The 113,150-nt window shown below is 71.9% G+C and carries 104 protein-coding genes, 1 tRNA gene and 4 pseudogenes (1 of these 109 running past the window's edge); 58 read left to right on the forward strand and 51 right to left on the reverse strand.

Annotation, left to right across the window (positions count from 1 at the left end):
* The first annotated feature begins 180 nt into the window (after positions 1–180).
* Positions 181–750 (forward strand): GNAT family N-acetyltransferase, encoded by a 570-nt coding sequence (locus ACH4DX_RS21060; RefSeq protein ID WP_398156244.1) that lies wholly within the window; start codon positions 181–183, stop codon positions 748–750.
* Between the two features lie 72 nt (positions 751–822).
* Here the strand turns inward: ACH4DX_RS21060 and ACH4DX_RS21065 are convergent, their stop codons facing one another.
* From ACH4DX_RS21065 to ACH4DX_RS21095, 7 genes are all read right to left on the reverse strand, one after another.
* Positions 823–2,391 carry a type IV secretory system conjugative DNA transfer family protein gene (locus ACH4DX_RS21065; protein ID WP_398156245.1) on the reverse strand — a complete coding sequence of 523 codons (1,569 nt, stop codon included), beginning with the start codon at positions 2,389–2,391 and terminating at the stop codon, positions 823–825.
* A 1-nt stretch (position 2,392) separates the two neighbouring features.
* Complete coding sequence (locus tag ACH4DX_RS21070; RefSeq protein WP_398156246.1) at positions 2,393–3,814, reverse strand: ATP-binding protein; 1,422 nt, start codon at positions 3,812–3,814, stop codon at positions 2,393–2,395.
* 58 nt (positions 3,815–3,872) lie between these two features.
* A complete protein-coding gene (locus ACH4DX_RS21075; protein WP_398120848.1) occupies positions 3,873–5,432 on the reverse strand; it encodes an SCO6880 family protein in 1,560 nt (519 codons plus the stop codon).
* Complete coding sequence (locus ACH4DX_RS21080) at positions 5,429–6,763, reverse strand: hypothetical protein (protein WP_398156247.1); 1,335 nt, start codon at positions 6,761–6,763, stop codon at positions 5,429–5,431. Before ACH4DX_RS21080 ends, ACH4DX_RS21075 begins: the two co-directional genes overlap by 4 nt.
* Positions 6,753–7,595: a hypothetical protein gene (locus ACH4DX_RS21085; protein WP_398156248.1), complete on the reverse strand. Its 843-nt coding sequence runs from the start codon at positions 7,593–7,595 to the stop codon at positions 6,753–6,755. Before ACH4DX_RS21085 ends, ACH4DX_RS21080 begins: the two co-directional genes overlap by 11 nt.
* A gap of 173 nt (positions 7,596–7,768) precedes the next feature.
* Positions 7,769–8,077: a hypothetical protein gene (locus ACH4DX_RS21090; protein WP_058846371.1), complete on the reverse strand. Its 309-nt coding sequence runs from the start codon at positions 8,075–8,077 to the stop codon at positions 7,769–7,771.
* Positions 8,078–8,408: 331 nt separating this feature from the next.
* Positions 8,409–10,070 carry a hypothetical protein gene (locus ACH4DX_RS21095; RefSeq protein WP_398156249.1) on the reverse strand — a complete coding sequence of 554 codons (1,662 nt, stop codon included), beginning with the start codon at positions 10,068–10,070 and terminating at the stop codon, positions 8,409–8,411.
* A gap of 651 nt (positions 10,071–10,721) precedes the next feature.
* Here ACH4DX_RS21095 and ACH4DX_RS21100 point away from each other — a divergent pair.
* Together ACH4DX_RS21100 and ACH4DX_RS21105 are read left to right on the forward strand one after the other, a co-directional pair.
* Positions 10,722–12,017: an NlpC/P60 family protein gene (locus tag ACH4DX_RS21100; RefSeq protein WP_398156250.1), complete on the forward strand. Its 1,296-nt coding sequence runs from the start codon at positions 10,722–10,724 to the stop codon at positions 12,015–12,017.
* 316 nt (positions 12,018–12,333) lie between these two features.
* Positions 12,334–13,038, forward strand: a complete 705-nt coding sequence (locus ACH4DX_RS21105; protein WP_398120855.1) for a phosphatase PAP2 family protein — start codon at positions 12,334–12,336, stop codon at positions 13,036–13,038.
* 21 nt (positions 13,039–13,059) lie between these two features.
* Here ACH4DX_RS21105 and ACH4DX_RS21110 read toward each other — a convergent pair whose 3' ends face one another.
* Both ACH4DX_RS21110 and ACH4DX_RS21115 read right to left on the reverse strand, forming a co-directional pair.
* Positions 13,060–14,670 (reverse strand): FAD-binding oxidoreductase, encoded by a 1,611-nt coding sequence (locus ACH4DX_RS21110; RefSeq protein WP_398156251.1) that lies wholly within the window; start codon positions 14,668–14,670, stop codon positions 13,060–13,062.
* An 82-nt stretch (positions 14,671–14,752) separates the two neighbouring features.
* Positions 14,753–14,911 (reverse strand): hypothetical protein, encoded by a 159-nt coding sequence (locus ACH4DX_RS21115; protein ID WP_398120859.1) that lies wholly within the window; start codon positions 14,909–14,911, stop codon positions 14,753–14,755.
* 237 nt (positions 14,912–15,148) lie between these two features.
* Here ACH4DX_RS21115 and ACH4DX_RS21120 point away from each other — a divergent pair, with 237 nt between their 5' ends.
* Positions 15,149–16,000 (forward strand): hypothetical protein, encoded by an 852-nt coding sequence (locus ACH4DX_RS21120; protein WP_398120861.1) that lies wholly within the window; start codon positions 15,149–15,151, stop codon positions 15,998–16,000.
* 184 nt (positions 16,001–16,184) lie between these two features.
* Entirely contained in the window at positions 16,185–16,379 is a 195-nt protein-coding gene (locus ACH4DX_RS21125) for a hypothetical protein (protein ID WP_398120862.1), read from the forward strand.
* A 287-nt stretch (positions 16,380–16,666) separates the two neighbouring features.
* Here the strand turns inward: ACH4DX_RS21125 and ACH4DX_RS21130 are convergent, their stop codons facing one another.
* Positions 16,667–17,038, reverse strand: a complete 372-nt coding sequence (locus tag ACH4DX_RS21130) for a metal-sensitive transcriptional regulator (RefSeq protein WP_398120864.1) — start codon at positions 17,036–17,038, stop codon at positions 16,667–16,669.
* Positions 17,039–17,205: 167 nt separating this feature from the next.
* Here ACH4DX_RS21130 and ACH4DX_RS21135 point away from each other — a divergent pair, with 167 nt between their 5' ends.
* Complete coding sequence (locus ACH4DX_RS21135) at positions 17,206–17,826, forward strand: DUF47 domain-containing protein (RefSeq protein ID WP_398120866.1); 621 nt, start codon at positions 17,206–17,208, stop codon at positions 17,824–17,826.
* Positions 17,827–17,835: 9 nt separating this feature from the next.
* Positions 17,836–18,834 (forward strand): anion permease, encoded by a 999-nt coding sequence (locus tag ACH4DX_RS21140; RefSeq protein ID WP_398120868.1) that lies wholly within the window; start codon positions 17,836–17,838, stop codon positions 18,832–18,834.
* A 284-nt stretch (positions 18,835–19,118) separates the two neighbouring features.
* On the opposite strand, the gene pstB is transcribed toward ACH4DX_RS21140, so the two are convergent.
* The 8 genes from pstB to mshD form a co-directional block, all read right to left on the reverse strand.
* The gene (pstB, locus tag ACH4DX_RS21145; RefSeq protein ID WP_398120870.1) at positions 19,119–19,895 is read right to left on the reverse strand and encodes a phosphate ABC transporter ATP-binding protein PstB; all 777 of its coding nucleotides are present in this window, start codon (positions 19,893–19,895) and stop codon (positions 19,119–19,121) included.
* A gap of 80 nt (positions 19,896–19,975) precedes the next feature.
* The gene (gene pstA, locus ACH4DX_RS21150) at positions 19,976–21,025 is read right to left on the reverse strand and encodes a phosphate ABC transporter permease PstA (RefSeq protein WP_398120872.1); all 1,050 of its coding nucleotides are present in this window, start codon (positions 21,023–21,025) and stop codon (positions 19,976–19,978) included.
* A complete protein-coding gene (pstC, locus tag ACH4DX_RS21155) occupies positions 21,022–22,047 on the reverse strand; it encodes a phosphate ABC transporter permease subunit PstC (RefSeq protein ID WP_398120874.1) in 1,026 nt (341 codons plus the stop codon). Before pstC ends, pstA begins: the two co-directional genes overlap by 4 nt.
* Before the next feature lie 103 nt (positions 22,048–22,150).
* Positions 22,151–23,275: a phosphate ABC transporter substrate-binding protein PstS gene (gene pstS, locus ACH4DX_RS21160; RefSeq protein WP_398120875.1), complete on the reverse strand. Its 1,125-nt coding sequence runs from the start codon at positions 23,273–23,275 to the stop codon at positions 22,151–22,153.
* Positions 23,276–23,727: 452 nt separating this feature from the next.
* Positions 23,728–24,198, reverse strand: a complete 471-nt coding sequence (locus ACH4DX_RS21165; protein WP_398156252.1) for an NUDIX hydrolase — start codon at positions 24,196–24,198, stop codon at positions 23,728–23,730.
* Positions 24,195–25,478 carry a CHAD domain-containing protein gene (locus ACH4DX_RS21170; protein ID WP_398156253.1) on the reverse strand — a complete coding sequence of 428 codons (1,284 nt, stop codon included), beginning with the start codon at positions 25,476–25,478 and terminating at the stop codon, positions 24,195–24,197. The genes ACH4DX_RS21165 and ACH4DX_RS21170 overlap by 4 nt, the downstream gene beginning before the upstream one ends.
* Positions 25,459–27,864: an RNA degradosome polyphosphate kinase gene (locus ACH4DX_RS21175; RefSeq protein WP_398156254.1), complete on the reverse strand. Its 2,406-nt coding sequence runs from the start codon at positions 27,862–27,864 to the stop codon at positions 25,459–25,461. The genes ACH4DX_RS21170 and ACH4DX_RS21175 overlap by 20 nt, the downstream gene beginning before the upstream one ends.
* An 87-nt stretch (positions 27,865–27,951) precedes the next feature.
* Complete coding sequence (gene mshD, locus ACH4DX_RS21180; RefSeq protein ID WP_398120883.1) at positions 27,952–28,875, reverse strand: mycothiol synthase; 924 nt, start codon at positions 28,873–28,875, stop codon at positions 27,952–27,954.
* Positions 28,876–29,388: 513 nt separating this feature from the next.
* Here mshD and ACH4DX_RS21185 point away from each other — a divergent pair.
* Together ACH4DX_RS21185 and ACH4DX_RS21190 are read left to right on the forward strand one after the other, a co-directional pair.
* Complete coding sequence (locus tag ACH4DX_RS21185; protein ID WP_398156255.1) at positions 29,389–31,179, forward strand: bifunctional metallophosphatase/5'-nucleotidase; 1,791 nt, start codon at positions 29,389–29,391, stop codon at positions 31,177–31,179.
* A gap of 131 nt (positions 31,180–31,310) precedes the next feature.
* A complete protein-coding gene (locus ACH4DX_RS21190; RefSeq protein ID WP_398156256.1) occupies positions 31,311–32,672 on the forward strand; it encodes a DUF2993 domain-containing protein in 1,362 nt (453 codons plus the stop codon).
* A gap of 4 nt (positions 32,673–32,676) precedes the next feature.
* Here ACH4DX_RS21190 and ACH4DX_RS21195 read toward each other — a convergent pair whose 3' ends face one another.
* The 6 genes from ACH4DX_RS21195 to ACH4DX_RS21220 all read right to left on the reverse strand — a co-directional run bounded on the left by ACH4DX_RS21195 (position 32,677) and on the right by ACH4DX_RS21220 (position 39,880).
* Entirely contained in the window at positions 32,677–34,374 is a 1,698-nt protein-coding gene (locus ACH4DX_RS21195; protein WP_398156257.1) for an ABC-F family ATP-binding cassette domain-containing protein, read from the reverse strand.
* 157 nt (positions 34,375–34,531) lie between these two features.
* Positions 34,532–35,962, reverse strand: a complete 1,431-nt coding sequence (locus ACH4DX_RS21200; protein ID WP_398120891.1) for a sensor histidine kinase — start codon at positions 35,960–35,962, stop codon at positions 34,532–34,534.
* The gene (locus ACH4DX_RS21205; protein ID WP_398156258.1) at positions 35,959–36,717 is read right to left on the reverse strand and encodes a response regulator transcription factor; all 759 of its coding nucleotides are present in this window, start codon (positions 36,715–36,717) and stop codon (positions 35,959–35,961) included. The genes ACH4DX_RS21200 and ACH4DX_RS21205 overlap by 4 nt, the downstream gene beginning before the upstream one ends.
* A 142-nt stretch (positions 36,718–36,859) precedes the next feature.
* Positions 36,860–37,852: a S1C family serine protease gene (locus ACH4DX_RS21210; protein ID WP_398156259.1), complete on the reverse strand. Its 993-nt coding sequence runs from the start codon at positions 37,850–37,852 to the stop codon at positions 36,860–36,862.
* Positions 37,853–38,018: 166 nt separating this feature from the next.
* Positions 38,019–39,062 carry a LacI family DNA-binding transcriptional regulator gene (locus ACH4DX_RS21215; RefSeq protein WP_398120896.1) on the reverse strand — a complete coding sequence of 348 codons (1,044 nt, stop codon included), beginning with the start codon at positions 39,060–39,062 and terminating at the stop codon, positions 38,019–38,021.
* Between the two features lie 23 nt (positions 39,063–39,085).
* Positions 39,086–39,880 carry a winged-helix domain-containing protein gene (locus ACH4DX_RS21220; protein ID WP_398120898.1) on the reverse strand — a complete coding sequence of 265 codons (795 nt, stop codon included), beginning with the start codon at positions 39,878–39,880 and terminating at the stop codon, positions 39,086–39,088.
* A gap of 262 nt (positions 39,881–40,142) precedes the next feature.
* On the opposite strand from ACH4DX_RS21220, the gene ACH4DX_RS21225 reads away from it, so the two are divergent.
* The 11 genes and pseudogenes from ACH4DX_RS21225 to ACH4DX_RS21275 all read left to right on the forward strand — a co-directional run.
* On the forward strand, positions 40,143–41,084 hold the full coding sequence (locus tag ACH4DX_RS21225) for an alpha/beta hydrolase family protein (RefSeq protein ID WP_398156260.1): 942 nt from the start codon (positions 40,143–40,145) through the stop codon (positions 41,082–41,084).
* A 5-nt stretch (positions 41,085–41,089) separates the two neighbouring features.
* Positions 41,090–41,344, forward strand: coding sequence for a MoaD/ThiS family protein (locus ACH4DX_RS21230; protein ID WP_398120902.1), 255 nt, complete (start codon positions 41,090–41,092; stop codon positions 41,342–41,344).
* A gap of 10 nt (positions 41,345–41,354) precedes the next feature.
* On the forward strand, positions 41,355–42,692 hold the full coding sequence (locus tag ACH4DX_RS21235; RefSeq protein WP_398156261.1) for a hypothetical protein: 1,338 nt from the start codon (positions 41,355–41,357) through the stop codon (positions 42,690–42,692).
* 122 nt (positions 42,693–42,814) lie between these two features.
* The gene (locus tag ACH4DX_RS21240; protein ID WP_398120906.1) at positions 42,815–43,567 is read left to right on the forward strand and encodes a DUF2993 domain-containing protein; all 753 of its coding nucleotides are present in this window, start codon (positions 42,815–42,817) and stop codon (positions 43,565–43,567) included.
* A gap of 218 nt (positions 43,568–43,785) precedes the next feature.
* Positions 43,786–43,866 carry a putative leader peptide gene (locus ACH4DX_RS21245; RefSeq protein ID WP_361843195.1) on the forward strand — a complete coding sequence of 27 codons (81 nt, stop codon included), beginning with the start codon at positions 43,786–43,788 and terminating at the stop codon, positions 43,864–43,866.
* A gap of 140 nt (positions 43,867–44,006) precedes the next feature.
* Positions 44,007–44,852, forward strand: a complete 846-nt coding sequence (locus ACH4DX_RS21250) for a sulfurtransferase (RefSeq protein ID WP_398120908.1) — start codon at positions 44,007–44,009, stop codon at positions 44,850–44,852.
* Positions 44,853–44,895: 43 nt separating this feature from the next.
* Positions 44,896–45,183, forward strand: a complete 288-nt coding sequence (locus tag ACH4DX_RS21255) for a DUF1416 domain-containing protein (RefSeq protein ID WP_030362227.1) — start codon at positions 44,896–44,898, stop codon at positions 45,181–45,183.
* Positions 45,184–45,300: 117 nt separating this feature from the next.
* Positions 45,301–45,558, forward strand: coding sequence for a DUF3099 domain-containing protein (locus ACH4DX_RS21260; RefSeq protein ID WP_398120910.1), 258 nt, complete (start codon positions 45,301–45,303; stop codon positions 45,556–45,558).
* Positions 45,559–45,878: 320 nt separating this feature from the next.
* Positions 45,879–46,451 carry an FABP family protein gene (locus tag ACH4DX_RS21265; protein ID WP_398120912.1) on the forward strand — a complete coding sequence of 191 codons (573 nt, stop codon included), beginning with the start codon at positions 45,879–45,881 and terminating at the stop codon, positions 46,449–46,451.
* 16 nt (positions 46,452–46,467) lie between these two features.
* Complete coding sequence (locus ACH4DX_RS21270; protein WP_398120914.1) at positions 46,468–46,980, forward strand: Fur family transcriptional regulator; 513 nt, start codon at positions 46,468–46,470, stop codon at positions 46,978–46,980.
* 13 nt (positions 46,981–46,993) lie between these two features.
* Positions 46,994–47,980 (forward strand): annotated as a pseudogene (locus tag ACH4DX_RS21275) (YgfZ/GcvT domain-containing protein); the annotation flags it as partial.
* Positions 47,981–48,250: 270 nt separating this feature from the next.
* On the opposite strand, the gene dtd reads toward ACH4DX_RS21275, so the two are convergent.
* Positions 48,251–48,676, reverse strand: coding sequence for a D-aminoacyl-tRNA deacylase (gene dtd, locus ACH4DX_RS21280; RefSeq protein ID WP_398156577.1), 426 nt, complete (start codon positions 48,674–48,676; stop codon positions 48,251–48,253).
* A 157-nt stretch (positions 48,677–48,833) separates the two neighbouring features.
* Here dtd and ACH4DX_RS21285 point away from each other — a divergent pair, with 157 nt between their 5' ends.
* Together ACH4DX_RS21285 and ACH4DX_RS21290 are read left to right on the forward strand one after the other, a co-directional pair.
* Positions 48,834–49,547 carry an ABC transporter substrate-binding protein gene (locus ACH4DX_RS21285; protein WP_398156262.1) on the forward strand — a complete coding sequence of 238 codons (714 nt, stop codon included), beginning with the start codon at positions 48,834–48,836 and terminating at the stop codon, positions 49,545–49,547.
* 474 nt (positions 49,548–50,021) lie between these two features.
* Positions 50,022–50,990, forward strand: coding sequence for an asparaginase (locus ACH4DX_RS21290; RefSeq protein ID WP_398156578.1), 969 nt, complete (start codon positions 50,022–50,024; stop codon positions 50,988–50,990).
* 316 nt (positions 50,991–51,306) lie between these two features.
* Here ACH4DX_RS21290 and ACH4DX_RS21295 read toward each other — a convergent pair whose 3' ends face one another.
* Positions 51,307–51,492 (reverse strand): hypothetical protein, encoded by a 186-nt coding sequence (locus ACH4DX_RS21295; RefSeq protein WP_398120919.1) that lies wholly within the window; start codon positions 51,490–51,492, stop codon positions 51,307–51,309.
* A 226-nt stretch (positions 51,493–51,718) separates the two neighbouring features.
* On the opposite strand from ACH4DX_RS21295, the gene ACH4DX_RS21300 reads away from it, so the two are divergent.
* Positions 51,719–52,633 carry a winged helix-turn-helix domain-containing protein gene (locus ACH4DX_RS21300; RefSeq protein ID WP_398120921.1) on the forward strand — a complete coding sequence of 305 codons (915 nt, stop codon included), beginning with the start codon at positions 51,719–51,721 and terminating at the stop codon, positions 52,631–52,633.
* Positions 52,634–52,657: 24 nt separating this feature from the next.
* Here the strand turns inward: ACH4DX_RS21300 and ACH4DX_RS21305 are convergent, their stop codons facing one another.
* Positions 52,658–52,846, reverse strand: a complete 189-nt coding sequence (locus ACH4DX_RS21305; protein ID WP_030569040.1) for a hypothetical protein — start codon at positions 52,844–52,846, stop codon at positions 52,658–52,660.
* Between the two features lie 135 nt (positions 52,847–52,981).
* On the opposite strand from ACH4DX_RS21305, the gene ACH4DX_RS21310 reads away from it, so the two are divergent.
* The 4 genes from ACH4DX_RS21310 (at position 52,982) to ACH4DX_RS21325 (ending at position 56,902) form a co-directional block, all read left to right on the forward strand.
* A complete protein-coding gene (locus ACH4DX_RS21310; RefSeq protein ID WP_398156579.1) occupies positions 52,982–53,923 on the forward strand; it encodes a winged helix-turn-helix domain-containing protein in 942 nt (313 codons plus the stop codon).
* An 84-nt stretch (positions 53,924–54,007) separates the two neighbouring features.
* A complete protein-coding gene (locus ACH4DX_RS21315; RefSeq protein ID WP_398121441.1) occupies positions 54,008–54,685 on the forward strand; it encodes an HAD family hydrolase in 678 nt (225 codons plus the stop codon).
* A 247-nt stretch (positions 54,686–54,932) separates the two neighbouring features.
* The gene (locus ACH4DX_RS21320) at positions 54,933–55,943 is read left to right on the forward strand and encodes a phosphotransferase family protein (protein WP_398156263.1); all 1,011 of its coding nucleotides are present in this window, start codon (positions 54,933–54,935) and stop codon (positions 55,941–55,943) included.
* A gap of 107 nt (positions 55,944–56,050) precedes the next feature.
* Positions 56,051–56,902, forward strand: coding sequence for an ATP/GTP-binding protein (locus ACH4DX_RS21325; protein ID WP_398156264.1), 852 nt, complete (start codon positions 56,051–56,053; stop codon positions 56,900–56,902).
* Here the strand turns inward: ACH4DX_RS21325 and ACH4DX_RS21330 are convergent.
* Both ACH4DX_RS21330 and ACH4DX_RS21335 read right to left on the reverse strand, forming a co-directional pair.
* Positions 56,883–57,614: an ABC transporter permease gene (locus tag ACH4DX_RS21330; RefSeq protein WP_398156580.1), complete on the reverse strand. Its 732-nt coding sequence runs from the start codon at positions 57,612–57,614 to the stop codon at positions 56,883–56,885. The two genes, ACH4DX_RS21325 and ACH4DX_RS21330, sit on opposite strands and share 20 nt — an antisense overlap.
* An 85-nt stretch (positions 57,615–57,699) precedes the next feature.
* Complete coding sequence (locus ACH4DX_RS21335; RefSeq protein WP_398156265.1) at positions 57,700–58,677, reverse strand: ATP-binding cassette domain-containing protein; 978 nt, start codon at positions 58,675–58,677, stop codon at positions 57,700–57,702.
* A gap of 175 nt (positions 58,678–58,852) precedes the next feature.
* Here ACH4DX_RS21335 and ACH4DX_RS21340 point away from each other — a divergent pair, with 175 nt between their 5' ends.
* The gene (locus ACH4DX_RS21340) at positions 58,853–59,686 is read left to right on the forward strand and encodes a TetR/AcrR family transcriptional regulator (RefSeq protein WP_398156266.1); all 834 of its coding nucleotides are present in this window, start codon (positions 58,853–58,855) and stop codon (positions 59,684–59,686) included.
* 78 nt (positions 59,687–59,764) lie between these two features.
* Here the strand turns inward: ACH4DX_RS21340 and ACH4DX_RS21345 are convergent, their stop codons facing one another.
* On the reverse strand, positions 59,765–60,457 hold the full coding sequence (locus ACH4DX_RS21345) for a TetR/AcrR family transcriptional regulator (RefSeq protein ID WP_398156267.1): 693 nt from the start codon (positions 60,455–60,457) through the stop codon (positions 59,765–59,767).
* Between the two features lie 74 nt (positions 60,458–60,531).
* Between ACH4DX_RS21345 and ACH4DX_RS21350 the strand changes: the two genes are divergently transcribed.
* Positions 60,532–62,622 carry a HelD family protein gene (locus ACH4DX_RS21350; RefSeq protein ID WP_398156268.1) on the forward strand — a complete coding sequence of 697 codons (2,091 nt, stop codon included), beginning with the start codon at positions 60,532–60,534 and terminating at the stop codon, positions 62,620–62,622.
* 49 nt (positions 62,623–62,671) lie between these two features.
* On the opposite strand, the gene ACH4DX_RS21355 is transcribed toward ACH4DX_RS21350, so the two are convergent.
* Positions 62,672–63,760, reverse strand: a complete 1,089-nt coding sequence (locus ACH4DX_RS21355) for a diaminopropionate ammonia-lyase (protein ID WP_398156269.1) — start codon at positions 63,758–63,760, stop codon at positions 62,672–62,674.
* Positions 63,761–64,060: 300 nt separating this feature from the next.
* On the opposite strand from ACH4DX_RS21355, the gene ACH4DX_RS21360 reads away from it, so the two are divergent.
* From ACH4DX_RS21360 to ACH4DX_RS21370, 3 genes are all read left to right on the forward strand, one after another.
* Positions 64,061–64,903, forward strand: a complete 843-nt coding sequence (locus tag ACH4DX_RS21360; protein WP_398156270.1) for a DUF4097 family beta strand repeat-containing protein — start codon at positions 64,061–64,063, stop codon at positions 64,901–64,903.
* 143 nt (positions 64,904–65,046) lie between these two features.
* Positions 65,047–66,090, forward strand: a complete 1,044-nt coding sequence (locus ACH4DX_RS21365) for an ATP-binding cassette domain-containing protein (RefSeq protein ID WP_398156271.1) — start codon at positions 65,047–65,049, stop codon at positions 66,088–66,090.
* Positions 66,087–66,890 carry an ABC transporter permease gene (locus ACH4DX_RS21370; RefSeq protein ID WP_398120939.1) on the forward strand — a complete coding sequence of 268 codons (804 nt, stop codon included), beginning with the start codon at positions 66,087–66,089 and terminating at the stop codon, positions 66,888–66,890. The genes ACH4DX_RS21365 and ACH4DX_RS21370 overlap by 4 nt, the downstream gene beginning before the upstream one ends.
* On the opposite strand, the gene ACH4DX_RS21375 is transcribed toward ACH4DX_RS21370, so the two are convergent.
* Positions 66,845–67,093 carry a DUF5958 family protein gene (locus tag ACH4DX_RS21375; protein ID WP_398120941.1) on the reverse strand — a complete coding sequence of 83 codons (249 nt, stop codon included), beginning with the start codon at positions 67,091–67,093 and terminating at the stop codon, positions 66,845–66,847. The genes ACH4DX_RS21370 and ACH4DX_RS21375 overlap by 46 nt on opposite strands.
* On the opposite strand from ACH4DX_RS21375, the pseudogene ACH4DX_RS21380 reads away from it, so the two are divergent.
* The 4 genes and pseudogenes from ACH4DX_RS21380 to ACH4DX_RS21395 all read left to right on the forward strand — a co-directional run.
* Positions 67,046–67,333 (forward strand): annotated as a pseudogene (locus ACH4DX_RS21380) (FAD-dependent oxidoreductase); the annotation flags it as partial. The gene ACH4DX_RS21375 and the pseudogene ACH4DX_RS21380 overlap by 48 nt on opposite strands.
* Positions 67,334–67,446: 113 nt before the next feature.
* Positions 67,447–68,007, forward strand: coding sequence for a helix-turn-helix domain-containing protein (locus ACH4DX_RS21385; RefSeq protein WP_398156272.1), 561 nt, complete (start codon positions 67,447–67,449; stop codon positions 68,005–68,007).
* Positions 68,008–68,053: 46 nt separating this feature from the next.
* Positions 68,054–68,510 (forward strand): annotated as a pseudogene (locus tag ACH4DX_RS21390) (hypothetical protein); the annotation flags it as partial.
* Between the two features lie 441 nt (positions 68,511–68,951).
* Positions 68,952–69,302: a DUF2516 family protein gene (locus ACH4DX_RS21395; RefSeq protein WP_225882285.1), complete on the forward strand. Its 351-nt coding sequence runs from the start codon at positions 68,952–68,954 to the stop codon at positions 69,300–69,302.
* 121 nt (positions 69,303–69,423) lie between these two features.
* Here the strand turns inward: ACH4DX_RS21395 and ACH4DX_RS21400 are convergent, their stop codons facing one another.
* From ACH4DX_RS21400 to ACH4DX_RS21410, 3 genes are all read right to left on the reverse strand, one after another.
* Positions 69,424–71,043 (reverse strand): PP2C family protein-serine/threonine phosphatase, encoded by a 1,620-nt coding sequence (locus tag ACH4DX_RS21400; RefSeq protein ID WP_398156273.1) that lies wholly within the window; start codon positions 71,041–71,043, stop codon positions 69,424–69,426.
* A gap of 264 nt (positions 71,044–71,307) precedes the next feature.
* Positions 71,308–72,372, reverse strand: coding sequence for an NlpC/P60 family protein (locus ACH4DX_RS21405; protein ID WP_398120949.1), 1,065 nt, complete (start codon positions 72,370–72,372; stop codon positions 71,308–71,310).
* A gap of 238 nt (positions 72,373–72,610) precedes the next feature.
* Positions 72,611–73,417, reverse strand: coding sequence for a class I SAM-dependent methyltransferase (locus ACH4DX_RS21410; RefSeq protein ID WP_398156274.1), 807 nt, complete (start codon positions 73,415–73,417; stop codon positions 72,611–72,613).
* A gap of 155 nt (positions 73,418–73,572) precedes the next feature.
* Between ACH4DX_RS21410 and mshA the strand changes: the two genes are divergently transcribed.
* The 3 genes from mshA (at position 73,573) to ACH4DX_RS21425 (ending at position 77,310) form a co-directional block, all read left to right on the forward strand.
* The gene (gene mshA / locus ACH4DX_RS21415) at positions 73,573–74,919 is read left to right on the forward strand and encodes a D-inositol-3-phosphate glycosyltransferase (RefSeq protein WP_398156581.1); all 1,347 of its coding nucleotides are present in this window, start codon (positions 73,573–73,575) and stop codon (positions 74,917–74,919) included.
* Entirely contained in the window at positions 74,912–75,415 is a 504-nt protein-coding gene (locus tag ACH4DX_RS21420) for a YbjN domain-containing protein (RefSeq protein ID WP_398156275.1), read from the forward strand. The genes mshA and ACH4DX_RS21420 overlap by 8 nt, the downstream gene beginning before the upstream one ends.
* Positions 75,416–75,621: 206 nt before the next feature.
* Positions 75,622–77,310, forward strand: coding sequence for a glycosyl hydrolase family 28-related protein (locus tag ACH4DX_RS21425; protein WP_398156276.1), 1,689 nt, complete (start codon positions 75,622–75,624; stop codon positions 77,308–77,310).
* Positions 77,311–77,345: 35 nt separating this feature from the next.
* Here the strand turns inward: ACH4DX_RS21425 and ACH4DX_RS21430 are convergent, their stop codons facing one another.
* From ACH4DX_RS21430 to ACH4DX_RS21440, 3 genes are all read right to left on the reverse strand, one after another.
* Positions 77,346–77,546 carry a hypothetical protein gene (locus ACH4DX_RS21430; RefSeq protein WP_398121446.1) on the reverse strand — a complete coding sequence of 67 codons (201 nt, stop codon included), beginning with the start codon at positions 77,544–77,546 and terminating at the stop codon, positions 77,346–77,348.
* Positions 77,547–77,614: 68 nt separating this feature from the next.
* A complete protein-coding gene (locus ACH4DX_RS21435) occupies positions 77,615–77,863 on the reverse strand; it encodes a hypothetical protein (RefSeq protein WP_398120959.1) in 249 nt (82 codons plus the stop codon).
* Positions 77,864–78,020: 157 nt separating this feature from the next.
* On the reverse strand, positions 78,021–79,427 hold the full coding sequence (locus ACH4DX_RS21440; RefSeq protein WP_398156277.1) for an MDR family MFS transporter: 1,407 nt from the start codon (positions 79,425–79,427) through the stop codon (positions 78,021–78,023).
* Between the two features lie 165 nt (positions 79,428–79,592).
* Here ACH4DX_RS21440 and ACH4DX_RS21445 point away from each other — a divergent pair, with 165 nt between their 5' ends.
* A complete protein-coding gene (locus ACH4DX_RS21445; RefSeq protein ID WP_398120963.1) occupies positions 79,593–80,354 on the forward strand; it encodes a phosphoglyceromutase in 762 nt (253 codons plus the stop codon).
* Positions 80,355–80,461: 107 nt separating this feature from the next.
* Here ACH4DX_RS21445 and ACH4DX_RS21450 read toward each other — a convergent pair whose 3' ends face one another.
* Together ACH4DX_RS21450 and phoU are read right to left on the reverse strand one after the other, a co-directional pair.
* The gene (locus ACH4DX_RS21450) at positions 80,462–80,842 is read right to left on the reverse strand and encodes a hypothetical protein (protein WP_398156278.1); all 381 of its coding nucleotides are present in this window, start codon (positions 80,840–80,842) and stop codon (positions 80,462–80,464) included.
* Between the two features lie 1,050 nt (positions 80,843–81,892).
* On the reverse strand, positions 81,893–82,573 hold the full coding sequence (gene phoU, locus ACH4DX_RS21455) for a phosphate signaling complex protein PhoU (protein WP_398156279.1): 681 nt from the start codon (positions 82,571–82,573) through the stop codon (positions 81,893–81,895).
* A gap of 349 nt (positions 82,574–82,922) precedes the next feature.
* Here phoU and ACH4DX_RS21460 point away from each other — a divergent pair, with 349 nt between their 5' ends.
* Positions 82,923–84,251, forward strand: a complete 1,329-nt coding sequence (locus ACH4DX_RS21460) for a sensor histidine kinase (RefSeq protein ID WP_398120981.1) — start codon at positions 82,923–82,925, stop codon at positions 84,249–84,251.
* Positions 84,248–84,928, forward strand: a complete 681-nt coding sequence (locus ACH4DX_RS21465; RefSeq protein WP_030682312.1) for a response regulator transcription factor — start codon at positions 84,248–84,250, stop codon at positions 84,926–84,928. Before ACH4DX_RS21460 ends, ACH4DX_RS21465 begins: the two co-directional genes overlap by 4 nt.
* A 241-nt stretch (positions 84,929–85,169) precedes the next feature.
* On the opposite strand, the gene ACH4DX_RS21470 is transcribed toward ACH4DX_RS21465, so the two are convergent.
* Positions 85,170–85,961, reverse strand: coding sequence for a copper chaperone PCu(A)C (locus ACH4DX_RS21470; RefSeq protein ID WP_398156280.1), 792 nt, complete (start codon positions 85,959–85,961; stop codon positions 85,170–85,172).
* Between the two features lie 786 nt (positions 85,962–86,747).
* Between ACH4DX_RS21470 and ACH4DX_RS21475 the strand changes: the two genes are divergently transcribed.
* From ACH4DX_RS21475 to ACH4DX_RS21505, 7 genes are all read left to right on the forward strand, one after another.
* Complete coding sequence (locus ACH4DX_RS21475) at positions 86,748–87,230, forward strand: CarD family transcriptional regulator (RefSeq protein ID WP_003953493.1); 483 nt, start codon at positions 86,748–86,750, stop codon at positions 87,228–87,230.
* Positions 87,231–87,711: 481 nt separating this feature from the next.
* A complete protein-coding gene (ispD, locus tag ACH4DX_RS21480; RefSeq protein ID WP_398156281.1) occupies positions 87,712–88,512 on the forward strand; it encodes a 2-C-methyl-D-erythritol 4-phosphate cytidylyltransferase in 801 nt (266 codons plus the stop codon).
* Positions 88,502–89,122 (forward strand): 2-C-methyl-D-erythritol 2,4-cyclodiphosphate synthase, encoded by a 621-nt coding sequence (ispF, locus tag ACH4DX_RS21485; protein WP_398156282.1) that lies wholly within the window; start codon positions 88,502–88,504, stop codon positions 89,120–89,122. The genes ispD and ispF overlap by 11 nt, the downstream gene beginning before the upstream one ends.
* A gap of 247 nt (positions 89,123–89,369) precedes the next feature.
* A complete protein-coding gene (locus tag ACH4DX_RS21490) occupies positions 89,370–89,774 on the forward strand; it encodes a PPOX class F420-dependent oxidoreductase (protein WP_398120990.1) in 405 nt (134 codons plus the stop codon).
* 93 nt (positions 89,775–89,867) lie between these two features.
* Complete coding sequence (cysS, locus tag ACH4DX_RS21495) at positions 89,868–91,271, forward strand: cysteine--tRNA ligase (RefSeq protein WP_398120992.1); 1,404 nt, start codon at positions 89,868–89,870, stop codon at positions 91,269–91,271.
* Between the two features lie 180 nt (positions 91,272–91,451).
* Positions 91,452–92,393: a 23S rRNA (guanosine(2251)-2'-O)-methyltransferase RlmB gene (gene rlmB, locus ACH4DX_RS21500; RefSeq protein ID WP_398156283.1), complete on the forward strand. Its 942-nt coding sequence runs from the start codon at positions 91,452–91,454 to the stop codon at positions 92,391–92,393.
* A gap of 108 nt (positions 92,394–92,501) precedes the next feature.
* Complete coding sequence (locus tag ACH4DX_RS21505) at positions 92,502–94,379, forward strand: DoxX family membrane protein (protein WP_398156284.1); 1,878 nt, start codon at positions 92,502–92,504, stop codon at positions 94,377–94,379.
* 140 nt (positions 94,380–94,519) lie between these two features.
* On the opposite strand, the gene ACH4DX_RS21510 is transcribed toward ACH4DX_RS21505, so the two are convergent.
* From ACH4DX_RS21510 to ACH4DX_RS21520, 3 genes are all read right to left on the reverse strand, one after another.
* Positions 94,520–95,254, reverse strand: a complete 735-nt coding sequence (locus ACH4DX_RS21510; protein WP_398156285.1) for an NDP-sugar synthase — start codon at positions 95,252–95,254, stop codon at positions 94,520–94,522.
* A 58-nt stretch (positions 95,255–95,312) separates the two neighbouring features.
* On the reverse strand, positions 95,313–95,774 hold the full coding sequence (locus ACH4DX_RS21515; protein WP_398121000.1) for a hypothetical protein: 462 nt from the start codon (positions 95,772–95,774) through the stop codon (positions 95,313–95,315).
* Positions 95,775–96,166: 392 nt separating this feature from the next.
* The gene (locus ACH4DX_RS21520) at positions 96,167–97,303 is read right to left on the reverse strand and encodes an ABC transporter ATP-binding protein (protein WP_398121001.1); all 1,137 of its coding nucleotides are present in this window, start codon (positions 97,301–97,303) and stop codon (positions 96,167–96,169) included.
* A 224-nt stretch (positions 97,304–97,527) separates the two neighbouring features.
* Between ACH4DX_RS21520 and ACH4DX_RS21525 the strand changes: the two genes are divergently transcribed.
* Positions 97,528–97,601: transfer RNA gene (locus ACH4DX_RS21525), tRNA-Thr, on the forward strand.
* Positions 97,602–97,717: 116 nt separating this feature from the next.
* Here ACH4DX_RS21525 and sigJ read toward each other — a convergent pair.
* Complete coding sequence (sigJ, locus tag ACH4DX_RS21530) at positions 97,718–98,719, reverse strand: RNA polymerase sigma factor SigJ (protein WP_398156286.1); 1,002 nt, start codon at positions 98,717–98,719, stop codon at positions 97,718–97,720.
* A gap of 288 nt (positions 98,720–99,007) precedes the next feature.
* Between sigJ and ACH4DX_RS21535 the strand changes: the two genes are divergently transcribed.
* The 6 genes from ACH4DX_RS21535 (at position 99,008) to ACH4DX_RS21560 (ending at position 103,841) form a co-directional block, all read left to right on the forward strand.
* Positions 99,008–99,481, forward strand: coding sequence for a carboxymuconolactone decarboxylase family protein (locus ACH4DX_RS21535; RefSeq protein WP_398121007.1), 474 nt, complete (start codon positions 99,008–99,010; stop codon positions 99,479–99,481).
* Positions 99,482–99,581: 100 nt separating this feature from the next.
* The gene (locus ACH4DX_RS21540) at positions 99,582–100,139 is read left to right on the forward strand and encodes a YceI family protein (protein WP_398156287.1); all 558 of its coding nucleotides are present in this window, start codon (positions 99,582–99,584) and stop codon (positions 100,137–100,139) included.
* The gene (locus ACH4DX_RS21545; protein ID WP_398156288.1) at positions 100,127–100,954 is read left to right on the forward strand and encodes an endonuclease/exonuclease/phosphatase family protein; all 828 of its coding nucleotides are present in this window, start codon (positions 100,127–100,129) and stop codon (positions 100,952–100,954) included. The genes ACH4DX_RS21540 and ACH4DX_RS21545 overlap by 13 nt, the downstream gene beginning before the upstream one ends.
* A 154-nt stretch (positions 100,955–101,108) precedes the next feature.
* Complete coding sequence (locus tag ACH4DX_RS21550; RefSeq protein WP_398156289.1) at positions 101,109–102,065, forward strand: thioredoxin domain-containing protein; 957 nt, start codon at positions 101,109–101,111, stop codon at positions 102,063–102,065.
* 276 nt (positions 102,066–102,341) lie between these two features.
* Complete coding sequence (locus ACH4DX_RS21555; protein WP_398156582.1) at positions 102,342–103,199, forward strand: aminoglycoside phosphotransferase family protein; 858 nt, start codon at positions 102,342–102,344, stop codon at positions 103,197–103,199.
* Between the two features lie 165 nt (positions 103,200–103,364).
* Positions 103,365–103,841 (forward strand): GNAT family N-acetyltransferase, encoded by a 477-nt coding sequence (locus tag ACH4DX_RS21560; RefSeq protein ID WP_398156290.1) that lies wholly within the window; start codon positions 103,365–103,367, stop codon positions 103,839–103,841.
* Between the two features lie 72 nt (positions 103,842–103,913).
* Here ACH4DX_RS21560 and ACH4DX_RS21565 read toward each other — a convergent pair whose 3' ends face one another.
* The 6 genes and pseudogenes from ACH4DX_RS21565 to ACH4DX_RS21590 form a co-directional block, all read right to left on the reverse strand.
* Entirely contained in the window at positions 103,914–105,371 is a 1,458-nt protein-coding gene (locus ACH4DX_RS21565; protein WP_398156291.1) for a GNAT family N-acetyltransferase, read from the reverse strand.
* Positions 105,372–105,555: 184 nt separating this feature from the next.
* A complete protein-coding gene (locus tag ACH4DX_RS21570) occupies positions 105,556–106,728 on the reverse strand; it encodes a zinc-binding dehydrogenase (RefSeq protein WP_398156292.1) in 1,173 nt (390 codons plus the stop codon).
* Positions 106,729–106,922: 194 nt separating this feature from the next.
* Positions 106,923–108,197, reverse strand: a complete 1,275-nt coding sequence (locus ACH4DX_RS21575) for an NAD(P)-binding protein (protein WP_398156293.1) — start codon at positions 108,195–108,197, stop codon at positions 106,923–106,925.
* An 89-nt stretch (positions 108,198–108,286) separates the two neighbouring features.
* Entirely contained in the window at positions 108,287–108,787 is a 501-nt protein-coding gene (locus ACH4DX_RS21580) for a hypothetical protein (protein WP_398156294.1), read from the reverse strand.
* A gap of 635 nt (positions 108,788–109,422) precedes the next feature.
* Positions 109,423–110,127: a LuxR C-terminal-related transcriptional regulator gene (locus tag ACH4DX_RS21585; protein WP_398156295.1), complete on the reverse strand. Its 705-nt coding sequence runs from the start codon at positions 110,125–110,127 to the stop codon at positions 109,423–109,425.
* A 724-nt stretch (positions 110,128–110,851) separates the two neighbouring features.
* A pseudogene (locus tag ACH4DX_RS21590) lies at positions 110,852–111,871 on the reverse strand (sensor histidine kinase); the annotation flags it as partial.
* Positions 111,872–112,338: 467 nt separating this feature from the next.
* On the opposite strand from ACH4DX_RS21590, the gene ACH4DX_RS21595 reads away from it, so the two are divergent.
* Both ACH4DX_RS21595 and ACH4DX_RS21600 read left to right on the forward strand, forming a co-directional pair.
* Positions 112,339–112,896: a heme-binding protein gene (locus tag ACH4DX_RS21595; protein WP_398121454.1), complete on the forward strand. Its 558-nt coding sequence runs from the start codon at positions 112,339–112,341 to the stop codon at positions 112,894–112,896.
* A gap of 55 nt (positions 112,897–112,951) precedes the next feature.
* Positions 112,952–113,150 carry the start of a M1 family metallopeptidase gene (locus ACH4DX_RS21600; protein WP_398156296.1) on the forward strand. 1,283 nt of this gene lie beyond the right edge of the window, so the window shows 199 of its 1,482 coding nt (coding positions 1–199); it begins with the start codon at positions 112,952–112,954; its stop codon lies beyond the right edge, outside the window.

Here is a 113,150-nt window from a genome sequence, read left to right on the forward strand (position 1 = left end):
GGTACTGCAGGGGGGACCCTGTGGGAGAGTAGGACGCCGCCGAACAAATTTTATGGGAAACCCCCGCACCTCACGGTGCGGGGGTTTTCTGCGTTCAGGACCGGTCACGGCCAGGTCAGCACCAGCTGCTCGTGGGCAAATCGCGTTGCGTGCGGTCGGTCCGCCGCCCAAGATCGGTGTATGGAACACCTCATACGGTCCGTGCGCACCGAGGACTGGCAGAAGGTCCGTGAGCTGCGGCTGCTCGCCCTGCGGGACCCGGCGGCTCCGGTCGCCTTCCTGGAGACGTACGAGAGCGCCGTCGCCAAGCCCGACGCCTACTGGCAGGAACGCACGGAGGGAGCCGCGGTGCCCTCGCGCGGGATGCGGCAGTTCATCGCCGAAGGGCGGGACGGGGCCTGGGCGGGCTCGGTGACCGTGCTGATCGAGGAGCCGGGGACACAGGGCGCGCTCGGCACGGAACGGACCACGGTGCGGCAGGCGCATCTCGTGGGTGCCTTCGTACGGGCCGAGTACCGCGGCACGGGCCTCACCGACGCGCTGTTCGCAGCGGCGGTCGACTGGGCGCGAGCACCCGGGGCCGAGGGAGCGGGCGTGGACCGGGTGCGGCTCTTCGTGCACGAGGACAACCCGCGCGCGGAGGCGTTCTACCGGAGGTTCGGGTTCGTACCCAGCGGGGAGGCCGTGCCCGTGCCGGGGGACCCGGAGGCGCGGGAGCGGGAAATGGTGCTCGAGCGGGCCGGGGGTTAGCCCGGCAGCCCCACCGGCCGGCTGCACCGGTCCCGTACGCCGGTCCCGTACGCCAGTCGACTCGCCGCCCGGTCAGACCGTCAGCTCGTCGTGCGGCCAGCGGGCGCGGCCCTGTTCGCGGGAGCGGAGCAGGGCCAGCGTCGGCATCCCCCGTTCCGCGCCGGTGGCGAGCAGCTCCGGGAGCTGCGGGAGCGGGGCGACCGCGGCGACATCGTCGAGCACGAGGGCGAGTGGTGGGTCGAGCCGACCGGAGGATGACCGTTCGGCCATGCGCCGGCCGTGCTCGACCACGCTGGAGGCGAGTGCCGTGAGGAGCGGCATGGCGCCGGGATCGGTCTTGGGGTCCTCGATCGCCTCGCCCACCACAAAAAGCGTGCCCCCTTCATCGATGAAGGAATCCAGGGTGAGCGCATCAGTTCGGTTCGGTGTGCACGACTCCCGTACGTTCACCGTGAAAAGGGCCGAGAGCGCACGGGCCGTCAGCTCCTGTGCGATGTCCCGGCGTTCGGGGTGCGCGGTGAGCGCGGACTCCAGCTCGCCCGCCGCGCCCGGACTCGCCTTGGGGTGGGTGCGCAGGATGCGGACGGCGTCCTGGACCTGGGTGCCCTGGGCCCAGCGGTGTACGTGCTTGATGTTGCGGCCGTCGACGGCGGCGGCGTGCAGGAAGCTGCGCAGCAGGGTGTCGGCGGTGTCGGCGACCGCGGTGTCCAGTTTGGCGCTCGGTCTGATCGGGGCGAGCAGGGATCTGGCGCGGTGGGCGGCCGTGGCGCTCTCCTCGCAGCCCGAGGTGGGGGGCCAGTGGAGGCGGGCCGGGGTGTCGCAGAGGTGGGAGGGGTCGTAGACGAGGACGGGGCCGAGTTTGGCTCTCGCGTCCTTGGTCTCCTCCCACAGGGTGGGGTCGGAAGTGACGATCAGGGCTGCGGACTCCGCGGTGGCGATGGCCTCTGCTGCCAGGGGGCGGTGGGTTGCTCTTGTGCCGAGGACCAGCGGGGTACGGGGGGTGGGGAACGTCGGCGTTTTGGACAGGACCACATCGGGTGCCGTCGGTGCCGTCGATGGCACCGGGTCCGTGGGGGCGGGGGTCGTCGGTGTGGGCGCGGTGCCGTCGTGGGCTGTGCCCACCCTTTCCCGAGCTCTCGGCTCCGCTCGAACGGGACCGGCAGCGGGGGTGGCGTCCACTGTGGGAGCCGGAGCCGGAGCCGGAGTGGAGTGTTCCGGCGCCGGGTGGTGCTGGACGGGTGCCGCTCTGCGGGCCCTGCGGACGGCTCGGTAGCGGGCCACCGTGCCCAGGGTGAAGACGGTCAGGACGACGAGGATCATGACCTGGCCGATGAGGAGGCCCCAGAAGAGGCCGTAGCCGGAGAGCTGGTCGCCCGGTGTCCTGGGCCAGGCGCCCGGGATGTCGTGCGGCTCCTCGATCAGGTGCCGTACGGCGGGCGGCGTCTCGCCGAACGTCACGTGCTCCGGCCACGCGCCGTGCGCCCACCAACCCGCGATGCCCGTGGCGGACCAGACCAGCACCACCATGCCGAGCAGGAAGGCGAGTACGGCCACCAGGAGGCCGTCCGGCACACCGCCCCGCCCGCGCGCCCCCTCGTCGGGCGCGGGCCCCCGCTCCCGGTAACGCCCGTCCGGCCGCATGTCACGCCACCGTCGACCGGGAGCCCGCCGGGCCGTCGCCCAGCTGCTTCTCCATGTACGCGGCCCTCTCCTCCGCCTCCCGTTCCGCGGCCACCAAGGCGTCGTGGGCGAGCAGGTCGCTCGCGGACTCCGTCATGGCGCGGTCGGTGAAGACCAGGGGGCGTTCCGTCTCCGTGATCAGGTGCTTCACCACCTGGACGTTGCCGTTGACGTCCCAGACGGCGATGCCGGGCGTCAGCGTGGGGATGATCTCGACGGCCCAGCGCGGCAGGCCGAGGACACGGCCGGTGGCGCGGGCCTCGTCGGCCTTCTGGGCGTAGATGGTGCGGGTCGACGCCATCTTCAGGATGGCGGCGGCCTCCTTGGCGGCTGCTCCGTCGACGACGTCGGAGAGGTGGTGGACGACCGCGATGAAGGACAGGCCGAGCCGGCGGCCGAACTTCAGGAGGCGCTGGAATAGCTGTGCCACGAAGGGCGAGTTGATGATGTGCCAGGCCTCCTCGACGAGGAAGATGCGCTTCTTCCGGTCGGGGCGGATCCAGGTGTGCTCCAGCCACACGCCGACGATGGCCATGAGGATGGGCATGGCGATGGAGTTGCGGTCGATGTGGGAGAGGTCGAAAACGGTCAGGGGCGCGTCCAGGTCGATGCCGACGGTCGTGGGGCCGTCGAACATGCCGCGCAGGTCGCCGTCCACGAGCCGGTCGAGGACCAGGGCCACGTCCAGGCCCCAGGCCCGGACGTCGTCTATGGCGACGTTCATCGCCTCCGCGGACTCCGGTTCGGGGTGGCGCAGCTGGTCGACGATGTCGGTGAGGACGGGCTGGCGGTCGGCGATGGTCTCGTTGACGTAGGCGTGCGCGACCTTCAGGGCGAAGCCCGAGCGCTCGTCGAGGCCGTGGCCCATGGCCACCTCGATGATCGTGCGGAGCAGCGCGAGCTGGCCCGTCGTGGTGATCGCCGGGTCCAGGGGGTTGAGGCGGATGCCCATGTCGAGGGCGGCCGTCGGGTCGAGCCGGACGGGAGTTATGCCCAGTTCCTGCGCGATGAGGTTCCACTCGCCCACGCCGTCCTCGCCCTGGGCGTCCAGGACGACGACCTGGCGGTCCTTGAACCGCAGCTGGCGCAGGACGTACGTCTTCTCCAGGGCCGACTTGCCGTTGCCCGACTCGCCGAGCACCAGCCAGTGCGGCGCCGGGAGCTGCTGCCCGTACAGCTGGAACGGGTCGTAGATGTAGCCCTTGCCGGAGTACACCTCACGGCCGATGATCACGCCGGAGTCGCCGAGGCCGGGCGCGGCCGTCGGCAGGTAGACCGCCTGGGCCTGCCCCGTCGACGTACGCACCGGCAGGCGTGTCGTCTCGACCTTCCCGAACAGGAAGGACGTGAACGCGTCCGTGAGGACGGTCAGCGGGTCCCGCATCGCACCTTCACACCCTTACCGTTGGCCTGTTCGTCGGCGGTGCCGCGTCGCAGGACCGTCATCGACGGATGCCGGTCGCGAACGGCAGCGTGTTCACAAATGCCCGGTGGTGCTCGCGATCGCACCACTCCAGCTTCAGATACGACTTTCCGGCCGATGCCCTTATGGTCCGCTTGTCGCGGGCGAGGGCCTCCGGGGAGCGGGACGACACCGTGATGTAGCCGACCAGGTTGACGCCCGCCGCGCCGCTCGCGAGGTCCTCGCCGCGCTGGTCCAGGCGGGAGTGCGAGGCGATGTCGCGGGGGTCGACGGTGCGGTTCATCTTGGCCTGGCGGCTGGCCTCGGCCTCGTCGTTGGTCTTCTCGGTCAGCATCCGCTCGATGGCGACCTCGGTGGGCTCCAGGTCCATCGTGACGGCGACGGTGCGGATGACGTCGGGGGTGTGGACGAGCAGCGGGGCGAGGAAGTTGACGCCGACGGGGGTCATCGGCCACTCCTTCACCCAGGCCGTGGCGTGGCACCAGGGGGCGCGGGTGGAGGACTCGCGGGTCTTCGCCTGGAGGTAGGTGGGCTCCATCGCGTCCAGCTCGGCGGGCCAGGCGTTGCGTTTCGTCATCGCCTGGATGTGGTCGATGGGGTGGTCCGGGTCGTACATGGAGTGCACGAGGGAGGCGAGGCGGCCCTGGCCGAGGGGCTGGCGGACGCGGATGTCCGCCTCCTGGAGGCGGGAGCAGATGTCGGTGAGCTCACGGGCCATGACGATGGCGAGCCCGGCGTCCTTGTCCAGCTTGCGACCGCCGCGGGGGTGGCCGGCGCGCGCCATGGCCTGGGCCTCGGCGGCGAGGTCGCGGGAGTAGTGCATGCAGGCGACGAGGTAGGCGCGGTGCTGCTCGCTGCTGGTGGACACCATCGACTGGAGCTGGTCGTAGGAGTGCTGGAGCCAGGGCAGGGAGCGGTCGTCGCCGCGGGCGGTGACGTCCTTGGCGTGCGCGTCCGGGTCGGCGGGCAGCGTGCGGGCCAGCATCTGGAGCCGGGTCACGAAGCCGTCGCCGTTGGCGACGTGCTTGAGGAGCGTGCCGAAGCGGTCGACGAGGGCCTCCTGGTCCTCGCTGTCGCGCAGCCCGACGCCGGGGCCCTCGATCTCGATGGCGGCGGTGACGGTGCGCCGGTCGGCGTGCAGGAGTACGGCGATCTCGTCGGGTCCGAAGGGGGCGGCGAGCCAGTTGATGCGGCCGATGCCGGGCGGCGGTCCGACCTCGACCTCGCGCCCGTCGAGGCGTACGCCCGCCTCGGCGGCGCCCGAGCGGTAGGTGGTGCCGCGCTTGAGCGACCGCTTGAAGCTGCGGTTGATCTCGAACCACTTGTAGAACGTGCGCTGCTTGAAGGGCAGGTAGACCGCCGCGATGGCGATCAGCGGGAAGCCCATGAGCAGGACGAGGCGCAGTGCGAGGAAGGGGATGAGGATGCCGCACATCATGCCGAGGAAGCCGCCGGCGATGATCAGGGCGATCTCGCCGGTCTCGCGGTTGCGGCCGATGATGGCGTTCGGCCGGGCGCGGCCGATCAGATAGGTGCGGCGGGGCGTGACCGGTGGGGACACATGGGACTGGGTCGTCAACGCCCTTCACCTCCAGGACTGTTGGTGCTTCCGGTGCGTTCGCCCGCGTGCGGTGTGCTCGACGGGCTGGTGCGGGGCGGGGGTGCGGCGGGGGCGGAGCCGCCGCCCGAGGGGGGCGCCGAGCGGTGGCCGTGGGTGGACACACCGCTGCCGACGGCGTTGGCCGTGGCGGGCTGGGCCGGGCTGTCGCCGCCGCCGGCCTGGCCGCCGCCCGCCTTGCCGTTGGAGCGGGCGCTGTGGGTGCGGATGCCCTGGGCGACCCAGGCGGCGGGCGAGTTGAGGGCGGTGGCGGCGCGGTTCTCGGCGCCGCGCATGAGGCGGTTGTTGCGGGTGGCCATGATGTCGTCGCCGAAGCCGGGGACGAAGCGGTAGATGGAGGCGCTTGCGAAGATCGCGAGGAGGATGACGGAGAGCCCGGACACCACGGCGGACAGGGAGTCGGGGCCGTCCTCGCCCTGGAGCGCGCCCGCGATCCCGAGGACGATGACGATGATCGGCTTCACCAGGATGATCGCGATCATCAGGCCCGCCCAGCGGCGGATGCGGCCCCAGGTGTTCTTGTCCACGAGGCCGGAGTAGACGACCGTGCCGAGGAGCGCGCCGACGTACAGCATGGCGGCGCGGATGACGAGCTCCAGGCAGAGGATGCCCGCGGCCGCGATGGACACGGCGGAGACGACGATCAGCATGATCGGGCCGCCGCCGATGTCGGTGCCCTTGTCCAGGGCCTGCGAGAACGTGCCGAAGAACTCGTCGGTCTCGCCGCCCACCGAGCTGGCCAGCACCTCGGAGATGCCGTCGGTCGCGGACACGATGGTGGCCAGGATCAGCGGGGTGAACGCCGAGGCGAGGACCGTCAGCCACAGGAATCCGATGGCCTCGGACAGCGCGGTGAGCATGGGCACGCCGCGGATGGCGCGCTTGGCGACCGCGAGCAGCCACACGATCAGCGTCAGGACGGTCGACGCGGCGAACACCACGGCGTACTGCTGAAGGAACTTCTCGTTGGTGAAGTCCACCGCGGCGGTCTCGTTCACGTACTCCGTGAGCTTGTTGACGATCCATGAGGCGGCGTCGCCGAAGCCTTTGGCGAGGGAGGCGAGGGGGTCGAGGCTCTCGAGGCCACCGCCCTCGTCGGTCGGGGACCTGGGGGTGCGGCTGTCTCCGCCCTCGCCCTGCTCGCAGTACTTCTTGGCGGGGCCGTGGATGAGGCGGCAGGGGTCGTCGTCGGGTGCGGCGGCGGCGCGGGTGGCGAAGAGGAGGACAGCGGTCTGCACGGCCGCGACGGCGGCGGTGACGGCCAGCACGGGATGGCGTCGACTACCGGGCATAGGTGAACCCTCCGTACCCTTCGACCGCCTCGGCGATCTCGTCGGAGCTGGACGCGCGGTCGTCGCCCGGGACCGGGGCGGGACCTTCCTTCTGCGAGTGGGTGGTGATCTTCCAGTCGCCGTCTGTCCACCGCAGCTTCATGGTGATGGTGAACCAGCTGCTGGTGACCGGCTTGGTGGACTGCTCCCCTGCGAGCCCGAGCAGCCCGCCGCACCAGGCCTCCACCGTTGCCCTGCCGTCGCCGAACTCGACGACCTTGGTGCCGATCGGGCTGGTGCGCGAGACGAACTGGAAACCGCTCGGCGTGGTGCCGTCCGGGTTGAGGCCCACGTTCTTGAAGAAGGCGGGGTTGTACGCCTTGTCGAGATCCGCCGCGAACCCGTCGACGCTGCCGGGAGCCATGATGGCCTTGAGGATGCCGACCCGTTTGGACTTGTCGAACATCTCGGCGGAGCCGAGCGCCACCGCGTAGTTGGCGGCCGCGCTCTGCGCACCCTGCTCGCTCTCGGAGTAACCGGAAGGAATCCCTCCCGTGCCCCCGCTCACCGGCTTCTCCCCGGAGGCAGCCGTGGACGCCGCCTCCGGCCCCTTCCCGCCGCCCCGGCCCCCGTCGCCCCCGTCGTCGGACGACGACCCGCCGCGGTTGGCGAAGGCGATGGCCGCGATGAGGAGGACGACGACGCCGACGACGGTGACGACGCTGCGGGAGGGGGACCGTCCCGCGGAACGGCCGGATCTGCGCGCCGGGCCGTACCCGTCCGCGCCGTCGCGCTCGGGGAGCCGCGTCCGCGTCTCGCCCGTACCGCCGAAGAGGTCATCGTCATCGCTCATGCCGCGTACGTCCCCTCAACCTCTTGCTCGACCGCGCGGTCCGTCGGGTGGACCAGACACGACGGTAGCCGTGCTGGTTCCCGCGCGGGCGCGGTGTGGTGACTCGACATCAGGGAGTTGCAACCTCAGCCGGTGGGCACGACGGACGGGGAAGGAACGGGTGGCAGGGCCGGTCAGACCGCCATGCCGTACACGATGGTGAACAGCGTGCCCAGTGATCCGATGATGAAGACGCCGGTGAGCCCGGCGATGATCAAACCTTTGCCCTGCTCCGCGCTGAAGGTGTCCCGCAGCGCCGTCGCGCCGATGCGCTGCTTGGCGGCGCCCCAGATCGCGATGCCGAGGCACAACAGGATGGCGATCGCCATCACCACCTCGATCATCACGCGCGCCTCGTTGCCCAGGCTCCCGAAGGGGCCCCAGTCGGGGGCGATCCCACCGATGATGGTGTTGATGTCGCCCTTCTCGGCTGCCATAAGCATGTGTAACTCACCGCCCCTAGTGCGTTGTTCCGGCACCTCTGCTCACCTCTGCCTACCCAGTGCAGAGGACGGAGCTCATTCTCGCTGACAATCGGCCCGGCGCGTGCCGCCTTGACGTCAATTGTTGGCCGACTTCGTGCGTTTCGTCGTACGCAGCCCACGTCGCCGGTCGGCGGCGAGCGCAGAACGGTATACGAGGGAACGTATGGTCACTCTGTGTATCACGCGGGGTGACGCCGGGCAATCAATGTCCGGCGTGGCCGCTGACGTCACCTCGGGCACGGGCGGGCCGGCCGCCCCTGACGGGGGGCCGGCTCGGGGCGGGTGCGGGTCAGGAGCGGGGTGCGAAGTCGCCGAGGCCGCCGCTGACGACGTACGCGCAGTCCGTGTAGCGGTAGCCGCTCTGGACCGTGGCGCCGTCGCTGTGGTTGCGGACCAGGCCGCTGCTGCCGATGGCGGCGGTGTCGCGCTTGTAGAGGAAGTGGTACTCGCCGGGCGGGAGCCGCAGCGTCTTCTGCGGATAGCTGCGGCCGCTCGCCTTGCAGGCCTTGGACTTGCCTTCGGCACGGGTGCTGTACGTGGTGCAGCCCGCGCAGGCGCCGAGCTTGACGCTGCCGGTGGCGGGCCCCGTGAACAGGATCTCGACGGCGCCGGGGCCGTCGTTGCGCACCACGAAGTCCTGGCCGGAGCCGGGTCCGCGCTGCGCGGGCAGCCTGCCGCCCGCCTGCGGCCTGACGGCGGCGACCTCGGCGGCGATGGCGATGGTCCTGGCGCGTTCGCGCTTGCCGCTGGCCCGGTAGGTGTCCGCGAAGCCGTCGAGGGTCCTCGCGGCCTCGCTGTAGCGGCCGTCCTCGAACTGGTCGACCCCGCAGGCGTAGGTGCCGGACTCGACGGCGTCGGCGGCCTTCGTGCCGAGCGGGGCGCCCGCTCCTGCGGGCAGCGAGACGGTGGTGGCGCGGATGGCGCGCAGCTCGCCCGCCGCCGTGCAGGGGTCGGCGCCCCTCAGCTCGGCGGTGCGGTCGTCGATGGCGGCGCGGATGCCGGGCACGACCTTGTCCGCCGCCGCGGAGCCGGGGAAGGTCTCCAGGAGTTCGCGCAGGTCGGAGCCGCCTTTGGTCGTGCCGAGCGAGGTCATCCCGCAGGCGTGGAGGGAGTCGGCGAGGCGGCTGTCGGGCCAGCTCGCGAGGCGGCCGAGGCGCTCCTTGCCGACGGTGCCCGGCAGGGTGCGCAGATACTTCAGCGGTTCGACGGCTTCGCAGTACTGCTTCTCGGTGTACGGGGCCGCGACGGACTTGTAGTACGCGTCCAGGCGGCCGGGTACGCGGTCGGCTGCGCGGGAGTCCGCGTGGTCGTCTAGGAGGCCGCGGTAGATGTCCAGGGCGGTGCCGTACTGGTTCTTCGTGGCGGCGAAGGGGCGGCCGCCCTGGTCCTCGACGATGCGGTCGGCCTTGCTGAGGCGGTCCAGCAGCATGTCCTCGACGGCCTCGTCCTTGGCGGTGTCGTAGGCGAGGGCGCCGGAGGCCGGGACGGCGAGCAGCACGATGCCGAGTGCCGCCGCGAGGGGTGCCCGCAGGCGCCAGCCGATGGGTGCGCGCAGGGCCCTGCGGGCGGCGTCGGCTGCGGCGAGCACGAGCACGGCGAGATAGCCGAGGAGGGCCCCGCCCGGTACGCCGTCCACGTCGGCCGGCAGCGCGACCAGGAGCAGCCCGGCGGTGGCCGCCCAGCACAGCGCCGCCGGCAGCCAGGCCTTGATCAGCACGTACCCGAGGCCGAGCCCGGTGAGGTTGAGCAGCGCGGCGGCGAGCGGCCGCAGGGGCTCGCGCGGAGCGGGTTCCGGCGGGGGCGCCCCGGGCCGTGTGGCGGTCCCCAGGACCTCGGGGGTGCCGTAGGGCCCGGGGGCGGCCGGGGATGGGGCGGCGTAGGGGTGCGGTGGGCCGTAGGCGGGGTGGGGCGGGGGTGCCGGGTACACCGGTGCCGGTGGCGCGCCCGGCATCGTCCCCCCTGGCGCGCCCGGGGGTGTCCCCGGGGGCTGGGTGGGCGGGGGGCCGAAAGTGCCGGGGGTGCGCTGGGGCGGGTCGGGGTTGCCTCGGGGTGGATCGGGGTTGCCGGGAGGCGGTCCGGGGTTGCCGGGAGGCGGTCCGGGGTTGCCGGGAGGCGGACCGGGGGTGCCTTGAGGCGGACCGGGACTGTCGAGACTGTCCTGAGGCCGATCGGGGTCCCCGTGAGGCGGGTCAGGGTAGCCCCGAGCCCCGTGCGAGTGGTCCTCCGGGGCGGTGGGTGCCTGCCGGGCACCGGGCTCGTCGGAGCGGCCGTCGGGATCCGGGTGCCGGTCCACCGGCTCCCCGCCCCGGTCGTCGGGTCGCTTGGACTCCATCTGCGGCTCCCCCCAGCCGTAAGGCGCGGCTGACCGGCAGCGGGCAGTCCCCTCCGCCCGCGCCCCCCGCGCTCAACGCCCCTACATTCTGGCAGAGTTGGCGCTCCGTCAATCGCCGGTGACGGACTGTTTCCCGTCATGTGTGCGGGGGCATGTCGGCCAGGGGGCAGGGGAAGCGTGCTCTCCGGGGCGTGTGTTCCGCGCCGGTGCGGAGACCGTCGCCCCTACACTGGGTCCGGCGGACTCCCGGGAGCCTTGGGGTGGTTGACGGTGCGTAAGACGTGGCTGCTCGCGGCCGTCGCGTTCAGCGGGTCCATGGGGTTCATCGGGCTGCTCGTCATCGGGACGTTCGTCGTCGCGGGCAGCACGGCGGGGGGTGCCGGGGGCGGCGGGAACGTCGGCCTGGCCAAGGGCGCCGTACCGGCGTCGTACCAGCCCCTCGTACAGAAGTGGGGCAATCTGTGCAAGGCCATCAACCCGGCCCTGCTCGCCGCCCAGCTGTATCAGGAGAGCGGCTTCAACCCGCGCGCGAAGAGCCCCGCCAAGGCGCAGGGCATAGCGCAGTTCATCCCGGGGACGTGGGCCACGCACGGGATCGACGGGGACGGGGACGGGGACCGGGACGTGTGGGATCCCAAGGACGCCATCCCCTCCGCGGCCTCGTACGACTGCCAGCTCGCGAAGTACGTGAAGGACGCGCCCGGCGACCCGACGAAGAACATGCTCGCCGCGTACAACGCGGGCGCCTACGCCGTGCTCAAGTACGGCGGGGTGCCGCCGTACAACGAGACGCAGAACTACGTCAAGATCATCACGACCCTCGAGCAGAGTTTCGCCAGGCCCATCGGCCGGGTGAATCCATCGCAGCAGGCGGCGGGAGCGATCTCCTACGCGCAGCGGAAGCTGGGCACGGAGTATCTGTGGGGCGGCAACGGAACCGCCGACCAGAACGGCAGGTTCGACTGCTCGGGGCTGACGCTCGCCGCGTACCGCAGCGTCGGGATCGACCTGCCGCGCGTGGCCAACGACCAGTACAACGCCGGGCCGCACCCCAAGCGGGAGGAGCTGCTCCCGGGCGACCTGGTCTTCTTCTCGGACGACCTCGGCAACTCGCGCGCCATCCGGCACGTCGGCCTCTACGTGGGCGGCGGCTACATGATCGACGCCCCCCGGCCGGGCGCGGTGATCCGCTTCGACCCGGTTGACACCCCGGACTACTTCGGCGCCACGCGGGTCACCGAAGATGGCGCAAAAGCGATCCCCGGGAAGCCGGTGGAGAAGCGTGTCGAGCGTGCGGAGGAGAAGCCGGAGGGGCGCGAGGAGCCCGCGGGGCCGGAGAACGGCACGGGTGCGGAACCGGGTGCCGGGACGGACGAGGGCGGTGCGGGCGCAGGGGCGGCGGAGGCCGCCGCGGGCGATGCCACCAGGGAACCGGCCCGCACACCTGCCGGAGAGACCTCCGGAGGGCCGGCCGGGGAGCCCTCGGGCGAACCGTCCGGCGGTCCCGTCGGACGGCCGTCGGGACGGCCCGCGGACAGCGGCGCGGACGGGCGCGCGGGGGCCTGACCCGCGCCCCGCGGGCCGCGCGGGCGCTCTGCCCGAGTGCTGAGCGGAGGCCCGCGCGCGGCGCGTGCGCCGTGTGATCTGGCTTGAACCCTCCGTCAGAGCAAGCCCCTGAGCTGCGGCGATGAATCTCTCTTCGATAACGTCTGAGTGATCTTTCGGTGGAGAGTGGAACGTAGTGAGGGGGACCGGGCGTTCCCTTGACTGGTACGGGATAGACGGCACGCACGCGGGCACGACTGCACTGACCACGGGGGTTGATGGAAGGGCGCGCAACGGCGCGCGCTCATGAGTGAAGAGGACAAGGGGCCGCAGCACCATGGCTGGACTCGATGATTCCGGGTCGAACCCCGATGTCAGCCTGCTCTACGACATCAACGGCATGGCAGACGACGCCCCTGGCTGGCTGGCCAGGGCGATCGCGTTCGTCGGCGAGTACGGACTGCTGCTCGCCCTCGTCCTGCTCGTCGTGTGGTGCTGGTGGGGCGCCCGAAGACGAGGCGCACTCGACGACGCCGCCACCTCCGTCGCCGCCGTGGTGTGGGCGCCGCTCGCCGCCGGTGTCGCCGTTCTCGTGAACATCCCCATAAGGGGCTTCGTGGAGCGGCCACGGCCCTTCGAGGACCACCAGGGCCTGGACGTCCTCGTCGACGGCAAGAGCGACTTCTCCTTCGTGAGCGATCACGCGACGCTCGCGATGGCCATCGGCGTCGGCCTGTTCGTCGCCCACCGCAAGTTCGGCATCGCCGGCATCGCGCTGGCCGCCGCCGAAGGCTTCTGCCGCGTCTTCATGGGCGTGCACTACCCCACGGACGTCGTCGGCGGCTTCGCGCTCGGCACGGCGGTCGCGCTGCTGCTCTCCCCGCTCGCCATGGCCCTCCTGACGCCGCTCGCCAAGGCCGTCGGACGCTCGGCGCGGGCCTCCCGGCTGGTGTGGCGCGGAGCGGGCGACGTCGAGCCCGTCGCCACGCTGACCGAGCAGGAGACGGCGCCGGAGGCGGACGAGCGGGACCTGGCGGCGTAGCGCCCCGGCGGTCCGCGCCGCCTACAGCGCCTGCGGGAACGAGAAGAAGCGCGTCGGGTCGTACCGCTGCTTCACCTTCTTCAGGCGCGGCGCCGCAGGACCGTAGTAGGCCTCGCGCCAGTTGGTGAGCGTCGGGTCCGTGTAGTTCTGGTACGCCGCCCCGGACGCGTACCGCGTCAGCGCGCCGTGGGCCGAGTCGAGCCAGGCCCGGGAAGTGCTGCCGGACGTGCCGGGGCGCCAGGACACTATGTACTGCGCGAGCATCCGCGAACGCCGGTGCACGAAGGACGTCGCCGTCGGGTCGACGCGGTTGACGGCGCCGCCGAGCGCGGTCAGGGCGATGCTGCCCGCCGTGCCGCGCGGGCCGCGCACCGACTCGATCCGCGCGAGCATCGCGCGGATTCCGGCGCCGGACAGCGACCGGTCGAAGAAGTCGGAGCGGGCCGCGTACGTCTCCCTGCCGAGCGCGCCGCTCGGCGTACGCCCCGGTGTCGACCCGGGCAGATGGCACTGCGCGTCCGTGGCGAACGACGAGCAGCCCGCGTACACCTCCATCGCCTGCTCGTAGGAGCGGCGCTTCAACGACACGCTGCGCGCCGGCGCGCCCACCTTGTCCGCGAGCCGGTCCACGGCGTTCTGCAACGAGCCGTACGTGCCGAGCGAGAACGCCGCGACCGAGACGGTGGGCGTGCCGCCCGGCACGGCGGCCAGGTGCAGCGACGACCAGATCTCGTCCGGCTGCGCGGGACCCCACGCCTGCCATGCCTTGAGCACGGCGGCGGCCTTCGACCAGGGCCAGCTCAGATAGGCGGAGACGGCCTGCGGGGCCGGGTGGGTGCGGAAGGTCAGCTCGGTGACGACGCCGAACTGGCCGTTGCCCGCGCCGCGCAGGGCCCAGAACAGCTCCTTGTTCTCGGTCCTGTCGGCCCTGATCTGCTTGCCGTCGGCCGTGACCAGCGTCGCACCGGTGAGGCTGTCGCAGGTGAGGCCGTAGGCGCGGGAGACCACGCCGTGGCCGCCGCCGAGGGTGAGGCCGCTGATGCCGACGGTCGGGCAGGAGCCCGCCGGGACGGTGACGCCCTTGGCGGCCAGCGAGCGGTAGACGTCGATGAGCTTGGCGCCGCCGCCGATGGTGGCGGTGGTGCCGGAGCTGCGTACGCGGTTGAGCTTCGACACGTCGATGACGAGGCGGCCGGTGCCCGACGACCAACCGGCGTAGGAGTGCCCGCCGTTGCGGATGGCCACGGGGGTGTCGTGGGCACGGGCGTACGCCAGGGTGGTGCGGATGTCGTCCACGCCCGCCACATAGGCGACGGCGGTGGGCCGCAGGTTGTCGAAGCGGGTGTTGTAGAGCTGGCGCGCGGTGGCCCAGGCGGCCTCGTCAGGGCGTATCAGGGTGCCGTCCAGATCCCTGGCCAGAGCCGCGAGGTTCGCCGGAGCGGAGGCGGCCGCGGTCTTCATGGGGGTGGTGCCCCCGCTGCCGCCCGCGCTGCCGCCCCTGCTGTCCAGGGCGCCGCTGTCGCCCGTGCCGCCGGACCCGGCGGCGGTGTCCTTGGCGCTGCCCGAGCAGGCGGCGGTGGCGCCCGCCGCGAGTGCGGCGGTGGCCGTTCCGAGGAACGTACGTCGTTGCATGAGGCCCTCCCGTTGCTTCCCGCACAACGAGACGGTGCGGGCGCGGTACGGGTTCCCCGGCGCGGCGACATCGGATCCGCCGCTACATCGGCCGGGTGAGGTGGTCGGCGGCGTCGGCGCGGGCCTTGCTGCGGGCTCTGCGGGCAGGACCGCGCCAGCCGCAGGTGCAGCGGGCGGCGCAGAACGGGCCGTTCTCGACGGTGGAGGTCCGGTGGGGCTCGGGAGGTTGCTGCTGGGCCACGCGGCCACGGTACGCCGGTCAGGTGAACGCCCCCGTCGGCGGCGCCCCGTCAGGGGCGCGGGGAACCGCGCGACCAGCCACGGAGGTGCCGCAGACGCGTCCGCCGAGCAACTGCGCGGACGCGTCTGCGCTTGTCGCGCGTCGAGCGCGCGGCTCCCCGCGCCCCCTGCGGGGCGCACCCCACCGTCGCGTGACGGGGGCCCGTACCGGTCGTTAGTCAAAACGACAACGGAAGGGATGGGGGTCGCCGGCGCGATGGGGCAGCAGCACAGGCACACGGGCAGAGCGACCGCCGCGGCCACGGTCGCCGCGGCGGGCCTCATGGCGCTCGTCACGGGCTGCTCCGGCGGTGGCGCGGTGGCCGGCGACGACCCGGCGGCCGCCGACCCCGTGGGCGCCGTGCGCGAGGCCGCGGACTCGCCGGAGCGCGTCGGCAGCGCCAGGGCGCGCACCTCCATGGAGATGGCGAGCGGCGGCACCCGCGTGACGGTCACCGGGCGCGGCGGGTACGACTTCCGGCGCCGCGTCGGCCGCTTCGACGTCGTCCTGCCCGAGGACCCGGCGGGCACCCGCGGCGAGCACAGGCCCCCGGTCACGGAGCTGATGGCGGGCGGCGACCTGTACATGAAGAACCGCGGGGCCGGGGTGCCCGCCGACAAATGGGTGCGCATCGAGCCCGCCCAGCTGTCCGACGGCAACCTCGTCACCGGCGGCGCCACCGACCCGCTGGTCGCCGCGGAACTCCTGCGCGGCGCGCGGCGGGTGACGTACGTGGAGCACACCCGGGTCGGCGGCGTCGACGTGGTCCACTACCGCGGCGTCGTCGACCTCGCCCGCGCCACGCGGTCCGCTTCGAAGGAGCACGGCCCCGCGCTGCGGTCAGCACTGGCGAAAGGGTTCAGCAAGGGCCGCGTGCCCTTCGACGCCTACCTCGACGAACAGGGGCGGCTGCGCAAGGTCCGCCACCAGTTCAAGGTGGCCAACGCGGCGGTGGCGTCGACGACTTCGCTGTACGCCTTCGGGACCCGGGTCCACGTACGGCTCCCCGCGGACAAGGACATCTTCGCCGGGAAGATTGCCGAGCGCTGAGCCGTTGCACTTGGGGGTGGCCCGCTGAACGGCGGTGACCGCCCTCGGCGGCACAGGCCTCGGACCGTCGGGGCGGAGGGGGGAATGAGGGGTGCAATATGGTCCGTCCGTGCCATGCGCGGTGCGCAGGCCGCTCCCTACTCTAGGAAGCCGGTACCGGCACGACCGTGGTCAGGAAGAGGTGGTGAACGTGGCTCCGCTGGGTGGGACGGCAGTTCAGGACCACGTTGCCCTCGCCGAGATCGAGCTGTGCGGCGAACTGATCATCGCGGCGTCCGCCGCGCGCGGGGAGCGGCTCAGCGCTGACCGGATCGACGAGGTGCTCCAGGTCTCCGACGGGTACGAGGGCGGGGTGGGCCGGGACGAATCCCGGCCGTAGGCCCAACCCCCGGGCCCCGGCCCCCGGCCCGCACCCGGGCCCGGCCCCCGGCCCGCGCCCGGCCCTCAGCTCGGCCCGCGCCCGGGCCCCGGCCCGCACCCCGGCTCAGCCCGGCCCGCGCCCGACCCCCGCCAAGGATGCTCCCGACCCCGCCAGCAACACTCCGCACCGTTTACCGGACGTTGTCCCATGGGTTTCCGGACTTTTGTTTCGCCGCTTCACGGCGGGTCCTCCCCGCCCACTCGCCCCTTTTGTCCGCATGTGCTCCGGAGGGCGAACGGTGCGTGTCACGTACGGAGCATCCGGGCGATCGCCTTCGTCGCCTCCTCCACCTTCGCGTCGATCTCGTCGCCGCCCTTGACCGCCGCGTCGGCGACGCAGTGGCGCAGGTGCTCCTCCAGGAGCTGGAGGGCGAAGGACTGGAGGGCCTTGGTGCCCGCGGAGACCTGCGTGAGTATGTCGATGCAGTAGACATCCTCCTCGACCATGCGTTGCAGGCCACGGATCTGGCCCTCGATGCGGCGCAGGCGCTTGAGGTGTTCGTCCTTCTGCTTGTGGTACCCGTGCGTCTTGTGGGCCTGGCCGGGCTCGGCCGTCCGGTCGGGGCCGGAGGGCGCTTCGGTGGTCGTGGCCGCGCCGGCCGCGTCGGTGGTCGTCATCGCGTCCTCCTGTGCATACCCCTGGTGGGTATAGGGTAGCCGATTCCTCGGGTGGTGTGCTGATCACTGTGCCTGATGGGCGACACTGGGGTCTGGCCGGTTAGCCGTGGCCGGATGATGCGCCTAGCATCAGCCTGACCGCATCCAGAGCACCCCGAGGACCCCACGTGCGATTTCGTCTGACCCCCAGGGAGACGAGCTTCTACGACATGTTTGCCGCGTCCGCGGACAACATCGTCACAGGCTCCAAGCTCCTGATGGAACTGCTCGGGGCCGATTCTTCGGCCCGGGCCGAGATCGCAGAGCGTATGCGGGCCGCGGAACACGCGGGGGACGACGCGACGCATGCGATCTTCCACCAGCTGAACTCCTCGTTCATCACGCCGTTCGACCGCGAGGACATCTACTCCCTCGCGTCCTCGCTCGACGACATCATGGACTTCATGGAGGAGGCCGTCGACCTGGTCGTCCTCTACCAGGTGGAGGAGCTTCCCAAGGGAGTGGAGCAGCAGATCGAGGTGCTCGCCCGCGCCGCCGAGCTGACGGCCGAGGCCATGCCGCACCTGCGCACCATGGACAACCTCACCGAGTACTGGATCGAGGTCAACCGCCTCGAGAACCAGGCCGACCAGATCCACCGCAAGCTCCTCGCGCAGCTCTTCAACGGCAAGTACGACGCCATGGAGGTGCTGAAGCTCAAGCAGATCGTCGACGTGCTCGAAGAGGCGGCCGACGCGTTCGAGCACGTCGCCAACACGGTGGAGACCATCGCGGTCAAGGAGTCCTGAGGCACCTCCATGGACACCTTCGCGTTGATCGTGACCATTGGCGTCGCGCTCGGTTTCACGTACACGAATGGCTTTCACGACTCCGCGAACGCCATCGCCACCTCCGTCTCCACGCGTGCGCTCACGCCGCGCGCGGCCCTCGCCATGGCCGCGGTCATGAACCTCGCCGGTGCCTTCCTCGGCAGCGGCATCGCCAAGACGGTCAGCGAGGGGCTGATCGAGACGCCGCACGGCAACAAGGGGATGTGGATCCTCTTCGCCGGTCTGGTCGGAGCGATCGTCTGGAACCTCGTCACCTGGTACTTCGGCCTGCCCTCCTCCTCGTCGCACGCGCTCTTCGGCGGCCTGGTGGGCGCCGCGCTCGCCGGTGGCATCGGGGTGATCTGGTCCGGGGTGGTCGAGAAGATCGTCATCCCCATGTTCCTGTCGCCCCTGGTCGGTCTGGTGATCGGCTATCTGGTGATGTGCGCGATCATGTGGATGTTCCGCAAGTCCAACCCGCACAAGGCCAAGCGCGGCTTCCGGATCGCCCAGACCGTCTCGGCGGCCGGCATGGCGCTCGGGCACGGCCTCCAGGACGCCCAGAAGACGATGGGCATCGTGGTGATGGCCCTGGTCATCGCGGACGTCGAGGACCCGGGCGACCCGATCCCGATCTGGGTCAAGATCTCCTGTGCGCTGATGCTGTCGCTCGGTACGTACGCGGGCGGCTGGCGCATCATGCGGACCCTCGGCCGCAAGATCATCGAGCTGGACCCGCCGCAGGGCTTCGCGGCGGAGACCACGGGCGCGGGCATCATGTTCACCACCGCGTTCATGTTCCACGCGCCGATCTCCACGACGCACGTCATCACGTCCGCGATCATGGGCGTGGGTGCGACCAAGCGGGTGAACGCGGTGCGCTGGGGCGTCGCCAAGAACATCATCCTGGGCTGGTTCATCACGATGCCCGCCGCTGCCCTGGTGGCCGCGGTGAGCTTCTGGGTCGTGAATCTGGCGTTCCTGTAGGCGGCCCTCCCTGGGCCCGCGCGGGTCCTCCGCGGGCCCGGCCGGGGCTGCTGCGGGCCTGCTCGTGAGTGGAGAGCCCCCGGTTCGGATCGGTTGATCCGGGCCGGGGGCTCCGTCGTCCCCGCTGCTTCCGGGGCCGCGGCGCAGGCCGCGGCCGGGGCGGGCGAGGGGGGTGCGGCAAAGGCGCGGGCCCGCCCCCCGGGAGCCAGGGGGCGGGCCCTTTTGCGTCCCTGCGGTGGCACCGCCATGCAGCACCGCGGGGAGTTCTTTCCGGCCGGGGAGGCTCAGCCGAAGCGGCCGGAGATGTAGTCCTCGGTGGCCTGGACCGACGGGTTGGAGAAGATGCGCTCCGTGTCGTCGATCTCGATGAGCTTGCCGGGCTGGCCGACCGCCGAGAGGTTGAAGAAGGCGGTGCGGTCCGAGACACGGGCCGCCTGCTGCATGTTGTGCGTCACGATGACGATCGTGAAGCGCTCCTTCAGCTCGCCGATGAGGTCCTCGATGGCGAGGGTGGAGATCGGGTCGAGCGCCGAGCAGGGCTCGTCCATCAGGAGCACCTGCGGCTCCACGGCGATGGCGCGGGCGATGCACAGGCGCTGCTGCTGACCGCCGGAGAGCCCGGAGCCCGGCTTGTTCAGGCGGTCCTTGACCTCGTTCCAGAGGTTGGCGCCCTTGAGGGACTTCTCCACGACGTCGCTGAGTTCGCTCTTCTTGTACGAGCCGTTGAGCTTCAGGCCCGCCGCGACGTTGTCGTAGATCGACATGGTGGGGAAGGGGTTCGGGCGCTGGAAGACCATGCCGATGGTGCGGCGCACGTTCACCGGATCCACGCCGGAGCCGTACAGGTCGTCGCCGTCGAGGAGCACCTTGCCGTCGACACGACCGCCGGGGGTGACCTCGTGCATGCGGTTCAGGGTGCGCAGGAACGTGGACTTGCCGCAGCCGGACGGGCCGATGAAGGCCGTCACGGAGCGCGGCTCCACGGTCATGGAGATGTCTTCGATCGCCTTGTGTGAACCGTAGTAGGCGTTGAGGCCGGATACGTCGATTCGCTTGGCCATGGAGATCACTGCTTTCGGGAAGTCTGCTGTCGGTCGCCGGGTGGTCCCCGCTCGACGGAGCGGAGCCGTGGGGAGTCGCCTCAGCGACCGGTCTTCGGGGCCTTCCAGCGGGCTATGCCACGGGCCACGAGGTTGAGGATCATGATGAAGGCGATCAGGGCGAGCGCCGCCGCCCAGGCACGGTCGTAACCGGGCTGGGTACCGGACGCGTACTGCTGGTAGATGTACAGCGGCAGTGAGCCCTGCGAGTTCTCGAACGGGTTCGTGTTGATGAAGGGGTTCACCGACACCAAGAGCAGCACGGGCGCGGTCTCACCGGCGATACGGGCGATCGCCAGCATGATGCCGGTCGTGATGCCGCCGATCGCGGTGGGCAGGACCACCTTCAGGATGGTGCGCCACTTCGGTACGCCGAGTGCGAGGGAGGCCTCGCGCAGCTCGTTCGGTACGAGTTTCAGCATCTCCTCGGTGGAGCGCACGACCACCGGCATCATCAGGATCGCCAGGGCCATGGCGCCGGCCCAGCCGGAGGGGTCGAAGCCCAGGATCAGGATCCAGAGACTGAGGACGAACAGACCGGCGACGATCGACGGGATGCCCGTCATCACGTCGACGAAGAACGTGACGGCCTTGGCGAGCTTGCCCCGGCCGTACTCGACCAGGTAGATCGCGGTGAGCACGCCGATCGGCACGGCGATCAGGCTGGCGAGGGCCACCTGTTGCAGGGTGCCGATGATGGCGTGGTAGATGCCGCCACCGGTCTCCTTGTCGGCGACCACGCCCATGGAGTGGGTGAGGAAGTAGCCGTCGAAGACCTCGGAGCCGCGCTTGACGGTCTCGAAGATCAGGGATGCGAGGGGAAGCACGGCCAGCAGGAACATCACCCACACCATCGAGGTGGCGAGGCGGTCCTTCGCCTGGCGGGTGCCCTCGACGGACACGGCGAGGCCGTAGCTGACGCCGACGTGGAGGACGGCCGCGATCAGGCCCCACTGGATGCGGGAGTCGAGTCCGGCTCCGACACCGATGCCGACGCCGACAGCCAGCGAGCCCAGGGCGACGACGTACGGGGTCCACTGCGGGAGGCGGGCGGTCCTGAGGCCGGAGGCCTTGACGGTGCTGGTGCTCATGCGTTGGCCCCCGAGTACTCCTTGCGGCGCGCGATGATCAGGCGGGCCGCGCCGTTGACAAGGAGAGTGATGACAAAAAGGACCAGACCGGAGGCGATGAGGGCGTCCCGGCCGTACTGGTCGGCCTCGTTGAACTTGCTGGCGATGTTCTGGGCGAAGGTGCCGCCCCCGTAGTCGAGCACGGATGCCTGGATGAGGAACGTCGGCGAGAGCACGGTGGCCACGGCGATCGTCTCGCCGAGCGCGCGGCCGAGACCCAGCATGGAGGCGGAGATGATGCCGGAGCGGCCGAAGGGCAGCACCGACATGCGGATGACCTCCCAGCGCGTGGCGCCGAGGGCGAGCGCGGCCTCCTCGTGCATCTTCGGCACCTGGAGGAAGACCTCGCGGCTCACGTTGGTGATGATCGGCAGGATCATGATCGCGAGCAGGATGCCGACGGTCATCAGGGAGCGCGGGGAACCGCCGTCGTACGAGAAGATCCCGGTCCAGCCGAAGTAGTCGTCGAGCCAGCCGTAGAGGCCGGTCAGGTTGGGTGCGACCACGATGGCGCCCCACAGGCCGTAGACGATCGACGGCACGGCGGCGAGGAGGTCGATCACGAAGGCGATGGGGGTGGCGAGCCTGCGCGGCGCGTAGTGCGAGATGAACAGGGCGATGCCGATGGCCACCGGGACGGCGATGAGGAGCGCGATGATCGAGCTGACGATCGTGCCGAAGACCAGCACGGCGATGCCGAAGACCGGCTTGCCGCCCGTGGTGATGCCGGCGGGGTCCCACTCGAACGTGGTGAAGAAGTCGCCTTCGTTGTCGGCGAGGGCCTTGGACGCGCGGTAGGCCAGGAACGCCGCGATGGCGGCCATCGTCACCAGAAGCGCGATGCCGGAGCCGCGGGAGAGGGCGAGGAAGACCCGGTCACCGGGGCGGGTGGCGCCGCGGGCGGCGCGCTTCTGCTCGGCGGTCGCGGGCTCGGCGTCGGTGGCCGGTGGGCGTGGTGGTGGGGTGTCCGTGGATATGTCCATGAGGTTCTCCGGTCTGCGGAGCCGGCCTGCCGGTGGGCGGCGTGACTCCTGGCGGCGGTGCACCGGACGGCGCGGCCCACCGGTGGTGGGCCGCGCCTGTGGGTCAGCTCAGGCCTGCGACGGTCTCGCGGACCTTGGTGATGATCTCGTCAGGGATCGGCGCGTAGCCGTTGTCCTTGAGCACGGCCTGGCCGTCCTCGCTGGCGATGTAGCTGAGGAAGGACTTGGCGGTGGGCAGCGTGTCCTTCTTGTTGCCCTTCTCGCACAGGACCTCGTACGTCACCAGGGTGATCGGGTACGCGCCCTCGGCGGTGGGCTTGTAGTTCAGCTCGAGGGCGAGGTCCTTGCCCTCACCGACGGTCTTGGCCTCGGAGATCGCCTTGGAGGCGTTGTCGACCGTGGCCTCCACCGGCTCCTTGGCCTCGGTCTTCAGGTCGACGGTCTTGATGCCCTCTTCGGCGTACGACAGCTCCATGTACGAGATGGCGCCCGCGGTCTGCTTCACCTGCTGGGCGACACCGGAGGAGCCCTGCGCGGACTGGCCGCCCTTGGGCGTCCAGGTCTTGCCGGGCTCGTAGGGCCAGGCGGACGGCGCGGCGCCCTTGAGGTACTTGGTGAAGTTGTCCGTGGTGCCGGACTCGTCCGAGCGGTGGAAGGCCTGGATCTTGGTGCTGGGGAGCTTGGCGTCGGGGTTGAGCTTCTCGATCGCCTTGTCGTCCCAGTTCTTGATCTTGTTGTTGAAGATGTCGCCCAGGGTCTTGGCGTCCAGGACGAGCTTGTCGACGCCCGGGACGTTGAAGCCGACCGCGATCGGGCCGCCGACCATCGGCAGGTCGATGGCCTGGCTGTCCTTGCAGACCTTCTTCTTCGACTCGGCGATCTCGTCCGGCTTCAGGGCCGAGTCGGAACCGGCGAAGACGCTCTGGCCCTGGAGGAACGCCGTGATCCCGGCGCCGGAACCCGTCGGGTTGTACTGCACCTGCACGTCCTTGCAGGCGGCCGTGTACTGCTTCACCCAGGCGTCGATGGCGTTCTTCTGGGCGGACGAGCCGGACGCGGCGAGCTGGCCCTTGGCGCCCTCGCACTTGATGTCGCTGGCGGCGTTCGACTTCTTGCCGCCCTCCTTGTCACCCGTGTCATCCGAGCCGCACGCCGTGAGGGCCAGGGCGCCGGAGACGGCGAGAGCACCGAGGGTGAGGGCCCGCCGGTTCTTGCGCTGAAGCTTCACTTTCGGGAGTTCCTTCCGGGAGCCGCCTCACGGGGCGGCGTGCGAAGTGGTTCGAGTGGCCGTAGGTGGCCGGGCCGTGCCCGTGCTGTCGGTGGATCCGTTCGATCGCGCCGCCATCACGTAGGGCCGAAATTAGGCAGAACAGGTGACGCGGTCGATGGCCGTAAGTGAACGGGCGGTGAACCTACGAGGACTTTGTGGTTAGGTCACGGTCGGATTACGTCGTGGGGGACGCAACGGGCGAAGTCGCCCCGCAAACGTCCACTTCCAGCCTCGCTTTTGATCACGCACAGTGTCCATGCGAGTACGTCTCGTTCTTGCGGCGTTCAGCGTTCCGCCATGTCGCGCCGGGGTGGCACGGGCGAGCCCCGGCACGGCGGTGGCGCTGTGCCGGGGCTCGGGGTGGAGTGGGGCGCCGCGGGGTCCTGCGCGGCGGGGCGGGGCGCTGTGGCCTACGCGCCTTGCTCGCGGAGGCCGACGGCGGCGAGGAACGGCTCCACCAGGTCCTTGTCCAAGGCGTAGGTGAGCTGTCCGCGGGCCGCGTCCGGGGCGAGCCACAGGAGGTGGCTCACTTCGTCGTTGGGGGAGAACTCGCCCCCGGTCGCCTCGGCCGCCCAGTAGTGGACCACCTTGGGGCGGCCCTTGGCGTCGGTGTAGTGAGCGGTGGGCAGCGCGGGCCCGAGGCGGCACGTCATGCCCGTCTCCTCCTCGACCTCCCGCACGGCCGCCTCGGACGGGGTCTCGCCGGGGTCGAGCTTGCCCTTGGGCCAGGACCAGTCGCCCCACTTCGGCCGGTGCACCAGGGCGACCTCGACGAGGCTCCCGGAGGTGGTGAGGCCCCCGGAGCCGGTGGGGCCCCCGGAGGTGCTGGGGCGCCACAGGACGCAGCCCGCCGCCAGGACCGGGCCGTTCGCCCGCGTCACTGGGCGGTCACCGACTCGCGCAGCCACGCCCGCTGGAAGGCGTACCGTGCGGCCTCCACCTCGTGCCGCTGGTCGGCGTGCAGGACCCCGAGGGCGTACGCGGTCGCCGGAGCGATGCGGGGGGTGCGGGCCGCCGACGCGGCTGCCTCCGCCGCCTCCGCGGCCTCGCGGTGCAGGTCGAGGGCCTGTCCAGCCAGGGCGAGGCGGGCGTCCTGCGGGATGTCGCCGAGCAGCACCTCCTGGGCGTAGCGGTGCAGGCGCAGCAGGGAGCGGACCTTCAGCCAGGGGGCGTCCTGCGCGTCCGGTGCGGTGTCCGCGGCCAGGCCGTGGACGAGGGCCTCCGCGTTGTACGGGAGGCCCGCCCGGACCAGGGGGAGCCACGCCACCGCCTCGGTCAGGTGGTACTCGGCCGCCGCGGCCAGCGGTTTGAGGTCCGTGTCCGGGGTGGGACTCAGGGGGACCTCGCTGGCGAGTACGGCCACGTTGTCCGCCACCGCGTGGAAGCGGGAGGAGCCGAAGGCCTGGAGTGCGGCGGAGTGGGCCCGCGTGCGGGCCAGGGTCAGCTGGCGTTCCAGGAGGGCGGCGGCCTTGGCGGCGCCCACGGCCAGGGGGCCGGAAGGTTTCTTTCCGGGCTGCGTCTGGCCCGGCGCCTGCTGCTGCCGGGTCCTCGGGCCCTCGGCTGCGCCCGGCCGCACGTCACGGGCGCCCGGTACCGCGGACTGTGCCCACCCGTCCCCGAGCTCCCGGCTCCGCTCGGCCAGGGGAGGCCCCACTCGTCCCGCGGGGCGATGGCCCACTGCGGCAGGGGCGGAGCGGCTGCCCGGTGCCGGGTCCTGGCGGCTGCCGGGCGCGGTTGCCATCGCGGTGGCCGGGGCGGTGCGCGGGAGCGTCGGGAGGGGGACCGGTACCGGGTCCGGGTCCGGTTCCCGCGGTGCCGCGGGCGGGGGTGTCGAGAGCCGGTGCAGGGCTGTCAGGAGGCGCTCCAGGCGGGCGGCGTACGCGTGTTCGCGGGCCAGGGTGCCGGAGAGCCACGCCAGTTCGGGCCGCAGGCCCTCCGTCCACTCCGGGTCGAGGAGCGGCCGGAAGGTGTGCAGCGTGGCGCCGATGCGACGGGACGCGCGCCGCAGCGCCCGCGCCGCCGCGAGGGACTCCTCGGCGCCCTGCGCGTCGGTCGAGGACTCGCGGTGCAGCCGCAGCGAGCGGAGGAAGTCGGTCGCCTGGTCCTGAAGGTAGACCGACAGGGCCTCGCCCGCCGTCATCTCATGGTGTTGCTGTGCCACGCCGGCGCCTCCGGGCGTCTATGAGCATCTCCTGTACGTTGCGCAGGGGCTGGCCGTCCGGGTCCGTGGCGTGCCGCGTCCAGTTGCCGTCCGCCCCCAGGTGCCACGAGGCCGTGGTGTCCGACATGCCGGTCTCCAGGAGCCGGTTCAAGGTGGCCCTGTGGGCCGGGGACGCCACCCTGACCAGCGCCTCGATCCGGCGGTCGAGGTTGCGGTGCATCATGTCGGCGCTGCCGATCCACACCTCCGGCTCGCCGCCGTTGCCGAAGGCGAAGAGCCGCGAGTGCTCCAGGAAGCGGCCCAGTACGGACCGCACGCGTATGTTCTCCGACAGGCCCGCGACGCCCGGCCGCACCGCGCAGATCCCGCGCACCCACACGTCCACGGTCACCCCGGCCTGCGAGGCGCGGTACAGCGCGTCGATGATCGCCTCGTCGACGATCGAGTTGACCTTGATGCGGACGTAGGCGGGGCGGCCGCCGCGGTGGTGCTGTATCTCCCGGTTGATACGGGTGATCAGGCCGTCCCGCAGCGACTTGGGCGCGACGAGCAGGCGCCGGTAGGTCTCGCGGCGCGAGTAGCCCGAAAGCCGGTTGAAGAGGTCGGAGAGGTCCGCGCCGACCTCCTGGTTCGCGGTGAGCAGGCCCAGGTCCTCGTACAGGCGGGCGGTCTTGGGGTGGTAGTTGCCGGTGCCCACGTGCGAGTAGCGGACGAGGTTGTCGCCCTCCTGGCGGACCACGAGCGACAGCTTGCAGTGCGTCTTCAGACCGACCAGGCCGTACACGACGTGACAGCCGGCCTCCTCCAGCTTCCGCGCCCACTTGATGTTGGCCTGCTCGTCGAAGCGGGCCTTCAGCTCGACCAGGACGAGGACCTGCTTGCCGGACTCGGCGGCGTCGATCAGCGCGTCGACTATCGGGGAGTCGCCCGAGGTGCGGTACAGCGTCTGCTTGATGGCGAGCACGTTCGGGTCGGCGGCGGCCTGCTCCAGGAAGGCCTGCACGGACGTCGAGAACGAGTCGTAGGGGTGGTGCAGGAGCACGTCGTGGTCGCCGCGCAGGGCCGCGAAGATGTCGGGCGCGGACGCCGACTCGACCTCGGCGAGGTCGCGGTGCGTGCCCGCCACGAACTTCGGGTACTTCAGCTCGGGCCGGTCGAGGCCCGCGAGGGCGAAGAGCCCGGTGAGGTCGAGGGGGCCCGGCAGCGGGTGCACCTCCGACTCGCCGATCTTCAGCTCCCGCATGAGGAGGTCGAGGACCTCCTCGTCGATGGACTCCTCGACCTCGAGGCGCACCGGCGGCCCGAAGCGGCGCCGCATCAGCTCCTTCTCCAGGGCCTTCAGGAGGTTCTCGGCGTCGTCCTCCTCGACCTCCAGGTCCTCGTTCCTGGTGAGCCGGAACATGTGGTGCTGCTTGATGTTCATGCCCGGGAACAGTTCCTGGAGGTGCTTGGGCGCGGCGATGACGTCCTCGATGGGGACGTAGCGCTGCGGGGAGGCCTCCAGGAAGCGGGACAGGAGCGGCGGGACCTTGACGCGCGCGAAGTGCTCGTGCCCGGTGACCGGGTTCTCGATCACCACGGCGAGGTTCAGGGACAGGCCCGAGATGTACGGGAAGGGGTGCGCCGGGTCGACGGCGAGCGGGGTGAGGACCGGGAAGATCCGGTGCATGAAGAGGGTGTAGAGCCGGGACTGCTCCTTGTCCGTCAGCTCGGCCCAGCGCACCACGTGGATGCCCTCGTCGGCCAGGGCCGGGGCGATCTCCTCCTGGTAGCAGGCGGCGTGCCGGGCCATGAGCTCGCGGCTGCGGGACCAGATCAGCTCCAGGACCTCGCGGGGCTGGAGGCCGGACGCGGAGCGGGTCGCGACGCCGGTCGCGATGCGCCGCTTCAGGCCGGCCACCCGGACCATGAAGAACTCGTCCAGGTTCGACGCGAAGATCGCGAGGAAGTTCGCCCGCTCCAGGAGCGGGGTGTTCGGGTCCTCGGCGAGTTCGAGGACGCGCTCGTTGAAGGCGAGCCAGCTGCGCTCCCGGTCCAGGAACCGGCCCTTCGGCAGCTCGGCGCCGCCGTAGCCCGCCTGCGCCTCCTCGTCGTAGCCGTCCAGGTCGGCGTCGATGTCCGGGTCGAGGTCGGAGACGGTGGCCGCGATGGTGTGCGGCCGGTGCGCGGCGAGGGAGCCGACGGACGGCTGTGCGTGCCGCATCCCGTCGGCGGTGGCCTCGGCGGCGTCGGCGGTGTGCTGGGATTCGGACTGCGCGGTGCGCTCGCTCATGGACCCATTCTTCCGCGCGTCGCCCCTTCCGGGCGCGCCGGAGGCCCGGTGCGCGAGACGGACCTGGCCGTTCGGGCGCGCTCCGTCCGGCGTGGGCTCGGTGGGGGGCTGCATTGCCTGAGCTTCGCAAGGCTGTCTGAATCAATGGTTACGCCGACATGACGCCTGGGGGGTCGCGTAGGAACCCCCAGGCGTTCGCGCTCATGACTCCGTGCGGTACATCAGGTCCGTCTCGTGCGTCACGAAGCCGAGCCGCTCGTACACGCTCACCGCCGCCTTGTTGTCCGCGTCGACGTACAGCATCGCCGTGGGCAGGCCGGCCGCCGCCAGGTGCCGCAGGCCGATCGTGGTCAGTGCCTTGCCGAGGCCGCCGCCCTGCGCGCCGGGCCGTACCCCGACGACGTACACCTCGCCGAGGCGCTCCTGGGCGTGCGCCTTCGTCCAGTGGAAGCCGACGAGCTCGCCGTCGGCCTCCCGCTCGGCCAGGAAGAAGCCCGCCGGGTCGAACCACGGCTCCGCCTTGCGGTCGTCCAGGTCCCGCTGCGTGAGGGAGCCCTGCTCGGGGTGGTGGGCGAAGGCCTCCGCGTTCACCGCGAGCCACGCCGCGTCGTCCTCGCCGGGGACGAAGGCGCGTACCCGGACCCCCTCGGGGAGCACCGGGTCCGGCAGCTCCAGGTCCGTCAGCGGGCGCCGCATCTGGCGCAGTTCGCGGAACAGGGTCAGGCCGAGGACCTGGGCGAGGTGGCGCGCCGCGGAGTGGCCGCCGTGCGCCCACACGCGCAGCCTCCGGCCCGAATCGGCGAGCAGCGCCGAGCCGAGGGCCCGGCCGTGGCCGCGGCCGCGGTGGCTCGGGTGCACGACCAGTTCGGCGGCGGGGGCCTCGACGGGGTCGGTGTCCTCCAGCTGGGCGTAGCCGACGAGTTCGCCTCCGACGGTCAGGAGCAGGTGCCGTACCCCTTCGCGGGGGCCGCCGCGCAGTTGCAGCCGACCCTGTTCGGAGACGGCCTGCTGGCCGTCGGTGCGGGCGGCTGCGCCGAGCAGTTCGAGGGCCTCGCTCGCTTGGGCTGCGGTGAGGTGGTCGACGTTGTCGAGCTTGCGGGGTGGGGCGGGGTGGTCGTCAGTCATGCGTCGAGGGTAGTTCTGGCGGGGGCGCCTTTGGTGGGGTGTCTTGCTTGGGCTTGCCCTCGGTGCCGGGCGGGGTGGTTGTGCTTGCGTGTTCGTCCCCGTGCGCCGGGTGGGGTGGATCGCGCTTGCGCGCTCGTCCTCAAACGCCGGACGGGCTGGATTGTGCTTGCGTGTTCGTCCCCGTGCGCCGAGTGGGGTGGATCGCGCTTGCGCGCTCGTCCTCAAACGCCGGACAGGCTGGTTGTGCCTGCGCGTTCGTCCTCGTCTGCCGGACGGGCTGGATCGCGCTTGCGCGCTCGTCCTCGTGTGTCGGGTCGAACGGTCGCGTGCCGGACGGGCTTCGGTTGTCCCGTACTGGACCCGTAATGGCAATCAGGCTGTAACCAGCGCGCCTCTGTTGCGCTACGCGCGTTGACCATAGGCTGCCGTCGGCCCCAGTCGTCTCACCTCAACCCGGGGGATCTCGTGTCCGGCATACCGAAGCATCGAAGGCCAAGGCGTCGCACCACCCGGGTGCTCGCCGTCGCGGCGGGGATCGCCACGGCCGGTGCGCTCGCCGCCGCGCTGCCCGCGAGTGCGGGGCAGGACGGTCGGGACGCGGCCGCCGCCGAGGACAAGAAGCGCACGGTCGACGTGCAGCTGCTGTCCTTCAACGACTTCCACGGCAACCTCCAGCCGCCCGCGGGCTCCTCCGGGCAGGTCGTCGAGAAGCAGCACGACGGGACCGAGAAGAAGATCGACGCCGGTGGCGTCGAGTACCTCGCGACCTCGCTGCGCACCGCCCGCCAGCAGCACCCGTACTCCGTGACCGCCGCGGCCGGCGACCTGATCGGCGCCAGCCCGCTCCTGTCGGGGCTCTTCCACGACGAGCCGACCGTCGAGGCGTTGAACAAGCTCGGCCTCGACGTCAGCAGCGTCGGCAACCACGAGTTCGACGAGGGCGCCAAGGAACTCGCGCGGATCCAGAACGGCGGCTGCCACCCCAAGGACGGCTGCTACGAGAAGGACAAGCACGGCAAGGACAAGGAGTTCGAGGGCGCCGACTACCCCTATCTGGCCGCGAACGTCACGGACGAGAAGTCCGGCGAGCCCGTCCTCAAGCCCTACTGGGTGTGGAAGCACAGGGGCGTGGAGGTCGGCTTCATCGGCGTGACGCTCGAAGGCACCCCTGACATCGTCTCCGCCGACGGCATCAAGGGCCTGAAGTTCCACGACGAGGTCGAGACCGTCAACAAGTACGCGAAGATCCTCGACAAGCAGGGTGTGAAGTCCATCGTCACCCTCATCCACGAGGGCGGCTCCCCGGCGAGCCAGGCGTACAATTACGACTGCGACTCCCCGGGCCCGGGCGACGGCATCTCGGGGCCCATCACGGACATCGCCAAGGGCATCACGCCCAAGGTCGACGCCATCGTCACCGGCCACACCCACCAGGCGTACGTCTGCACCGTCCCCGACCCCTCGGGCAAGCCGCGCATGGTGACCTCGGCGTCCTCCTACGGCAAGCTCTACACGGACACCACGCTCACGTACGACCGCCGCACCAAGGACATCGTGCGGACAAGCGTGCGGTCCGCGAACCACGTCGTCAGCCGTACGCAGCCCAGGGCCGCCGACATGACCCGCCTCATCGGCCGCTGGGACAAGCTCGCGGCGCCCATCGCGAACAAGCCCGTCGGCTTCATCTCCGGTGACGTCCCCGGCCGCGGCGCGGGCACGCCCGAGTCCCCGCTCGGCGACCTGATCTCCGACGCCCAGCTCGCGCACGCCAAGTCCCTCGACCCCGAGGCCGACCTGGCCCTGATGAACCCGGGCGGCATCCGCTCCGACCTCGTCCACAAGGCGAGCGGCAGTGAGGGCGACGGGGTCGTCACGTACGGCGAGGCGTTCACCGTGCAGCCCTTCAGCAACACCGTGAACCTGGTCGACCTCACCGGAGCCCAGCTCCTGACCGGCCTCCGCCAGCAGGTCAGCGGCCCGAACGAGGCCTTCCCGAAGATCCTCCAGGTCTCCGCGGGATTCACGTACACCCTCGACATGACCAAGTCGGGCGCGGACCGCGTGGTCGCCGACTCCGTGAAGCTGAACGGCGCGGCGATCGATCCGAACGCCACCTACCGCGTCGCGATGAACTCGTTCCTCGCGGGCGGCGGCGACGGCTTCGCCGAGCTCGGCAAGGGGACGAAGCCCCTGGTCGGCGCGGACGACCTGAAGGCTCTGAACGACTACTTCACCGCCAACTCCTCGGCCGACAAGCCCCTCGCGCCGCCGAAGGCGGACCGCATCACCGTTGTGCGTCCCTGAAGTGGGCGTTCGTCCTGGTACCGGTACCGGTACCGGTACCAGGACCGGTAGGGGTGTTCGCCCAGCGCTGTGAAGTTGCTCTCCGGCGAACGAGCTTGGGGTGGGGTGTGAACGTATGGTGAGATCACCTGATGCGTTCCCCCCACCGCATAGCCACTCATGAGTCGTCCGAAGAGACACCCCCCGACCGTCCGTACGTAGAGACACCCCCCGACCGTCCGTACGGAGAAACGCCCCCCGACCGTCCGTACGGAGAAACGCCCCCCGACCGTCCGTACGTGGACGTCCCCTCGGGCCGTCCGTGCGTCGCGACAAATCGCCGTAATCCGTACGAAGAGCTGGGCGCCCTCGCACCCCACCCCCTGAAGGACTTCCTCCAGGACGACACCGGCGGCGCGGCCGAGGCCGAGGCGCCGTGGCAGCCGCCCAACCACCGGCGCGGCAGCCGCAGCCGCAGGCGCCGCAACCGGTTCGCCGGGCTCCCACCGGCCGCGAAGGTGCTCGTCACCCTCGCCGTGGCCACCGCCTTCCTCGTCCTCGCCGACCGCTGGGCGCTCCTGTACGCCGAGCACGAGGCAGGCGACAGGCTCAAGGACCAGCTCGGCCTGAGCGCGGCCCCCGAGGTGGACATCGAGGGCTTCCCCTTCCTCACCCAGGTCCTCGACCAGCGCCTCGACGAGGTGAAGGTGACCGTCCCCGACGTCGCCGCCGACCGCGTCTCGCTCGCCAAGGTCTCCGCGACCGCGACGGACGTCACCGTGAAGGGCGAGGGGCCCACCTCGCTGCACGGCGCCGTCATCGGGCGGATGCGCGGCGAGGTCCTGCTCTCCTTCGACGACCTCAACAGGGAACTCGGCGCCTCCCAGGTCACCTTCACCGGCCACGGCCGCGACCGGGTCCACGCCCGCGGCACCCTGCCCGTCGCCGGGCACGACCTGAAGGTCCGCGCCGACGCCCGCATCGAGCGCAACGGTGACCGCGGCGTCGCCACGGACATCGGCCGGATGCGCCTGGGCATCGGCGGCATGGCCTCCTACCGCCCGGGACCCCGCGCGTCCGACGGCCTGCACCTCAGCCGCGCGGGCGCCCGCCGGGTCGCGGACGAGTCCGCCAGGGCGAAGGCCCTGCTCTCCGTGCCCGCGATCGCGAAGCGGCTCGGCGTGCCCGACGACACCGTACGGGGAGCGCTGCGCAGCGACGCCAGGCTGAACGACGTCACCGGCTCCCCGCGCTTCGTCGACGACGTGATGCGCCTTAACCTCATCGACGCGGCGACGGGCCACCCCGCGCTCCTGAAGAAGCTCGGCCTCGACCCCGCTCTGCTCCAGGGGCTTTCCGAACTCACCCGCCCCGTCCTCGTCGACCGCCTCACCCTCGCCTTCGAACTCCCGGAGCTGCCGGGCGACGGCTCGGTGCGGCTCTCCGACGTGCGGGTGGAGAAGGACGGGATCAGGGCGGAGCTCGAGGGGTCGGAGCTGGCGTTCGGCCGTTGAGCGGTCAACCGCCCGGGCGGGGCCGGGGGGTGAGTTCCAGGACCGGTCCCCGGAAGCCCGCCCGCAGCCGCCGGTCGTGCGTCACGACGATCAGCGTCCCGGTGTAGCCCGCGAGTGCGGCCTCCAGGTCCTCCACCAGGCCGGGGGACAGGTGGTTCGTCGGCTCGTCGAGCAGGAGCAGGTCGTGGGGGCGCGTCACCAGGCGGGCCAGTTCGAGGCGGCGGCGCTGACCGGCGGACAGGGCCCCCACCGGGCGGCGCAGGTCCTGCGCCCGGAACAGACCGAGCGCGAGGAGCTCCTCGGCGCGGTGCTCCCCGAAGGCGGCGAGCAGCGGGCGGGCCGCCTCCGCGCCGGACAGCGTGGCGACGGCCTGCCGCAACATCCCCACCCTGGCGGGGCGCCGCACCAGACCCTCTGCCGCCAGCTCACCCGCGAGCACCCGCAGCAGCGTCGACTTGCCGGCGCCGTTGGGCCCGGTCACGAGCAGCCGCCCGCCGGCCGGTACGGACAGCGAGTCGAGGGCGACCCGCCCCGGTACGCGCAACCCGGCGACCTCGACCGCACGGTCCACGGCGCCGTCGGCCCGCCCGTCGGCGCCCGCGGGCGCGGTCTCCGCCGTGACCCGGATGCTCGCCGCGAAGCGCAGCGGCTCCGGTGGTGCCGGTGCCGGGTTCTCCATGAGGCGCAGCAGCCGCTCGCGGGCACCGCGGATGCGGGACTGCGCGCCGTGCGCCCGTGACCTGGCCCGGAAGGCGCCCGCGCCGCTGAATCCGCGGGGCATCTTGCGGGGGATCGCGCCGAGCCGTCCGATGTGGGACTCGGCGAGCCGGGACTGGCGGGCGACCTCGGCCCGCCACTCCTCGTGCTCCCGCTCCTGGCGGGCGCGTGCGGCGGCGCGCGCGGTCAGGTAGCCCGCGTAGCCGTCGCCGTACCGCCGCACGGTGCGGGCGACGTGGTCGACCTCGACGACGGTGTCGGTGACCCGGTCGAGGAACGTCCGGTCGTGGGTGACGGCGACGACGGTGCCGCGGTGGGCGCGCAGCCGCTCCTCGAGCCAGGCCACGGCCTCGTCGTCCAGGTCGTTGGTGGGCTCGTCGAGCAGGAGCAGCTCGGGGGCGGAGGCGAGCGTCGCTGCTAGGGCGAGCCGGGAGCGCTGCCCGCCGGAGAGCGTGCCGAGCCGCCGTGCGCGGTCGAGGCCGGTGCGCTCGCCGAGGTGGCGCAGGGCGACGTCGACGCGCCGGTCGGCGCCGTAGCCGCCGCGGGCCTCGAACCGCGCGACGAGGGCGGCGTAGGCGTCGTACGCGGCCGGGTCCGCGCCGTCCAGGGCGGCCCCTGCGGTGTGGATGCGGCGCTCCAGGTCACGCAGCTCGGCGAGCGCCAGGTCGACGGCGTCGCCCACGCGGGCGGAGTCGGCCAGGTCCAGGGTCTGCGCGAGGTGGCCGGTGCCGCCGGGTGCCACGACGGTGACGGTGCCGCCGTCGGGACGCTCCTGCCCGGCCATCAGGCGCAGCAGGGTGGACTTGCCCGAGCCGTTGTCGCCGATGACACCCGCCTTCTCGCCGGGGCGGACGGTGAGGCGGACCCCTTCGAGGACGGTGTGGTCGCCGTAGCGCTTGGTGACGTCGGTGAGGGTGAGCTGGGAGGGCGTGGGCGCGACAGGGGAGTGGGCGGGGGCGGCGGGTGCTTCCGGGGCACGGAACAAGTGCGGCTTCTTTCGTGGACGACAGGGGCGGGCATCGATGACGATACGTCTCGTCTCGTCATCGATGCCCTCACTGTACGCGCCACCGCGGCCTCGCGCAAGACGTAGCGTCTCGTCGCGGCATTCGAGGGGCTCGGCGTCTCGGCGTCTCGGCGTCTCAGGGATGGTGTGGCTCACCCGGCGGCGGTGTGCCCGCCCCCGGCAGCCGTACCGTCGCCACCGTGCCCCCGCCATCCGCGGCCCCGAGCGTCACCTCGCCGCCCGCCTGCCGGACCGTGCGCGCCACGATGGACAGGCCGAGCCCCGACCCCGGCAGGCTCCGGGCCGTGGGGGAGCGCCAGAACCGGTCGAAGACGTACGGGAGTTCGTCGGCGGGGATGCCCGGCCCGTGGTCGCGCACCGTCAGCTCCCCGGCCGCGAGGACGACTTCGACGGTGGTGCCGTGCGGGCTGAACTTCACGGCGTTGTCGAGGACGTTGACGATGGCCCGCTCCAGGGCCGGGGGCTCCGCCCGTACGAACCACGGTGCGAGCCGGGCCTCGAAGGTCAGCTCGGGGCCGCGCAGCCTGGCCCGCTCCAGGGCCGCCTCCACGATGTCGTGCAGGGCGACCACCTGCACCTTGCCACCGCCGTGCGCCGCGTCGGGGCGCGAGAGCTCCTGGAGGTCGCCGATGAGGGAGGCCAGTTCGGTCATCTGGGCCTTGACGGAGGCAAGGAGCGCCCTGCGGTCGTCGGGCGGGATCGCGCGGCCGGTGTCCTCGCTGCGGACGAGCAGCTCGATGTTGGTCCGCAGCGAGGTCAGCGGGGTCCGCAGCTCGTGCCCCGCGTCCGCGATGAGCTGCTGCTGGAGGTCGCGGGACGAGGCGAGGGCGGACGTCATGGCGTTGAAGGACCGCGAGAGCCGGTCGATCTCGTCGTCGCTGTCCTCGTCGGTGGGCAGCCGCAGGTTCAGGTCCTCGGTACGGGCGACGTGCTCGACGGCCGCGGTGAGTTCGTCGACGGGACGCAGCCCGGCCCGTGCCACCCAGAGCCCCGCGGCCCCGGCGCCGAGTACCCCGACACCGGCGACCGCGGCCAGGACGAGGACGAGATTGCTGAGGGTGTCGCGGAGCTCGCTGAGGGGGCGGGCCACGGAGACGGCGTAGTCGGAGTCCGGCAGGGGGAAGGTGTAGACGCGGTAGTCCTCGCCGTTGGCCGCGGTGGCGTCGTGGTACGAGTTCCGCACCTCGCGCCGCGCCACGGCCGTGTCGGAGTCCTTGAGCTCGATGCGCTGCTTGCCGAGGATGATGCAGCTGCCGCCGGTCTGGTCGACCACCTGCACGGTCTGCTTGTACACATCGGGGCGGTCACCGCCCGTGATGACCGAGTGCCGGCACCGACCGGTGCTGTCGACCTGGCTGTTGACGAACTCGAGCGGCACATTGGCCTCGCTCAGCGCGTCGTCGAGGGAGCTGACGAGCACGTTCCGCACGACGAACCAGCAGGCCACCGCCGCCGCCGCGACGGCGACCGCCACCGCGGTCGCCACGAGCAGGGCGAGCCGGGAACGCAGCGGCAGCGCCCGGAAGCGGCGGACGATCCCCTTCACGCGCCGCTGCCGGAGCCCGTGGCGTCGGCGCGCAGCACGTACCCCACTCCCCGCACGGTGTGCACGAGCCGCGGCTCACCCCCGGCCTCCGTCTTGCGGCGCAGATACATCACGTACACGTCGAGGGAGTTGGAGGACGGCTCGAAGTCGAAGCCCCACACCGACTTCAGGATCTGCTCCCGGGTCAGGACCTGGCGCGGGTGCGCGAGGAACATCTCCAGGAGCGTGAACTCGGTACGGGTCAGCTCGACCGTGCGGGTGCCGCGGGTCACCTCGCGGGTGGCGAGGTCCATGTGCAGGTCGGCGAAGGCGAGCGTCTCGCCCTCGGTGGCCTGCCCGGCGGCCGCCGCGTAGGAGCTGCGGCGCAGCAGGGCGCGGATGCGGGCGAACAGCTCGTCCAGCTCGAAGGGCTTGACCAGGTAGTCGTCGGCGCCCGCGTCCAGGCCGGTGACGCGGTCCCCCACGGTGTCGCGGGCGGTGAGCATCAGGATCGGCGTGGTCGAGCCGGTGGCGCGCAGCCTGCGGGCCGCGGTCAGGCCGTCCATGCGGGGCATCTGGATGTCGAGCACGACCAGGTCGGGCCGGTAGGACGCGGCCTTCTCCAGGGCGTCGGCGCCGTCCACCGCCACCTGTGTGCCGTACCCCTCGAAGGCGAGGCTGCGTTGCAGGGCCTCGCGTACGGCGGGCTCGTCGTCCACGATCAGGACGCGCTGCGGCTGGTGCGGGGACTCGCGGTCGGCTTCGGCGGGGTTCATGTTTCTCTTCCTGCGGCGTTCTGCGGTGTCTGCGGCGTTCTACGGCGTTCTGCGGCTTCCCGGGTGGGGGTATCAGCGTCGCACGGCTGCGCCCCAGACCCCGTTGTCGGCCTGCGGCCTCGTCCTCGAACGCCGGACGGGCTCACCCCGACGCCCCCGCCCGCAGCTTCCCCAAGTCGGCCTTGACCGTGTCGATGGGAATGGCGAACCCGAGCCCCACGCTCCCGGAGGCAACCTGCTGCACCCCGGCCTGCTGCTCCGAACTCGGCGAGTACATCGCGGAGTTGATGCCGACGATGTTCCCGTTCATGTCGATGAGCGCGCCCCCGGAGTTCCCGGGGTTGAGCGAGGCGTCGGTCTGCAACGCCTTGTACGTGGTCTTGGCGGACCCGGTGTCCCCGTTGAACTGCTCCCCGCCGAACTCGAACGGCCAGCCCTCCCCCGGCTGCTGCCGCTCCTGGCCCCGCCCGGGATCCGCGGAGACGGTCACGTCCCGGTCGAGCGCGGAGATGATGCCGCTGGTGACGGTGCCGGTGAGGCCTTCGGGGGAACCGATGGCGACGACCTGCTGGCCGACCTGGACGTCGTCGGAGTCGCCGAGGCTCGCCGCCCGTAGCCCGGAGGCACCGCGCAGCTTGATCAGCGCCAGGTCCTTCTTGCTGTCCGTACCGACGATCTCGGCCCGGTACGTCTTGCCGTCGCTGGTCCGCACGGTGATCTCGGAGGCCCCCGAGACGACGTGGTTGTTGGTGACGATCTCACCGTCGGAGGTGATGATCACGCCGGATCCCGTGGACTTGCCCGCGCCGCCGCTCGCCTTGATCTCGACGATGCTCGGGGACACCGCGGAGGCGACACCGGAGACGGTGCCCTTGCTGCCGGCGGAGACGCTGGTCCCGTTCACGTTCCTGGCCCCGTGGCCGTCGTCGCCGCCGGTCAGCGTCTGCACGGCGTACGCGGTGCCACCTCCCACGGCGGCTGCGGCGAGCGCGACGGCGGCGAGGAGCGCCACGGGGCCGCGGGCACGGCGCGGGCCGGAGTGGGCCGGACCCGCCGGGGCGGGCCCGGCCGGGCCCGGCCCGAAGGCGGGCGGCGGCGGGTAGACGGGCGGCTGCTGCGAGGAGGGTTCTGTCATGTCTCCGATCGTGCGCCCGGTACATGAGAGCCCTCTGAGGACGCCCTGAGAACCCCGACAGAACCGCGTTTGCCCGATATAAAGACGCCCGCGCGCAGAAGCAAGACGCCTGCGCGGAAGGCGAACGCCCGCGAGGAAGCCGTCACCCGCGGGAAGGGGACGCCCGTCAGAAAACAGTCGCGGCCGCGGGCCCGCACCCGCACGACTGCCGCACCACGAGCCGCGAGGGGAACACCTTCAGCCGCTCACGGCGGGACCCGGCCACCCGGAGCCCGTCGTCGAGGACGAGATCGAGGGCGGCGCGGGCCATCGCGGGGCGGTCGGAGGCGACCGTGGTCAGGGGCGGGTCGGTGAGGCCCGCCTCCTTGACGTCGTCGAACCCGGCCACGGCCAGTTCCCCGGGTACGTCGATGCGCAGCTCGCGCGCGGCTCGCAGCACACCGATGGCCTGGTCGTCCGTGGAGCAGAAGATCGCCGTGGGGCGGTCGGGGGCGGCGAGGAACTGCAACGCGAGCTGGTAGGCGTCGTAACGGTTGTAGGGGGCCTCGAAGAGGCGGCCCTCGGTGGGGATGCCGGCCTCGCGCAGCGCGCGCCGCCAGCCCTCGACGTGGTCGGAGACGGGGTCGCCGACGGTCGGGGTGTCCGCGGTGCCGCCGACGCAGGCGACGTACTCGTGGCCGTGTTCCAGCAGGTGCCGGGTGGCGAGCTGGGCGCCGCCCACGTCGTCGGTGACGACGGCGACGTCGTCGATGGCCTCGGGCCGCTCGTGCAGGAGCACCACGCGCGCGTCCCAGGCGTCGATCTCGGCTGCGGCCTGGTCGGTGAGGCCGTGGCTGACGAGGATCAGGCCGGAGACCCGCATGCCGAGGAAGGCGCGCAGGTAGTGCGTCTCACGTTCCTCGACGTAGTCGGAGTTGCCGACGAGCACCATCTTTCCGCGCTCGGACGCCGCCTGTTCCACGGCGTGCGTCATCTCGGCGAAGAACGGCTGCCGCGCGTCCGGCACGATCATGCCTATGAGGTCCGTGCGGCGGGACGCCATGGCCTGGGCGACCCGGTCCGGGCGGTAGCCCAGCTCCTTGATCGCGGCGAGGACACGCTCGCGCGTGGCCGGGGCGACCGGCCGGGGTCCGTTGTTGATGACGTAGCTCACGACCGCGGTCGAAGTACCCGCCAGTCGCGCCACATCGTCCCGCGTCACCTTGGCCACGCGCGCAGTCTACGCGGATGGAGTCACCCCTGAGCAGGGCGTGCGACGGCTTCCTTCGCCGGTCCCGCGGCGGGTCGGGACGCCCGCTCGTCCGCGGGCTTCGGCGTCGCCGCCCGCGCGCTCTCCTCGTCGGCCGCGCGGTCCACCTTCTCCGGGACGACGAAGCGGTAACCCACGTTCCGGACGGTGCCGATCAGCGACTCGTGCTCCACGCCGAGCTTGGCCCGCAGCCGCCGTACGTGTACGTCGACCGTGCGCGTGCCGCCGAAGTAGTCGTAGCCCCAGACCTCCTGGAGCAACTGGGCGCGCGTGAACACCCGGCCCGGGTGCTGTGCGAGGTACTTGAGCAGCTCGAACTCCTTGAAGGTGAGGTCGAGGACCCGGCCCTTCAGCTTCGCGCTGTACGTCGCCTCGTCCACGGAGAGGTCGCCGTTGCGGATCTCCATGGGGGACTCGTCGGCGGTGCTCTGCTGACGGCCCACGGCCAGGCGCAGCCGCGCCTCGACCTCGGCGGGGCCCGCGGTGTCCAGGAGGACGTCGTCGATACCCCAGTCCGCGGTGACGGCGGCGAGACCGCCCTCGGTCACCACGAGCACCAGCGGGCACCCCGGCCCCGTGGACCGCAGGAGCTGGCAGAGGCTGCGGACCTGGGGCAGGTCGCGCCGCCCGTCGACGAGGATGACGTCGGCACCGGGGGTGTCGACCAGAGCGGGACCCTCGGCCGGGGCCACCCGCACCTGGTGCAGGAGCAGGCCGAGGGCGGGAAGCACCTCCGCCGAGGGCTGGAGGGCGTTGGTGAGGAGCAGCAGAGAACTCATCGCGGCCCACCTGCCCGGGTCGCCGGCCTGATCGCCGGAGCCTTCTGACTGTCGTGCACGTTTCGCTCGCCCATTACGTCGGTTCCTCCTCGGTCCCTGCGTATGCGGCACTGCTTCCTGGGCACTGCTCTCCTGGCACTGCTTCCCACGGGTCAAGCACTGGTCGGGCACTGCCAGCTGTGGGATGCAGCTTCCCGCCGGAAAGCAGGAAAGGACCCGGGGGCTTCGCTGCCCGGATCCTCTGCGCAGCACAATAGCCCACATGAGTTCCGGTCCGGCAGGTCGAACGGCGCGATCCTCTGTGCAGCCGATCACTGGTGTTCAACGCAGCGTAACGCCGCGTACGACTCTGCGTACGTCGGACGGGGTGGCGATCGAGGCCGCGTACGACCCCGGCCCGGGGCCGGTCGGCGGGCCCGCGATCGTGCTCGCGCACGGCTTCTCGGGGGACCTGCGAAGGCCCCACCTGCGCCGGGCCGCCGCGGTGTTCGCGCAGCGTGCGGCCGTGATCACCTTCTCGTTCCGGGGGCACGGGGGGTCCGGTGGGCACTCCACGGTGGGCGACCGCGAGGTGCTCGACCTGGCCGCCGCGGTTCAGTGGGCGCGCTCGCTCGGCCATGCGCGCGTGGCCACGGTCGGGTTCTCCATGGGCGGCTCCGTGGTGCTGCGGCACGCGGCGCTGCACGGGGGGCGCACGGAAGCGCGCAGCGACGCGGTCGTGTCCGTCAGCGCACCGGCCCGCTGGTTCTATCGGGGGACGGCGCCGATGCGGCGGCTGCACTGGGTGGTGACGCGGCGCTCGGGGCGGGTGGTCGGGCGGCTCGGTCTGCGTACCCGGATCCACCCGCACGAGTGGGACCCCGTGCCGCTGTCGCCGACGGAGGCGGTCCCCCTCATCGGGCCGACGCCCCTGCTGATCGTGCACGGCGACCGCGACCCGTACTTCCCGGTCGATCACCCGCGGATGCTGGCCGCCGCGGCGGGCGAAACCGGCGAGCTGTGGCTGGAGGCGGGCATGGGCCACGCGGAGCACGCCGCGGACGACGCCCTTCTGGAGCGGATCGGCGCGTGGCTCACGGCATCATGGACGTCGGCGACCGCCGAGGGGACGTCGGTGACCGCCGATGAGGCCTCGGCCGCCACCGACGAGACGTCGGCCGCCACCGACGAGACGTCGGCCGCCGCCGACGAGAGGAAGGGCTGAGCTGAATGGCAACGGGCACTATCCGGTACTGGGCCGCGGCCAAGGCCGCCGCGGGAGTCGCCGAGGAGCCGTACGCCGAGGCCACGCTGGCCGAGGCGCTCGGCGCGGCCCGCGCGCGCCACCCCGGAGAACTCGACCGTGTGCTGCGGCGCTGCTCGTTCCTCATCGACGGCGATCCCGTGGGTACCCGGGCCCATGAGACGGTACGGCTTGCCGAGGGCGGCACGGTCGAGGTGCTCCCGCCGTTCGCAGGAGGATGACCCGTACGCGATGAGCAACGAACCGTACGACCCTTATCAGCAGCCCCACCCCCAGCATCCGCAGCAGCCGTACCACCCCGAGCAGTACGACGGGTACGCGGCTCAGGGCTATCCCCAGGCCGAGCAGGGCTGGGGGTACCAGGACCCCTACGCGCAGCAACAGCAGTACGCCGCGCAGGACACGCAGCAGTGGGAGGGGCAGACCTGGGAGACGCAGGTGGGGGCGCCGCTGCCTGCCGTTGACGCGACCGAGACGGCGTATCTGCCTCCGCAGTCCTACGGGGATGCCCCGGCTGGGTACCAGGGCCAGGCCTATCAAGGCCCGGCCGGGACGGATTACCCCGGGGCCTACTACCAGGAACCCGGCAGTGGGGCTGTGCCCGCCCATCCCCAAGCTCTCGGCTCCGCTCGAGCAGAGGAGACCCCACTCGCCCCCTGGGCGGGCCAGCCGCCCACAGAGGGAGCTGCGGACCAGCCGCCCACAGGGCAAGCCGCGGGACAGTCGTCCACAAGGGAAGCCGAGGTCGGGACCGGGTACGGGCCCGCCACCGTGACCGGGAACGTTCGGGTCACCGATGCTCAGCGGGCCCGGGCCGAGGGGCGGTCCCCGGTCATAGAGCCGGGGATGCAGCCGGCGCTGCTCACCGCGGCGCTCGGGCTCCTGCTCGCCGGAGGCGCCGCGGTGGGGCAGTACGCGCTGCTCGTACCGCTGGTGGTCCTCCAGGCGGTGACCGCCGCGGGATGGTTCCGGCTGAACGGGATGTGGCCGGCCCGCCAGGGCATCGCGCTCGCGTTCCTCGGCGGTGTCGTCGCCGACGTCGCGCTGCTCGCCACCGGCGAGGGCAGCGCCCCCGCCGCCATCCTCGGCACCCTCGGCGTCTGGGTGCTGCTCGTCCTCGTCCTCCAGCTGCGCAGCCGCGCCGGTGCCGACGAGCGGATGTACGGCCTCATGGCGACGGTCGCCTCCAGCGCGCTCGCGATCATCGCGGCCGGGCACCTGGCCGCCGCGCACGAGGCCGCCACCGTCGGCTGCGTGGCCGTGGCGGTCGCGGTGGTCGCCCGTGCGCTGCCCCTGCCGACGCCCGCGTCGGTGGTGGTGGCGCTGCTCGCGGCGGCCGGTGCCGGGATCGCCGTCGGCGGGGCGACGACCGTGCTCGACAGCGCCGCCGGCGCGGGCGGCGGCAAGGGCGCCCTGCTCGGGCTCGCCGCCGGGGTGTGCGCCCTGATCGGGCACCGCGTCGCCTCGTACGACTACCCGTCGCGGTTCGTGCACTTCACGGCCGGGGTCGCGCTGCCCCTCGCGGCGGCGGCACCCGCCGTGTACCTGCTGGGGCGCGCCCTCGGCTGACCGTTCGGCCCCGAATGTCACATCTGATCCACAGGTCCCCGGCCGGGCGCACGGGCCGGGGACCTGTCCTCTAGGCTCGCGGCAGAACGGACGACCGAGGCGGGGGACGGGGAACAGCAGGCATGAGCAAACGCGCGATACGCATACTCCTGATCGTCGTGGTGGTCCTCGGCGGCCTCTTCGTGGCGGCCGACCGGTTCGCCGTGTCCTTCGCGGAGAACGAGGCCGCGGAGAAGATCAAGTCGCAGGAGGGGCTCAGCAGCACTCCCGACGTGTCCATCAAGGGCTTCCCCTTCCTCACCCAGGCGCTGGGCGGCAAGCTCGACGACGTGGAGATCGGCATCAAGGACTACGACGCGAAGTCCGGCGGCGACACCATCCGCGTCGCCGACCTCAGCGCCACCATGCACGGCGTCGACTTCTCCAGCGACTACAGCTCCGCCACCGCCGACCGGGCCGCGGGCGTCGCCCGGATCTCCTACGACGAGCTCCTGAAGGCCGCCAAGTCGGAGCCGGTGAAGCTGCCGCTCGGCGCCACCGGTGAGGTCGTCGGGCTCTCCGACGGCGGCAACGGCAAGATCAAGGTCGAGGTCGAGGTGAGCAAGGGCGGCACCAAGCTCCCCAAGCCCGTGCACGTGCTGAGCAGCCTGCGGGTCGAGGGCGACTCCATCAAGGTGCACGCCGACACCATCCCCGACAAGATCGACGTGCTCGGCGTCTCCCTGCCGCTGCCCGAGGGCATGGTCCGTAACGTCACGGACTTCGAGGAGCAGATCACCGACCTGCCGGGCGGCGTCCAGCTCGACACCGTGCAGGCGGCGCCGGACGGCTTGGACGTGGCGGTGAAGGGCGAGAACGTGGACCTGATGTCCTGATCCCGCACGGCTGTTCCGGCAGTTGTCCGCAGTGTCCGTAGTACGAGACGTGGGCGTCCGTTCCTCAGATGGGGGGCGGGCGCCCACGGCGCGTCCGGCGGGCGGCCGGCCCGCGCGACCGGCCGGGAATCGACCACGTGTCCGTATTCTGGACGAAAACGTCTCAGTATCCGACACGCCGGTGACACGGCCGCCCCTGCGTCCCTACGATCGGTCGCATGCATCGACAGGCGGATCTCACGAAGCGGCGGGCAGTGGACCTGTGCCGCGTCGCCGCCATGCTCTGTCGCGCTCTCTGAGCGGGAGCCCGTTTCCCGTATTCCCCGAGGCCCGCTGACCGCCGTCAGGGCCATCCCGTGCCGTACGCCCGTGCCTCCCCGCACCCGTGTATCCGCACCTCCCGTTCCGCCCCGCCGCACCTGCTCCGGAGGAGAAACGCATGAGCCGCAGCGACGTCCTGGTAGACGCCGACTGGGTCGAGGCCCACATCGACGACCCGAAGGTCGTCCTCGTCGAGGTGGACGAGGACACCTCGGCGTACGACAAGAACCACATCAAGAACGCGATCAGGATCGACTGGACCAAGGACCTCCAGGACCCGGTCCGCCGCGACTTCATCGACCAGGAGGGCTTCGAGAAGCTCCTCTCCGGCAAGGGCATCGCGAACGACTCCACCGTCGTCCTCTACGGCGGCAACAACAACTGGTTCGCCTCCTACGCCTTCTGGTACTTCAAGCTCTACGGCCACCAGGACGTGAAGCTCCTCGACGGCGGCCGCAAGAAGTGGGAGCTCGACTCCCGCGACCTGGTCGACGGCGCGCAGGTGCCGCAGCGCGCGGCCACCGACTACAAGGCCAAGCCGCAGGACACCTCCATCCGCGCCTTCCGCGACGACGTCGTCAAGGCCATCGGCTCGCAGAACCTGGTCGACGTGCGCTCGCCCGACGAGTTCTCCGGCAAGCTGCTCGCCCCGGCCCACCTCCCGCAGGAGCAGTCGCAGCGCCCCGGCCACGTGCCGAGCGCCCGCAACATCCCGTGGTCGAAGAACGCCAACGACGACGGCACCTTCAAGTCGGATGACGAGCTGAAGGCCCTCTACGAGGACGAGCAGGTCGACCTCGCCAAGGACACGATCGCCTACTGCCGCATCGGTGAGCGCTCGGCCCTGACCTGGTTCGTGCTGCACGAGCTGCTCGGCCAGACCAACGTCAAGAACTACGACGGCTCGTGGACCGAGTACGGCTCCCTCGTCGGCGTGCCGATCGAGCTCGGCGCCGGCAAGTAGCACCCCCCGACCTTCCTTCCCCCTAGTTCCCCTGGGAGTACACATGTGTGGAGCCAAGGCCGGCGGCCCGGACGCTTCGACGATCAAGCCCGGTGAGACCACCATCCAGGGCCAGGTGACCCGCGACGGCGAGCCCGTCACCGGTTACGTGCGCCTGCTCGACTCGACCGGCGAGTTCACCGCCGAGGTGCCCACCTCCGCCACGGGCCAGTTCCGCTTCTACGCGGCCGAGGGCACGTGGACCGTGCGCGCCCTGGTCCCGGGCGGTTCGGCGGACCGTACGGTCGTCGCGCAGACCGGTGGCCTCGCGGAGGTCGCGATCGCCGTCTGAGCGAGAGCCGTCCGGCGGCGGCGCGCGCAGCGGGCCGAGGGCCGCGCCCCAGGGGTTGGACGCCACTGGCGGGGCGCGGCCCTTCGGTCTGCCGCCGGGCGCGTCTACGCTGGACGTATGTACGCGCGACGGCGCCGGGTGTACTTCGCCATGATGGGGACCTGCGTGGCCCTGTTCGTGCTCGCCTGGGGCGTCGTGCGGCTCTGGTCGGTGCCCGTGGCCGTCGGCATGTGCGTCGTCGCCATGGTGATTCCCCCGCTCGCCGCCGTCACCGCCAACCGGCGCGGCCCCGACGACCGCTGGTGGGACGACTGCTCGGGGGACCCCAAGTCCGACGAGTGGTGGGACGAGCTGGACGGAAGACGACGGCGCTGACGGGCCGGGGCCGACCGCACTGACGAGCCGGAGCCGGTGGCGCTGACGGGCCGGGGCCGACGCGACCGGGGGGCCGGGGCGCGGGTGGGCCACCTCGGCGAGAGGCGGCAGCGGAGCCCGACTACAGTGGGGTACGGCTCTGTACCCACGCCCACATCCTCACCAAGGAATCAAGGAGCACCCCGTGCTTGAGGCCTTCTTCTCCGCTCTCCTCGTCCTGGTCTGCGTCGGCGTCCTCGCCTTCGCGGGGCTGACCGTGAAGAAGCTGTACCAGGGCCAGCGCTGACCGCACCCCCCACCGAGAGACTCCTGAGCACCCCATGATCGAGATCCCGTCCGACCTGCACCGTGACCTCGTCCCCCTCGCCTGGCTCCTGGGCAACTGGGCGGGCGCGGGCGTCACCGACTTCCCCGGCTCGCCGAAGGCGAATTTCGGCCAGGAGGTCTCCTTCACGCACGACGGGCGTGACTTCCTGGAGTTCCACTCGCACACCTGGGTGCTCGACGCCGAGGGCAACAAGGTGGAGCCGCTCGAGTCGGAGTCGGGCTTCTGGCGCATCGATGAGGACCGCAAGGTCGAGGTCGTCATGGTCCGCCAGGACGGCGTGGTCGAGGTCTGGTACGGCGAGCTGGCCCACCAGAAGCCGCAGATCGACCTGGCCACCGACGCCGTGGCCCGCACCGCCGCCGCCGGCCCGTACACCGGCGGCAAGCGCCTGTACGGCTATGTGAAGGGCGACCTGATGTGGGTCGGCGAGAAGCAGACCCCCGAGGTGCCGCTGCGGCCGTACATGTCGGCGCAGCTGAAGAAGGTCGTCACGCCCGAGGACGTCGCCGAGATGGCGCGGAACCTGGGCGACCTGCCGGACGACGGCATCGCCTTCTTCAAATAGCCCTAAACTCGGGGACGTGGTGAGCACCGACTCCGACTCCGACTGGAAGAGCGACCTGCGCCGGCGCGGGTACCGCCTCACGCCGCAGCGCCAGCTCGTCCTCGAAGCCGTGGACGCCCTCGAGCACGCGACCCCCGACGACATCCTCTGCGAGGTCCGCAGGACGGCGTCGGGGATCAACATCTCCACGGTCTACCGGACCCTGGAGCTCCTGGAGGAACTGGGCCTCGTCAGCCACGCCCACCTCGGGCACGGCGCGCCGACGTACCACCTCGCGGACCGCCACCACCACATCCACCTGGTGTGCAGGGACTGCACCGGCGTCATCGAGGCCGACCTCGACGTGGCCGCCGAGTTCACCGCGAAGCTGCGCGAGCAGTTCGGGTTCGACACCGATCTGAAGCACTTCGCGATCTTCGGCCGCTGTACGAAGTGCGCCGACGGGGCGGACGCGGAGCCGGCGCCCGACGCCGGTACGGCGACGGCGGCGGAATCGGCGGCGGCGGCCGGAACGGCGGCGGCGGAATAAGCGCCGGGGCTCGCGGGTCGTAATCTTTGTGAACATGAAGAGCCCCTTGCTGTCGCAGCCCGGCGCCGTCCCCGCGGAGGGCGTGGACGAAGGCGTCGCCGCCCACTACGGAGACCTGTTCCGCGAACAGCGCGCCCTCGCCGACGGCGCGGGCTTCGTCGACCTCTCGCACCGCGGTGTCCTCACCGTCACCGGAGCCGACCGGCTGAGCTGGCTGCATCTGCTGCTCACCCAGCACGTCAGCGAGCTGCCCGCGGGCCGCGCCACGGAAGCGCTGATCCTGTCCGCGAACGGGCACATCGAGCACGCCCTGTACCTCGTCGACGACGGCGAGACGATGTGGGCGCACGTCGAGCCCGGCACCCAGGACGCCCTCGTCGCGTACCTGGAGAGCATGAAGTTCTTCTACCGCGTCGAAGTCGCCGACCGCACCGCCGACTTCGCCGTGGTGCACCTGCCCGCCGGGTCCATCGCGCCCGTCCCGGAGGCCGCCGCCGTACGCGAGACGCCGCACGGCCGTGACGTCTTCCTGCCCCGCGAGGACCTGCCCGCCTTCGCCGAGCGGCAGGGCCCCGCCGCCGGGCTCCTCGCGTACGAGGCACTCCGCGTCGAGCAGCACCGGCCGCGCCTCGCCTTCGAGACCGACCACCGCACCATTCCGCACGAGCTGGGCTGGATCGGCAGCGCGGTGCACCTCCAGAAGGGCTGCTACCGCGGGCAGGAGACCGTCGCCCGCGTCCAGAACCTCGGCAAGCCGCCGCGGCGCCTGGTCTTCCTCCACCTGGACGGCAGCGAGGTGCACCTGCCGGTGCACGGTACGCCCCTCCACCTGGCCGCCGACGGGCCCGACGGGCGCAAGCTCGGCTTCATCACCACCTCGGTACGCCACCACGAGCTGGGGCCGATCGCCCTCGCCCTCATCAAGCGCAACGTGCCCCTGGACGCGCAGCTCCTGGCCGGCACGACCGCCGCCGCCCAGGATCCCGTGGTGGCCCCGTAGCAATCCTCTCCGTTCACCCCCACCCGCCCGCCCCTCCATCGCGCTACGCGCTCGTCCTCAATCGCCGGACGGGCTTGGACTGTCGCCGGTGCGGCAGCGGCTTCCGGTGCGGCGAGGGTATTTCAGCCCGTCCGGCGTTTGAGGACGAGGCGCGGAGCGCCGACAAAGGGCTGGGGTCCAGGGGGCGCAGCGCCCCTGGTTACGGGAAGGGGCGGGGTTGGGGTGCCCCCGGCAGGGACAGGGCCCAGGGGCCAGGGAAAGCGTGGCGGGTCATAGGTCCAGGAGGACGGTGAAGGGGCCGTCGTTGGTGAGGCCCACGCGCATGTGGGCCCCGAAGCGCCCCGTCGCCACGGTGGCCCCCAGCGCCCGCAGCCGAGCGACGACCTCCGCGACGAGGGGCTCGGCCACATCCCCGGGAGCAGCCGCGTTCCACGTGGGCCGCCGCCCCTTACGGGCATCCCCGTACAGGGTGAACTGACTGATCACGAGCAGCGGGGCACCGACGTCCGAGCAGGACTTCTCGTCCTGGAGCATCCGCAACGACCACAACTTGCGGGCGAGTTGTCCGGCCTTCTCCGCGGTGTCGTCGTGGGTGACACCCACAAGCACGCACAGCCCCTCACCCACGATCTCCCCGACCGTCTCGCCGTCCACGACGACACTCGCACTGTCCACCCTCTGCACCACCGCACGCATGCGGACCATCATGCCCTGCCCGAGCACGCCGTCCGTGCGCCGGTCCAGAACCCCCCATCCGGGGTTGATTGGGGGCATCACGCACAGAGCGGCCACTTGGGGTGGCACGATGCTTCCACGCGGTGTACCGCGCAGGCTGAGGGGACGGTAGAGCCACATGAGCACACCCAGTACGCCCAGTACGCCCAAGGCGTCCGACATGCCCTGGACGGCCGGGGCGAGACGGGCGGCCGGGACGGGCAGGACGGGCGACGCGGGCGGCGTCGGCGGGACGGGCGGGACGAACGTGTCGCGGCCGCCCACCCAGCGCACCGGCAGCCCGCTGCTGCCGGACGCGCCCGCGCACGACCTGCCCGCACTCCGCCTGCCCGAGCTGCGGCAGCTGCGCCGCTCCACCCAGCAGGACGAGGCCGACCTGAGTTACGTACGCAGGCTGCTCCAGGGGCGCATCGACATCCTGCGGGCCGAGACCGCACGCCGCAGCCGCCCGCGCGCGGAGGCGGGCACCGGCGGCCGGGCCCCGGGAGCCGCGGGCGCCCCCGACTCGCCCCTGGTCGTCGACCGGCTCCCGGAGATCCTCAGGGACGCCCCCGCACGGCACCGCTCGTCGGCCAGGCATGTGACGCTCGGCACGCCGCACAGCGAGGAGTACCGGCGCCTCGCCGCCGACATGCTCGCCGAGGTGGCACTCTCCGACCTCGCCGCCCGCACGGACGAGGAGCTGCACGCCGCCATGGGCCGCCTGGTCCGGTACGAACAGCAGGTGTCGCGGCGACGTCAGGAGATGCAGCGCACCACGGACGATTGCAGTGCGGAGATCGCACGCAGGTACCGTGAAGGCGAAGCACAAGTAGACGACCTGCTCGCGTGACCCCGCCGGCCCGGCGGTAGCCACCGCCCCGCCGGGCCCGGCTCCACCCGGGGACCCGGCGGACACCCGTGACCGGTGTCACCGGCGGACGCCCGCGCCCGGAGCCGCCGCGATCCTGTGATCGCGGCGCCGACCCGCGCCCGGACGACCGCCGTGACGGCCGGTCCCGGCACCCCGGCATCCCGCGGACGGTCGTTGCACCGCCCGCACCCCGGAAGGCCGAAGATGCCGGACACGCACAAGACGCCGGGCACGCCCGAGACGCCGGGTACACCCGACATGCTGGGTACGCCCGAGACGCCGGGCACGCCCGGGACACTGGGTACGCCCGAGATAGCGGGCACGCCCGAGATAGCGGGCACGCCCGGGACACTGGGTACGCCCGAGATACCGGGCACGCCCGGGAGACCGGGCACGCCCGGGACGCCGGACAAGCCCGAGGCACCGGGCAAGCCCAAGACACAGCCGACGCCGCTGCCCTCGGCCGGCCCTGGCACCCCCGTCATCCCCCCGGTCCTCGCCGAGGTCGTCAGGTCCGGCTTCGTCGAGGGCCGCCACCGGGGCAGCCTGGTGCTGCTCGCCGCCGACGGCACCGTGGAGCTGGCGCTCGGCGACGTCACCGCGCCCGTGTTCCCGCGCTCCACCAACAAGCCGATGCAGGCCGCCGCGGTACTGCGGGCCGGGCTCGACCTGTCCGGGGAGCGGCTGGCCCTGGCCGCCGCGAGTCACTCCGGCGAAACGTTCCACCTGGACCTCGTACGGAAGCTGCTCGCCGAGCACAGCCTGACCGCGGCCGAGTTGCAGTGCCCGCCCGACCTGCCGCTCGACCCCGTCGAGGCCGAGCTCTACCTGGCCGCGGGCGCCGTCCGCGACCGGGTCACCATGAACTGCTCGGGCAAGCACGCCGCCATGCTCGCGGTCTGCGACCTCAACGGCTGGCCCAAGGAGAGCTACCTCGACCCGGGGCACCCGCTCCAGCGCCTGGTCCACGACGTGATCGAGGAGGCCGCGGGCGAGCCCGTCGCCGCGGTCGGCACGGACGGCTGCGGCGCGCCCCTGATGGCCATCTCCCTGACCGGCCTCGCCCGCGCCTACCGGCACTTCGTCCTGGCCCCCGCCGGGAGCGCCGAGCGCCGGGTCGCGGACGCCATGCGGGCCCACCCCGAGTACGTCGCGGGGACCCGGCGCCCCGACACCTGGCTGATGCGGGAGGTGCCGGGGGCGCTGTCGAAGATGGGCGCCGAGGCCGTGCAGGCCGTCGCGCTTCCCGATGGCCGGGCCCTCGCCTTCAAGATCGACGACGGCTCGACCCGGGTGCTCGGCCCGGTCCTGGCCCGCGCCCTGCGCCTGCTCGGCACCGACGCGCCGGTCCTGGACCGGATCGGCAGCGCGCCGCTCCTCGGGGCGGGGCGCGAGGTGGGCGAGATACGGGCCGTGCTCTGACGGACGCCGGGGGTCGTGTCCCCCGCGCGTCCCGGAGTGAACAGCGTCCCGGAGTGAACAGCGTCCCGGGGGGAACAGCGGCGGGGTGGTCCAGTGGCTCGGACCACCCCGCCGCCGTTTCCGCAGGGTCTTCGAACGCTTCCCTGAGGGTCCTCGCCCAGTCCCCTCCGGGTTCCCGTCCGATCTCCCCTGGTCCTTGGGGGGGCCGGGACCCCCGGTGTGACGGCTGACCGAACTCCCGGCTCCCCTCCGGATGAGAGCTCGGCCAGCCCGTGTGCGGGCCGGGCCCGGTCGGCCCGGCGCGGTGTGTGCCGGGTCAGCCCGACTGGGCGAGCAGCAGCACGAGGATCAGTGCCCCGATACCGCCGCAGGTGGTGTTCTTGGCCTTGACCCCCACGGTGAGCAGCACGAACGCGACGATGCCCATCGGTCCGTACTTCCACTGGACGAGCTGCTCGAACCCGAGGGCGAGGGCGGCGACGACGATGGCGACGAGTGGCATGACGGTCCCCCTTCCGGTACGGGGGCGGCGGGCCCCCTGGCCGGCTGCCAACCGATCGCTCCGGGCGCCGGGTTCGGCCCGGCGCTCCGGGTGTTGGCCAACCCCCCGAAGAGTCCGACCATGTCACCCAAGTTGGCTACCAACTCCATCTGAGTTATCTCCTCGATGGTGCGTCTCATAACCACCTTCTCAGCAACTCCCCAAAGATGGCGAGAAGTTGTACGGTTTGGTTGTGAGTGCGGACCACACCTCCGTGAACGAGCGGAAGGCGCCGAGCGCGCCGGACCACCGCTCGCACCACGATGTGGCGGACGAGCTGCGCGACCGGATCAGGTCCGGGCGGCTGCGGCCGGGGCAGCGCATGCCCACGCAGGCGGAGCTGGCCGAAGAGTTCGGCGTGGAGCGCGGTGCCGTACGCCAGGCGTTGCGCATCCTGCACAGCGAGCAGTTGCTCGCCAACGTGTCCAAGGGCAGCCCGGCCACGGTCGCGGCCCCCTCGGCGTCGCGCCCCGACACGGTCCGCCCCGAGCCCACCATGGTGGGGCTCGCCCCGCGCGTCGCCGCGGCCTTCCAGGAGCCGCACGTGGAGATCGACGCGCTCTGCCTCACGTCGGTCTCGCTGACGATGGCGATCGGTGAACCGCTGCGGCGGATCCACGCCGGACAGCTGAAACCGGCCAAGGTCGACGTGCGGGTGCTGCTGCCGAGCCGGGACATCGACCTGGCGTTCCCGGCACCGGTCGAAGGCGCGGACGAGGGCGGCCACGTACACCGCCGCTGGCTCGACCAGCGCAACGCCCAGGGCCAGGTGCTCCGCCACAACCTGCTGACTCTGCGCGGCACCCACGGCATCGACGTACGGGTGGAGTTCCGCGCCCTGCCCTTCACCCCGCCCGTGAAGCTGTACCTGCTCAACGGCACGGAGGCGCTGTTCGCGTACTACACCCTGGCCAAGCGGAACGAGGAATTCGGCCAGGAGCACCTGGAGATGTGGGACGCCCAGGGAACGCAGTCGATGCTCTTCCCGTTCCAACAGGGGGACGGGCTGCGGGACACGGCGTTCGTCGAGCAGTCCCAGCTGTGGTTCGACGCCCTCTGGGAGACGATCAGTCAGGACCTGAGGCTGAACGCGGGGCCGTAGGCCCCGGTTCGGCTCATCGCCCGGTCACAGGGCGGGACCGGTGACCATCAGGGCGAGTACGGCCGCCCCGATGGAGCTGCACGTGGGGTTCTTCGCCTTGACGCCCACGGTCAGCAGGAGCAGGCCGACGATGCCAAGGGTTCCGTACTTCCACTGCACGATCTGTTCGACGGTGACGGCGAACACGGCTGCGAGGAGGGCTATGGCGGGCATGGTGGTTCCCCCTTCTGCCATCTCTTGGCGAGTTGGCAACCAACTCACTTGAGTTGTCCCCACTTGGTAAGTGTGCGTAAACAACCTGGCGTCAACTATCGCGAGATGGCGTCGAGTTGTGCCGAGTTGTATCTTCTGGTCGTGACCAAGGAGAACGGTGCAGTGAACGGCAGCAGAAAGCCCTCCCCCCAGGACATCGCCGACGCCCTGCGCGACCGCATCCGTACCGGAACCCTCAAGACGGGTGACCGCCTCCCCACCCAGGCCAAGCTCGCCGAGGAGTTCGGCGTGGAGCGCGGCACGGTGCGCCAGGCGCTGCTCTCGTTGCAGCGGGACGGGCTGCTCAACCACATCAGCAGGGGCAGCCCGCCACGGGTCGCGGAAGGCCCCGGCGCCTCGGCCGCACCCGGCGCGCAGCCCCAGCCGCAGCCGTCGATGGTGGCGCTCGCCCCCCGCCTCGCCGAAGCGTTCGGTGCGCCGCACGTACGGATCGACGTGGTCTCGTACACCGCGGAGACCCTGATGAACGCCGTCATGGAGCCGATCCGGCAGATCCACGAGGGGCGACTGCGGCCGCAGTCGATCGACGTGCGGATCCTGCTGCCGAGCAGCGAGATCAACCTCGCCTTCCCGGTGCCGGTCGCGTCCGGCGACGAGCGGGACCGCGACCGGCTGCACCGGCGCTGGCTCGCGCAGCGCAACGCCCAGGGACAGGTGCTCCGGCACAACCTCACCGCGCTGCGGCAGTCGCACGGCATCGATGTCAGGGTCACGTTCCGCGCGCTGCCGTTCACCACGCCGGTGAAGCTGTACCTGCTCAACGGCACGGAGGCGCTGCTCGCCTACTACACCCTGGAGCGCGCCCGGTTGACGTTCGACGCGGACATCGAGGGGCGGGCGGCGGAGGGCGCCGACCCGCTGGAGGCGGTGGACGCCTACGACGTGGGCGGGCTCACGGCGGCACTGTTCTCCTTCACCGACGGCAACAGTCCGCGCGACACCGGCTTCGTCGAAGAATCTCAGAAGTGGTTCGCCGCCCTCTGGGAAACGATCACCACGGACCTAACACTCTCTTAGGTGACCGGTGACGCGAACAACCACTCGACCACCCGCCCGACCGACGCGGCCGAGCCGGCCGACGCGGACGCTCCGCCGGACGGCCTGCGCGACCTGGTGAGCCGTGCCCGCTTCGTGCTCTTCGACTTCGACGGGCCCATCTGCCGGCTATTCGCCCGCCACTCCGCGGCGCGGGTGGCCCGGCAGCAGGTCGACTGGCTGGAGGAGCAGGGCCTGCACGGCCTCCTCGCGGGCGGCGTCAGGGACGACCCCGACCCGCACAGCGTCCTGCGGGCCGTGGACCACCGCCACCCCGACAGCGACCTCGTCGCCGAACTCGAGGAGCGGCTCACGCACGAGGAGCTGAAGGCGGTGGTGTCGGCGTGGCCGACTCCGTACGCGGACGCGCTGATCCGGACCTGGACGGCCGTGGGCGCGCGGCTCGCCATCGCCACCAACAACTCCCCGCGGGTCGCCGCGAGCTACCTCACCGACCGCGGCCTCATCGACTGCTTCGCCCCCCACATCTACGGCCGCACCCAGAACCTCCACCTCCTCAAACCGAACCCGTACTGCGTCACCCGCGCACTGTCGGCCATGGGCGCGCACCCGACGAGCGCCCTGATGATCGGGGACAGCCCCGCGGACTACTTCGCGGCGCGGGACGCGGGGGTGGAGTTCCTGGGGTACGCGCGCAACGAGCGCAAGGAGGGGGTGTTGCGGGGGGTGGGGGCGGGGGTGGTCGTGCGGTCGTTGGGGCAGGTGCTCGGGTGCGTCAAGTGACGCGGAAGCCGTTCGGAGCGTGCCACGGGGCTGTTGGGGCTGGAGTCCGTGCACAGCGTGGGTCGAGCGAGTGTTCCCCTCCTGGCATGGGGAGAACGTGTGCTCGCTCCGACGCTACTCTCGGCGTATGTCACCCCCTCTGCCTCACAGAGCACTCGAGGCCCAGGTCGGCCCGCTGTCAACTCTTCGCGCGCGGTGGGTGAGGAGGCTCGCGGCCGGGCATCGTGAGCGGCCCCACGGCAGGGTGGTGACGGGGTACCACAACAGCAATTACATCGTTCCGCTCGGCTGGAGGCTGGCGCTGCTGCTCGGCACGATGCCCAGGGCCCGGGTGAAGTGCCGTACGCCGTTGCAGGCCGTGGAGGTGGTGCCGCGTATCTGGCCACGGGAGAACGAGGTTCTCGCGGTGGTCTCACGTCACCTGAGGGAAGTGCCGCGCTGTCTGGCCGACTTCGGTGACTGGTCGATGCACGCCTACCACGCGGGCAAGCCGCTGTCCGAACGCGGTCCCCAGTTGCCGGTGCAGCCCGAACTCCTGCGGGGCCTCGCCGCGTTCTTCGCCAGGGCCGCAAAGGTACCGAAGGACGAGCTGCCGCCCCTACGGGCCGACTGGCCCGAGGACGGCGACACCACCGGCTTTCTGCACTGGCTCATCGACTTCACCGAAGAACGGGTGCACCGACCTCACCGCGAACACTTCGCAACTCTGTTCGAGGCCGTGGGAATTCGTCCACACGCCATGGCGGGCTTCAAGGACAGCAGCCCCCGCCTGGTCGAGCGACCGTTCTGTCTGCTGCACACCGACGTCCACCGCGCCAACATCATCATCGGCGGCAGCGGCTTCGCCGTCATCGACTGGGAGCTGGCACTGTACGGCGATCCACTGCACGACCTGGCCACCCACCTCGTACGTATGGACTACGACAAGGACCAGCACGGGGACATGCGGGCGCTGTGGCGCCAGGAGATGGTGCGGGCCGGCCTCGCCGCCCATACCGTCGGGCTCGACACCGATTTGCAGGTCTACTTGGACTTCGAATACGCGCAGTCGGTCTTTCCCGACGTCATGCGTGCGGCCCTCGCGCTGCCCGTACGAGCGAGGAGCGACGACTTCCAGGACGCGACCGCACAGGTGTGCCGGGCGATACGGCGTGCCGCCGAGCCCCTGAGGCTGGAGGTGCCGGACCGGCGAAAGGTGGACGCCGCCCTGCGGGACTGGCACGCGGACCCCTCCCGGCGCTCCGGCACGGATCGGTGAGTTGCCCTACTGGTCTGTTCCCCCCACTTCCTGATCGCAGGGGATCCGGGCACCATGTGCACCTGCACGGGAAGGGGCGGCGACTTGGCGTGTGGACGGGAGCGTTGGTGACCGACGGCCGTACAGCGTGGGAGGGGACCAGGGATCGCTGGACGCGGGTCGAGCCGGCGCTGACCCGAGGGCTGCTGCTGTTCGCCTTCGTGCTGAGCCTGGTCGCGCAGTTCGTGACTCCGGTCGGGGACGCGCTGGAAGGCAAGGTGTACCTGGGCGGAGCCCTCTTCACCCTGGTCGGCTACGTCCTGTACGGCGCCGTACAGGACCTGAAGTCCTCCCTGCACCCCGCCGCGCGCCACGAGGTGCAGGCGGGGGACCTCGGGCAGTACTTCACCGAGGTGCTGACGTCGGATCCCCGGATCGATGCCGTCGGGTTCACCGGGGAGACGGTCGTGGAGCAGTTGAAGCTCTGCTTGGAGCGGCGTGATCTGCGGGGGCACCCGCAGGTGCGGTTGCGGGTCATCGTGCCGGACTTCGGGAGGCCCATGGAGGTGCCGGGGCGGGTCGTCGACGGGAGGGCCGAAGACGATCCCGATTGGCGGCGGGAACTCGATGAGAAGGTCCGCAGGAACGCGGCGGCCATGCACGCCCTGAGTGGTCGGCTCTGTGCCGGTCGGAAAGGGAAGCTGCACGCGGAGTTCCGGGTCCTGCACATATCGCCGTTCCTGAAGTTCTGCATGATCGGCCGCGAGCAGCTCTTCGACGGGATATACGACCATGTCGTCCAGGGCCCCGCCTCCGAACCGCCGGAGCGGGAAGTGCTCGACCTCATGGGGTACGACGCCCTGCTCACGCACTGGCACATCGACTCGGGGGCGGTTGCCCGCGAGAAGATCCGACAGCGTGGCGTGCTGTTCGACACCCTGTGGCGCGTCGCCCGGCCCCTCACGCCACCCGCCTCCTGAACAACACCCCCGCCACCCCCACAGCCCCCACCAGAATCCCCCCGCACCACGCGAGCGCCACCCACGGCGCGGTGCCGGGTGGCTGGGCGAGGAGGAGGGTGCGGAGGGACTCGATGACGGGGGTCACCGGCTGGTGGTCGGAGAAGGCGGCGAGCCAGCGGGGCATGGTGTCGGTGGGGACGAAGGCGCTGCTCGGGTAGGGCAGGAAGCCGACGAAGAAGGTGTAGCCGCTCGCCGCCTCGGGCGACCTGGCCAGGAGTCCGACCGCCGCGGACAGCCAGGACAGCGCCAGGACGAACGCCACCAGCACCGCGACAGCCGCGAGCCAGGCCGCCGGTGAGGCCGAAGGGCGGAAGCCGATGGCGAACGCCAGGGCGAGCACGAGCGCGGTGGCCAGGAGGTTGCGGGCCACCGAGGCGAGGACGTGGCCCGCGAGGATCGCCGTGCCGCTCACGTCCAGGGAGCGGAAGCGGTCCACGATGCCGCCCTTCAGGTCCTCCGTGACCGCCACGGCCGTGCTCGACGAGCCGAAGCCCGCGCAGAGCAGGAGGACACCGGGGACGACGTAGGTGACGTAGCGCGTGCCCGTCTGCCCGCCGATCGCCCCGCCGAAGAAGTACACGAAGATCAGGAGAAGCAGGGCGGGCAGGGCCAGGGCGGTGATCAGCGCGTCCACGTTGCGGCGGCTGAGACGGATCGAGCGCCCTGTCATTGTCAGGACGTTCGTGACGGTGTTCGTGAAGGCGTTCTTCAGGGGGCTCGTCCGGGCGTGGGTGAGGGCGCGGCGGCTGCGTGGCTCAGGCATGGTGTGCCGCTCCTCGGCCGGGCGCCGTCAGGGACAGGAACACGTCGTCCAGCGTCGCCGTGTGCACGGCGAAGTGCGTCACGTCCGTCCCCGCCGGGTCCAGTTCGTCGAGGAGTGCGCGTATGTGGCGCGCCGAGCCGTCGGTGGGGAGGCCGAGGGTGCGGGCCGCGGGGTCGTGGTGGGTGGCGTGCGGGGCACTGGCGGCCAGGCGCAGATAGACCGCCGACGTCGCCAGGGTGAGGTCGAGCCGGTGGCCCGCGGCCCGGGACTTCAGCTCCGCCGCCGTACCCTGCGCCACGATTCTTCCCTCGTGCAGCACCGCGACCCGGTCCGAGAGCCGGTCGGCCTCCTCCAGGTACTGCGTGGTCAGGAAGACCGTCGTCCCGTTCGCTGCGAGCTCGGCCACCGCGTTCCACAACGCCCGGCGACTGTGCGGGTCGAGCCCCGACGTGGGTTCGTCCAGGAAGATCACCTCGGGCTCGCCGACGAGACCGGCCGCGAGGTCGACGCGCCGCCGCATGCCCCCGGAGTACGTGCGGACGAGGCGGTCACCGGCCCCCGAAAGGCCGAAGCGGTCCAGGAGTTCGGCCGCCCTCGCGCGGGCCGCGGCACGTCCGAGGCCCGTGAGGCGCCCCATCATGCGCAGGTTCTCCCTCCCGGTCTGCGCCTCGTCGACGGCCGCGAACTGGCCGGTGAGGCTGATCGCGCGGCGCACCCGGTGGCGTTCGGCCCGGATGTCGTACCCGGCGACGGCAGCCGTGCCCGCGTCCGGTTCGGTGAGGGTGGCGAGGATGCGGACGGTGGTCGTCTTGCCCGCGCCGTTCGGGCCGAGCAGGGCGAAGACCGTACCGGGTGCGACGCGCAGGTCGATGCCGCGCAGCACGATGACGGGCGGTCCTGTGCCGCCCGTCCGCGAGCGGGCTCCGTAGGACTTCGTGAGGCCGGTCGCCTCGATCGCGGCGATGGACATCTTCTCTCCTTGTCCGTCCGGCTCCCCGGCTCCCCGGCTCCCGGTCGTCCGGTCCTCGTGGCAAGTACTGCGTACGGCATAAGCATTACCGTGTAAGGGTTACGCAGAAATACGATGTGCGTCAAGCGGTGTTCGTCGGGAGCCGTGCCAGGGGTGGAGCGGAGGAGGGTCGGGCATGCCGGACGGCAGGGGTGGCGGCGGTACGGGGCTGCCGCCGAGCCTCGAGGTGGCCTGGGGGCTGCGGGAGCGTCCCGCCAAGGGCCCGCGGCCCGGCCTGAGCCTCGGCCGTATCGTCGACGCGGCCATCGGCGTCGCCGCCGCGGAGGGCATCGGCGCCGTCTCCATGGGGCGCGTCGCCAAGGAACTCGGCGTCTCGACGATGTCCCTGTACCGGTACGTGTCCGCCAGGGACGAGCTGTACGTCCTGATGCAGGACGCGGCCTACGGCCCGCCGCCCCCGGCACCGGGCGACGTCACCGGCTGGCGTGCCCGCCTGGAGTGGTGGGCGCACGCCCAGCGGGCGGTGTTCCACCGGAACCTGTGGCTCCTGCGGATCCCGATCTCCTCGCCGCCCGCCTCGCCGCACGCCCTCTCCTGGATGGAGCGGGGGCTCGCCGCCCTGGACGGCACCGGCCTCGACGAGAGCCGCAGAATCTCCGTGATCATGCTGGTCGGCGGGTACGTGCGCAACGAGGCCACCCTCATGGCCGACCTGACCGCCGCCGTCGCCGCCCGGGGCGAGACCCCCGCCGAGGTCATGCGGCGCTACGAACGCACCGTCGGCGCCCTGATCGGCCCCGACCCCGCCACCGGCACCGACCCCACCCCCGCCACCGGCCCCGGTGCTGAACCCGGCCCCGCCCCCGCCCCCGACCGCTATCCCGCGCTGCGGCACCTCCTCGCCTCGGGCGCCCTCGGCGAGCCGGACGACTCGCCCGACGCGGAGTTCGAGTTCGGGCTGCGGTGCGTGCTCGACGGCGTCGAGGCGCTCCTGTCGAGGAACGGCTGAGCCACGCTGCGCATGCGTACGCGCACGCCAGGCGGGCGGGTACCGCCGCTCGGGTGCGCCCCCGCGCCCCCGCGCCCCTCACGCGTACCGAGTGAGTCCCGCGCTCAGCTGGTCGAACGCTTGCGTCGCCGCGCGCACCGCGTCCGCGTGCACATCGCCCGCCCGCTCGCCCGCGTCCACGCGGCGCCAGTTCTCCAGGGCCAGGACCCGCTGCGCCGCCAGGATCTGGGCGGCGGCGAGCCGTGCGTCCAGGGAGGGGGCGGCTCCCGGGGAGCCCTCGGGGGCGGCCCCGGGGAAGTCGGTGTCCAGGGCGGCCGCGAGCGCGTGCTCCATCCGCTCCTGGTAGGTGTGGAGGCGGGCGACGAGCGAGGGTGTGGCGTACAGGAGTTGGTGGAAGGCCAGGACTCCGGGGGAGTCGTTGAGGCCCGTCACCGGGTCGTGGCGGTCCAGGCCGTCCAGGAAGCGGGCGCGCAGCGCGGCCAGCGGGGACCGGCCCGCGGGGCGGCCGGCCACGACGCGGGCCGCCTCGTCCTCGTGGTCGGCGAACCGGTGCAGGACCAGGTCCTCCTTGGCCGGGAAGTAGCGGAACAGGGTCGGCTTGGAGATCTCGGCGGCCGCGGCCACCTCCGCCACCGACACCTTCTCGAAGCCGCGCTCGAGAAACAGCGCGATCGCCGCCTCCGAGATCGCCTCGTACGTGCGCTGCTTCTTGAGCTGCCGCAGGCCCACCGGGGCCGCGGGGGTGCTCGTCTCCTCGTTCTCGCCGGTCATGCCCGGCAGCGTACCGCAGTATGAGTCACGGTTATAAATGTTACTCGGTAACGTTTTCTTGTACGCTCGTCGGCATGACGCCACGCAGGACCCCAGGCTTGACGCCACTTGACGAAGCGCTCGGGCGGGAGCGCCGCCACCACGACCTCTGCCGCGCCGCCCTCGCCGCGATGGTCGACGGCGCGCAGGAGCACGTGGTCACCGGCGAGCAGGTGTCGGCGTCGGGGGCGGACGCCGAGGTGCTCGGGTACCGGCTCCGCAGCAGGGCCAAGGAGATGCGCGAACTCCCCGAGGCGCCGCTGTTCTTCGGCCGCGTCGACTTCGACGCGCACGCCCCCGAAGCCGGTGACCACCGCGGCCAGCGCTACTACGTAGGCCGGCTGCGCATCACCGAGCACCCCTCGGCGCCACCTCTCGTCGTCGACTGGCGCGCCCCCGTCTCCCGCGCCTTCTACCAGGCGGGCGTACGCGACCCGCAGGGCGTGGCCGTACGCCGCCGCTTCGGCTGGGCGCCGGGCAGCAAGGGCGCGTCGGCGGACCTGACCGGCCTGGAGGACGAGCACCTGCTGGCACCGGACGCGGACCCTGTGGGCCCTCGCGGCCGCATCCTCACCGGTGAGATCGAGCGCCCCCGCGTCGGCCCCATGCGGGACATCGCCGCCACCATCCAGCCCGAGCAGGACGACCTGGTACGGGCGGGGCTCACCGAGTCCGTCTGCGTGCAGGGCGCCCCCGGCACCGGCAAGACCGCCGTCGGCCTGCACCGCGCCGCGTACCTCCTGTACACCCACCCCCAGCGCATCCAGCGCTCCGGGCTCCTGATCCTCGGCCCCAACCGCACCTTCCTGCGCTACATCGCCGAGGTGCTGCCCTCCCTCGGCGAGACCGGGGTGCGCCAGTCCACCGTCCTCGACGAGATCGCCCGGCAGCCGGTGCGGTCCCTCGACACGGACGCGGCGGCCGCCGTGAAGCACGACGCCCGGATGGCCCGGGTACTGCGCCGCGCGCTCTACGCCCGGGTGCGGTCCCGCGCCGAACCGCTCGCGGTGCCGGACGGTTCGTACCGCTGGCGCGTGCCCGCCGGTGACCTCGACCGGATCGTCGCGGACGTCCGCGCGGAGGAGCCCCCGTACGGGACGGGGCGCGAGCGCGTGCGCACCCGGGCCGTGCGCCACATCCAGGAGCAGGCGGAGCGGCGCGCGGGCCCGGTCGGCGACGCCTGGCTCCAGCGGATCTCCCGCGCCCGCCCCGTCTCCGCGTTCGTCGACGCGGTGTGGCCGAGGGCCAGGCCCGAGGAAGTGCTCGCCGGACTCCTCGGCGACGCGGGCGCGCTGGCGGCCGCCGCCGACGGGATCCTGTCCGTACGGGAACAGCGGGACCTGCTGTGGGCGCGGCCCCCGCGCTCGGACAAGTCCGCGCGCTGGAGCGCCGCCGACCTCGTCCTGCTCGACGAGGTCGCCGGGCTCCTCGAACGGCCCGCGGGCTACGGCCACATCGTCGTGGACGAGGCGCAGGACCTCTCCCCGATGGAGTGCCGGGCCATCGCGCGGCGCGCGGACTTCGGCTCGCTCACCGTGCTCGGCGACCTCGCGCAGGGCACCACGCCGTGGGCGGCGGGTACCTGGCGGGCCCAACTCGCCCACCTGGGCCGGCCCGAGACCGCGGTCACCGCGCTGACCACCGGCTTCCGGGTACCGCGGGCGGTCGTCGCCCTCGCCAACCGGATCCTCGCCGGGCTCGACGTGGACGTGCCGCCCGCGCGGTCGCTCCGCGGCGACGGCGAGGTGACCGTGCACCGGGTACGGGACGTGACCGCGGGCACCGTGGCCGCGGTACGCCGCGCCCTCACCCGCGAGGGCTCGGTCGGCGTCGTCGTCGCGGACGCCGCGGCGGCACGCGTGCACACGGCCCTGACGGGCGCGGGCGTCGCGGCGGCGGGCCCCGACGAACCGGCCGCCCGGGTCACGGTGGTGCCCGCGACGCTCGCCAAGGGCCTGGAGTACGACCACGTGGTCGCCGTCGAACCCGCCGACATCGTGAGGGCGGAGGACCGCGGGATGCATCGTTTGTACGTGGTGCTCACGCGGGCGGTGTCGCGGTTGGACGTGGTGTGTGGGGCCGGGGGGGTTCCTTGGGAGGGGGAGGAGGGGGCGGGGGAGGGGTGATGGTGCCGGGGGTCGTTCGGTCGTGCCCCGTACGGGGTGGGCCGTCCGGTTAGGCCCCGTGGGGGTTGGCCTCCTGGCCCTCCGTGTTCAGCAGGACCACCGTGGCGTGCGGGCCGACGGCCAGGTCGCCCCGGCGGGCCGGTGCCGCCGCCCCCGTGAGGGCGGCCCTCGCCCCGGCCAGGGTCGCCGCGCCGCACGGCCCCGACGACACCCCGAGCGCCCCCAGGTCGAGGGCCGCCGCCAAGGCGTCCGCGTCGGACACCGTCAGCGCGGCGTCCAGGCCCTGCCGCAGCACCGGCCAGGCGAGGCGGGACACCGTGCCGCAGTTCAGGCCCGCCATCACCGTCTCCCCGGTGGTCACCGGCAGTGGCTCGCCCCGCGTCAGGCTCGCGAGCGCGGGCGCGGCCGCCGTCGGCTCGACGGCGAGCAGCGCGGGGCCCCGGCCGTCCCGGCTCCGGTAGTGGGTGACGGCGGCCTGGGCCAGCGACCCCACTCCCACGGGCACGGCCACGAGGCCGGGCGCTGCGGCACCGGCGGCGGCGAGTTGGGCGTCGACCTCGGCGAAGAGCGTGGAGTACCCCTCCACGATCCACGCGGGCACCTCCTCGTACCCCTCCCAAGCCGTGTCCTGTACGAGGACCGAACCCTCCGCCCGCGCCGCGTCCGCAGCCGCCCGCACCGCCAGGTCGTAGCTCCCCCGGGTGCGCGTCACCCGCGCGCCCTCACCCTCGATCGCGGCAGCGGCGCCGGGGTGCACCCCGCCCGACACGAACACATGGGCCCGCTGCCCGAGCCGCCGCGCGATCCTGGCCACCGCACGGCCGTGGTTGCCGTCGGTCGCGGTGACCAGCTTGAGGGGGGTCCCGGACGGCTGCCGCGCGAGGATCCGGTGCACCGCCCAGTACGCCCCGAGCGCCTTGAACGCGGGCAGGCCGAGGCGCGCCGACTCGTCCTTGACGAAGACGCGCCCGACGCCCAGCTCCTCGGCCAGGGGTGGCACTTCCGTGAGCGGTGTGGGCGCGTACCCGGGCAGCGTCTCGTGGAAGGCGCGGACCTCGGCGGGCGGGGGCGGGCAGCGCCACTCCCGGACGGCGGGGCGCGCGTACCAGGAGGTGCGGGATGCGGTGGTGTCGGTCATGGGGCAACCCTGCGTCCCGCCGCACCCATCGGTCCAGCTCCTTATTGAGGCGCAGCTCAAGGAAACCGCAGTTCACGGCGGGCTCAGGTGAGCGCGTGGCAACGGTGCACGCCCCTCCACGCCACCAGTGGCACCATGCGTGTGCCAACGGAGGTTGCATTGGTGCCACGGTGATGCCATGCTGGCATCACGAACGGCGAGGGCCCGCTGAATGCGAGGGCCGAGCCGGTGGAACGTACGACGACCGATGTGCTCGCTGACCCCAGCGGGTCCCGCCACCACAGTCAGAACAGGACGGCCATGCCTACTTTCGACACCCCCGAGCCCATCTCCGCTGTCGTCGAGTTCGACATGGGCACCGCCCGCATCGTCGCGAGCAAGCGGCTGGACACCGTCGTCACGGTGACGCCGTCGAACGGGTCCGAGCAGGCCGACGTGAAGGCGGCCGGGCAGATCGAGGTCACCTGCAACGGCGGCACGCTGGTCGTCAAGGGCGCCAAGAAGCGGTCGCTCTTCGGCGGCAAGTCCGGTTCGGTCGACGTCACGGTCGAGCTGCCCGCAGGGTCGGACGTCCGGGGCCTGTCGGCCGCGGGCTCCTTCACCGCCGAAGGGCGCCTCGGCGACTGCCGGCTCGAGACCGCGTCCGGGGACCTCCGGGTGACGGAGACCGACGCGGCCTTCCTCAAGACGAGCTACGGCGACGTGGTCCTGGACCGGGCCACGAGCGACGTGGAGGCCGAGGCGGCGGGCCGGATCCAGCTCGGTGACGTCGCGGGCGCGGCCACCGTCAGGAACTTCAAGGGCGACACCACCGTCCGCGAGGTCACCGGCGAACTGCGCGCCACCGCCGCGTACGGCGCCGTCTCCGTCGGCGTCGCGCACGGCGCGGTCGACATCACCGCGGACAGCGGCACCATCAAGGTCGACGAGGTGACCCGGGGCATGATCACCCTGGAGACCTCCGACGGCGGCATCGAGGTCGGCGTCCGCAGGACCAGCGTCGCCCAGCTCGAAGTCAAGTCCCACGCCGGTACGGTGCACAACTCGATCGACACCGCGGAGGCCCCCGGCCCGGACGCCGAGTCCGTCACCGTCCGCGCGCGCACCGGCGTCGGCGACATCGTGATCCGCCGCAACGCCTGACGCGCGGCGCCCGACAGCGCGTACGCCGCACGGTAGGAACGCCTGACGCACGGCGCCCGACACCGCAAGGCCCCCCGGGACCCCCGGGGGCCCCGTACCACCGGGGAATCCGTACCACCGAGGGATGAGGAGGCGGCGGCACGATGACTGCCACCACCGATGGGACCGCCCCGCCGCAGGGCATCACCGCGCAGGGGCTGCGCAAGGCGTACGGCGAGAAGGTGGTGCTCGACGGCATCGACCTGGACGTCGCCCCAGGCACGATCTTCGCCCTCCTCGGCCCCAACGGCGCCGGCAAGACCACCACCGTCCAGATCCTCTCCACCCTCATCGCCGCCGACGAGGGGCGGGCCGTGATCGCGGGCCGCTCCCTGGAGCACGACGCGGACGCCGTACGCTCCGCCATCGGCGTCACCGGCCAGTTCGCCGCGGTGGACGACCTGCTCACCGCGGAGGAGAACATGCTCCTCATCGCGGACCTGCTCCACCTCGACCGGGCCGAGGGCAGGCGCCGCGCCGCCGAACTCCTCGCCCGCTTCGACCTCACCGACGTGGCCAAGAAGAGCGCGTCGGCGTTCTCCGGAGGCATGCGCCGCAAGCTCGACCTGGCGATGACCCTGGTGGGCGACCCCGACGTCATCTTCCTCGACGAGCCGACGACGGGCCTCGACCCGCGCAGCCGCCGCACGATGTGGGACCTCATCCGCGACCTGGTCGCGGGCGGCACGACGATCTTCCTGACGACGCAGTACCTCGAAGAGGCCGACCAACTCGCCGACCGCATAGCGGTCCTCGACGGCGGCAGGATCGTCGCGGAGGGCACGGCGGACGAGCTCAAGCGCATCGTCCCCGGCGGGCACATCCGGCTGCGCTTCAACGACATCGGGCAGCTCGAGGCCGCCGTGGACCGCCTCGCGCTCTCCACGGTCGTCCGCGACGACGAGACGCTGAGCCTCCAGGTCCCGAGCGACGGCAGCATCGCCGCGCTGCGCTCGGTGCTCGACGTGCTGGAGGGCGCGGGCATCCAGGCCGAGACGCTCACCGTGCACACTCCCGACCTGGACGACGTCTTCCTGACCCTCACCGGCCGGGACCACGCGGCTCACGCCCCGAAGGCGTACGGCGCGGCCGCCACGAACCCGGCGCCGAACCCCGCCCGCACCCCAGCGAAGGAGGCCCGGCGATGAGCGCCGACTCGTACGCCGTGCGCGACTCGATGACGATGCTGCGCCGCAACCTCAAGCACGCCCGGCGCTATCCGTCGATGACGATCTCCGTCATCGCCATGCCCCTGCTGATGCTGCTCCTGTTCGTGTACGTCTTCGGCGGCGCACTCGGCGGCGGCATCGACATCCCCGGTGCCACCGGCGGCGGCGACCGGGGGGACTACACCAACTACGTCACGCCCGGCATCCTGCTGATGGCCGTGACGTCGGCGGCCATCTCCACGGCCGTGTCGGTCTGCTCCGACATGACCGAGGGCATCATCAACCGCTTCCGCACGATGGCGATCTCCCGGTCCTCCGTGCTCGTCGGCCATGTGGTCGGCAACGTCATACGGACCCTGATCAGCCTGGCCCTGGTCATCGGCGTCGCCCTGGCGGTGGGCTTCCGGCCGGACGCGGGCGCGGTGGAGTGGCTGGCCGCGCTCGGCATCCTCATCGCCCTGGCCTTCGCCCTCGCCTGGGTCTCGGCGGCGATGGGCCTCGGCTCGCAGAGCGTGGAGACCGCCTCCAACGCACCGATGCCGTTGACGTTCCTGCCCTTCCTCGGCTCCGCGGTGGTCACCCCCGACTCGATGCCGGAGGGCCTGCGCTGGTTCGCCGAGTACCAGCCCTTCACCCCGATCAACGAAACCCTCCGCGGCCTGCTCCTCGGCACCGGAATCGGCAACGACGCCTGGATCTCCCTGGCCTGGCTCCTCGGCCTCACCGCCGTCGGCTACTTCTGGGCCAAGGCATCCTTCGCCAGGACGGCCCGTTCCTGAGGTCGCGCGACCCACACGCCGGCAGTGCTGAGTCCGGAGCGGCGGATGCTTTCCGGTCCGTCCTCGGTGGTGGCACGAGCCTGAACGCAGAAATGCGACAGGAGCCGCAGGATCGTGGACTGCTCCTCAGCGGAGAGGCTCTCGAACCACTCGATACCTGGACCCACGTCCCCGGCGTGACGCTCCTGGGCGACGCCGCCCACCTGATGCCCCCGTTGGGGGCGGGCGCGAACCTCGTGACGCTGGAGGGCGCCGAACTCGCCGAGACCATTGCCACCGCCACCGGCCCTGGGTATCTGGACGAGGCCGTTCACGCCTTCGAGGAACAGATGTGGGCACGGGCCGGCAGCTGGGCGAAGATCACGACCGCCGGTCTGGAACGCCTCGTGAGCCCGGACCCCGCCGAAGCCCTCGCCCTCTTCGACAAAGTCCAGCCATCCTGACTGCCCAGCGCGGGAGCAGCAGCACCAGCGGCTCGTCACGGTTCGACGTGGCGTGGCGCACTTTTGCAAGCGGGTGCTTGCAATAGTTAGCGAGATGGGTGCACCATCGACCCATGGCATCGCTCAACGTCGGCAATCTCGGGGAGTATCTGCGCGAGCAGCGGCGCACCGCGCAGCTGTCGCTCAGGCAGCTCGCCGATGCCGCCGGGGTGTCCAATCCGTATCTGAGCCAGATCGAGCGCGGGCTGCGCAAGCCGAGCGCCGAGGTGCTGCAACAGGTGGCCAAGGCGCTGAGGATCTCGGCCGAGACGTTGTACGTCCGGGCGGGCATCCTCGACGAGAAGGAGCGGGACGAGCTCGAGACGCGCGCCGTCATCCTCGCCGACCCCTCCATCAACGAGCGGCAGAAGCAGGTGCTGCTACAGATCTACGAGTCGTTCCGCAAGGAGAACGGCTTCGTGACCTCGGAGGACGCGGACGGCACCGATCACGCCGACGGTACCGCCCAGGACGCGGACGGCACCGATCACACCGACAGCGCCGCCCAGGACGCGGACGGCACCGGCCAGGACGCGTCGGGGGACGACGGTGTCCGGGCCGGCGGCAGTGACGACGTAGCGCCACCCACACGCAAGCAATCCGCGGGCGAGCCGCCCCAGGGCGAGAAGTCCTAGGGCGAGCCACCCGCAAGCCGAAGCGAATCCGGGAGGACCATTCGCCATGCCCAGCACCGACGACGTACGCAAGACGTTCACCGACCCCAAGCCCCTCTACTTCTTCGCGGGCGGCGCCGACCTCGCGTACCAGCAGGCCAAGAAGGTGCCCGGCCTCATCGAGCAGCTCGCCGCCGAGGCCCCCGCGCGCATCGACGCCGTCCGCAACACCGACCCCAAGGAAGTCCAGGACAAGGCCGCCACGCGTGCCAAGGAGGCCCGTGAGGTCATCCAGGCCAAGGTCGGCGAGTTCTTCGGCTCCCTGGACACGGACCTGAAGAAGCTCGGCGAAGGCGCCCAGGACCTCGCTCTGCGCGGCGTCGGCGTCGCCGTCGAGTACGCGGTCCAGGCGCGGGAGAAGTACGATCAGGTCGCCGAGCACGGTGAGCAGACCGTGCGCTCCTGGCGCGGCGAGGCCGCCGAGGGCCTGACCGACCTGGCCGTCACGGTGGAGCCGGAGGAGTCCGCGGACGCGAAGACCAGCGCCGGCACCGCCTCGTCCGGTACGGGCTCGGCGTCCTCCGGTACGGGACCGGCGTCCTCCGCCACGGGTGCGTCCGCCACGGGTGGCTCCGGCAAGGGTGCCTCCGCCGCGGCCGCCGACAAGCCCGCCGCCAAGAAGACCACCACCGCGACGGCCAAGAAGCCCGCCGCCAAGAAGACGTCGTCCTCGGCGTCGGCGTCGTCCTCCTCGTCGTCCACGACGGGGTCGTCCGCCACGGGGTCCTCCACCACGGGGTCCTCCGCCACGACGAAGAAGAGCACACCGCCCGCCAAGTAGGCGAAGCCGACGACACGGCTCCGTTCCGCCGGGCCGGGCACTCGCGGAGTGCCCGGCCCGTTGTCCGGGTAAGCGGGTACGGTGACGGTGACTCCGTACGTCGCGTAGGGATACGCCGAGACTGGTGGTGGACGTTGTGCTGATGCAGGGGTTCGCGAACCTCATGTGGCTGCTGTCGCTGGCCCTGATCGTGTTCAGCGGCTTCGCGCTCCTCGATGCCGCCATCAGGCGGGAGGACGCCTACCGCGCGGCGGACAAGAAGACCAAGCCCTTCTGGCTGATCATCCTCGGGCTCGCCTTCGTGGTGAACCTGCTCTTCCCGATCCTGTCGTTCCTCCCCATCATCGGCCTCATCGCGACGATCGTGTACATGGTCGACGTGCGGCCCGCGCTGCGCCAGATCACCGGCGGGGGCGGCGGCCGCCGCGGTTCGAGCAGCGACGGTCCGTACGGTCCCTACAACGGCGGGCGCTGAGGCGAGGCCCGGAGCGGGCTCGTAGCAGCAGGCTCGCAGCCGCAGCGGGCTCGGAACCGTGTGTCCCAGGGGCGTGTGGGACGTGTTGCCCGGGGGCGGGGCGCTGAGCCGGGCGGTGGCCCTAGCGCGTCCGGTCGAGCAGCAGTACCGCCACGTCGTCCGTCAGATCCCCGCCGTTGAGGTCCCGGGCCTCGTTCACCGCGGCCTCCAGGAGTTCCTCGCCGCCGAGGCCCGCCGCGATCTGGCGGCGGACCATCTCCACCATGCCGTCCTGCCCGAGCCGCTGGTTGCCCTGCCCGATCCGGCCCTCGATCAGGCCGTCCGTGTACAGCATCAGGCTCCAGCTGCCCCCGAGCTCCACCTGGCGGCGCGGCCACCGGGCGCGCGGCAGCAGGCCGAGCGCCGGGCCGCCGTTGTCGTACGGGAGCAGTTCCGCGGGCCGGCCGGGCCGGGCTATCAGCGGTGCCGGGTGCCCGGCGAGGCACAGGCCCGCCCTGCGTCCGTCCGGGGCGATGTCCACCGTGCACAGGGTCGCGAAGATCTCCTCGTCGGCGCGCTCGTGCTCCAGGACCTGCTGGAGGGTGGAGAGCAACTCGTCGCCGCAGAGCCCCGCGAAGGTCAGCGCGCGCCAGGCGATGCGCAGCTCGACACCGAGCGCCGCCTCGTCGGGGCCGTGCCCGCAGACGTCGCCGATCATCACGTGCACCGAGCCGTCGGGTGTGCGCACCGTGTCGTAGAAGTCGCCGCCGAGCAGCGCGCGGGAGCGGCCGGGGCGGTAGCGGGCGGCGAAGCGCAGCGGGGAGCCGTCGAGCAGCGGCGTGGGCAGCAGCCCGCGCTCCAGGCGGGCGTTCTCCTGCGCGCGCAACCGGGACTCGGAGAGCTGGCGCTGCGCGATGTCGGCGCGCTTGCGCTCCACCGCGTACCGGATGGCGCGGCCCAGGAGACGGCCGTCGAGCTCCTCGCGCAGCAGATAGTCCTGGGCGCCGACCCCCACGGCCTGGGCGCCGGTCTCGGCGTCGCCGGACGCGGTGAGCGCGAGCACGGCGTGGCGGGGCGCGAGGCGCAGCACATGCCGGAGCACGGCCAGCTCGTCGGGGTCGGTGGCGGCGCGGTCGGTGTCCTCGGGGCCGCTCACGGGGGCCCGTCCCGGCAGGGCCAGGTCGAGCAGAATGCAGTGCACGTCGTCCGTGAGCAGCCGCTCGGCCTCGGTGAGGTTGCGGGCGGTGCGGATGCGGATCGGCTTGCCCGCGGAGTCCGTCAGCTCGGGAAGGCGCAGGGAGCCGGTCGGGTCGTCCTCGATGACGAGCAGGGTGGTGCCGTTGCTGGTGCCGGTTCCCTTGCCGGTTCTGTCACCCGCAGGGTCGCCGTCACGGCCGCCGTCGTGGCTGCCTTCAGCGGTGCCGCGGCCCGCGGGGTCGCCGTCACGGCCGCCGGTGTGGCCACCCTCAGCGGTGCCATGGCCTCCGGTGCCGTGGCCCGCCGAGCCGTGGCCCGCGGGCTCGCCATCACGGCCGCCATCGTGGCCACCCTCAGCGGTGCCATGGCCCGCCGAGCCGAGGCCCGCGGTGCCCACGGTACCGAGGCCCGCGGCCCCATGGCCGGTGGCGCCAAGGTCCGCGGACCTGTCACCCGCGGTGGCGTCGTGCTCCGCGGGGCCGGCGCCGTCGGCTGCCGGGACGGTCTTGGCCTGAGCGCCTTCCGCGGCCGGTATCGCTCTCTGCCGCGGTATGGGTACGGGCATCGTTGAGTTCCTTCCCTCCCCCCGAGGGCATGGTGGGGCGACGGTCGCACGCACCAGCAGACGGGGACCATAGCGGTACCCGGGGCTCGTGGGGAATGGCGCCCGGCACGCGGCCGACGGCATATGCCGCATCCTGGACGGCAATTGGAACGAACCCGGTCCGCTTGTGATGACGAACGTCACGTCCGCGGGGTTGAGCGGGGCCGGGTCGTGCGACACCGGTCACAGCCCGGTGCTCCCGTGGAGGGGGAGACGACCGGACCGCTACTTGTCCGGCCGCACCACGCCGAGTATCTCCATCGAGCCCGCGCCCGCGACCGTCACGTTCCGCCCCGGGCGGGGAGCGTGCACGATGGCGCCGTCGCCGACATAGAGCCCGACGTGGCTGGCGTCCTTGTGGTAGATGATCAGGTCGCCCGGGCGCATGTTCTTCACGTCGACGTGGGGGAGCTGCTTCCACTGCTCCTGCGAGGTGCGCGGGATGCCCTTGCCCGCGGCCGCCCAGGCCTGGGACGTGAGCCCCGAGCAGTCGAAGGACTTCGGGCCCTCGGCACCCCATACGTACGGCTTGCCGATCTGCGCGGTGGCGTAGGCGATGGCCTTCTTGCCCGGCGACGTCGCATCGCCCTTCGCGTCCTTGAGCACGCCGGTGTCCACCCAGGCCGACTGCCGTTCCAGGGCGGCCTCCTCCTCCAGCTTCCGCAGCCGCTCGCGCTCCTTCTTCTCCAGGCGCGACTCCAGCTTCTCGGCGGCGGCGATCTTCTTCTTGACCTTCTTCTGCGCCTCCGCCCTGGCCTTGCGGTTGGCCTCGAGGCGCTTCCACTGGGTGGTGGCGTCCTTGGCGTACGTCGTCAAGTCCTCCTGCGTACGGGCCATCTCGGTCAGCATGGACTTCGTCGCGTGCTGCCCCCTGCGCAGCCGGTCCGCGCCGTCGAGGAAGCGGCTCGGGTTGTCGCTGAGCAGCAGCTTGGCCTCGTCCGGCACTCCGCCGCCGCGGTACTGCGCGCGGGCCCCGGCGGCCGCGCGGGCCTTGAGCTTCTTCAGCCTCGCCTGTCCCTTGTCGATGGACCGGGCGAGCCTGACGATCTCCTGCGACTGCTTCTCGGTCTTCTCCTCCGCGGCGTTGTACGCGTCCGTGGCCGTGCCCGCCTCGCGGTAGAGCCTGTCGATCTCCTTGCGGACCTGTTCGAGGGATCTCTTCGTGGGCGGCACCGGCTCCGCGGGAGAGGCGAACGCCGTGCCCGGTGCGGCGAGCACCGCGGCAGCGCACGCACAGATCAGTGCCACGGCCGTCGTCGTCGAGTGCCCCTTGCCGGTCACGTCCGCCACCCCCAAAGCTGATTTACCGTCAGTAACTTCTCGCGTTTCCGGGATGGTGCCACGCCGGCGCCGATTGCGACAGAGCCACGCGGCAACTCCGATCCCCCGTCTGCCTCGTGTGACGAGCCGTACGCGGAGATCGTTCCATCGGCGGACCCGGAGATCACCCCTACGGGACACGGAGATCGTTCCCGCGAGGTGGGCGGGACGCACGGGGCGTGCAGGGCGCACGAGGCGTGCGGGCCGCTCAGGTCCCGCGGGGCGCCAACGCCCCCCACCGCACCGTCACTTCCCCCTGCCGCCACCGCGCCCCGCGGTCCACCACCGGCCAGTCCGCCGCCAGGTCCCGCACCGCCCGCGCCCACCGCTGCCGCGCCCCGTACGCCGCGTACGGGGCCGCCGCCGCCCACGCCCGGTCGAAGTCCCGCAGGAACGCGTGCACCGGCTCGCCCGGCACATTGCGGTGGATGAGCGCCTTCGGCAGCCGCTCCGCGAGGTCGGACGGGCGCTCCAGGGAGGCGAGGCGCGCCGCGAACGTCACCGTGCGCGGGCCCTCGGGGCCGAGCGCGACCCACACGTGCCGCCGCCCGATCTCGTCGCAGGTCCCCTCCACGAGCAGCCCGCCCGGCGCGAGCCGCCCGCACAGCCGCTCCCAGACGGCGGCGACCTGGTCCTCGTCGTACTGGCGCAGCACGTTCGCCGCGCGGATCAACTGCGGGCGCGCGGCAAGGGGCACCTCGAAGCCGCCGTGCCGGAAGGTGAGCCCCTCGCGCTCGTAGGGCTTGGCCGCCGCCACCCGCTCCGGGTCGATCTCGATGCCCGTCACGCACGCGCGCGGGGCGACCGTGCGCAGCCGGAGCAGCAGTTCGACGGCGGTCCAGGGGGCCGCGCCGTAGCCGAGGTCGACGGCGAGCGGCGCGTCGGCCCCGCGCAGCGCGGCGCCGTGGGAGGCGGTGATCCAGCGGTCCATGCGGCGCAACCGGTTGGGATTGGTGGTGCCGCGCGTGACTGTCCCGACGGGGCGGAGGGGCGAACGGGGTGCGCGGGCGGACATGAGGCAAGCGTAAGCAAGGGGATCGCTGGAGAATGACTAGGCAATGCTTTGGCAAAGAGGAAATGGAGCGGGCCCCTCCGGTGTTGCTTCCCCAGGAGGCGCGCACCGGCCTCCCCCTCGTCGTGCCCGCCGCCAAGGCCAAGGAGGACCGCCACGTGAGCCACTACGTGACCAGGCTCGGGCGTCGCTCCCCATCCGCACCCGCCCGGATCAGGCTGCCGGGGTCCTCGCGGCGCCCACGCCGGGTGGCCATGCTCAGCGTCCACACCTCACCGCTGCACCAGCCGGGCACCGGTGACGCGGGCGGCATGAACGTCTACATCGTGGAGCTCGCCAAGCGCCTGGCCGCCCTCAACATCGAGGTCGAGGTCTTCACCCGCGCCACCACCGGCGCCCTGCCGCCGACCGTGGAGCTGGCGCCGGGCGTCCTCGTGCGCCACGTCGACGCCGGCCCCTACGAAGGCCTCGCCAAGGAGGAGCTGCCGGCCCAGCTGTGCGCGTTCACGCACGGCGTGATGCAGGCCTGGGCGGGCCACCGGCCCGGCTACTACGACCTGGTCCACTCCCACTACTGGCTCAGCGGCCACGTCGGCTGGCTGGCCGCCGAGCGCTGGGGCGCCCCCCTGGTGCACGCCATGCACACCATGGCCAAGGTCAAGAACGCCGCGCTCGCCGCGGGCGACACCCCCGAGCCCGCCGCCCGCGTCATCGGCGAGACCCAGATCGTGCGCGCCGCCGACCGGCTCATCGCCAACACCTCCGAAGAGGCCGACGAACTCGTCCGCCACTACGAGGCCGACCCCGGCAAGGTCGCCGTCGTCCACCCCGGCGTGAACCTGGACCGGTTCCGCCCTGCCGACGGCCGCGCCGCCGCCAGGCACCGCCTCGGACTGCCGCAGGACGCCCTGATACCGCTCTTCGCGGGCCGCATTCAGCCCCTGAAGGCCCCCGACGTGCTGCTGCGCGCGGTGGGCAGGCTGCTCGACGAGCGGCCCGGACTGCGCTCTCGGATCGTCGTGCCGATCGTGGGCGGGCCGAGCGGCAGCGGCCTCGCCAAGCCCGAGGGCTTGCAGAAGCTGGCCGCGCGCCTGGGGATCGCCGACGTCGTCCGCTTCCAGCCGCCCGTCGGACAGGATCAGCTCGCCGACTGGTTCCGGGCCGCGTCCGTGCTCGTGATGCCCTCCTACAGCGAGTCCTTCGGCCTGGTGGCCATCGAGGCGCAGGCCGCGGGCACGCCGGTGCTCGCCGCGGCGGTGGGCGGACTTCCCGTGGCCGTGCGCGACGGCGAGACCGGGTTCCTGATCTCCGGCCACGAACCCGCCCACTACGCGCGCGTGCTGGGCGAGTTCGCCGACCGTCCACAGCTTGTGGACCACATGGGCGCGGCGGCCGCGCGGCACGCGCAGTCCTTCGGCTGGGGAACCGCGGCGTCCGCCACGGCCGACGTGTACTGCGCCGCCGTGCACGACCACCGGCGTCACGTACGCTCACACCATGGCTGACGATCCCAGCGGGGCGCCCTGTGCGGTGATCGAGCGGGCTCTGGACGAGGCCGAGCTCGCATGGGAGTCCCCCGAACCCGGCTCCTACGTGGTGAAGCTGCCCGGTACGCGCAAGCTCTCCACGACCCTCTCGCTGCGCGTGGGCAACCACTCGCTGTCCCTGAACGCCTTCGTGATCCGGCACCCCGACGAGAACCACGAGGCCGTGCACCGCTGGCTCCTGGAGCGCAATCTGCGCCTGTACGGCGTCGGTTACGCGATCGACTCCCTGGGAGACGTGTACCTCACCGGCAAACTCCCGCTGGCCGCCGTCACGCCCGACGAACTCGACCGTCTCCTCGGCTCCGTCCTCGAAGCGGCGGACGGCTCCTTCAACACCCTCCTGGAACTCGGCTTCGCCTCGGCGATCCGCAAGGAGTACGAGTGGCGCGTGGCGCGCGGGGAGTCCACCCGCAACTTGGATGCGTTCACCCACCTGACCCAGCCTCGGTCCTGAAACTCACCGCTGCCGCGCGTTGTTGCTTCCTGCCCCGGTAAGCAGCCGGTCCGCCAGCTGCGGAACGGGTGGGCACGGCCACACATCCGGTCGGCTGGAAGTCTCGCGGTACGACACCTTCCCCGGCGCGGTGTGCCATGGCATGCTCCCGCCCAACGCAGACATGAACCATGTTCACGTACGCAGACCGCCGCAGGGGGCGCGACATGGCAGACCTCACCAGACGCACCGTGCTCGGAGCAGCCACAGCCGCCACAACCGCCACAGTCAGCGCGGCAGCGGCATCAGTCACCGCGGCAGCAGCCGGCGCCGCCCAAGCAGCAACCAGCTCCCCGCAACCCCCCACCCTCTGGCAAGAGTTCACCCGCGCCCCCTACACCCACCCCCACATCCCCTACATAGCCCGGGCCGGAGCCCGTAGGGGAGCCCGGCACCTCTCCCGCCCCCGGCGCGTGTTCCACGCCCACCACTACGGCGCCAGGCCCGACGCCCAGTCGAACGCGGCGCCCGCGATCAACCGCGCCCTCGCCGCCGCCGGGAGAGCCGGTGGCGGCACGGTCCAGCTCGCCCCGGGCACCTACCGCGTCGACGACGTCATCCGCATCCGGCACGACAACGTCGTCCTGCGCGGCGCGGGCCCCACCCGCACCGAACTCCTCGCCACCAAGAACCTCACCGAACTCATCGGCCCCTACGGCAGCCGCTACGGAGGCGACAAGTCCAGCTGGTCCTGGGCGGGCGGCCTCATCTGGCTCTGCCCGAGCGCGCGCTGGGACAGCCTGACCACCGCCATCAGGGCCGGGACCTGGCCCTTCGAGGGCTGGACCGGCAACAGGCGCGACGAGTGGCGCACCCTGACCACCCTCGCCCCGGCCGCCCGCGGCTCCTGGTCCGCCCGCGTCACCGACGCCTCCCGCCTGCGCCCCGGCGACCTCGTCCTCCTCCGCCTGGCCGACGACGCCGACCACACCCTCCTGGAGCACATGGCGGGCGGCGGCCCGGGGGCGCGGGCCTACACATGGGACGACAAGACCAAGCTGACGTCGTACGTGCCCTACGAGTGGCCCGTACGGGTCGCCCGCCTCAAGGGGCGCACCGTCACCTTCGAGCGCCCGCTCCCGCTCGACGTACGCCCCGAGTGGGACCCCCGACTCACCACCCACGTCCGCGCGCTCACCGGGTCCGGCGTCGAAGGCCTCACCCTCGCGGCCGTCGAGACCCCGCAGTCCCCGCACCTCCTGGACAGGGGCCACAACGGCGTCACCTTCCAGTGCGCGTACGACTGCTGGGCCGAGGACGTCCACGTACGCCACGTCGACAACGGGTTCGGGCTCGTCGCCGCCTCCGCGTGCACCCTGCGCCGCACCTCCGTGGGCGGCCGCGGCGCGCACCACCCGTACTTCTGCCGCGAGGGCTCGCACGACAACCTGATCGAGGACTTCCGGATCGAGCGCCGCACCACGCCCGCGCCCGCCGGAACCCAGCTCCACGGCATCAACGTCGAGGGCCTCTCGTCGTACAACGTCTGGTCGCGGGGCGACATGCGGACGGGGACGTTCGACACGCACCGCGGGATGCCGTTCGCCAACGTACGCACGCAGATCACCGTCGAGAACGACGGGCGGCACGGCGGCGACGCGAGCGCGGGGCCCCTCTACGGAGCGCGTTTCACGCACTGGAACGTCACGGTCACCAACGAGCGCGCCGGACTGGTCAAACTTGACGGCATCGCCCCTTACAGCGCCACAGTGGGCATCTCCCGGGTGCGTGAGTTCGACCAGATCGACGTACCCGACTTCTCCGGAGAGCTGGACGGCCGCATCGAGGCGTACGGTTCGCCGGGCGCGGTACGGCCGCGGAACCTGTACGAGGCGCAGCGCGCCCTGGAGGAGTGACCTCCGGCGAGGCCCGGCAGGGCGTTCCCGCCGGTTCAGCCGAACGGGACCAGCCGGACCACCGTCACGGTCAGGACCGAACCGGACACGTAGTAGAGGACGATCGCGCCGCCGACCGTCGCCTCACGGCGGTCGGGCTCGGTGGGTTCCGCGGACACGGCGGTCGAACCGTGCCCGTAGGGGTCGCGGCCGAGCGTGCGGGCCATGGCCGTCCGGAAGGCGTCCGCGTCGGCCATCTTGGCGAGGGTGTCGTCGGCCGGTGGCGCGTACGTGATGCGATAGTTCCCGCTCCTGCGGTGACGGCTCACGCGATGCTCCGCCTCTCGGCCTCGTCGGCGGCGAGGCGGGCGAGCAGGGCCTCGGCCTCCGGGTCGGGCACGGCCTCCAGCATCCAGTGCCGCATCACGGAGTGGATCTCGTCGATCCCGGCCGCGTTGATGGCGCGGTCGAACTCCGCGCGCCGGTCCTCCGGCAGCGCGGCACGGATGTCCGGGATGGTGTTGGGGACGTCCACCTCCTCGCCGCCGATGAAGGTCTTCAGTGGTTCGGCCATGGTCAGGTCACTCTCCCTGCGGTCCAAGGGGATCCTGCGCTGGGCTCACGGTAGCGGCGGCGACCGGCGCGCTGAGGGAGCCCGCCGAAGCCGGCGCGACCTTCCCGCCCCCGGCGCCCCCGGCCCACTCCACGCCCCCCCGCGCTCCCGGTGCCTCCTATGCCTTCCGCGCGCTCTGCACACGCTCTGCACGCACTGTGCCCTCTGCACCCTCTGTGCCCTCTGCGCCTTCGGTGTCCCGCCCGTGCACATCCGTCGCAGCCGCAGCCGCAGCCACAGCCACAGCCGTCGCAGCCGTCGCCGTCGCCACCTCCGCCGCCGCAGTGGCCACATTCGCCGCATCCGCAGCCTCGGCCGCCTCCGCCGCGTCCGAAAGCCCCCGCATCAGCCCCCAGTACCCGAGCGCCGCGACCGTGCCCACGACCGCGCACGCGCCCCACAGCCACTGCGCCCCGAGACGGTCGATGAGCAGGCCGGACATCAGGGGCGCCACCAGGGCGGCGACGGCCCACGACATCGTGTACATGCCCTGGTAGCGACCGCGTCCATGGGTCGGCGAGAGCCGCACGACCAGGCCTGTCTGGGTGGGTGCGTTGACGATCTCGGCGAGCGTCCAGATCATCACGGTCACCACGAAGAGGCCGACCGAACCGGCGAACGCGGTGAGCCCGAAGCCGATGCCCGCGACGAACGAGGACAGGACGAGGAGGCTCTGCGGGTCCCGGTGCTCGATGAACCGCGTGACCGGGATCTGCAATACGACGATCATGACGCCGTTCACGGCGATGGCCACGCCGTAGTCGCTCGGCGAGAAACCCGCCTCGCCCATCGCGATCGGCAGCCCCACCGAGCCCTGCTGGAAGAGCAGGGCCACCAGGAAGGAGAGGCCGACGACCCCCATGAACCGCCCGTCGCGCAGCACGGTGCCGAGCCCGACGCCGTCCGCGTCACCGCCCGCCGCACCGGGTTGCGGCCGTGACTCCGGCAGCTTCACGTACACGACGATCGCGCACACCAGCGTCATGGCGGCCTCGATCAGGAACCCCGCGAGATAGCTGTAGGAGGCGATGAAGCCGGCGCCCGCGGAGGAGATGGCGAAACCGAGGTTGATGGCCCAGTAGTTGAGCGAGAAGGCGCGCACCCGGTCCTCGGGGCGCACGATGTCCGCCATCATCGCCTGCACGGCGGGCCGCGATGCGTTGCTCGCCATCCCGACGAGGAAGGCGACACCGGCGATCGCGACCGGGTGCTGCATGAAGCCGAGCAGCGCCACGGAGGCGGCCGTCGAGATCTGCGCGATCAGCAGCGTCGGACGCCGCCCGAGCCGGTCGGTCATCACGCCGGCGCCGAGCGAGGAGACGACGCCACCGAGACCGTGCAGAGCGGCGACGAGTCCGGCGTACGTGGCCGAGTACCCGCGGTCCAGGGTCAGGTAGAGCGCCATGAACGTGGCGACGAACGCCCCGAGCCGGTTCACCAGGGTGCTGGTCCACAACCACCAGAAGGCCGGGGGCATGCCCGAGACGGAGTCCTTGACGGCGCGTCTCACTGCGGTGACTGACATGGTTCCCCCGAGGCGATGCGAGCGGTAGTTGTAAGTGCCCAAACCGGCGAGCACAAATTACTTCGCCGTCGAGCGCGCCCGCCACTCGATTGACACCGCTCGTCAATCGTCCCGGCGGTCGCTCCGGGGCGCGGCCGCTCGGACGGTTCGATTACGCTCGGGGACATGGCCGACGCACCGTACAAGCTGATCCTCCTCCGCCACGGCGAGAGCGAATGGAACGCGAAGAACCTGTTCACCGGCTGGGTGGACGTCAACCTGAACGAGAAGGGCGAGAAGGAGGCGGTCCGCGGCGGTGAGCTGCTCAAGGACGCCGGCCTGCTCCCCGACGTGGTCCACACCTCGCTCCAGAAGCGCGCGATCCGCACGGCGCAGCTCGCTCTGGAGTCGGCCGACCGCCACTGGATCCCCGTACACCGGTCGTGGCGTCTGAACGAGCGGCACTACGGCGCGCTCCAGGGCAAGGACAAGGCTCAGACCCTCGCCGAGTTCGGCGAGGAGCAGTTCATGCTGTGGCGCCGCTCGTACGACACCCCGCCGCCGCCCCTGGACCGCGACGCGGAGTACTCCCAGTTCTCCGACCCGCGCTACGCCACGCTCCCGCCGGAGCTGCGGCCGCGGACGGAGTGCCTCAAGGACGTCGTCGTCCGGATGCTCCCGTACTGGTTCGACGCCATCGTCCCCGACCTCCTCACGGGCCGCACCGTCCTCGTCGCCGCCCACGGCAACAGCCTCCGTGCCCTGGTCAAGCACCTGGACAACATCTCCGACGCCGACATCGCGGGCCTGAACATCCCCACCGGCATCCCCCTGTCCTACGAACTGGACGCCGACTTCAAGCCCCTGAACCCGGGCGGCACCTACCTCGACCCGGACGCCGCGAAGGCGGCGATCGAGGCGGTCAAGAACCAGGGCAAGAAGAAGTAGGCCCCCACGCGCGAGGCCATCACGAAGCCGTCGCGTGGTCGTCGCGTGGTCGTCGCGTTCAAGGCCCCCGTCTCCGGTCTTCCTGCCGGTGGGGGCCTTGCTGCGTCCTAGCCGATTGTCAGGCTCGTGAACTTGATCGTGACGCTCTGGGCGTTTCCGGTCGGGGGGTTGTCGACCTTGATGACCCTGGGCTCTTGCAGGGTGTACTGCTTCTTCGCGTTGCCCATGTAATCCAGCACATTGAGGGACGCTGTCGCGGGCTGGGCGGTGCCGCCTATCAGGTCGGTGAACTGCTGGGACTGTTCGGCGCCGCGGACCACGGTCACCGTGCCCGACTGCTGCTGGCCTGGGATGAGCGCGTTGGAGGGGACCTGCTGCACAGGCTGGTCCATCGTCAGGTCGGAGACCTCGCTGAGGTTCTCGGTGCCGCCGTCGACGTTCAACTGGAACGTGCTCGGGGCGAGGGTGTCGCCCGTCAGAAGCTTCACGCCCCCGCCTTCGGCCCCGCCCTTGGCCCGAGGGGACGGCTTCGTGTTCCCCTTCCCGCCGCTGTCGGACGTGTCGGGGCGCGACTCGGTCTTCCGGGACGGACCGGCGCTCGACGTGCCGGTGTTCGACGCGGGCGCGTCGGTGTCCGAGGAATCGGAGCCGCACGCGGTCAGCAGCCCCAGGGACAGCAAGGCGGCGGCTGCCGCCCCGGCCGTGCGGCGGCGCGCGCTGAAGGGGAACGGGGCATGGGGAGACTCCCTGAGTCGTCGGCGCTCGCGCCGTCGACGGCCGACCGGGGTCTCTGCCCCGGTTCCCGGCGGTCAACGGCTGCGGTGGTGGACGCCCCGAGTCTGTGAGCCGGTCAGTGCCCGCCACCACAGAACACGGACAGGTTGGGAAGCTGGGACGCACCTGCGCCGCTGACCAGGCGAAACGAAGCCCGGGTGGAACGCCGGGACGGGACGCCCACGGCGGGGGCGCCGGCCTCCCCCGCTCGCCACGCTCTAGTGCTCCTCCCGCGCTCCCCGGGACGGCCGGGGGAGATGGACCGGGGGACCCGGGAGGGCCCGGGAGCGCGAGAGCCGGGGAAGGCTGGGGGAGCGAGACCGGAGGAGACCGGGGAGGGCCGGGGAGCGCGAGAGACCGGGGGAGCGCGGGAGCCGGGGGGCCGGGAGCCCGGGGGCCGGGGGGAGCCCGGGAGCCCGGGACAGCGGGGTCGGCGGGCGTGGCCCCAACCTCGTCGAGGGGCAAACGCCGTACGCGCACAAATGCGCCGTTGACGCGCCCCATCGCTATGGGCGTGCAATGGACCGGCAGGCAGTACGTCTTCGCAGTACGCCTTCGAGGAGGAGACCATGGCCGAGTCCCCCAAGACCGATACCTGTTCGAGCGGTTGCCAGTGCGGTTCCGGTTGCAGCTGTGGCTGCCAGTCCGGTGGTCCGTGCCAGTGCGGCGGCGGTTGCGGCTGACCCACTGACGCACGCCGAAGGGCGGGCGCCGTGCCCCGCAGGGAACGGCGCCCGCCCTTCGGCGTGCCCGGCAGTGCGCGGCTACGCGCCCTCGACCGGCACGCCGCCCGACTGGATCTCGTCCGCGTGCTCCCCCGTCACCAGGTACACGACCCGCTTGGCGACGGACACCGCGTGGTCCGCGAAGCGCTCGTAGTACCGGCCGAGCAGCGTCACGTCGACCGCCGTCTCGATGCCGTGCTTCCAGCGGTCGTCCATCAGGTGCTGGAACAGCGTGCGGTGCAGCAGGTCCATCTCGTCGTCGTCCTGCTCCAGCTGCAACGCCAGATCGACGTCCTTCGTGATGATGACCTCTGCCGCCTTGGCCATCAGGCGCTGCGCGAGCTGCCCCATCTCCAGGATCGTGGCGTGCAGGTCACGCGGCACCGCCGAGTCCGGGAAGCGCAGCCTGGCCAGCTTGGCCACGTGCTGGGCCAGGTCGCCCGAGCGCTCCAGGTCGGCGCTCATCCGCAGCGAGGTGACGACGATCCGCAGATCGGTCGCCACCGGCTGCTGCCGTGCCAGCAGGGCTATCGCCCGCGCCTCCAGCTCGTGCTGGAGGTCGTCGACCTTCTGGTCGGCGGCGATCACGCTCTCCGCCAGCTTCAGATCGGCGTCGAGCATGGCCGTGGTGGCGCGCCCGATCGCCGACCCGACAAGACGGGCCATCTCGACCAGGCCCTCGCCGATCGAGTCAAGTTCCTCGTGGTACGCGTCACGCATGTGGCTGTCCCTCTCTCGTACGTCACAGGGGGTCACCCCTACGCTCCCACGGTGCGGGGCCGACGCGACCGTTTAAGTCATCTCAAATGAATCAGCTCTGTCGTCAAGGTGAACTATGGGCGACAGTGCCCCGCGTCGCCCCGGATGCGCCACACTGCACACAGGGCCCCCGGGGGCGACACCCGTCCCGCACCCGGAGGCCGTGCCCCGCACCGGAATCATCCGGTCCACCAGGCCCTCCCGCCGAAATGAACCACTGCCGTCCCCACAGTGAACTCTGAGCGACGAGTGTTCGAGTGGCCACCCGGATGGCTGTGGGAGGTGCTCCGAACGCGCATAACCTGGAGGCATGGACGTGAACGCGGCGGTCGCCGCAGCGGCAGCGATCGCCGGGGTGTGCACCGGCGTCATCGCCATGCTGGCGTTTCGCTGGAGCGAACGCGACCAGAAGAGGCCCACCAGGACATCCCTGCACACGGACCCGGTCCTGCCCCCCGGCGTCGACACGGTGCTCTCCGTGCTCCGCTCGTCCGCCGTCGTCCTCGACGAGGCGGACAGCGTGGTCAAGGCGAGCTCCGCGGCGTACGCCCTCGGACTCGTGCGCGGCGGCAAGCTCGCCGTCGAACCGATGCTCCAGATGGCCAGGGACACCCGGCGGGACGGCGAGATACGACAGGTCGAGCTGGACCTGCCGCGCCGGGGCACCGGCCGCGGCGACGCCCTCGCGGTCTCCGCGCGGGTCGCGCCGCTCGGCTCCCGCCTCGTGCTGCTCCTGGTCGAGGACCTCACCGAGGCCCGCCGGATCGAGGCCGTGCGCCGCGACTTCGTGGCGAACGTCAGCCACGAGCTCAAGACCCCGGTGGGCGCCCTCTCCCTGCTCTCCGAAGCCGTCATGGACGCCGCCGACGACCCCGAGGCCGTCGAACGCTTCGCCGGCCGGATGCAGAACGAGGCGACCCGCCTGACCAACCTCGTGCAGGAGCTCATCGACCTCTCCCGGGTGCAGAACGACGACCCGCTGGAGGACGCCGAGCCCGTCCGCGTCGACGAACTCGTGGGCGAGGCCATCGACCGCTGCCGCCACCAGGCGGGCACCAAGCAGATCACCATGGCCACGAACATGGCCGCGCCCGAAGGGCTCGGTCAGGGACCCGGCCAGGGCGCCGACGGCCGACGGGAGGGCGGCATCGCCGACCTGCACGTCTGGGGCAACCGGGGCCAGCTCGCCGCGGCCCTCGGCAACCTCGTCGAGAACGCCGTCAACTACTCGCCGGCCCGCACCAGGGTCGGCATAGCCGCACGCCGGGTCACCGCACCGGGCGGAGACCTCATCGAGGTCGCGGTCACCGACCAGGGCATCGGAATCTCCGACAAGGACAAGGAGCGCATCTTCGAGCGCTTCTACCGCGTCGACCCGGCCCGCTCGCGCGCCACCGGCGGGACCGGCCTCGGCCTCGCCATCGTCAAGCACGTGGCCGCCTCGCACGGCGGGGAGGTCACCGTGTGGAGCTCCGAGGGACAGGGCTCCACCTTCACGCTGCGTCTGCCCGAGGCAGCTGCGGCCCGCGACCGCGGAGCCGGACACGGCTTCACCGCGGACGGCGCGCACCAGGGCGCAAGGCCCGACGACACAACTGCATACGAACCCATTCCTGCCGCCCCGGAGGTCCTTCCGTGACCCGAGTGCTCGTCGTCGAGGACGAGGAGTCCTTCAGCGACGCCCTGTCGTACATGCTCCGCAAGGAGGGCTTCGAGGTCGCGATCGCGGCCACCGGCCCGGACGGCCTGGACGAATTCGAGCGCAACGGCGCCGACCTCGTCCTGCTCGACCTGATGCTGCCCGGCCTGCCCGGCACCGAGGTGTGCCGCCAGCTGCGCAGCCGCTCGAACGTGCCGGTGATCATGGTCACCGCCAAGGACAGCGAGATCGACAAGGTCGTCGGACTGGAAATAGGAGCCGACGACTACGTCACCAAGCCCTTCTCCTCCCGCGAACTGGTGGCCCGCATCCGCGCGGTGCTGCGCCGCCGGGGCGAGCCGGAGGAGGTCACCCCGCAGGCCCTGGAGGCGGGGCCGGTCCGCATGGACGTCGACCGCCACGTGGTCACCGTCTCCGGCTCCAAGGTCGACCTGCCCCTGAAGGAGTTCGACCTCCTGGAGATGCTGCTGCGCAACGCGGGCCGCGTCCTCACCCGCATGCAGCTCATCGACCGCGTCTGGGGCGCCGACTACGTGGGCGACACCAAGACCCTGGACGTGCACGTCAAGCGCCTGCGCGCCAAGATCGAGCCGGACCCGGGGGCACCGCGCTACCTGGTGACGGTCCGCGGCCTCGGCTACAAGTTCGAGCCGTAGACCGACACCTGACCAGCGCCACCGACAAGGGAAGGGCGGGAACCCCCGGGGGTTCCCGCCCTTCCCTGTTGTGTACGTGGCACAAGGCTGTGTACGTGTCACACGGCTGCGTACGTGGCGCAGGGCTGTGCCCGTGGCACACGGCAGCCCATGTGGCATACGAGGCGCATGCGCTTTCGTGCGAGGCGTATGCGGCTTCGTGCGAGGCGTATGCGGCTTCGTACGAGGCGTCGGCGCGCCGTCAGTGCTGGCCGGTCGACCCCTCGTCGTGCCCGGCCTCACCCTGCGCGCCGCTCACCGCGTTGTTCGCGCCGTCCGCCGCGCCGTCCGCGCCGTTGGCCGGCGGCTTGGCGTCGTCGCCCGAAGGGGTTCCCTCGCCGGACGGCGTCCCGGTGGCCGCCTCGTCCGATTCGCCCGACGGGGTGCCGGACGGCTTGCCCGAGGGCTTGCCGGACCGGTCGCCCGAGGGCTTGCCGGAGGGCTTGCCGTCCGGGCTCTCGGGGAGCTCGCTCGGGCCCCACTTCTTGAAGTAGCTCTCGGCCGGGACGACGAACGTCTTCAGCTTCACGTCGCCGGTCTTGCTGAAGGCGAAGGTGACGGGCTGCGCGTTGCCGTCCTTGACGGCCTCACGGCTCGAAGGCAGGACCGCGGAGGCGTTGTCCTTGCCGCCGATCGTGACGGAGCCGCCCGCCGGGATGGTCAGGCCGCCGCCCTTGCCCTTCTTCTCGCCCTTGGCGGGGGACAGCTCGGCCTTCTTGCCGACGCCGTTGACGGTGATCGCGTCGAGGGTCTGGTCGGTGTCGCCGTTGTTGAAGACCATCGCGGCGAACACGGCGGGGCCGGTCGACTCCCGATCGGGCTGCGTGATGATCATGGCGTTCTGGATCTTGATGTCACCGACGGCGATCGCCGCGTTGTCCGGCTTGATCTCGATCGTCTCGGCGTTGTTTCCGGCACCGCAGGCGGTGAGCGAGGCGAGCGAGAACGCGAGGGCGGTGGCGGCGATGGCGCCGCGTCGAAGGCTGCGGCTCACGGCGGCGGCAACTCCTAGAACGAGGGCGGTAACGGACGGCGGGCGGCCGGTCGACCGCCCTAAGGGTGTGTCAGCGGGCTTAGGTTACCGAGCCGTTCCCGAGCCACCGCACCCGACCCGCCCCTCCGACCCGCGAGCCTCCTCGGTTTCTTCGCACCCGGGCCGCCCCGCGGCCCGCCCTGCGTCTTCCCGCGAGCTTCCCTTCGTCCAGCGCCGCACATTTTTTTAACCGCCCACGACGACGCACGGACGCTTTTCCGCAAGAAATGCGCCACCCCTCCGAGAATTGGCCAGACGGAGGATCGGGTGGGAGTTCGGACGGGAGATACAGGAGGGAGATCCGGTGGGAGATCGGGGGAAGATCGCCGGAAGATCGGGGTGAGAACGGCAGAGGAACAGGGAGTGGATCACCGCCGCCCAACGGCAGGCGGAGCGGAGCGCGCTTCGGCGCACCGGTGCTCCGCGCGGCTTGATCATTTCCTGATTCACCTAGTCGGCTCGTACGTGACGTCGATCGCCGAACGGAGTAGCGGAAGTTCACCCACGGGAACCCGGCAAACCGGGACGTTCGTCCCCTTGAGGCGCCCTCGCGGGGTGCGCAACGCGGACGTTTCACCTCCGCCGGACAGTGGCTCCCACCTGCGAATACCCCCTTCCGCAGCCCTCGCGCAGCACGTTCCTGTCGCTGTTGTCAAGCCCCGAGATATGCCCTGACCTGCGAAAACGCCATTCAGAAGACGCCGTATCCGTGTTACCCTGGATAGCCACGGAAGGGGTACCTGTCACATGACGTTCAAGGTTGGCGACACCGTGGTCTATCCCCATCACGGGGCCGCGCTGATCGAGGCCATCGAAACTCGCCAGATCAAAGGCGTGGACAAGACCTACTTGGTGCTGAAGGTCGCCCAGGGCGACCTGACGGTACGTGTGCCAGCGGACAATGCGGAGTTCGTCGGTGTGCGTGATGTGGTCGGGCAGGACGGTCTCGACCGGGTCTTCGAAGTGCTGCGCGCGCCGTATGCCGAAGAGCCCACGAACTGGTCGCGCCGTTACAAGGCAAATCTCGAGAAGCTCGCCTCCGGCGATGTCATCAAGGTCGCGGAAGTCGTCCGTGACCTGTGGCGTCGGGAGCGTGAGCGCGGACTGTCCGCAGGTGAGAAGCGCATGCTCGCCAAGGCCCGCCAGATCCTGGTGAGCGAACTCGCCCTCGCGGAGAACACCAACGAGGACAAGGCCGAGGCCCTGCTCGACGAGGTTCTCGCGTCCTGAACCGACGCGCGCGCACGATCGATCAAGCAGATCATGAAACAAGCGCTGCGTGAAACAAGCGCTGCGTGAAACAAGCGCTGCGTGAAACAAGCGCTGCGTGAAACAAGCGCTGCGTGAAACAAGCACTTCATGAGCAAGCAGTGCAGCAGTGCGATCATGCGTGACGTGCGAGCAGAGAAGCACACATTGCCGCGGTGCCCGATGACTCCGAAAGGTGTTGCCGGGCACTGCGGCATACCTGTCTCCGGGTGGCCTACCCGCGGTACACGGAGTCATTCCCCCGGTGCACCGGGTGCGTATACGTGGTCGTTCCCCCGGTGCTTTGGCGTGCCGGGCTCGGGCAGCTGGCTCGACCGGATGTCACGGAAGGGTCCGGTCAGGGCTCTCACCCGGCACTCCCCCAGCCCTGTTACTGCTCCAAGCAGGGGGTACTCCCAGGCCATACCCACGTCGCCCGAGCACACAAACCTGAACGGAACCGATGTCTGACGCATCTACCGCGGCGGTCCGGCCCGACCCCGCAGACGCCGCGCAGCCCCAGGCCCTCCGGCCGCGCACCGCCGCCGTGATCCCCGCCGCCGGGCGTGGAGTGCGGCTCGGCCCGGGCGCCCCCAAGGCGCTGCGCGCGCTGAACGGCACCCCCATGCTGATCCACGCCGTGCGTGCCATGGCCGCCTCGCGGGCCGTCTCGCTCGTCGTGGTCGTGGCCCCGCCGGACGGCGCCGCCGAGGTCAAGACCCTGCTCACCGACCACGCCCTGCCCGAGCGCACCGACGTCCTCGTCGTGCCCGGCGGCGCGACCCGCCAGGAGTCCGTGCGCCTCGGCCTGGACGCGCTGCCGCCCGGCGTCGACATCGTGCTCGTGCACGACGCGGCCCGCCCCCTGGTCCCCGTCGACACCGTCGACGGCGTCATCGAGGCCGTCCGCGACGGGGCGCCCGCCGTGGTCCCCGCCCTCCCGGTCACCGACACGGTCAAGGAGGTCGGCCCCGCGGGACCCGCCACCCCGGGGGCGCCCGAACCCGTGGTCGCCACCCCTGACCGGGCCCGGCTGCGCGCCGTGCAGACACCCCAGGGCTTCGACCGCGCCACCCTGCTGCGCGCGCACGAGGCCGCCGTCGTCGGGGACGGCGCCACGGACGACGCCGGCCTCGTGGAACGCCTCGGCGAGCCGGTCGTCCTCGTACCCGGCCACGAAGAGGCGTTCAAGGTGACCCGGCCGCTCGACCTCGTACTCGCCGAGGCCGTGCTCGCCCGCAGGAGGGCCAACGATGGCTTCTGACGCACCGCACGCCACCGCACCGCCCGCCCCCGCGGCGCACGCCCCCGCACCGCCCGCCCCCGCACCGCCCGCCCCCGAGGCGCGCACCACCGCACCGCACACCGTCACCACGCACACCCCCGCGGCGCCGTTCCCGCTGCCGCAGGTCGGCATCGGCACCGACATCCACGCCTTCGAAGAGGGCCGTGAGCTGTGGTGCGCCGGTCTCAGGTGGGAGGGGGAGGGGCCCGGTCTCGCCGGGCACTCCGACGCGGACGTCGTCGCCCACGCCGCGTGCAACGCGCTGTTCTCCGCCGCGGGCCTCGGCGATCTCGGCGCGCACTTCGGCACCGGGCGCCCCGAGTGGGCCGGCGCCTCCGGGCTCGCGCTGCTCACCGAGGCGGCGCGGATCGTACGGGATGCGGGGTTCGTGATCGGGAATGTCGCCGTGCAGGTCGTCGGGCCACGGCCGAAGATCGGCAAGCGGCGCGAGGAGGCGCAGCGGGTCCTCTCCGGTGCGGTGGGCGCCCCCGTCACTGTCTCCGGGGCGACCACCGACGGGCTCGGCTTCCCCGGCCGGGGGGACGGGCTCGCGGCCGTCGCCACGGCCTTGGTGGTGCGGGGCGCCTAGCGGCGGGGCCGGGCGGATTCCGGGTACCCGGGGGTTCCGTGCCGGAAGCCGTTCTCTGCCGGCGCTCCGCGCCTCGTCCTCAAAGTCCTCAAACGCCGGACGGGCTATCTCCAGCCCGTCCGGAAGCGGGCCCGCGGCGCACAGGGGCGTGGAAATCCGCGGGCGGGCAGGTGGGTTGCCGGAGGATCGGGTACTCCGGCGCATATCCGACCGCACCCGCCCGAACGGGCACCCGCAGGGAGACACCGTGACCGCAGCAATGTCCGACAAGCTCAAGGCCCTCCTCGACACCCCGGTCTTCCTCGTCGTCGCCACCCTCCAGCCCGACGGCAGCCCACAGCTGTCACCGGTCTGGGTGAAGCGGGACGGTGACGACGTCGTGTTCTCCACCACCGTGGGGCGTCAGAAGGAGAAGAACCTGCGCCGCGACCCACGCGTGACGGTGCTCGTCCAGCCCTTCGACGCGCCCTACACGTACGCGGAGATCCGCGGGACCGCCACCCTCTCCGACGAGGGCGGCCAGGAGCTCATCGACGAGCTGTCGCTGAAGTACACCGGCCAGCGGTACGCCGAGTTCAACCCGAGGTCCGGCGAGGATGGCCCGCGCGTGGTCGTGCGGGTCACGCCCCGCAGGGTGACCGGACGCATCTGAGGACACCGCCACGGCACCGGCGCAACACCGCCGTGTCGCCCCGCGTCCCCCCAGGGGCGCGGGGCACTGCCCTTCGCCCACTACCCTGGAGTGGTGACGATTCGCCTGTACGACACCAGCGCCCGGCAGATCCGTGACTTCAGCCCCCTCGTCGAAGGCTGTGTCTCGATCTACCTGTGTGGCGCCACGGTGCAGGCAGCCCCGCACATCGGACACATCCGGTCGGGCCTCAACTTCGACATCATGCGTCGCTGGTTCGCCCACCGCGGCTACGACGTGACGTTCGTCCGCAACGTCACGGACATCGACGACAAGATCATCAAGAAGTCCGCGGAGCAGGGCCGCCCCTGGTGGTCGATCGGGTACGAGAACGAGCGCGCCTTCAACAGCGGCTACGACGTCCTCGGCTGCCTGCCCCCCACCTACGAACCGCGCGCCACCGGCCACATCACCGAGATGATCGAGATGATGCGCGGCCTGATCGAGCGCGGCCACGCCTATGAGGCCGACGGCAACGTCTACTTCGACGTGCGGTCCTTCCCCGGCTACCTGGAGCTGTCCAACCAGGATCTGGACGAGCTGCGCCAGCCCCCCGAGGAGGGCGTCACCGGCAAGCGCGACCCGCGTGACTTCGCGATGTGGAAGGCGGCGAAGCCGGGGGAGCCGAGCTGGGAGACGCCCTGGGGCCGCGGCCGTCCCGGCTGGCACCTGGAGTGCTCCGCCATGGCCCACAAGTACCTGGGCGAGGCGTTCGACATCCACGGCGGCGGCATCGACCTGATCTTCCCGCACCACGAGAACGAGATCGCCCAGGCCAAGGCCTACGGAGACACCTTCGCGCGGTACTGGGTGCACAACGGCTGGGTCACCATGAGCGGCGAGAAGATGTCGAAGTCGCTCGGCAACTCGGTGCTCGTGAGCGAGATGGTCAAGCAGTGGCGCCCGATCGTCCTGCGCTACTACCTCGGCACCCCGCACTACCGCTCGATGATCGAGTACAGCGAGGAGGCCCTGCGCGAGGCCGAGTCCGCGTTCGCGCGCATCGAGGGCTTCGTGCAGCGCGTGGTGGAGAAGGCGGGCGGCACCGTCGAGCCCGCCGGCGAGGTGCCGCCCGCGTTCGCCGACGCGATGGACGACGACCTGGGCGTCCCGCAGGCGCTCGCGATCGTGCACACCACGGTCCGCCAGGGCAACTCCGCGCTCGCCGCCGACGACAAGGAAGCCGCCGTGGCACGCCTCGCCGAGGTGCGGGCCATGCTCGGCGTCCTCGGCCTCGACCCGCTCGACCCGCACTGGGCGGGCGGCGAGGGCGACAGCGGCGAAGACCTGCACGGCGTCGTGGACACCCTCGTACGCCTCGTGCTCGACCAGCGCGAGGCCGCCCGCGCCCGCAAGGACTGGGGCACCGCCGACGCCATCCGCGACCAGCTCGGCCAGTCGGGCCTCGTCATCGAGGACAGCCCCGCGGGCCCCCGCTGGACGCTCGGGCCGCGCTAGCCCGGTACGCACGCTGATGTGCCGCCCGCGGACACGGGCGGCACACTGCATGTACGTACGCACACCGCACGGACACAGACGACGCACCGACGCACCGAAGCGTCGACGCACACGAGACTTCCGATGCGCCCGCACGCCCCGCGCGCGGACGCAAACCCGCTTCACACAGACAGGTAGGTCATGGCCGCTAACAACCGCCGCATGTCCGGCAAGAAGGGCGCGCAGGTCGGCAGCGGCGGCAAGCGGCGCCGCGCCCTCGAGGGCAAGGGGCCCACGCCGCCCGCCGAGATGCGCAAGGGGCACCAGAAGCAGCGCGCCGCCCAGGCCAAGGCGCGCCGCGCCACCGGCAGGCAGGCCCCCCGCGGCCGGGGCGGCAAGTCGGCGTCCGAGATGGTCGTCGGCCGCAACCCCGTCTACGAGGCGCTGCGCGGTGGCGTACCCGCCACCACGCTGTACGTCCAGCAGTTCATCGACAACGACGAGCGCGTCCGCGAGGCGCTCCAGCTCGCCACCGAGCGCGGTGACATCCACCTGATGGAGGCGCCGCGCGCCGAGCTGGACCGGATGACGAACGGCCTCAACCACCAGGGCCTGGTGCTCCAGGTGCCGCCGTACGAGTACGCGCACGCCGAGGACCTCGCCGCGGCCGCCTACGACCAGGGCGAGGACCCGCTCATCGTCGCCCTGGACGGCGTGACCGACCCGCGCAACCTCGGCGCCGTCGTCCGCTCCGTCTCCGCCTTCGCCGGGCACGGCGTCCTGGTGCCCGAGCGCCGGGCCGCGGGAATGACGGCCAGCGCCTGGAAGACGTCGGCGGGCACGGCGGCACGCACACCGGTCGCGCGCGCCACCAACCTCACCCGCGCCCTGGAGGCGTACAAGAAGGCGGGCATCGCCGTCGTCGGCCTCGCCGCCGACGGCGAGCACGAGGTCGGCGACCTGGACGCCCTGGGGGGCCCCGTCGTCATCGTCGTGGGCAGCGAGGGCAAGGGCCTGTCCCGGCTCGTCGGCGAGACCTGCGACTTCCGGGTGCGCATCCCGATGCCCGGCGGCGCGGAGTCGCTGAACGCCGGTGTCGCCGCGGGTGTGGTGCTGTACGAGGCGGCGCGCCGCAGGCGCTGACGGCGCCGCCGACCGGACCCCGTCGTACACCCGGTAACGGGTGCTTGACGGGGTCCGGACATTTCCCGTGGGTCAAGGCAGTGTCCAAACCACACATCACTCGGTTAGATGAGTGTGGACACCAGAACACCCCGCACACCCACGGGGGGACGCTCGTCAGGGTTCGACGACACTCCCGCGCTGAGCATGGTGAAGGTGCCCTGCGACCCGGCGCAGGTCATCGTCAATCACGCGAGCTTCCGCGTGCAGCTCCCCACCGCCGGGCGGACCCAATCTCCGCGCATCGCAAGCCGCTTGAACACCGCGGACGACACCGTGCGCGTCCCCGCCGCCGCCGCACCGGCGCGCAGGCGCGCGCCCGTCGTGTGGAGCGGCAGGTCCGCGCCGGGCGACCTCGACGCCGGCGGGCTGTTGCAGGCCGCGCGCGCGTGCGGTGTGCGCCGTTCGGCCGAAGCGGCCGGCCGTGACGGCGACGCCGGGACCGCGCTCGGCGGCCGCGACCCCTACGACGACGGCGGCTCCACCCAGGTCATCCCGCGCGTCGACCTCGACGACCCCTACGGCGACCCGGCCGAGACCGCCGCCTTCATCCCGCCCCGCGACCCCGCCGGGACCGCGGCCTTCACCCCGCCCCGCGACCCCGCGGAGACGGCCGCCTTCATCCCGCCCCGCCACCCCGGCGAGGGCACCCGGCTGCTGCCGCAGATGCGCCTGCCGGGCAGCGCCGACGACGAACACCACGTAGCCGCCGCAGCCACCGTCCCCTACGGCGACGGTGACGGGGACGGCTACGACGACGGCTACGACGACGGCCGCGGTGCCGGTCCCGACGAGTACGACGACCGCGACGAGGCCCCCGGGCGCCGCACCGGCGCCGGGCACGGCGGCGGACTGCGGCAGGCCTACTTCCCCGGCCGCCGCATGAACCTGGGCGTCGTGCTGCTCCCGCTGCGCGTCTTCCTCGGCTTCATCTCCATCTACGCCGGCATGGGCAAGCTGTGCGACCCCGTCTACTTCGACGGCGGCGAGCGCGGCTCCATGGTGAAGTGGCTGAACTCCCTGCACCCGTGGGCGCTCGCGGAGCCGCTGCGGGACTTCGCGCTCCAGCACCCCGTGGGCGCGGGCCTCGTCATCGCCTTCCTCCAGGTCATCGTGGGCGTGCTCACGGTGTTCGGGCTCTGGCAGCGGGTCGCGGCGTCCATCGGGGTGCTGCTCTCGGCCGCACTCCTGGTCACGGTCAGCTGGAAGACCGTGCCCGCCTACGACGCGCCCGACATCATCTACCTCGCCGCCTGGTCCCCGCTGATCATCGCGGGTGCGCCGGTGTACTCCATCGACGGCAGGCTCGCGGGTGAGGCCTGGCGCACGCTCGGGCCGCGCGCCGAACTGTGGGAGCTGCGGCGCCGGGTGCTGCGGCGCGGCGCCCTCGTCGGGGCCGTCGTCGTCGGCCTCACGCTGCTCATCGGCTCGGTGCTCGGCGGTGCCGTGCGGGACGCGGACCGCGTCACCGTGCCGGGCCCCGGCGAGGCACCGCGCAACGAACTGCCGGGATCCCCGCTTCCGGAGGACGCGGACCGCGAGCGCAAGCCGCGCCGCGACCGGCAGAGCCCCACGGCGCCCACCGACGCGTCGTCGCCCACCCAGGGCAGCTCGGCCACCCCCACCCAGGGCGCGGCGGGCACCCCGGGCGCCGCCCCGGAGACCGGGGGCGGGGTGAGCGAGGACCAGCCGAGCGCCACCCAGGGCACCGGCGGCGGTCAGGCGCCGTCGTCGCAGCAGCGGCAGCAGGCACCCCCGCAGCAGGAGCAGCCCGCGGCCTCCAGCGGCCCGGCCACGACCGGCGGCGGCACGGGCGGCGCGGGCACCACGAGCGGCGGCGCCACCAGCAGCGGTTCCAGCTCCGGCGGCACCGGTACCAGCGGTGGCAGCAGCACCGGGGGCGGCGCCGAGAGGCCGGGTGGCCTGCTCGGCGGTGTCCTCGGCTGAGGCGCCGGCCCCGCCCGGGGTCGCGAGCGAAGGGCCCCGCACACGTGCTGTGTGCGGGGCCCTTCCCTGTTTGTCCTACCCCGTTTGTCCTACCCCGTATGTCCTTGTACGCCGTCCTGAGTGGACGCATCGAGGGGTCGTCAGCGCGTCGGGGACGCGAGTTCCTTGGCCGCCTCCGTCAGGTCCTTGGCGGTGTCGATCGCGCGCCAGTACGCGCCCTGCGGCAGCGGATAGCCCGCCAGGCGCCGCTCGCGGGCGAGGCGGGGGAAGGTGGTGCGCTCGTGGTCGCCGCGGTCGGGCAGCAGCTTCGTGAAGGCGGCGGAGAAGACGTACACGCCCGCGTTGATGAGGTACGGCGACGGCGGGGCCTCGACGAAGTCCGTGATGTGCCCGAAGGTGTCGGTCTCCACCGCGCCCCAGGGGATGCGGGGACGGGCCAGGGCGAGGGTGGCGGTGGCGTCGCGCTCGGCGTGGAAGGCCGCCATGTCCCGCAGCGAGAAGCGGGTCCAGATGTCGCCGTTGGTCGCGTACCAGGGCTCGTCGGCGTGCGGCAGGTGCGCGGCGGCGTACTTGAGTCCGCCGCCGCGGCCGAGGGGCTCGGTCTCGACGACGGTGCTGACCTTCAGCGGCAGGTCCGCGGACTCCAGCCACTCCTGGAGCACCTCGGCGAGGTGGCCGCAGGAGACGACCGCGTCCGTGACGCCCTCGGCGGCGAGCCAGGCCAGCTGGTGGCCGATGATGGGCGTTCCCGTGCCGGGGATCTCGACCATGGGCTTCGGCCGGTCGTCGGTGTACGGGCGCAGGCGTGAGCCCTGGCCGCCGGCCAGGACGACGGCCTGCGTGGGGCGTGCGGAATGGTGGGCACCGGAGGTCATGACGGCACCCTACGCGGCGCTGCGCGCGGGGTGCCGTGCTGCCCTTGCCGGTGCCGCGTCAGCGGTTGTGGTGGGCTGCCACGCCCGTGGCGAAGGACGTGTCGCAGACCGGCCGCGCGTAGGACTGGGCGCGGCTCGGGCCGTACGCCCGGACGGCGGCGCGGCCGAGTGCGCGGGCGATGGACACGCAGTGCTTGGCCAGCGAGGGGTGCCGGTCGACCTCCTGCTGCAACTGCGTGAGGGCTGCGCCCGGGTCCTTCTCCTGGAGCTCCAGGAGAAGCCGGTCGCGCAGGATGTCCTGCGGGGTACGGGACTTGGCCGGTGCGGACAGGTCGCCCGCGGATGCGGTGAGGACCGAGTCCGATGAGGAGCCGGACCAGTTGACCCGGGTGACCGCGAGCGTGCCGGACAGCACCAGGACGACGGGCAGGACGAGGGCGAGCGTGCGCCCGATGCGGCGGCCGGGGCCGCGGTGGTGGCCTGGGCGCGGCTTCTGGGTGTGGTTGGCGGAGTGCGTCACGCGAGTGAGAGTAGCGCCAGGTGATGATTTGGCGACATTTAGTCACCCGGTTGAGCGACCCGTAAAAGTGTCCGGCTCGTCGCATGTTGACGTCGTGGATCGAAATGACCGTTGTGCCGGGGTATTTGTCGACAACGCTTCGGGTGGACGACGGTTCTCGACGCCGCGCGGACGTTCCGCAGACGCCCTGCGGACGGCCCGCGGCGGTTCGCCGCGGACGGCCGAGGGCCCCGCACCGGGGTGCGGGGCCCTTGGAAGGTAGCGGTTCGACGCGTGCGCGCGGAAGCTGGACGTGCACGCGCCCGGGAAGCCGGGTCCGTACGGGGCGGGAGTGCCCGCGCCGGGTCCGTGCGGGCGCCCGGCGCGGGTGGGCGCCGGGGCCGCGCGGTGGGTCAGTCGCTGAGGCGCTCGCCCGTCGAGGTCGAGAAGACGTGGATCTCGCCCGGACGCGGTACGACGTGCAGCTGCGCGCCCTTGTCCGGGACCCGGCGGCCGTTCACCCGGACCACGAGGTCCTTCTGCTCGCTGCCGACCTCGGCGGTGCCGTAGACGTAGCCGTCGGCGCCGAGCTCCTCGACGACGTTCACGGACACGGCGAGGCCCGCGGGGGCGTCCTCGGTCTCCTTGGACAGCGTCTTCGTGGCGCCGCCGTTCTGCTCGACCACGTCGAAGTGCTCCGGGCGGACGCCGACCGTGACGGTGCGGTCGCCCTTGTCGGCCGCGGCGGACAGCGCCTCGCGGTTCACCGGGACCACCGAGTTGCCGAACTTCACGCCGCCGTCGGTGATCGGGACCTCGACGAGGTTCATCGCGGGGGAGCCGATGAAGCCGGCGACGAAGAGGTTGTTCGGCCGGTCGTACATGTTGCGCGGCGAGTCGACCTGCTGGAGCAGGCCGTCCTTCAGGACGGCGACCCGGTCGCCCATCGTCATGGCCTCGACCTGGTCGTGGGTGACGTACACCGTGGTGATGCCGAGGCGGCGCTGGAGCGAGGCGATCTGCGTACGCGTGGAGACGCGGAGCTTGGCGTCGAGGTTCGAGAGGGGCTCGTCCATGAGGAAGACCTGCGGCTCACGGACGATCGCACGGCCCATCGCGACGCGCTGGCGCTGGCCGCCGGACAGGGCCTTGGGCTTGCGGTCCAGGTACTCGGTGAGGTCGAGGATCTTCGCGGCCTCCTCGACCTTCTGCCGGATGGTGGCCTTGTCGACGCCCGCGATCTTCAGGGCGAAGCCCATGTTCGCGGCGACCGTCATGTGCGGGTACAGCGCGTAGTTCTGGAACACCATGGCGATGTCCCGGTCCTTGGGCGGCAGGTGCGTGACATCGCGCTCGCCGATGCGGATCGCGCCGCCGTTCACGTCCTCCAGGCCCGCGAGCATGCGCAGGGACGTGGACTTGCCACAGCCGGACGGGCCGACCAGGACGAGGAACTCGCCGTCCTCGATCTGGATGTCGAGACCGTCGACGGCGGGCTTGTCGGAACCCGGGTAGACACGGGTCGCCTTGTCGAACGTAACAGTGGCCATGGTGAGGGCCCCCTTCACCGGCAGGAACGTGCCGGACGATCCGAGTAAAGGATGGGTCGAACAGGATGGGTCTAGTCCACGTGGGTGAACTGCCCGTGACGCTACCCCGCAGGTCGTTGGTCTGTCAGTAGCCCACGAGCCACGAGCTTCGAGGAAATTTTCGACTACCGGGCCGGTCGTGTTGGTTACACTTCACGGGCACACCCGCCGATGGGTCCGTGCGTGCCTCCTTAGCTCAGCTGGCCAGAGCAACGCACTTGTAATGCGTAGGTCGTCGGTTCGAATCCGACAGGGGGCTCGCAGCAGTGGACGACCGAAGGCCCTGCCGTCCGTGCGGACGACAGGGCCTTCGGTGTTGTTGACGGCGGCCACGGCGCCCGCCGGGCCCCGCAGGCGGTGCCCCTGGGGGGAGCTTCAGCCTGCGTCCGCCGTCCATGTGCGGAGCTTCTCGGGGTTCCGTACCGCCCAGACGCGGGTGATCCGGTCGCCGGAGAAGTCGAACGCGAGCACCGACGCGGTGACGCCGTCCTCCTGGAGCACGAGGCCGGGCTGGCCGTTGACCGTGCGCTCCAGGAGCGTCTGGTGGGCGATCTTCTCGGTGAGGCTGCCCATGTAGTGCGCGATCTGCTCGCCGCCCGCGATGGGGTGGGGCGCGGCCGCGGCCAGGCCACCGCCGTCCGCAAGCGCCGTCGCGTCGGGGTCCAGGAGGCCGATGAGCGCCTCGATGTCCTTGGCCTCCCACGCCTGCTTGAAGTCCCTGACCAGGGCCGCGCGCCGGGCCGCCGGGGTCGCGGGAGCCGTGGGGGCGGCGGGGGAGTGGGAGGCGCGCATGCGGCGGCGGGCCGCGGAGGCCAGCTGGCGGCAGGCCGCCGGGGTCCTGCCGACGATCTCGCCCACTTCCGCGAAGGAGTAGCGGAAGACGTCGTGCAGGATGAACGCGACCCGCTCGGCCGGGGTCATCGAGTCGAGCACGACGAGGAACGCCATGTTGACCGACTCGTCGAGCGTGACGCGGTCGGCCGGGTCCGCCGGCTCGACGGACCGGCCGCCGGGGCGCCCGTCCGCCCACTCCGTACGGTCCGGCAGCGGCTCCGGTATCCACTCGCCCACGTAGTTCTCCCGCCGGACCCGGGCCGAGCGGAGCTGGTCGAGGCAGATGCGGCTGGTGACCCGCGACAGCCAGGCGCCGGGGGCCTCGACGGCCTGCTGCGCCTGCGGGGACAGGGCGTACCAGCGGACGTAGGCCTCCTGTACGACGTCCTCGGCGTCGGCCAGGGAGCCGAGGAGCCGGTACGCGAGGTTGATCAGCCGGGGCTGCTCGCTCCTGATCACGCTCAAGGCCTGGTCCGGGTGCTCGGCGGCCCGCTCCGGCGGGTTCGGGTCGTCGGCCCGCTCGAGCGGGTTCGGGTTGTTCATGGTTCGGGCGCTCCCTTGGCTGCGGCTGCCGTCACTTGTGGGACGAGGCGGCACTCGTACTCGTACGGCGAGATGGCCTTCGTACGGCGAGGCGGCACTCGTACGACGAGATGGCACTCGTACGACGAGACAGGCCGCCGGAATGTGAGGTCGGTGTGCGGGCGACCGGGAGGTCGGTGTGCGGGCGGCTCGGGGTCGGCCGGGGGTGCATCTCACATTTCGCGGCGCTGTCTCGTCGTGCTTTCAGGACGCGCGCCCTCTCATCACGCCCACCGCAAGGAGAACACCATGGACACCCGCCTCGACTTCATCAGCAACCCCGTATCCGGCAGCGCCGTGAAGCACCTCGCCGCGGCGGGCAGGACGGTCGCCGAGTCCACCCTGCCCGCCGCGACGCTGGAACTCGCGGCCCTCCGCATCAGCCAGATCAACGGCTGCGGCTACTGCGTCGACATGCACACCAAGAACGCCGCGCACGCCGGGGAGAGCCAGCAGCGCCTGCACCTCGTCGCCGTCTGGCGCGAGGCCACGGTGTTCACCGACGCCGAGCGGGCCGCCCTGGAACTGGCCGAGCAGGGCACCCGTATCGCCGACACCGCGGGCGGTGTGACCGACGAGGCCTGGGCGGACGCAGCCAAGCACTACGACGAGACCCAGCTCGGCGCCCTGGTGACCACCATCGCCGTACTCAACGCCTTCAACCGCCTGAACGTCATCACGCAGCGGTCCGCGGGCGACTACGAGGTCGGTCAGTTCGGCTGATCGACGCCCTTCCCGGCCCCGGGCGGCCGTGACCGTGCGTCGCGGCCGCCCCGGGCCCCCGTCCGCCTCCCCCACGAGTCCATCCCAGGAGTGAGACCACATGTCCACCGTCTCCAGACCCGCCGAACTGACCGGCGACTACGTCTTCGACACCGCCCGTACCCGGATCGCGTTCGTCGCCAGGCACACCCTGTCCACCAGGGTCCGCGGGCGGTTCGAGGAGTTCAGCGGCGGCGCGCACCTGGACGGCGACCGGCCATCGGAGTCCCGCGCGTGGCTCACGATCCGGGCCACGAGCATCCGGACCGGCAACCGGCAGCGCGACAAGCTGCTGCGCGACAAGTTCCTCGACGTGGACGGGCACCCGACGCTCACGTTCACGTCGACCCGGGTGGTACCGGTCGACGAGGCCCGCTACCAGGTCACCGGCGACCTCGACGTACGCGGCGTGAGCCGGCCGGTCACCCTGGACGCCGTGCTGACCGGCAGCGAGAGCGACGCGCGGGGAGACCTGCGGGTCGCCTTCAGGGGCGGCGCCACGATCGACCGCGAGGACTGGGGCGTGAACTGGAACGCGTCCACCACGCTGATGATCGCACCGAAGGTACTGCTCGAGTTCGACGTCACCGCGACCCGGGAGGCCCAGTGCGCGTCCTGACCCTGAACGTGTGGAACAGCCGGGGCGACGCCGCCGCGCGGACCGCCGTGATCAACGCGGAGCTGCGGCGGTACGAGCCCGACCTCGTCGCCCTCCAGGAGGTCCTGCCCGACCAGCTGCCCGAACTGCTCGACGGCACCGGCCTGCACGGCACCCACCAGGCGCAGACGGCGGCGACCCAGCCCCCGTACGAGGACCGGTACGGCGGGACGGCCATCGCGACCCGGTGGCCGCACCACGTCGTCGAGGTCCTCGACCAGCGGGGCGTGGACGCGCCCGACGTCCCCTGGCTCACCCTCGCGGCGCACGTCCCGCTGCCCGACCTGGGCGACGTGCTGTTCATCGCGCCCACCACGTCGTTCAGGCTCGACGCGGAGGCTCGGCGGGAGCGTCAGGTCCTCGCCCTCGGCGACCTCGACGCCCGGCACCGGACGGCCCTGCCCACGATCATGGCCGGGGACTTCAACGCGGACCCCGACACGGCGGGCATCCGGTACCTGACCGGCAGGCAGTCCCTGTCGGGGCGCAGCACGCACTTCCACGACGCGTGGGAGGTCGCGGGCGAGGGGCCGGGACACACCTGGTCCGCCGACAACCCCAACGCGGCCGAGGACATCGAACGCCTCGTGCGGCAGCCCGGCCACCGGCGCCGGATCGACTACGTCTTCGTCGGTTCGCCGCACGCCCACCCGACGGCCTTCGCGCGCGTGCGCGGCGCCCGGATCGCCTTCGACAAGCCCGTCGACGGCGTATGGGCGAGCGATCACTACGGGGTCGTCGTCGACCTGGACATGGGGTTGCTCCCGGACCTGTAGGGCGGTTGCCGGGCGGACTTCCCGTGCTCGTGGGCCCGGGCGCTACTTTGGGCCGTACGTGGCCGTACGTGGCCGTACGTGGCGGAGGGTCGCGTGGCGGAAGGTCGCGCGGCGCAAGGCCGCGTGGGGGACGGGAAGTGGGGAGGACTGTTTCATGGCCGTACGCAGGGCCGTACGCAGGGCTGGATCCGGGGCCGGGCGCTTCGGTGCGGTGCGCAGGGCTGTATCGGATGCCGGGCGCTTCGGTGCGGCGCGCGGGGCCGTATCCAGGGCCGGGCGCGTCGGTGCGGCCGCGGCCGCCGTCGTGCTGCTCGGGTCCCTGGTGGCCGGGTGTGGTGGGGACGACGACGGCGGGGGCTGGATGGGGTTGCCCGAGGACTCGGCGTCGGCGGACGGCGCCGCTCCGGGCAAGCCGTCGGCCCCGGCGGGTCCTTCGGACGGTGCCGCTTCCCCGGGGGAGCCCGCGGCGCCGTCCGGCACCCCCGCCCCCTCCCAGGACCCCGCGGACGTACCGGAGGCGAAGGTTCCGCCCGCCTCCGTGCAACGGCTCGCCAAGGTGCCCGCCTCCGTGCGGGGCGGCGTGATCACGCTCGGCGAGCCGAAGACGGAACACACCGTGAAGGTGTACGAGGACGCGCGCTGCCCCTTCTGCAAGAAGTTCGAGGAGGGCGGCGCGCAGGCCCTCGTGGAGCCGCTGGCCGCGGGGGACGTGAAGGTCGAGTACACGATCGCCTCGTTCCTCGACCGGAACTTCGGCGGCAGCGGTTCGGTGAACGCCGCGAACGCGCTGCGGGCCGCCGTGGGTTCGGGCAAGTTCGCGCAGTTCCACTCCGCCGTCTTCACCAACCAGCCGGAGGAGAGCGAGGACGCGTTCACCCCCGCCTTCCTGCTGAAGATCGCCGACACGGTCGGTCTGCGTGACGCCGCCTTCCGGAAGGCGGTGAACGACGGTTCGTACAAGAGCTGGGTCCGCACCGCCATGGACGCCTTCACCTCCGACGGCATCTCGGGGACGCCCACCGTCGTGGTCGACGGCAAGAAGGCGCCGAGTGACGCGCTGTACAGCGAGGGGGCGTTCGCGAAGGTGCTTGAGGAGGCTGGGGTCTCGTAGGGGGTGGATTCGGCGGGGGGCCGGGGGTTTCGGCCGGGGGGCCGAGGGCTTTGGCGGGGGCCGGTGGTTCCGGCGGGGGGCCGGTGGCTTTGGCGGAGGGTCTGAGGCTTCGGCGGAGGGCCGGTGGCTTCGGCGGGAGGCCGGAGGTTTCGGCGGAGGGCCGGGGGCGGGGTTTCGGTGGCCGGAATTAATCGCATGTGGTGATCGCGGTCCGTGGGTAGGGTCGCCCGCGTGATCGACATCCAGATCCCGGACGAGCTGGTCCAGTCGCAGTACATGTACGCGGGCGAACCGGGCCGCGAGTTCATCGCCGCGCTGCCCGCGCGGGTGGCGGAGTTCGTCGACCGCTGGCAGCTCCGGGTCGTCGGGGACTCCATGTACGGCATGGCGGCCCTCGTGCTGCCCGTCGAGCGGGGCGACGGCAGCCCCGCCGTCGTGAAGTTCCAGCTCCTCGACGAGGAGACGGCGGGCGAACCTGTCGCGCTGCGCGTGTGGGACGGCGACGGCGCGGTGCGGCTCCTCGACCACGACGACACCACCGGCACGATGCTCCTCGAACGCGCCCTGCCCGGCGCGGAGCTCAGCGTGTTCGCCGGGACCGGCCGTGACGCGTGCCGCGAGGCCGTCGTCCTCATCGCCGAACTCCTCGCCCGCCTCACCTCCGTACCCGCCCCGCCCGGCATGCGCACCCTCGGCGACACCGCCGCACAGATGCTCGACGACACCCCGGCCGCCCTGCGGAAACTGGCCGACCCGGCCGAGCGGGCCCTGATCGCGCGGTGTGCCGACGCCGTGCGCGAGGTCGTCGGCGAGCCCGGCGACCGGATGCTCCACTGGGACCTGCACTTCGACAACGTCCTCACGTCCGACCGCGAACCGTTGCTCGCCATCGACCCCAAGCCACTCGCCGGCGACCCCGGCTTCGACCTGTGGCCCGCCCTGGACAACCTCTTCGACGCCGACGAGGTGTGCTGGCGGTTCGACGCCATGACCGAGGTCCTCGGCCTCGACCGGGAACGGGCCAAAGCCTGGACGCTCGGCCGGGTGCTACAGAACGCCCTGTGGGACATCGAGGACGGGCGGGCGTTGGCGCCTGATCATGTGGAGCTGGCTCGGCGGTTGCTTGGGCGGTGAGGGGGCGCGGCGGCGCAGCGTTCGGGGCGGCGGGTGGTGGGGTCGGGGGAGTTTCGTGCCTCGGGGGCGGTGGGGCCGGGGGCGTGCCTCGGGGGCGTCGGGGGAGCCTCGCGCTTCGGGGCGACGTGGTTGACCCGCTGCCGCGACCTGTGGCTTGCTGCGCTCATGATTCGCGCCGCCACTCCCGATGACATCCCCCTCATCCACACCATGATCCGTGAGCTCGCCGCGTACGAGAAGGAGCCGGACGAGGCCCGCGCCACCGAAGAGCAGCTGCACGACGCGCTGTTCGGCGAGCGGCCCGCCGCGTACGCCCACATGGCTGTGGACGACACGACGGGCCTGGCCGCCGGTTTCGCCCTGTGGTTCCTGAACTTCTCCACCTGGCGCGGTGTGCACGGCATCTACCTGGAGGACCTGTACGTGCGCCCCGAGGCACGCGGCGGCGGCCACGGGAAGGCCCTGCTGCGGGAGCTGGCCCGGATCTGCGTCGAGCGGGGGTACGAGCGTCTCGAGTGGGTCGTACTGGACTGGAACGCTCCGTCCATCGCGTTCTACGAGGCGTTGGGGGCGCGGGCGCAGGACGGGTGGACGGGCTATCGGCTGACGGGCGGTGCGTTGGAGGAACTCGGGGGGCGGTGAGGGTGCCGTACGGCGGCTGCGGCTGCGGCTGCGTTTGCGCTTCGCTTTCGGTGCCGGTTGCGGCTTGGGCTGTCAGAACTCGTCCACCGTGTGGGGGAGGCGCTCCGTCCGCAGGGCCGAGTCCAGGGCGGCAGCCGCGCCCGGGGTGTGCTCCGTGGCCAGGCCCGCCCGCACCACCGCGGTGAGCCCGGTGACGCCGCCCAGGTAGGCGGCGGCGAGGTCGCGTACATCGACGGTGAGGTCGGCGGGGTCGGTGGTGGGCTCGTACGTGGCGCGGGTGTGCCCGTACGCGGTGGCGGCGTGCCCGTACGTGGTGGCGGGGTGCCCGTACGTGGTGGCGTCCGTGCCGGGCGGGGTGGCGTCGGTGCCGGGCGTGGTGGCGTCCGTGCCGGACGCGGGAACCGTGAGGCGGAAGCGGCCGTCGTTCGCCGGGAGTTGCGGGTCCCTGACCTCCAGGACGAGGTCGACGGGCGCGGCCCAGGAGCGGGCGCGGAACGCCGCGCCCACGTCGACCAGCCGCAGCCGCAGCGCCGGGAACTGTCCCGTCACCCGGACCTGGTCGCGGTCCGCGGCGAACAGGAGCAGCGGGTCGTCCAGGGGACGGCCCCAGGCGCGGATCAGGCCCGTGAGGTCGATGTCCGCGAGGTAGCGCCACAGGGCGGCGGTGGCCTGCGGAGTGTCGGCCTCCAGCTCGTCGAGGCGGACGAGTCCGGGGGTGTCGTCCCGGGACTTGGTGCGGTAGATGGCGTAGCCGGTGATGTCCTGGGAGTCGGCGGTGTTCTGGGGGTGGCCGGCGGAGTCAGGGTGGTCGGTGTCCTGGGGGTGGGCGGTGTCCTGGGGGTGGCCCGCGTCGAGGGAGGCAGCGGCCCGCGGGCCGAGGACGACGACGCGCGGCGGCGACAGCTCGTCGTCCTCCTGGTCCTTCGTGACCAGCCACTCCTCGCTCCACCACGCCTGGTCGCGGGCGATACGGCCACCGCGGTCGGCGCGCGTACGGTCGTAGTACGGGCCGAGCAGTGCCGGGGCGTCCGCCGGATCGACCAGGCGGAGCGCGCCGTCGTCCGGGGTGATGCGCAGCGCCAGCGGACGCTCGGTGTGGACCTCGACGGTGTTGCCGTGCGTGGCCGGACCGAAGCCGAACCGGCCGTAGATCGCGTCCTCGGAAGCCCACAGCACGGCCACCGGAACACCGTCCGCCGCGCACCGCTCGTACAGCTTCCCGATCATCCCGGAAAGCACCCCCCGGCGCCGGTGCGTCGGCGCCACGGAGACGAACGAAAGCCCGCAGCAGGGGAGTTCGCCGCCGGGCACGGAGACGGTGAACGGGAAGGTGGCCAGCAGGCCGACGAGGGTGTCCCCGTCGTACGTGCCGATGCGCTCGCAGCCGAGCAGCAGATCGTGGTGGTGCTTGCGCTTCTCCTCCTCCGGCGTGTCGTGGAAGACGAGGTACGCCAGGTCGAGCGCGCGGTCGATGTCGGTTTCGGGGAGGGGGCGGACGGTGAGGGAGCCGGCAGGGCGTACGGAGTCCATATAACGGACGGTAGTTCGCGTGAGTCGCACGGGCATCTGGTTTTTGCCACGCCCCTGTTCTGCGGCGGGGGCGCGCCGGGTGGGACACCCCTGACCGCCCTTCGCCGCTCCGCGCTGTCGTTGCGGCTGCGTCACCCCTTCGCTGTGTCTCCTCGCTGCCTCTTCGCTGTCCCTTCGCTGTCCCTTACGGGATCAGGACCACCTTCCCGGAGGTTCCCCGGGTCTCCAGTGCGCGGTGGGCGGACGCCGCCTCGGCCAGCGGGAACCGTTGCACGGCGGGCGTGAAGTACCCACCCGCGTACGCCCGCAGCGCCGCGAGTTCCAGGACCCGCAGGGGGTTCTCGCCGCCCGCCTTCGCCAGCATGGCCTGGCCCAGCGGGTTGATCTGCGTGACGCCGCGCGCTACGCGTTCGTCCTCGCTCAGCTCCGCGGGGCCCTCCTTCGCCGACCAGCCGAACGTGACGTGGGTGCCGCCGATTCCCAACAGCTCCACGGCGGCCCGGCCGGTCGGTCCGCCCACTCCGTCGAGCACGTGGGTCACTGCTCGCTGTCCGTCCTGGTCGAGGGTGTCGGGGGCGTGGAGGCTGCTTGGAGGGGCGGGGGCGTCGAGGTCGGCGGGGTCGGCAGGGCCGGAGGGGTCGGCAGGGCCGGAGGGTTCGGCGGGGGCGGTGGGTTCGGCGGGGGCGGCGGGAGCGTCGTGCCTGTCGAGGCTGTCAGAGTCATCGAGCCTCTCGAGAAACGCCCGCACCGTCTCCGGCCACCCCGCGGCGGTGTAGTCGACCGCCAGATCCGCACCGTTCGCCCGCACCCGCGCCACCTTCGCCTCGCCACCCGCAAGCCCCACGACCGTCGCCCCGGCGTGCTTCGCGTACTGCACGAGCAGCGTCCCGATCCCGCCCGCCGCCGCCGGAACCACCACCACCGAACGCCCGTCGAGCTCCACGAATTGCAGGATGCCCATCGCCGTACGTCCCGTCCCGATCAACGCCACCGCCTCCCCGAAACCCAGGCCATCGGGCAGTTCGTGCAACCGGGACACGTCCGCCACCGTCAGCTCGGCGTACCCGCCGGGCGCGAAGCCGATGTGCGTGACGACGCGCTTGCCCAGCCAGTCCGCGGACACGCCCGCGCCGACGGACTCGACGGTTCCGGCGACCTCACGGCCGGGGATCGTGGGCAGCGCGGGCAGCTCCGGGTAGGGGCCCTTGTCGCCCTGCCGGATCGCCGTGTCGAGGAGGTGCACCCCGGCCGCGGCGACGGCGATCCGCACCTGGCCCGCCCCGGGCTGCGGGTCCTCGACCGTCTCGTAGACGAGGTTCTCGGCGGGGCCGAAGGCGTGGAGGCGGATGGCGTGCATGGGAGCTCCTTGCGAGTGCGGGTGCGGGTGCGGGGCGGTTGGGCGTGAGTCGGTCGGGCGCACCGGCGCGGGCGCTGGTGCGGGCCGTCCGGAGAGGTGACTGCCACCGGAGGGGCGACCTGCTGCCGGACGGGTGACCTGCCGACGGAGGGGTGATCCGCCGCCGGGGGGGCCGACTCCCCCACTCTTCAACCTCAAGCGGACTTGAGGTCAACCCAGGGAGCGGGCTTGCCGTCGCTCAGGCCGTTCGATCCGCTCAGCCCGCTCAGCCCGCTCTCCGTGGTGAGCGCCAGCGTCACCGCCTCGATGGCGCTGTTGAACGACACCTCCGAGAGCAGTCCGGGCGCCGCCACCTGGTCCCCCGCGAGATACACGCCCTCACCACGGTGCACGGCCGGCCGGTCGCGCCAGGTCGTGCCGGGCCGGTCGAGCGCACCCGTACGGCCGTTCGCCACAGCCGCACGCCGCCACGTCACCCGCTCACGCCAGTCACGGAAACCGAGATCGAGCAGATGCTCGGCCCGAGCCACCCCGTCCGCCTTCGACTCCTCGGGTCCGATGGGGATCTGTGCCTGGATGAGCTGCTCACCCGCGGGGGCCAGCGTGCGGTCCTGAGCGGTGAACCGCTCGACCCAACCGGTGGCGTCCAGGTCCGACAGCGCGAACAGATCACCCCGCCGGGTCCGCAACGCCACATCCACCAGCGCCGTACGACCGCTCTCCCAGCGCAACGTGTCGTCCCGCAGGAGCCGTCGAGCCGCATCGAGCGACGTCGCCACCACCACCGGACCCCGGTCCGCGAACTCCGTGATGTCGTCCACCCTGGCGAGCGTCTCCACCCGCACCCCCAGGTTCCACGCCAGGGCCGCCATCCGATCGATGACCGTACCCCAGCCTCCCACCGGATAGTGCGCCTCCGGCGGAATCTTCGCCGCCCGCCGCAACCGCGTGTGCACGAACCGTGCCGACAGCGAACCGGGGTCATGGTGGAACAACGCCACCGCCGAGTAGTGCGCCGCAGCCCGCGCGCCCTCCTCACCCACCTGCGCGCCCGCCCAGGTGGCGAAGTCCACGTCGACCGGTGCCTGTTCCGGCGCCCGCCGCAACAGCCTGAGCATCGCCAACGGCGGCGTACGCCGCAGCGCCCCATGGTGGTGCAGCCGCAACCGGGTGCCCTCGATCGGCGGGATCGGCGCGAGGTCCCCGATGAGCCCCCGCTGCTTCAACCACGTCCAGTGCGGCCCACCGTTGTACAGCGCGTGCGGCCCCTCGTTGGTCCTGTACTTCTCATCCGCCGTACGAGCCCGCCCACCCAACGTGTGATGCGACTCGTACAAAGTGACGCTCGCCCCGGCCTCCGCCGCCGTGATCGCGGCGGTCAGCCCGGCGAAGCCGCCGCCGACCACCGTGATGTGCGGTTGCGGACGGCCGGAGGAGTGGGGTGCGCGGGTGGCGTGGGCGCGGGCCATGGCGGCCTCCGTCTCTGTCGGCCCTCACGGGCACGGGAACACGTTCACCGATACGACGAGCCGCCCCCCGCCAAATGTGACACCCGCCCTCAACCCACCCGCGGATACCGCGCCTGCAACGTCCAGACCACCGGGTTCGCCCCCAGTTCCTCATGCAGGTCGATGAGGTCCGCCAGCAGGTCGTGCAGAAAGTCCCGCGCCTCCCTCCGCAACTCCCCGTGCGAGAACGTGAGCGGCTCCTCCTCCGCCCTCATCCAGTCGGCCTCGACGTCCACCCACCCGAACCGCCGCGCGAACAGCATCCGATCCGTCGACTCCGTGAAGTCCAGCTCCGCATACTGCGGCCGCGACGCCCGGCTCCCGAGCGGATCCGTGTCCAGCTGCTCCACGATGTCGCACAGCGCCCACGCGAAGTCGAGCACCGGCACCCACCCCCAGGTCGTCCCCAGCTCCCGGTCCGCCTCGGTGTCCGCCAGATACACGTCCCCGCAGAACAGGTCGTGCCGCAGCGCACGAACGTCCGCCTCGCGATAGTTCATCTGCGGCGGATCCGGAAACCGGCGGGAAAGGGCATAACCAATATCAAGCACCCGCCCGATAGTGCCACGCCACCACCCCAGCACCCCACACCGCACACCCACCCCAGCCTCACCCCACCCGAGCCTCACTCCACACGAGCCTCATCCCACCGGCCACCCGCTACCCCGCGCAGCTCCCGCCCTAATCCCGTCCCTGCCCCGTCCTAGCCCCGCCCCGGACCCGACCCGAGCCCGTCTCGGGCCCGCTCCGGTTCTGCGTAGGGCCCCCGCCCTGGCCCCGTCCTGGTTTCCGTCTCGGGCCCGTCCCGATCCCGCGCAGGCCCGCCCTGGCCCCGTCCTGGTTTCTTCTTCGCGCCCGCTCCAGTCCAGCGCAGGGTCCCGCCCTGGTTCCGTCCCGTTTTCCGTCTCAGGCCCGCTCCGATCCCACGCAGGCCAGCTCTGGTACCCGTCCCCGACTCGGCCCAGCCTCGCTTTGGTTACCGTCCCGGGCCCGGCGCAGCCCCGCCCCGGTCCCGCGTAGGCCCCGCCCTGGTCCCTTCTGGAACCGCCTGGGGCTAACTGGAGCAAACCACCCCTTCCCAAGCCCCGGCCGTCCCTACGATTCGGCCACTCCCGCACCGCCAGGCGGCGTACGCTTCTAGCGCCCCGGGGTGTCGGCTCGGCCTGCAACCCCGGCAACTGGGCCTTCAGGGAAGCAACCGCTGCTCCTTGGCCACAGCCACCGCCCCCGCCCGCGTGTCCACCCCCAATTTCTCGTACATCCTCCCCAGGTGCGTCTTCACCGTCGCCTCACTGATGAACAGCGTCCTGGCGATCTCCCGATTCCCCATCCCCTCCGCCAGCCGCGCGAGGATCTCCAGCTCCCGGGGCGTGAGCGTGGGCTGCGGCTCCCGCATCCGCGCCATCACCCGGGACGCGACCGGTGGCGAAAGCGCCGTACGCCCCTGCGCCGCCGCATGAATCGCCGCAAACAACTCCTCGGGCCGCTCCGCCTTCAGCAGATACCCCGTCGCCCCAGCCTCGATGGCCCTCGTGATGTCCGCGTCCGTGTCGTACGTGGTGAGCACCAACACTCGCGGCGCCCCACCACCGCCCTGGCCGCCGACCTCCTCACCGCTGCCGCCGCCGTCCTGGGGCCCTCGGCCCCGTCCCGTGATCCGACGCGTCGCTTCCACCCCGTCGATCCCCGGCCCCAGCTGCAAATCCATCAGCACCACGTCCGGCCCCAGCTTCCCCGCCAATGCCACCGCTTCCTCTCCCGAACCAGCCTCACCGACCACCTCGATCCCCGGCGCACTGGCCAACAGGGCCAGCAGCCCCGCCCGCACCACCACATGGTCGTCACACACCACCAGCCGCACCGTCTCATCCGGCGACGTATCACTGCTCATGCGTACTCCCTGGCGGAGGCCACTCATCGGGCGAAGGTTCGGACTGCGGTGATGTGGGGGTCGAGGGCGAGGTCGGGGTCGAGGCCGAAGCGGGGGCCGAGGTCGGGGTCGAGGACGGAGCTGCGGTCGGGCCCTGAGGTGTGCTCGGACTCGGTGGCGTGGGCGGGGCCCCGGTGGCAGACGGCGGCGCGGCTGTCAGTGGGATGGAGACCGACAGGACCGTTCCCTCACCCAGCGTCGACTCCACCGTCAACGTCCCGCCGAGTTGTCGGGCCCGAGCACGTATAGCCGGCAACCCGTGCCCCCGCCTCGACCCGGAGTCGAGGTCGCGCGCAGCGAGGGGTCTTCGTCTGGCGTCGGTGCTCGGCCTGCGACCAGCGACTGAGCTGACAGGATCCGGGCTGGTGTGCGGGGTGGTGGATCCATGGGAGTGGGTGTGACCGTGGCCGCCATCGAGGTCCTGACCGTGGCCGTGGGCATGCGCATGGCCGTGGTCGTTGTCTGCTTCGGCTGTGACGGCCTCACGATTGGTGGTCGCGTCGGTGCACTTGTGCCCGTCATCTGCGAGGGGAGCCTCAGGACTGGCACCGGTGTCGGAGGGCCCACGCGTCTTGCCATCGTGCACGCTCACTTCGTTCTCCTCCTCTCTGAGGGGGGCCTCTTCCCTGCCGACAGCAACTTTTTGGCCACCGAGGAGATCGGTCGGGTCCTGGTCGGCCTCTATCGCGGCGCCCCCTCGTCCCCCCTCCCTGACGACGAATCCCCTCCCGTTGTCGGCAATGTCGAGGACCACCTGGTCGCCCAGGTATGTCAGCGTCAGCGCTGCCGCGCTCGCGTCCGCGTGTTCGCGAACGTTCGCCAGGGCACCCTGCGCGATGCGAAGCAGTGCCGATTGGGCTCTGCTGGGCAGCGGGACGGGCCTGCCTTCGGCGTGGAAGCGGATCGTCAGCCCCACCGCCGTCTCCCGCTCCGCCAGCGTGCGGAGGGCCGACGGCAAGGCTTCACCGTCGTTCGTGACGGCTTCCGCCAGGTCCGCTGGAGCCAGGTCGTGGACGAAGCGGCGGGCCTCTGCCAAACCGTGTGCAGTGATCGACGCCGCCGTACGGACGTGGGCGCGGGCCGTCGCCGGATCGGCGTCCCACACCCGGTCGGCGGCTTGCAGCAGCATCTGCTGGCTGGACAAGCCTTGGGCAAGAGTGTCGTGGATCTCCATCGACAGGCGCTGTCGCTCGGCGAGTGTGCCTTCGCGGCGTTCGGTGGCGGCCAGCTCCTTGCGGGTGCGCATCAGGTCGTCGTTCAGGGCGCGCTGGTGCTCGGTCTGCCGTTGCATGTGGATGAACACCGCGGTCGCCACAGCCGCGACGGCGGGCGGTGCGAAGGCCAGGTTCGGGTCGAAACTGCCGGCGAGTCTGAGCTGGGCGGCAACCACCAGGGCCGTGAGGGCGGTGACCAGGGCCAGTGCCGCTCGGGTCGGGAGTGTGCGCAGTCCCGTATAGAACAGGGGCACCGCGCACCACGCGAAGCTGGGGGCGAGGACGACCAGGACCACCCAGGCACCGACCACCGAGCCGAGCCAGACGGGGCGGCGGGTGCTGGGGGCGGCGCCGGGTGCCGGGGCGAGGACGTAGAGGATGGCGAGAGTGATGGACAGGGCGATGACGCCGGGCATGCGGGGTTCGCCCGGGTGGCGCAGGAGGAAACGGGCGAGGGAGGCGCCGAGAAGAAGGAAGAATGCCGTGTGCATGACGGTGCCGAGCCGGCGTGACACGGAGGCCGAGACGTGGAGGTCGGCCGTACTGTTGTGGCCGTCAGCGCTGCCGAGGGTGTTCTTGGGGCTGAGGCCGCCCGTGGGGCCGGGGCCGCTACTTTGCTGGTCCACGCTGGCCTCCTTTCCGACCGTTGCCCGTGCTTGAACCTGTGTGCTCGAACGTGAGTGCTTGGACTCGCGCATTCGAACCTGCGTACTCGGTCTTACTCGGACTTACACACACGCGCTTGAACTGGGAAGACTCCTCCATTCTGGCCCGCAACCCCTCGCGACCGGGTCATCCGATCGGTTGACACGGCCGTCAGCCGAAGCGCGCGCGGCAGGCAGCCAGAACGCTGACGGGAAGGGGCTGGCGAGGGCCTGACGATGGATTGCGTGGCGAGATCGACTCGCCGCTCGCTCGCAAGAGCGCACTCGCACAGGAGTCAACGGACATGAAGTCGATGAAGCAGCTCTCCCCGCGCACCCGTTTCCTGACCACGGCCGCCGCCCTCGCCACAGTCGGCGCAGCGACGTTCGGCACGGTCTCGGCCGCGGCCGGTACGCCGGACGCCGCCGCCAAGGCCGCGGTGACTGCGGACGCGAACGGTCGGCACCTCACCGGGTCCACGCACCTCTCCGTGGCTGGGGCGACCAAGGCGGCGCAGGCTGCGCTGGACGCTGCGAAGAAGGAGAATCAGCGCGTGACGGTGGCCGTCGTCGACCGCAACGGCAACACGATCGTCACGCTGCGTGGAGATGGAGCGGGTCCGCAGTCGTACGAATCCGCCGAGCGGAAGGCCTACACGGCTGTGTCATGGAACGCCCCCACCTCCGAGCTCACCAAGCGGCTCGAGCAGGCCCCGAATCTGAAGGACATCCCGGGCACGCTGTTCCTCGCGGGGGCCACCCCCGTCACTGCCAAGGGCGCCCCGATCGCGGGCATAGGCGTGGCGGGGGCGCCGAGCGGGGACCTGGACGAGAAGTTCGCGAAGGCGGGCGCGGCGACGCTCAGCCGCTGACGACCGGCGCCCCTGACCCGGCGAATCACAGGGCGGTGGCCATAGGATCACCGAGGTGAACTACCGAGCCACCGCCCCTCTGACCAGGGGGTCACGCGCCCGCCGCATCGCCCCCGCCGCCCTGGCCACCCTGACTCTCGCCGCCCTCACTGGCTGCACAGACGGAGGCGTGGACGGTACTCCCGGCGCAGCAGGAGTCCGCGACCCCTTCTTCCCGAAACTCGGAAACGGAGGTTACGACGTGGCGCACTACG

It is taken from the genome of Streptomyces sp. NPDC017940, from assembly GCF_044328435.1.
Classification (GTDB): Bacteria; Actinomycetota; Actinomycetes; order Streptomycetales; family Streptomycetaceae; genus Streptomyces.

Coding starts and splice junctions, on each gene's coding strand:
- ACH4DX_RS21060 (WP_398156244.1), top strand. CDS start 181: ATGGAACACCTCATACGGTCCGTGCGCACCGAGGACTGGCAGAAGGTC.
- ACH4DX_RS21065 (WP_398156245.1), bottom strand. CDS start 2,391: ATGCGGCCGGACGGGCGTTACCGGGAGCGGGGGCCCGCGCCCGACGAG.
- ACH4DX_RS21070 (WP_398156246.1), bottom strand. CDS start 3,814: ATGCGGGACCCGCTGACCGTCCTCACGGACGCGTTCACGTCCTTCCTG.
- ACH4DX_RS21080 (WP_398156247.1), bottom strand. CDS start 6,763: ATGCCCGGTAGTCGACGCCATCCCGTGCTGGCCGTCACCGCCGCCGTC.
- ACH4DX_RS21085 (WP_398156248.1), bottom strand. CDS start 7,595: ATGAGCGATGACGATGACCTCTTCGGCGGTACGGGCGAGACGCGGACG.
- ACH4DX_RS21090 (WP_058846371.1), bottom strand. CDS start 8,077: ATGCTTATGGCAGCCGAGAAGGGCGACATCAACACCATCATCGGTGGG.
- ACH4DX_RS21095 (WP_398156249.1), bottom strand. CDS start 10,070: ATGCCGGGCGCGCCACCGGCACCGGTGTACCCGGCACCCCCGCCCCAC.
- ACH4DX_RS21105 (WP_398120855.1), top strand. CDS start 12,334: ATGGCTGGACTCGATGATTCCGGGTCGAACCCCGATGTCAGCCTGCTC.
- ACH4DX_RS21110 (WP_398156251.1), bottom strand. CDS start 14,670: ATGCAACGACGTACGTTCCTCGGAACGGCCACCGCCGCACTCGCGGCG.
- ACH4DX_RS21120 (WP_398120861.1), top strand. CDS start 15,149: ATGGGGGTCGCCGGCGCGATGGGGCAGCAGCACAGGCACACGGGCAGA.
- ACH4DX_RS21130 (WP_398120864.1), bottom strand. CDS start 17,038: ATGACGACCACCGACGCGGCCGGCGCGGCCACGACCACCGAAGCGCCC.
- ACH4DX_RS21140 (WP_398120868.1), top strand. CDS start 17,836: ATGGACACCTTCGCGTTGATCGTGACCATTGGCGTCGCGCTCGGTTTC.
- pstB (WP_398120870.1), bottom strand. CDS start 19,895: ATGGCCAAGCGAATCGACGTATCCGGCCTCAACGCCTACTACGGTTCA.
- pstA (WP_398120872.1), bottom strand. CDS start 21,025: ATGAGCACCAGCACCGTCAAGGCCTCCGGCCTCAGGACCGCCCGCCTC.
- pstC (WP_398120874.1), bottom strand. CDS start 22,047: ATGGACATATCCACGGACACCCCACCACCACGCCCACCGGCCACCGAC.
- ACH4DX_RS21175 (WP_398156254.1), bottom strand. CDS start 27,864: ATGCAGCCCCCCACCGAGCCCACGCCGGACGGAGCGCGCCCGAACGGC.
- mshD (WP_398120883.1), bottom strand. CDS start 28,875: ATGACTGACGACCACCCCGCCCCACCCCGCAAGCTCGACAACGTCGAC.
- ACH4DX_RS21190 (WP_398156256.1), top strand. CDS start 31,311: ATGCGTTCCCCCCACCGCATAGCCACTCATGAGTCGTCCGAAGAGACA.
- ACH4DX_RS21205 (WP_398156258.1), bottom strand. CDS start 36,717: ATGAACCCCGCCGAAGCCGACCGCGAGTCCCCGCACCAGCCGCAGCGC.
- ACH4DX_RS21210 (WP_398156259.1), bottom strand. CDS start 37,852: ATGACAGAACCCTCCTCGCAGCAGCCGCCCGTCTACCCGCCGCCGCCC.
- ACH4DX_RS21220 (WP_398120898.1), bottom strand. CDS start 39,880: ATGAGTTCTCTGCTGCTCCTCACCAACGCCCTCCAGCCCTCGGCGGAG.
- ACH4DX_RS21225 (WP_398156260.1), top strand. CDS start 40,143: ATGAGTTCCGGTCCGGCAGGTCGAACGGCGCGATCCTCTGTGCAGCCG.
- ACH4DX_RS21230 (WP_398120902.1), top strand. CDS start 41,090: ATGGCAACGGGCACTATCCGGTACTGGGCCGCGGCCAAGGCCGCCGCG.
- ACH4DX_RS21235 (WP_398156261.1), top strand. CDS start 41,355: ATGAGCAACGAACCGTACGACCCTTATCAGCAGCCCCACCCCCAGCAT.
- ACH4DX_RS21240 (WP_398120906.1), top strand. CDS start 42,815: ATGAGCAAACGCGCGATACGCATACTCCTGATCGTCGTGGTGGTCCTC.
- ACH4DX_RS21245 (WP_361843195.1), top strand. CDS start 43,786: ATGCATCGACAGGCGGATCTCACGAAGCGGCGGGCAGTGGACCTGTGC.
- ACH4DX_RS21250 (WP_398120908.1), top strand. CDS start 44,007: ATGAGCCGCAGCGACGTCCTGGTAGACGCCGACTGGGTCGAGGCCCAC.
- ACH4DX_RS21255 (WP_030362227.1), top strand. CDS start 44,896: ATGTGTGGAGCCAAGGCCGGCGGCCCGGACGCTTCGACGATCAAGCCC.
- ACH4DX_RS21260 (WP_398120910.1), top strand. CDS start 45,301: ATGTACGCGCGACGGCGCCGGGTGTACTTCGCCATGATGGGGACCTGC.
- ACH4DX_RS21265 (WP_398120912.1), top strand. CDS start 45,879: ATGATCGAGATCCCGTCCGACCTGCACCGTGACCTCGTCCCCCTCGCC.
- dtd (WP_398156577.1), bottom strand. CDS start 48,676: ATGCGTGCGGTGGTGCAGAGGGTGGACAGTGCGAGTGTCGTCGTGGAC.
- ACH4DX_RS21285 (WP_398156262.1), top strand. CDS start 48,834: ATGAGCACACCCAGTACGCCCAGTACGCCCAAGGCGTCCGACATGCCC.
- ACH4DX_RS21295 (WP_398120919.1), bottom strand. CDS start 51,492: ATGCCACTCGTCGCCATCGTCGTCGCCGCCCTCGCCCTCGGGTTCGAG.
- ACH4DX_RS21305 (WP_030569040.1), bottom strand. CDS start 52,846: ATGCCCGCCATAGCCCTCCTCGCAGCCGTGTTCGCCGTCACCGTCGAA.
- ACH4DX_RS21330 (WP_398156580.1), bottom strand. CDS start 57,614: ATGACAGGGCGCTCGATCCGTCTCAGCCGCCGCAACGTGGACGCGCTG.
- ACH4DX_RS21335 (WP_398156265.1), bottom strand. CDS start 58,677: ATGTCCATCGCCGCGATCGAGGCGACCGGCCTCACGAAGTCCTACGGA.
- ACH4DX_RS21340 (WP_398156266.1), top strand. CDS start 58,853: ATGCCGGACGGCAGGGGTGGCGGCGGTACGGGGCTGCCGCCGAGCCTC.
- ACH4DX_RS21345 (WP_398156267.1), bottom strand. CDS start 60,457: ATGACCGGCGAGAACGAGGAGACGAGCACCCCCGCGGCCCCGGTGGGC.
- ACH4DX_RS21350 (WP_398156268.1), top strand. CDS start 60,532: ATGACGCCACGCAGGACCCCAGGCTTGACGCCACTTGACGAAGCGCTC.
- ACH4DX_RS21355 (WP_398156269.1), bottom strand. CDS start 63,760: ATGACCGACACCACCGCATCCCGCACCTCCTGGTACGCGCGCCCCGCC.
- ACH4DX_RS21360 (WP_398156270.1), top strand. CDS start 64,061: ATGCCTACTTTCGACACCCCCGAGCCCATCTCCGCTGTCGTCGAGTTC.
- ACH4DX_RS21365 (WP_398156271.1), top strand. CDS start 65,047: ATGACTGCCACCACCGATGGGACCGCCCCGCCGCAGGGCATCACCGCG.
- ACH4DX_RS21370 (WP_398120939.1), top strand. CDS start 66,087: ATGAGCGCCGACTCGTACGCCGTGCGCGACTCGATGACGATGCTGCGC.
- ACH4DX_RS21385 (WP_398156272.1), top strand. CDS start 67,447: ATGGCATCGCTCAACGTCGGCAATCTCGGGGAGTATCTGCGCGAGCAG.
- ACH4DX_RS21400 (WP_398156273.1), bottom strand. CDS start 71,043: ATGCCCGTACCCATACCGCGGCAGAGAGCGATACCGGCCGCGGAAGGC.
- ACH4DX_RS21410 (WP_398156274.1), bottom strand. CDS start 73,417: ATGTCCGCCCGCGCACCCCGTTCGCCCCTCCGCCCCGTCGGGACAGTC.
- ACH4DX_RS21420 (WP_398156275.1), top strand. CDS start 74,912: ATGGCTGACGATCCCAGCGGGGCGCCCTGTGCGGTGATCGAGCGGGCT.
- ACH4DX_RS21425 (WP_398156276.1), top strand. CDS start 75,622: ATGGCAGACCTCACCAGACGCACCGTGCTCGGAGCAGCCACAGCCGCC.
- ACH4DX_RS21430 (WP_398121446.1), bottom strand. CDS start 77,546: ATGGCCGACGCGGACGCCTTCCGGACGGCCATGGCCCGCACGCTCGGC.
- ACH4DX_RS21435 (WP_398120959.1), bottom strand. CDS start 77,863: ATGGCCGAACCACTGAAGACCTTCATCGGCGGCGAGGAGGTGGACGTC.
- ACH4DX_RS21440 (WP_398156277.1), bottom strand. CDS start 79,427: ATGTCAGTCACCGCAGTGAGACGCGCCGTCAAGGACTCCGTCTCGGGC.
- ACH4DX_RS21445 (WP_398120963.1), top strand. CDS start 79,593: ATGGCCGACGCACCGTACAAGCTGATCCTCCTCCGCCACGGCGAGAGC.
- phoU (WP_398156279.1), bottom strand. CDS start 82,573: ATGCGTGACGCGTACCACGAGGAACTTGACTCGATCGGCGAGGGCCTG.
- ACH4DX_RS21460 (WP_398120981.1), top strand. CDS start 82,923: ATGGACGTGAACGCGGCGGTCGCCGCAGCGGCAGCGATCGCCGGGGTG.
- ACH4DX_RS21475 (WP_003953493.1), top strand. CDS start 86,748: ATGACGTTCAAGGTTGGCGACACCGTGGTCTATCCCCATCACGGGGCC.
- ispD (WP_398156281.1), top strand. CDS start 87,712: ATGTCTGACGCATCTACCGCGGCGGTCCGGCCCGACCCCGCAGACGCC.
- ispF (WP_398156282.1), top strand. CDS start 88,502: ATGGCTTCTGACGCACCGCACGCCACCGCACCGCCCGCCCCCGCGGCG.
- rlmB (WP_398156283.1), top strand. CDS start 91,452: ATGGCCGCTAACAACCGCCGCATGTCCGGCAAGAAGGGCGCGCAGGTC.
- ACH4DX_RS21505 (WP_398156284.1), top strand. CDS start 92,502: ATGAGTGTGGACACCAGAACACCCCGCACACCCACGGGGGGACGCTCG.
- ACH4DX_RS21510 (WP_398156285.1), bottom strand. CDS start 95,254: ATGACCTCCGGTGCCCACCATTCCGCACGCCCCACGCAGGCCGTCGTC.
- ACH4DX_RS21520 (WP_398121001.1), bottom strand. CDS start 97,303: ATGGCCACTGTTACGTTCGACAAGGCGACCCGTGTCTACCCGGGTTCC.
- sigJ (WP_398156286.1), bottom strand. CDS start 98,719: ATGAACAACCCGAACCCGCTCGAGCGGGCCGACGACCCGAACCCGCCG.
- ACH4DX_RS21535 (WP_398121007.1), top strand. CDS start 99,008: ATGGACACCCGCCTCGACTTCATCAGCAACCCCGTATCCGGCAGCGCC.
- ACH4DX_RS21540 (WP_398156287.1), top strand. CDS start 99,582: ATGTCCACCGTCTCCAGACCCGCCGAACTGACCGGCGACTACGTCTTC.
- ACH4DX_RS21550 (WP_398156289.1), top strand. CDS start 101,109: ATGGCCGTACGCAGGGCCGTACGCAGGGCTGGATCCGGGGCCGGGCGC.
- ACH4DX_RS21555 (WP_398156582.1), top strand. CDS start 102,342: ATGTACGCGGGCGAACCGGGCCGCGAGTTCATCGCCGCGCTGCCCGCG.
- ACH4DX_RS21560 (WP_398156290.1), top strand. CDS start 103,365: ATGATTCGCGCCGCCACTCCCGATGACATCCCCCTCATCCACACCATG.
- ACH4DX_RS21565 (WP_398156291.1), bottom strand. CDS start 105,371: ATGGACTCCGTACGCCCTGCCGGCTCCCTCACCGTCCGCCCCCTCCCC.
- ACH4DX_RS21570 (WP_398156292.1), bottom strand. CDS start 106,728: ATGCACGCCATCCGCCTCCACGCCTTCGGCCCCGCCGAGAACCTCGTC.
- ACH4DX_RS21575 (WP_398156293.1), bottom strand. CDS start 108,197: ATGGCCCGCGCCCACGCCACCCGCGCACCCCACTCCTCCGGCCGTCCG.
- ACH4DX_RS21585 (WP_398156295.1), bottom strand. CDS start 110,127: ATGAGCAGTGATACGTCGCCGGATGAGACGGTGCGGCTGGTGGTGTGT.
- ACH4DX_RS21595 (WP_398121454.1), top strand. CDS start 112,339: ATGAAGCAGCTCTCCCCGCGCACCCGTTTCCTGACCACGGCCGCCGCC.